The organism is Micromonospora sp. NPDC050784 (assembly GCF_044456765.1).
Taxonomy (GTDB): domain Bacteria; phylum Actinomycetota; class Actinomycetes; order Mycobacteriales; family Micromonosporaceae; genus Micromonospora; species Micromonospora foliorum.
This window is the reverse complement of record NZ_JBITGG010000012.1, coordinates 1-115,343: the sequence shown is the minus strand read 5'-3', so window position 1 is coordinate 115,343 and position 115,343 is coordinate 1. Positions and strand designations below refer to the sequence as shown.

Genomic DNA, 115,343 nt, shown 5'->3' with positions numbered 1-115,343 from the left:
GGCGGCTCAGCGATGACCGCCCCCACCGAGCGCCCGGCCAGCCGACCCGACAATCCGGCAGCCGCGAGCGGCGAGCTGACCGTGACGAGCGTCTTCACCGTGACGGAACAACACCAGGACCAGCTGTACGCGCTGCTGACCGCCAACGGCCACGACGTCCTGGAGCACACGCCCGGCTTCCTCGGCTCAACACTGACCCGGTCCGATGACGGGCGACATGTCATCCACCACGCACGCTGGCGCGACGACGACGCCCTGGCGGCCATGCTGGCAAGCCCTGGCGGCCGTTCCAGCATGGCGGCTTCCCGTCTGCTAGCCGACGTGCAAGTCTTCCGCTCCCACCACACCCGGGCATTCGAAGCATCATGACAACCACCCAGACCACGCCATCCGGGCAGCCCCAAGCCACTTCGTCGAAGCGGCGGTGGCCGATCTGGCTGTTCCGGCTCACCAGCACCATCGCAACAGTTCTGGCCTTCGACCAGGCCGTCTTCGCCGGCCAGTTCCTATCCGGCAGCTACGGGGCACTGCACCTCCACCGAGACACAGCCACCTACACCGTCGCGGCAATCGCGGCCAGCATCGTCACCGCGACCCTGTGGCGCCTCGCCGGGGCAGGCCCACGCTGGCCACTGCCCGCGTCGATCGTGCTGCTCATCCTGACCGCACTGCAGACCTGGCTCGGCTACCAACTGATCCTCGCCGTGCATATCCCCCTGGGCGTCACCGTCATCGTGCTGCTGCTCGCCCTCACCGCCGCAGCATGGAGAAAGATCCGATGAGCACCATCAGCCGCCGAACCTTCCTCGGCATCGCCGGAGCCGGGATCGCTGCCGTCGGCGTCGGCGTCCCCTTCATCAGCGGCATCGCCGGCGCCAGTTCCACCGGGAAGGTCCTGCCCAGCCGCGCACCGCTCCCATCGCCATTCCGACGGCGGCTCACCCTTCCACCCGTACTACGCCCGACCCGCTCCGACACGACCACCGATTACTACGACATCGTGCAAACCGTCACCCGGGCCTCGATCCTCCCCGGACTGACGACGGAGCTGTGGACCTACAACGGCTCCTTCCCAGGGCCCACCATCCGGAGCGGACGAGGCCGCACCGTCAAGGTCCGGCACACCAACAACCTGCCGCTACCCACCGTCGTCCACCTGCACGGCGGACGGACACCGCAGGACAGCGATGGCTACCCGACCGACTACGTCTACCCGACCGACATGAGCTACTACGCCCGGCACCACCGCCACGAAAACATGGGCGGCGGCCACGACATGGTCACCGGCGGCGACACCCGACAGGGCAAGCGGACCTACACCTTCCCACTACAGCAGCGGGCAGCGACGCTGTGGTACCACGACCACCGCATGGACTTCACCGGTCCCAGCGTCTGGCGGGGACTCGCCGGCTTCCACCTGCATCACGACGACGAAGAAGCAGATCTTCGCCTGCCGGACAACGAGCACGAGCTGCCACTGATGATCACCGACCGCAGCTTCGACGCCGACGGATCACTGCTCTACCCCAGCCTCGACCCCACCCTGGTAAACCAACACGGAGTCCACGGCGACTACGTCGCCGGCGTCCTCGGTGACGTCATGCTCGTCAACGGCACACCCTGGCCCATCGCACCGGTCGAACGGGGCACCTACCGGATACGCCTGCTCAACGCCTGCAACGCCCGACGACTGTCACTGCGCCTTGACCCGGCGCCGCCGTCCGCCATCACCCAGATCGGCACCGACGGAGGGCTCCTCGCCGAACCCGCCCGACACGATCACCTCGAACTGGCCCCCGCCCAACGCTTCGACGTACTCGTCGATTTCTCCCACTACGCCCCGGGCGCCGAAGTCACCCTGGTCAACGACTTCGGCACTGGAGCAATGGGACAGGTCATGCGATTCGTCGTCGGCGAAGGCCGGCCGCAGACATTCAAGGTGCCGGATCGACTATCCGCCATCCCGGTTCTGCGGCCAGCCGACGCGGTCGTCACCCGCAAATTCGACTTCCGGGCCGGTGACGTCAACGACCACGAGGGCTGGCTCATCTCCCAAGCCCCGTTCAGCCCCGACTCCATCGCGGCGCACGTCCGCCTCGGCAGCACCGAGATCTGGCAACTGAACGCCGACTTCCACCATCCCGTCCACATCCACCTCAGCCCCTTCCAAGTCCTGGCTCGGGGCAGCGGAGGCCCAGGTCCGTTCGACGCCGGCTGGAAAGACACCATCGACCTGCGCCCCGGCGAACAAGCCAAAATCCTCATCCACTTCGACGGGTACGCGGGCAAATACGTCTTCCACTGTCACAACCTCGAACACGAAGACATGGCCATGATGGCCAACTTCGTCGTGAGTTGAGCCTTGGAACTGCTGCTCTTGTCGACCGTGACGTGGTCCCGGGCGGATGCGAGGTCAGCGGTGGTACCGCTCGGCAGGCGACGGCTGGTCGCCTGCCGAGCTGGCGTCAGCTCAGAGCTTCGACCTTGCGGTTGCCCAGTGCGGAGGTGAGTCGCACCGGGACCACCGCCTCCTTGGCGATTGCTGGGCACTCCTTGCCGGCCGCCTCGGGTAGCAGCCCGACGCGGATCCGGAGGCGCACCGCGGTTTCACTCTCTGTCACTTCCGGCTCGGCTCCGTAGCAGTCGGCGGGTCCGGCCGTCAGGGTGACCTCGAGGATTCGATCGTCGACACTGCGCCAATCGCGCCACTGAACAACCTGCGCGTCGATCAGGTCGCTCCGGGTCGGCAACGCTTCCGGCCGGGTCGGTCCGGTCGGCGCTCGGACGCCTGACGTGTCGCCGCCGGGCTCGGCTGCGGAGCCGCAGGCGCTCAGTGCGGCCACCACAGCCAGCAGCCAGGCTGCCAGTGGAAGTGGTGGCCGCATTCTCATCAGTTCAACTTACCAATCAGCGTTGGCGGCGTTCATCGCATCGACGACAGCCTGGTCGAAGTATGGCCCCTTGTTGACGCCTTCGCTGTTCACCGTGGACATGACCGAGCGGACCGAGCCGAGCCCGCTGGCGTTGTCGTAGTTCCAGGTCCACGGTCCGCCCGAGGAGCCACCTCCGAAGTTGCAGGTGATTTTGGATTTGTCGTCCAAGATGCTGTTGTCGGTGGCGGTGCCCCAGCAAGCCCACATGACGTTGCCGCCGTCACGGTTGCTCGGATATCCGAAGATCGACGTGTCGAACTCGGTGCCACCGTTGTAGACCAGGCCGTGTCCGCCGATGGTGTTGACGACTGTCGTGTTCCAGTCGCCGCCGGAGTAGGTGGTCACGAAGCCGACGTCCCGGTTGAGGTTGCTGTTGTTGATCCATTCGTTGAAGGTCCGCAGCCAGTACGCCTGGAAGCGGCCGACCGGGTCGTGGTCCGCGTTGAAGGCGTTGTATCCCGGCACGAAGACGAGGTTCTGCAGCCAGGTGCCGCCCTGTCCGTCATGGACACAGTGACCGGCGGTGATCAGCACCCGCTTGGACGAGGTGTTGATCGCCGACGCCGAGCACCATGAGCCACTTTCGTAGCCACCGATGAACAACTTGCCATTGGTGATCGAGAAGTTCGTCACCGGCGGCGGGGCGTTGGTCACGCTCCGCGAGATCTGGGCGGCCACCGGCTTCGCCGCGACGGCGGCCGTCTTGCTGGCCACGGCGCGGGCCGTGCTCTCGACCCATTCCGCATCTCCCGGGGCATCCAGCGGCTTGGCTGCCTTCATCCGTTCCGGCGTCCAGTACGCCAGCACCTCGGGGTCTCCGCCGGTGCGCTCGAACGACTTCAACTGTGTGGGCGTGTAGTTGCGCACCGCTTTGTCGCCCGGCAGCCGCACCGGGGCAGGCGCACTGCTGGTGCTCAGATCGGAGCCGCTGATCCGAGCCGGCGAGGGGTTCGCCCCGGCGGGAGCGCCCGCGGGAGCGGTGAGTAAGGCGACTGTCGCGACGGCCGCAGCCAGTGCGGCGGCCCCCAGGCGTCTCACGCTTCTCGGACAACGGATTTTGCTTGACGAATCCATCCGGCTGACTCCCCCTGTTCAGCAACCGTTTCCGGTGCTCTCGAAGCCGTCTTCATGCCGCTCGGCGACGGCTGCCGTCGAAAGGTGAAGCTACCGAAGGAATCGGTCCACATCTATGTCATTCCATAGACCGCAAGTGCGTGAGGAGCTACCGAGAGAGATCGAACCAGTGCGACCTGCATACACAGATGAATGTGTTTTTGGACACACCCTCGCGCCGTCCGTCATTTACGCCACCGGCGGCTGACGTGCTCGACGACCCGCACCGGCAGCCGGGCCGGTGAGCCGGCACGGGAAAGGATCTTCGGAATTAAGCGGGTTCGTCTAATTCGTAGAGATCAATGTGTTCAATACCAGGGCCGTCGACGCGCTCGGGTGAATCATCGCGGTGGTGGTGATCGCCGCGAGCGTCACCGACAATGTGATCGTCGTCCGCCTGCTGGACAAGGCCCGGCCTACCATCGGCGACGCCGTCACCGCCACGCTCGGCGATCAGCCGGACCAGCTTCCGGAACTGAGGGGCTGCAACCCCGTGAACGGGAAGATCCACTCAGACCGGGCGGCGGTGATCACCTGCACCCAGGCATCCTGCCCGACTATCCACACCAGACGTACTCGCGGGGCTACGAGCGTCCCTTAGCCTCGGCGCGTGGATGACGAACTTCTTCGCCGGCTTCGGACCGAAATAGCCCGGGCGCTGCTTGATGACGCCGACCCGCACTACGCGGTGATGCTGGCCTGCGACCTGCTGGTTGCCGGCGTCAACGGCGACGCCGTGGTGGCGCTCGCGGCCGAGTCGGCGCGGAAACTGCCGGCGCACGACGCGATTCGGCGCCTGGCGGCGGTCGCCGACGAACTTGGGCTCCCGGAACCGGACGTGCCAACTGCGGTGGCGCTGATCGCCGCCGACACCTGCGAGCGGATCCTCGACCGCAGCATCCCCGCCGAGGTGGGAACCCACCGTCTCTACGTGGTGGGACACGAGGGCAGCCCGCTGGATGACCTGCTCCCCGCGGTCACCGCCCTGGCCGCGCATCTCGAAGACGGCCTCGGTGGACGGGCCGACGACGACCTACGAACCCGGCTCGCCGCGCTGGCCCGGACCATCCTGAGCCGCCTGACAGCCGGAAATCCGGCTTGAGGCTGCGCTGCCCGAGGGCTTGGGCGACCGCCGACGCGCGCGCCTGATGATCGCCGGCAGTCCGGACTGGACAGCCATCGCGTTACGATCCATCGCTTAGGTGGACGCCGGGTTCAAGCACGACTTGGGCATCCACGGCGCCAGACCTAGGGCTCGGTGCTCGTCGGCCCACTAATTGGTCCCACCCGTGCGACCGGGGCTGGTAGCGTGCGCCGATCATGAAGATCATGGGGGGAACATCGATGAACCAAACTCGGCTCGTCCTGACTGGCTTGGCCGTCGCGGCGGCGATCGCGATGTCCGGCTGCGATCCGCAGCCCGAATCTGAGGGCACCGCAACCTCGCCGTCCCCGGCGGCCTCGAGCGCCGCCCCGACCGGCGGTGCGGCCACCGCCGCGACCAGCACTGCGGCCAACGACGCGGCCACAGTGAAGGCCTGCGCCGACATCAAGAAGGACATCAAGGACAACGCGGCTAAGGTCACCAAGGCCGAGAAGATCGGCCCGCCAGCCGGGCACTTCGCGGTCAGCGCCCAGTGGGCCGCCGGCTCGGTCGCGATCCTGGCGCACTCCATAGGCGCCAACGAGGCAGTCACCGCCGCCTCCGAAAAGATCCAGAACGAGATGATGGGCCTGAGCGACGCGTACAACAAGTCCGCCGACGCCAAGCCCAGCAAGAAGGCCCTGGAAGCCGCCATCAAGGAGCTGGACACCGCCTGCTCGGCCGCCTGACCGGTTCGACCACACGATCGGCGGTGGCCCTCCCCCGGAGGGTCACCGCCGATTCGCATGTACGTGCGGCCTGCGGCACCTGGGTCAGCGGCCTCTGAGCAACCCATGGTCAGCCTGCGCGACGCCCAGCGAACTACCGCGAAGGGCGGCGCGCTGTTCCCGGCAAGCCGTGGAGCGCTGCGAGGACGCTGCGCCGGGCACGACGGCGATGCGCACCCCACCATGGCATCCAAAGCACCCGTGATGTCTTCGCGACCGAGAGCCGCCCGCACATCGACCGGCCGGGCCGGCGCAGGGTTGTGAGACCTTCGGTGCTCGTGGGTCACGCCCTAACGCGGTCCACATGCTCAGCAATGTGGGCGGTACCAGGCACATCGCGCGCGTGGTCGAACTGAAGTAACCGCTGGCACGGCGGCCCGACACAAAACCGGCATTCCGGAAAAACCACTGCATTGGGTGCGTAACGTGCCGGACATGGTCTCTCGCACATGGCGTAACCTGTTGCTCACAGCGCTCGGGATGGGCATGCTCGCCGGTACCGGTCAACTCGGCATCGCGTTCAGCTTCGGCATCGTCCAGCTCACCGGCGCCTCCACCGGCGCCGTCGTCAACCAGTGGCCCGCCCAGCTCGTCTGGGTGGGCTGGTTCGCGGCACATGCCGCCGTAGCCGGCACCGTCGTCGCCGCACGCCTTGCCCGCCGGTACGGGGTGCTGGGGAACACGGGCAGATTGGTGGCCGTCGCCGCCGCCGCCGCGCTGGGCGCCACCGTCGTGGCGCCGCTCTTCGTCCGGCCGGCCCAGGCCGCCGAGCGCTTCTCTGTGGACCCGATCTGGGCCGTCGCCATCTGCGCGGCCTTCGGCGCGCTGGTTGGCGCGGGTGCCGCGATCGCCGTACTGGTGAAGCCGCCGCTGGGTTGGAACATGGCGGCAGTGGGCGGCGTGGTTTGGCTGCTGGCGCTCGCCTCGGTCGTCCCGTCGCTCGCAGCCGCCAAGCCGTTGCCCGCCGTACGGCTCGGTGTGCTGGAGCCGGCCGGACTCGACGCCGACGCGGCACACCGGCTGGCGATCCTGATTCTGCCGGCGGCGGCCCTGCTCATCGGCGCGGCGACCGGCGGGCTGGCCCGCTGGCGCGGGCATCCGCCCCTGGTCAACAGCGTGACCGGCGCGGCCGGCACGATGCTGGTCGCGTTCACCTATCTGACCGCCGGTCCCGGCGACGCCGTCGACCGGTACCAGATCACGCCGTACTACGGGGCGCTGCTCGCCGTCGCCGCCGGTGTGCTCGGTTCGGCCGCCGCTGCGTTGTTCCGCTGGCCGCTCCTGCCGCGCACCGCCGAAGCGCGGGTCGCCGAGCCAACCGACATCCTCCGTCCGTTGTCCGCCGGCCCAGCCGTGCGGCAGGCCACGAGGCCGGCCGTTGGTGGTACGACCGACGAGCCGGAGCCCGTCGACCTGGCCAGCACGGGGCCGGTCGTCGGCGCGACCACAGCGAAGCTCCCGACCGCAGCCGAACAGCTGGGCTTCGGTGCACCGGCTGGGGACCGGAACGCCAGCGCCGCATCGGCGGCACCCGCCGACCTCGCCACACCGGCTGACCTCGACGACACCCCGGAGACATCGGAACCGGCCCCCGCGATGGCGGCCTACCTTCCCGCGGGACCTGCCGGGGACGGCTCCAGGACGGCCGAGGCCGACAACACCGAACCCGACGGGGCCCTCGTCGCCCCGGGGACCCTCCGGATGTACCAGCCGCCGAAGACCGACCGGACGCGGGTTCAGGCGACCTGGCCCGTCGTTCCGGCGCGGCGGGTGCCGCCCTCGGCCGAGCCCGCTCCGGACGCCGAGGCGCCCCAGTCAGCCGGCCCCGAACCGGCGCTCCCACCTCGGCACCGGCCGCCCCTGCCCAGCCTGAACCAGGCCGCGAACTGGGACGCCCTCGCGACCGCCCGGCGCGCCGGGCCCCAGCCCACGACCGATGCCGTGCCGGCCCGCCCTGCAAGGACCGACCCGGTCCCCGCGTCGGCCGACCCGACATCCGTCCTCGAGGCGGGACGGGCCAGCGGGCGGCGGGGCCTGTTCCGGCGCAACAAGTCCCGGGCCGACGGGGCCGCCGCGGGCACCCCGGCGGACCGCGAGCCGCTGCCGAGACAGGACGCGGAGTTCGTCGACTGGGTGACCCGGCTGGGCAATCCGGTGGCGGACAACGAGCCGGATCAGGAAGGCGGTCGCCGGTCTCTCCGCTTCACCGGCAGCCACCACAGCGACCGTTAGGAGCTCCAACGGGTCCCGGCGACCCGGCCACCCGTTCACCGCAGATCAGCCATTTCGCGGTGGTCCAGCGCCGGTCGGTCCTGCCCACGGTTGCGTTGTGAGGCGAGCAGCACGGCCGCCACGATGATCTGTACCGCCAGGACGAGCGCCTGGGCGGCGGGTGACTTGACGGTGAGCAGCGCGATGGTGGTGTTCACGCCGAAGTGGACCGCGACCGATGCCGCGACCCCGGCGACTTCGTAGGCGTAGCCGGTGAGCAGTGCCATCGGGACGACGCTGAGCGTGAACAACAGGCCACTCCAGCTGACCAGGCCGAACTCGGACTGAAGTGTCCCGTTGATGAAGAACAGCGGCAGGTGCCACACCGCCCAGGCGGCGCCCAGCAGCAGACCGGCGCGCAGGCGGCTCATCGACGCGCGCAGGCGTGGGTAAGCCGTGCCACGCCAACCGGGCTCTTCGGCCAACGGACCGCCGATCAGCATGCTGATCAGGAACGGTACGGTTCCTCCCGCCGTCGCGATCAACTCCTGCCCTTCAGTCAGGCTCAGTGCCGGGCCGCCCAGGAACTCCGCGAGCAGTGCGGCTGCCAGCACGGTCCCCGATGCCAGGGCCAGCATGGGCAGCGCCCAGAACAGCCGTGGGCGCAGCCGAAGTCGCACCGTATGGGCGGGGATCGGTTGACGACGGCGATAGCGCCGTATCCGGACAGCGATCGCGCCGATCGCCGGGCCGAATCCACCGAGAAGGTACGGAACGAGGGTGGGGGACGTCATCGCCGGTTCATCGAGTGTGATCGCGAAAAGCCAGAAGGCAAAGGTCCATGCAAACGTGACGATCCAGAAGGTGGTGAGGCCGTCATGTTGGCGAGCAGAGGTTGCGGTGGTCACGCCATTTCCCTTCGCGGGGTTCGAAGCAGGGGTTGTTGGGGATGGCTCTCTGTGTGGGGGTGGGCCATCGGTTACCCGGCACGAACCGTGTCGGGCGTCTCGTGTAGTCGGTGGGCGAGCCAGCCGGCCACCTGCGCGAGCAGGTCGGGGTCGACCGGCTGGCGGAGCAGCCGCCGGTAGGAGCGCACCGAGGGACGGCCGAAGTCGCGACGCAGCACGTGGGTGAGGTCGGGGATCCGGTGGACCGTGATGTCGCCGGGCACCAGCCGGCGGATCTCGTCCAGGTCCGCCGGGTCGACCTGGATGTCTTTGTCCCCGGTGATAGCCAGGACGGGAGCCTTGATCTTCGCCAGTTCCGGGCGCGGGTCGTGGTCGAGCAGTTCCCGCAGCCACCGGGCGTTGGTTGGCCTCCCGAGGATGCGCACCATGTCGGTGCTGGTCGTCTTGATTCGGGCGAGTTGCCGGTTGGCCAGGGATCGCAGGATCGGTAGCAGCGGTCGTACGGGAGCGGGGAGGTCGCGGGCGATCATTGCGGCCTGCCAGCGCAGGGCGTCCTCCCCTGTGCGGGCGAACCCGGCCAGCAGCACCACCGCCGCCACCTCCGGGCGTGCCCCAAGGGACATGGCGTGAACGGCACCCTCGCTGTGCCCGAGCACGCCAACGGCGTCCGCCCGGATTTCGGGTCGCACAGTGAGGGCGCGTAGCGCGGCGGCCGCGTCGTGCCGGCCGGCGGCGAATCCGGTCGCGCGCCAATCGCCGCCCGTGGCGCCGACACCGCGCCGGTCGTAACGCAACGTGGCGATCCCGGCGTTTGCCAGCCTTCCGGCCAGTGGTGGTCCGAGCTCCATCCGGAGGCGCGCGGTGTTGGAATCGCGATCCAGTCGCCCGGAGCCGTGCAGTAGCAGGACGGCCGGGTACGGCCCGGGGCCGACGGGCAGGGTCAGCGTGCCGACCAGGGGAAGTCCGTCGTCTGCGATAGCCGTCATGTCGACATCCCGCATGCGCCACCTCCGATTATTCTCAGTGGCCGGGAACATTATCAGGCCTGGGAGCATTATCGTATGTGGGAAGATGGGTTCATGGCAACCGCAGACCTTCTCCTGCACCCCGTCCGGATGCGCATCCTGCAAACGCTGTTCGACACCGACCCGCTGACCACCACACAGCTCCGTGACCGCCTACCCGACATCCCCCCAGCGACGATGTACCGGCACATCGCCGTGTTGGCCGAGGCGGGCGTGCTGGAGGTGGTCGATGAGCGGCGAGTACGCGGCACGGTGGAGCGCAGCTACCGGGTACGCCAAGACCAGGGCACAGTCAGCCCCGCCGCCCGGGCCGCGATGACCCGCGACGATCACCGACGCGCCTACACCACGTTCGCGGCGTCACTGCTGGGCGACTTCGACCGCTACCTCGCCCACGAACACGCCGACCCCCACCGCGACGGCGTGGTCTACCGACAGGCCGCCGTCTGGCTCACCGACGAAGAGTTCAGCACGATGGTCGCCGAGATCGAGCACGCCGTGGTCAGTCGGACCGGCAACACCCGCGACGGCCGGACCCGCCGCGTCGTCAGCCTCGTCGTCGTACCGGACACGCCATCGACGCCACCTGAACGGCCACAGCCACCCGGCCCCGCCTAGGCAAACACGGTCGAGATCGCAGGTGGGGCGGCGGCGTGCGTGGAGATGCCCTGGGCAGCGAGCGGCGAGGAGGCCGATGGGCCGCCGAGGCGCGGAGCGCACATCGGCGGCCCCCAGTCTCAGCCGTTGTCGATCAGGCTGGCGATCTCGTTGTAGATCAGGTGCGCCTTCGCGCCCTGGTTCGACGGACAACCGCCGAGGTGGTGCAGGGCGATCACCCGGTGGCTGGCGTTCAGCACGGGTGAACCCGAGTTGCCGCCAGAGGTGTCACAGCTGTAGCTGATGTTCCAGGTGTTGTAGTTCGCGTTCCGGACGGCGCAGGTCGCGCCGTTCTGGGCGTCCTCGTAGATCGACAACCGCTTCGGGCTGCCGTCGCCGTGCCCGGGGACATAGATCCGGGTGCCGTTGCTGGTGGCGGTAGTTTCCAGGTACAGCGTGCCGAATCCCTGGATGGCGGCGAAGTTGTTGACCGAGAACAGGGTGTAATCCAGCTGGCTGGAGCCGCCGCTGCTCACCCGGTAGAGGGTGGCACCGCTGACCTTGGTGCCGGCGCCGGGATTCGCGCCGCCGCAGGTGGCGCACTGGTAGTTGAACTGCATCTCGCTGCCGCTCACGGCGGACTGCGTCGAGAAGCAGTGCTTGTTGGTCAGCATCCGGTTGGTGTTGCCGACCCGCCAGGTGGTGCACAGTCCACCGCCGCTGATCAGCAGCCGTGCCACCGCTCTTCCGCGGGCGTACTCGGTGGGGTGGCTGTTCTGGTAGCAGACCACGTCCCGGCGTGCGTCGGTGCTGCACACGGACTGGGTGGAAAAGTTGTGCGCGGCGATTTCCGTGCGGTCGTATCCGCGCCAGAACCGGTCAATGGTGGCGGCGCTGCCACGTGAGGGGCGGCTGCTGTGCAGTGTCACCACGGCGGTGTCGCCCTCCACCGACATCGCCCAGAAACCCGGCTGTCCGTCGGTGGTGTAGTCCGAACCGGTCGCCCGGTTCAGGTGGCGGTCGTACCGGTAGCTCTCCCTGCCGTCCCGGCTCGACACGGTGACGTACTCGCCCGGGGCCAGTCGCAGCGAGCTGAAGTGCACCTTGACGTAGGTGGCACCGGGGTGCTGAATGATCTGCGTCCCGCCGTTGGGGGCATAGGACAGGGAGCTGTCGACGGTGCGGAGTTCACCGATGGTGGTCACACCCTCTGCCGAAAACTGGTTCGATTCCGGTGCCCGCTCGGATTGCGGCGCGAGAGGGGCAACCGAGTACGCCTCGGCGGCGGGTACCGACAGTAGGCTCATCCCAAGTGTGCAGGCAGCGAGCGCGACCGCCCCCGTTCGTAGGCGGCGCAGGGCATCTTTCATCTGTCGCTCCTTCTCAGGAAATCAGCACCGAGACGTGCCTTCGGCCTTCATACCTGAGATCACGCAGGACATGTAATCCCATCTATGTCATAGCTGCCTCCTACACCGCTTCATCCGCCTCATTTCCGTGGGATGCGCCCCGACGTGCGACACATGGCCTGCCTACTCGCCGTCCGAGCCATATTGCTCGTCGTCGTCTATCTATGATCCGGCAGTCCAGGCGGCCGCATCAACGTCCAAGTTCCGTTCGCCTTCGGCTGGGAGCTGCTCGGCTGGGCAGCGTTGCGTTCTGGGTCATCAGCCGATCGGATGACCGAAGGCGATGATCGGCTATTTCCATGTGCGACGGACACCCTGCGACGCCTAGGAAGGAGGCATGACCAACGAGCGGACCGTTCCCCTGCTGCCGTGCGCATCCATTGACGACATCGAGAACTTCTACGAAGTTCTCGGTTTCCGCACCACGTACAAGCAACGCAAGCCCAACGCGTGCGTGGGGGTGCAGCGGGAAGACCTGCATCTGCAGTTCTTCGAGATCCCCGGATTTGACCCGGAGCAGTCCTACGGCTCCTGTCTCGTACTCACCGCGGACATCGAGGGCCTACACCGGGCATTCGCAGCCGGCATGCGCGCCGCGTACGGCAAGGTACTGGTGTCCGGAACGCCGCGGATGACCCGGCCCAGGGCGCGGAAGAACGCCGACGGGTTGGGCGGATTCAGCGTCATCGACCCGGGCGGCAACTGGATCCGCGTCTTTCGGGACGCTGCTACCGCGCCCAGGCCAGCCGCCACGCCTGCCGGACGGCTGGCCAAGGCCCTGGCGAATGCTGTCGTGCAGGCCGACTCCAGGGGAAGCGTCGGACAGGCTGTTCGGATCCTCGACAGCGCGTTGGCCCGGCCGCAGGCCGACGACGACCCGGTCGAGCTGGTAGAGGTTCTGGTCTACCGCGCCGAACTCGCGCTGGTGCTGCACGACCCGACGACTGCGGCCGAGATGCTGGGCCGCGCCCATTCCGTCACGCTAACGGAAGACGAACCCGAAAGGGCGGCACCCGCGTTCGACAATGCCGCCGAGCTCGCAGCAGCACTGCGGTGACTCACCGTTCCGCCAATGCCGGCAGCCGCCGGGCCGCGAGGAGTTCCGGCAGCCGACGGCGCTCGCCGCCCGCTTCTGCACGTCGAAGACGGGGCGGTGAGGCTATTACCATGCGAGCGTGGCTCACGTTGCCGAGGTCCGCAGGCCGTACCCGCTGCTCGTCGCCGCGGCGGTCCTGTTGGCGCTCGGCGCAGCCGCGGCCTGGGGGGTCGGCGACACGCTGGGGTTGAGCCACGCCCCCGCTGCCGTGCCGCGCGAGGACGGTGTCGCCGCCCCGGCGCGGACGCCCGCACCGGTCCCGCCGTTGGCGTCCCTCGTTGTGCCCGACGAGCCGCGCGTCAGGAAGGCCGCAGCCGCCGTCGCCGACGCGGTCGTCTTCCGCGGCCTGCCCCGGCCGGTGCTCGTCCCGGCCGCGTCGAGCCCGGCCGGGTCCGCGACGGCCGCGCCGGGCACCGGCACGGCGCGCGTCGCGGCCCCGGACCTGTCGGCGGTGAGCACGCTGCGGGCGGACGTGCTGGCCACCCTGAGCGGGACGCCCGAGTCCTACCGGCTCGACGTGCGCGGCGCGGAACTGGCCGTCCAGGGCGGCGACGTCGCGGGCGTGGCAGCCGGGATGTACCGGCTGGCCGACCGGATCCGCTCCGGTGCCGAGGTGCTCCCCGCGGCGGACGCGGGTCGGGTGGTCGTCCCCCGGCTCGGCCTGCGGCTGACCGACGCGGGTTCGGTGGGGCGCGAGCCCGACCCGGCCGTCTTCGCCGCCGGCGACGACTATGGCCTGAACACGGACGTGGTCGGGTCGGCGGTGCTGCCTCGCGCACCGTGGGTGGACGCTGGCGCGGTGGCCCGCATCGACGCGCAGTTTCGGCAGTTCGTCGACCACTCGGTGGCGCAGGGATTCAACGCGATCGTCGTGCCCGGCTTCCTGGAGTACGTCACGTTCGTGAAGGTCGGCGACGGGCGCGCGGTCTACCCGCCCGGCGACCCGCACGTCGACCGGGCACGGGCGATGGTCGCGGCGTTCGGCCCCGTCTTCCGGTACGCCGAGGACATGGGCGTGCGGGTCTTCCTGCTGACCGACATGCTCGCGGTGTCGCCCCCGCTGGAGGCATACCTGACGCGGACCGTCGGCGGCCTCGACGCGGCCGACCCTCGGCTGTGGGCGGTCTACCAGGCCGGTCTGGCCGAGCTGTTCGAGAGCATGCCGTTCGTCGACGGCCTGATGGTCCGCGTCGGCGAGGGCGGCGAGGTGTACGCCGGGACCGGCTGGGACTACTCGTCAAGGCTCGCGGTCACCACGGAAACGTCCGTGCGCGCGATGCTGCGGGCGCTGCTGGACACCGCGGGCCCAGCCGGGAAGGAGATCATCTTCCGCACCTGGACGGTGGGCGTCGGTGCCGTCGGCGACCTGCACACCAACCCGGTGTCGTACGCGCAGGTCCTCGGCGGGCTCGACGACCCGCATCTGATCGTGTCCACCAAGTACACCCTGGGCGATTTCTACAGCCACCTACCGCTGAACACCACCCTGCTGGGCGGCGGGCATCGCCGCATCGTGGAGTTCCAGGCCCGGCGCGAGTTCGAGGCGTTCGGCTCGCTGCCCAACGACCTCGGCCCGCTGCACCGCGAGGCGCTGCGCGCATTCCTTGCCGCCAATCCGAACGTCGAGGGTGTCTGGAACTGGACCCAGGACGGCGGTCCGTTGCGCGCCGGGCCCATGTCGCTGTACCTGCGCGCAGGATTCTGGCAGCTCTACGACCTCAACACGTACGCCGTCGGCCGCCTGGCCTGGGACCCGCACGTCGACCCGGCGCAGGTCACGGCGGACTGGGCGTACCGCACGTTCTCCGGCGACCCGGCCACCGTCGCCGCGATCGGGCAGGCCATGGCGCTGTCCCGGCAGGCCGTCACCAAGGGCCTCTACATCGGCCCGTACGCGGACCGGTCGGTGCGGGCGCTCGGGCTGGAACCGCCGCCCATGATGTGGATCTTCGAGTGGGACATCCCGACCGGCGACTCCGCGGCGCTGGACAGCATCTACGCGGTGACCGGCGGCCGCGTCGACGAGGCGATCGAGGAGGGCACGCAGGCCGTTGTGCTGGCCCGGCGCATGCGCGACCTGGTCGCCGCGACCGAACCGGCGACCTGGCGCGACGCCGAACTGCGCGGGCGCTTCACCGCGACTCTCGACTACCAGGTCGACCTGTTCGAGACGCTGGGCGCGTACCGGGCCATGGTGCTGCGGCACGCGCAGTGGCTGGACACGGGTGCCTCGATCGCCCGCCACGACTGGCGGCGGGCCGCGGCGGCATACCAGGACGCGCGTGACGCGCACCGGCAGCGCTACGGCGCCGACCTGGACTTGCCCGCGTACAACTTCACCGCCGCCGACCTCGGGGCGCTGCGCGCCGACCGGGACCCGGCGATGGCCTGGGCGGCCCGGGCGATGCTCGGGGCGATCCTGCTGGTGGTGCTGCTCGGCCTGTACGGGCGCGGGTTCGGCGCAACCGCCGCGCGCGGGTTGTTGCTCGGCGCGCTCCGACCGTGGCGGGTCGCCGCGCTGCCGACGCCCAGGACGCGGGCGGATCGAGTGTTGGTGTGGCTGGTCCCGGCCGTGGTGCTGGTGGCGAGCCGGCTCGTGTTGACCTGGTTCGTCGCGCCGGCGCACCTTCTGGTCACCCTCGGTGGGTGGGCGCTGTTCACAGTCGTCGTACGCCTCGTCGTCGGTCGCCGGGATCCGTTCCACCTGTGGGCCGTGGTCGGCGGCGTCGCGCTGCTGCGCAGCGTGCTGCTGCTGGCGGCGCTCGCCGGGCGCGGGCCAGGCGGTTACTGGTTCGCCTTCTGGACCGCGCCGAGTCTGCGCGCGGCGTACGTCACCGTCGCGTTCGCGGCGTTCGGCTGGCTGTTCGTGGCCGTCGCCGTGGTCCTGCGGGACCGGTACGGCCTGCGCCGCCGAAGCGCCGTCGGGCTGACCCTCACCGCCGCGGGCGTACCCCTCGGTGTGCTGTCCGCCCTGGTCTCGGTAGTGGGTCTGGAACGCGCGCTGACGGTGTGGAATGACCAGCTCGCCCTCCTGCCCTGGGGCCTGTCCCGCATCCTCGGCATCACCGTCCACCTCGGCGTTCCCGACCAACTCCCTGCATACACCGCCGCCGCCGGCATCGCCTTGGCCGCCGCCGGCCTGCTCCTGTCACTCGGCCGCCACCGGCAATCCGCCTGACCGCGGGGGCTGCGTCCGGACGTACCAGGAATGGTCGGACGTGGTGGCCGCCGAAACCAGGAATCCGACGGGCCGGGCCGTGAGGCCGGTCGAAGTGTTGATCGGATCATCACCACTTGTTGAATAGATGCTGACAAATTTTAACCAGGCTTGGCCGCATGGCTATCACCTATCGACGCCTCCTCGCCGCCACTCTCGTGGCCGGGCTGACTCTGCTCGCCGCGTGGACACCGGCACGCGGCGCCGAGCCCGCTCCCCCGGCGCCCGCCGCCACCGCACCCAACATCATCTTCGTACTCGTCGATGACCTCGCGTGGAACCTCGTGCAATACCTGCCGCAGGTGCAGCGACTACAGAGCGAGGGGGTCACCTTCACCAACTACACGGTGACCGACTCGCTGTGCTGCCCGTCCCGCTCGTCGATCCTGACCGGCCAGTTCCCACACGACACCGGCGTGTTCACCAATGGTGGAGCCGACGGCGGGTTCGCGGTCTTCAAGGGCCGGGGCAACGAGAACCGAACCTTCGCGACGGCGCTGCAGGGCAAGGGCTACCGGACCGGCTTCCTCGGCAAGTACCTCAACGGCTACCTGCCGGCGGACACGCAGGGAGGGTCGCTGCCGTACGTCCCACCCGGCTGGTCGGAGTGGTACGTGGCGGGCAACGGGTACTCCGAGTACAACTACGACCTCAACGAGAACCACACAGTCGTCCACTACGGCAACCAACCGGCCGACTATCTGACCAACGTGCTGTCCCGCAAGGGCAAGGACTTCATCCAACGCTCGGCCGCAGCCAACACACCGTTCCTGCTGGAGGTCTCGACCTTCGCCCCGCACAGCCCGTTCACCCCGGCCAACCAGGACCTCGACGACTTCCCCGGACTCACCGCCCCGCGCACCGCGGCGTACGACCAGCTGCCCACCAACCCGCCGTCCTGGCTGGCCGGAAACGGGCCGCTGACCGCGCAGGAGAAAAGCACCCTGGACACGAACTTCCGCAAGCGCGCCCAGTCCGTACAGGCCGTCGACCGCCTGATCGGCAACCTGCGCGCCCAGCTCACCACCAGCGGCATCGCCGACAACACCTACGTGGTGTTCAGCTCCGACAACGGCTTCCACATGGGCGAGTACCGGCTGACCGGTGGCAAGCAGACCGCCTTCGACACCGACGTGCGGGTTCCGCTCGTCGTCGCCGGGCCGGGCGTCGTCCCCGGATCGCAGCGTGCCGAGATCGTGCAGAACATCGACCTGGCACCAACCTTCCAGCGCATCGGCGCCGCCGACGTCGGCACGCACGTCGACGGACGCAACCTGCTTCCCCTGGCCCAGGGCGACCCGGCGCCGAACTGGCGTACCGGGGCGCTGATCGAGCACCACGGCCCCAACCAGGCAGCCGACGACCCCGACGCCCAGGACCGGCGCAACGGAAGCCCAATCACCTACGAGGCCCTACGGACAGCGACCTACACCTACGTCGAGTACTCCAACGGCGAACGGGAGTACTACGACCGCACCATCGACCCCCACCAGCTCAACAACATCGCCGCCGGACTCTCGGCAACGCGACTGGCAGCACTGCACGATGCGCTTACGGCGTACGTCGCCTGCCACAGCCACTCGGCGTGCTGGACGGCAGGTCACGTGCCGGCCTGACGGTGCATCAACGCAACGGCCCTGACCTGCGGCCTCTCGCTGTCGCGGGCCAGGGCCGATCGCGGTCCTCGCCCGGCTGGGCGCATGTGGCGCCACACAAGCACGACGGGACGGGCCGCCCACCTATGAGATGAGCAGTCAATGGCGAGGTCCTCGTGCCTCTCGACGCTCACGACGACGAGCAAGGCCATCCGCCGAACGCTCACCCTGCCGAAACCCCAATGGGTTTCGGCGATTCGGGTGCGCTTTCGTGAATCGGGCCGTCGGGTTCCGGGCGTCCTTCTTCGGAAGTCGTGGCGGCGTCGCGTAGTGCCGATTCGACTCTGCGGATGCTGGTCATGGTGGCCGTGACGGCGGTCATGGCAAGGAGGATGCCGGCGGCGGCGTAGAGCGGGGTGCGTACGTCGTAGGCGGCGGCCAACCAGCCGCCGAGGACGGCCCGAGGGGCGCGGCGCACATGGCGAGCATGCGGGAGGTGGAGGCGACCCGGCCCATCAGGTGGGCGGGGACGATCGCCTGCCGGAGGGAGGGGCCGAGCACCATCGTGGCGCCCATGCCCGCCCCGCAGACGGCGAGCGCCAGCCCGGCCAGGTACGGGTTCGGGGCACCCGCCAGGCCCAGGATGGCAAGCCCTTCGACGGCGGCCGTGCAGGTGAGCGCGGTGCCGGTGCCGAGTTGTCGGCCGAGGAAGGAGGCGATGCCCGCGCCGAGCAGACCGCCGGTGGCCTCCGCCGTGAGGAGCAGGCCGAAGCCGTAGGTGTCGATGCCGAGCCGGTCATGCGCGAAGAGGGCGAGAACGGTCTCCACGGCGAGGAAGGCGATGTTCCCGACCGCCGGACGCAGCGCGAGCCCGAGCAGCAACCGATCCCGGAAGACGTACGAGGCCCCGGCCCGCGCCTGCCGAAGCAGCGACTCACGGACCTGCGGTACGGGCCGGGGCACGGCAGGCAACGACCGTACGAGCACGGCGGACAGCGCGAACGACGCCGCGTCGGCGAGCAGCGGAACCGCCCGCCCGAGCGCGAGCAGGGCACTGCCCGCAGGCGGCCCCAGAAAGCCGGACGCGGCGGTCTGGGCGCCACGCAGACGGGCGTTGGCGCGCTCCAGGAGCGGGGGGTGCCGGCCGAGCAGATCCGGCAGATAGGCCGTCGCGGCCGTGTCGAAGAACAGTCCACCGAGGCCGAGCAGGAACGCGACGGCCGCGAGAAGTGGAATACTCAGCACGTCGAGCGCGGCCGCTGCCGCCGGCATCACGAGCAGCACCGCACGCGCCGCGTCCACGACCCACATCGTGCGCCGACGGTCCCAACGGTCCACCAGCGCACCGCCGAGCACCCCGAAGAGCAGCCACGGCAGTGTCCCGGCGGCCGTGACGACCGCGAGCGCCATCGGATCCCGTGTCAACGTCAACGCGAGCAGCGGCAGGGCGGCGTGCGTTACTCCGTCACCGAGCGAGGAGTGCCAGGTGGCGGGGTCGAACAGATTCCGCGGTGGGTGTCCGGTGCGCGGGCTCTGCACGCCGCGGCGTAACCCGCGGATCTGCCGGACGGTGGCGGGCCGGGCCAGGACCCTGCACACAGCAGATTCGGCGGCGCGCAGGCCCGAAGCGGCGGCGATCAGGGTGCGCAGCGGGGCGAGTGGTGATGCAGGTAGCCGTGGTGCCCTCGATGGACTCAACGAGCTCGCTCGAAACAAGACAACAAGAATCCAACATCGATTCGGCACGATCGTCCCTAACAGATGCCGCCCGCCCGGGCCGGCACGGAGTCGTCGGCGTCGAGACGGTGCCGCGAAGAGAGAGGACCGAGCCTTGTATCTGCCGAAAAAGGCCGTCGCTGTGGGCGCCGCTCTGGGCATGACCGCAGCCACACTTGCCGTGGCTGCCCCGGCCAGCGCGGCGTCCAACTACATCCTCAACAGCAGCAAAATCGGCGTGGGGGTCATCCACGTTCGGGACGGCAACTACACGCGCGGAAACTACGACACGGTGCTCGCCGCAGGCCACCGTACGAGCGAATTCTGGGCGAACGCCGCCGGCTACTACATCGGTCCCGGCTACTGCGGTTACGAATGGACCCTCACCGGCGGCAGCTGGCTCCTGACCGATGACAGCCTGGACCCGGGCCAGCACTACATTCCCACCACGGAAACCATCCAGGTGGCCGCGGCGCGTTGCTGACCGGTCGATGACCAGGACGGCGCCCAAGCAGGGACCGCGGTGGGGTGTGTGCGAAAGGCCCCACCGCGGCTCGCTGAACCGACCTGGACACCAGCCGCTTCAGCCAGGCCGCCTCAGCGCGCCGCGGAAGTGGACGGATCGCCGGCCGCAGCCTTGGTAGCGGACTCGGGCGCGACCGGCGTGACCTCGTGTGGGGCGCTGTGAGGTGGCGGCCCGGTGGCCCCCGCCTCCATTGGTGCAAACGGAGGTGTATTCAGCCTGATCGGCCGGATCAGGTGGGCGCGTTCCCTGTCACGGTGGACACGCTGCGCCTACAAGGCCGCCGTGGTCTTGCCCAGGAAACCGGCGAGCGTGCCGTAGTCGACGTCTTGTCCCTCCGTGATGTCGACGGTTTTGCGTTCACCGTTTCCCATCGCCCGCAGGAATCCCTTGACCTCGGGGATGTCCGTTGCGTTGAAGACCATGAACGAGACCTTGGACTTGGCCACGGCGATGACGGCAGCGTGATGGCCGTTCTTGAAGTAGTGCGGCTTGCCGTACTGAAGCCGCTCCTCGACACCTGGAATAGTTTCGCCGATCATCGCACGCAGCTTTTCGCATACGTCGATCTGCCAGGGCTGCGTCTTGTTGATGTACTGGGTGACGTCGTCATTCACGGTCTTCCCCTTCATGGTGTTCGTTAGAGGGCAGGTGTCTGTAGCCTGTGTAGGCGACGAGGGTGGACTGCCGCTGGGCTCTCGCCCTTCACCGCTTGGGACCCCGGGCTCCTGACCGACCCGACGAGCTTCTCCCCGGCCGGAGCGTAGTCGGGGAACCTCACGTCAGCTCGCCTTCACGGCCTGGACGTGACCACAGCCCGGTGTGAGGCGTCGAGCGGTGACGACGGTGACCCGGGTATCGCCGCCGAGCCCAAGGGCCTGCGGGCACCGGGAACGAGCCGGCCCGGTGTGATCACGGCCGGCACCTTCCACCAGGACGGTAAGCGCGTCTTCTGGACCATTCGTGACGGTGCCCGCACCGTCGTGGCTGAACCCCGGCCACCCTGGCGGCGCCAGGCGAAAATCGGCACGCGGGAGGCCATCGCGGGGCGAGTAAACGACCGACCACTCATGGCCGATCCACTGGCGTCGACCAGTGAGTTGGAACGGAGAACCAGGGTATGACACGGGCTCGCCAGGCTCCGCGGTCGGGAACTCTGAGAGGACGTCAGTCCGCGGGAGATCCAGGAGAACGCGATGTCCGTGATTCACTTCGTTCAGAGAACCACCGCGACGCCGGAGCAGGTTCTTGCCGCACTCACCGACTTCGGGCCGGGCCGCTCGGAGGTGTTTGGCAACAGCGCCGACGAGTATCTGACGGTGCACAGCCAGGGCCCCGGCTGGGCTGACGTCACGGAAGGCTCGGGCGGCATCTGGGAGCGTCTGCGCTATGACTGGTCGAACCCCCGCCGTATCACCATGACGACGACCGATTCCAACATCTGGGGCGGCAGGTCAGGTCACACCTATACGTTGCGGCCGGAGCGGGACGGGACGACGGTCCTGGACGTCGTGGTGGTCCGCGAGGGCAAGAACTTCAAGGGCCGACTGACAGGCGTTGTGCTGGGCTCGGTCGGCAAGGGCGTGCTGGGTAAGGCGTTGAAGAATACGGTCGAAGCCATCGAAGCCCGCAGCATGGCCATCGGTGGTTGACCGGACGTTCCGAGGTGCGGGCGTGGCACGGCCGCACCCTCTGGCACCCGCGGGGTGTCTCCCCTGGGCGATCGCACCAATGGTCACGACAGGGTGAATTTCGATTTCAATCGGCGAACGGCCGCTTACCACGTGCGTGCCGGCGCGCTCCCGCACCGAGACGGTGCTCAGGATCCAGACGCGTTGCCCCCGGCACGACGGCGAGGTTGAGCGTATGGTGCGCCACAAGCCCTCCAGCTCGCCGGCATGGACGGCGTCTACTGCGAGAGCTGCGACATCGCCGAGCTCGCCCGCGACACCGATGCCGACACCGCGGACCTCGGTGGCTCCAACGACCTCTCGGGGGTCGCGCCACACGCGGTCGACACGGCTCAGGCCCAGCATGTGTGGACGCTCAGCGAAGAATTGACCGGCGTCCACCTCCTGTAGAGACAACCAAGATCGGCGTCCGCCAGCCCGCTAGGTCTTCAGGTCGCAGCGACCTGGAATTGCGCTACTGCCACCTGCCAGAGGGCAGCCGGTGACCGCCGAACTGGTCCACGCGGTCGGGCTGCGGACGCCGGTCGAGGAATGCTTCGACTTCTGGGGCCAGGGCCAGATGCACTCCTGAAGGGCCGGACAGTGCGCTCGTCGAGCAACCCGGAAAGCGCCGACGAGCGCCGCTGCGCGGGCCGTCACGGAGCGCGCGAGTGCCTCGGGTCCTCGGCCAGGGTGCACACCAGTGCCTCACCCTGGGGTCAGGTCGCCCCAGTTGGATGAGGGTTATAGGTATGAAGCGACGCTTGATGATTCTGATGGCCGCAGCAGTACCACTAGCGGCCTCCCTCACGCCCGTAGCTGTCAACGCCGCTACCCGCGACGGCGGCACGACCGCCGCTGCCACCTGCGCCGCCGTTCCCGTTTCCGCGCCGTCTGGCACGTCAGTGGTGTCGGTCAAGGCTGTCTCCAAGGCCGGCGGCGACTTCACGTTCCCCTCCACCCCGGGGCTCCCGCAGAATCCGCCGATCAACGCCGTGCCTGCCTGGTGCGACATCAATGTGGTCGTGACCCACCCGGGCGCGAATGACACCGTCACCATCAAGGTCTCGCTCCCTCAGGATGCGAAGAACTGGAACGGACGTTTCCAGGCCACCGGCGGCAGCGCTTACTCCGCCGGCGACCTCAGCGATCTAAGCGTCCCGCTGATCAGCGCGGTCAAGGGTGGATACGTCGGCGCGGCCACCGACGCTGGCGTCAAGGGCGGCCTCGACGCCAGCTGGGGGCTGACCGACGGAAAGATCAACACCGGCCTGCTCACCAACTTCGCCTCCCGCTCTGTGCACGACATGGCGGTCATCGGCAAGGACGTGGCCAACAAGTTCTACCAGCGCACGGTGAAGTACTCGTACTTCACCGGCTGCTCGACCGGTGGCCGCCAGAGCTACTCGGAGGCACAGAACTACCCGACGGACTTCCAGGGCATCCTCGCGAACGCTCCGGCGATCGAGTGGAACCGGTTCGAGATCGCCACGCTGTGGTCGCAGGCCGTCTACAACGAAGAGAAGGTCGCTCCGTCGCAGTGCGAACTGGCCGCCTTCAACACCGCCGCAGTCACGGCCTGCGACCCCCTCGACGGCGTCAAGGACGGCGTCATCCACAACCCGCAGGACTGCAAGTGGGACGCCCGTCGCCTGGTCGGCAAGAAGGTCGTCTGCGAAGGCGAGGAAATCACCATCACCAAGGCGGTGGCCGACGCGGTCAACAAGATCTGGGCCGGCCCGGTCTCACCGTCCGGCAAGAAGCTCTGGTACGGCCAGAACAAGGGGTCCGCGTTCAACTTCATCGCCAACCCCGGCGCGCCCTTCCAGGTTCCCGACCAATGGGCCAAGTACTTCGTGACGAAGAACCCGTCGTTCGACAGCACCAAGCTCACCTACAAGACGTTCACGCAGCTCTTCACCTCGGCGACCAAGCAGTACGACGACATCATCGCCAACAACAACCCGAACCTGTCGACCTTCGCCAAGGCTGGCGGCAAGCTGCTCACCTGGCACGGCCAATCAGACCAGCTGATCCCGACCCAGGGCACGGTCGACTACCGCAAGCACGTCAACGCCGCCCTCGGCGGTAACAAGCGCGTCGACAACTTCTACCGCCTCTTCCTGCTGCCCGGCGTCGACCACTGCGGAACGCCGCTCTTCAGCACCGGTCCGCTGGTCAACCCGGGCGCCGACCTCGACGCCCTGGTCAACTGGGTGGAAGAGGGCCACGCCCCGGAGACCCTCCCCGCCACGTCCGTAGACGGCAAGACCACCAGCAACATCCAGCACTACCCGCGGTGACCCGCCACAGCGGCCGCGACAACACCAAGGCGGCGAAGTGCCGCCGCGTCGCGGCCTGAACTGAACCGAATCAAGAAGGCGGCCCCCGATTTTGCATCCGGGGCCGCCACTCGAGATTCACTATTGAGGCGCGAGAGTTATGTGCAGCATCGCGGGTCGTTCTCGTCGTACTGGGGCTGGCGCGGTTTCCTCGGCCGTCAAATCGGTCGACGTCTCCGTCCGGGGGTGCCATCCTGCCCTATGGTCATCGATCTGAAGCAGCGGCTGAACCGGCCACGGTTCCCGAGGAGCGCTGACTACGACCCCCATTGGATGATCGAGAACTGGATGGGTCCGAGCGCGCTCTGGCTGCTCGAATGGCTGTGCTCCGAGCTTCGCCTTGCGCCTGGCGCTCGTGTGCTCGACCTTGGCTGTGGCAGGGCCATCACCTCGATCTTCCTGGCGAAGGAGTTCGACGTTCAGGTCGTTGCCGCCGATCTCTGGATCAAGCCCACCGAGAACTGGCGCAGGATCGACGCCGCGGGCCAGGCCAAGCTCGTCACGCCGCTGCTGGCCGAGGCACATGACCTGCCGTTCGCCGAGGGCTACTTCGACGCCATCGTCAGCGTCGACGCCTACCACTACTTCGGCACCGACGAGCGATACCTGCCGTACCTGAGCCGTTTCCTGGCTCCCGGCGGCCATCTCGGCATCGTTGTGCCGGGGCTGGTCACGGAACTCGACGACGGCCTACCGGAGCACCTCAAGCCGCACTGGGAACCGGATTTCTGGACTTTCCACACGCCGGCTTGGTGGAAGCAGTTGTGGAGTCGCAGCGGCGTCGTCGACGACGTGCGCGCCGACTTCCTGGAGGATGGGTGGCGCGACTGGCTGGTCTGGAGCGAAGCCGTCCTGGAAACGACCGACAACGAGACCGCCCGCAAGCTCGTTCCCCGGGAAGTGCGAATGCTGCAAGCCGATGCCGGCCGTCATCTCGGCTTTACCCGCGTCATCGCCCAGCGCACCTGACCAGCTGTGTCGCTAGAACGTGTCCTGCCGATCTTGTGGTGGTTGATCGCCGACGATGTGCTGACGGTACGTAATGATGAACTGACTGACAGCTATCTCTGACACCTGTGCTGGTCTGGTTCCGCAGACCGCGTGTTCTGCGCACCTGTCAGGTGCCGCTGCGCTGGTGACCCTTGGGCAGCAATCCGTCACCCCAGACCATCAGATGGTACGTCCAGGTGTGAGGACGTTCGGTCGTGTTGAGAAGACCTGTAGCCCACGGGTCGTCTTACGCACAATCGCGTCTCCTATCGTCTCGCTTCAGCTCGTCGTCGCCGGAGCCGCAGGTGGCACATCGCCCACGGCGACGAAGGTAGTAGGCGTAGGCCGCGACACCGAGCGCGATCGCCCATATCGGCCACAGCGCGTGAATACCAACCAGCCACGGTTGCGCCCCGAGTTCGCCGAAAAGGATGTCAGTGTTGCTGAGCAGCCCCAGCCCGGCCGACATGATCAACACAGCGACCACCATGGCCGGGATCACGGCCAGGCGCGCTGGCACCCGCCTTCCCCCGATCCGGAAGACCCACCGGGGGAACACCTCTCCCCAGTGCTGCACGAGTCCCAGCGTCAGCCCCGCCCCGATCACGGCGAAGGTGGCCAGTGCGCCGCCACGCCATCGCCCGTCGGTGTCCAGCAGATGCCGCATCGCCGCGTCACTGATACCGAGCGGAACACCGGCCATCCAGGCATACCGGGTAGCCGCGAACAGCAATGGCACGGCGACTGCGACGCCTGTCGCCCATCGGCCCACCGTGGCCGCGCGCGAGGACGATCCGGCGCGGGAGTGCACCCGGCCGCATGCGACGCAGGCGCCCCGACTGCCGCGCTGCCACCGCACCATCCTGATAGCCACCAGCACTCCTGCGGACACACTCACGCCCTGCCAGGCCATCGGCGCGGTGACGATGGAGCTGTAATCGACGTCCGGCCAACCGAACGGCGCTCCCACAACGAGCATCGGCAGGTAGGCGACCAGGGCCAGGAGCCGAATGTCGGGCACCACAAACAGCAGTACGACCACCGCCGCCCACCCCAGCGCGAGCATCGAAGCCCGACCAGCACCACCCGGTCGCGCGGCACGTCGACCCTCCATCCCGAGCATGATCAGCATCGACACGAACAGGACGCCTGCCAGCAGTGCCGCACCGACCCCCGCCGGAACGGCACGGATCAGCGACATGTCATCAACCGGGTCATTTGGCCCGAACGGATAGCCCTGCCCGCTTGCCGCGCACAGGAAAGCCAACACGGCCAGACCACCGGTGAGGATCGCAGCCGCGTAGCCGTACCGGTCCCGGGCGCGGACACGGCCGAGGCGGTCCGCCGCCGTCACAGCCTGTCCCCTGGCAGCGGAGAGTGCTGGTTGCTGGTGCGGCGTTCGAGGAGATGCAGGGCGCCGGTGATCGCCAGGACCGGCCCCGCGAGCAGCGCACCCAGCTGGGTGAGCCCGTTCAGAGCGGTGACGTTGTCAGACTCGGGCGCGCCGAGGACCACCGCCAGGAGGGTCAGCAACGCATACCCGAACATCGCGCCCGTGCCAATCCAGGTCAGCACCAACCCCGCCGGCACCGCCGTGCGACTGCCACCGGCCGGCCAGCGCAGCATGAGAAGTACGCCGACGGCGGCGGACACCGCCATCGCCGCGTTCACCACCTCGCCCGAGCGAGCCGTGTACTCCCAACCCTCCTGGTAGGCCCCCACGAAAGCGCCCTCCGCACTGAACGCCATCACCAGGTGGGCGACCGCGACCGCGACAGCGGCGGCGCCACCCGCGCAGGCGAGCACCACCTGTAGACCACGGGTCGCGCCGATCCCGGTAGCCGAGAGCCGGTCGAACACGTACGGCCAGCGCGACCGCGCATACCTCACGAAGGCAGCCCCCAGCAGCAGGCCCTGCAACGCGAACGACGTGTAGACCACCACATAGACCCACGGGGCCACGAGTCCACCGGCAAGACTCACTTCCCGGCCACCGGTCACCGCTCCGGCCAACGCGCCATTGACGACCTCGATCACGGCCGGGGCCAGCAACCCGGTCCCGACCCAGACCGGCGCCAGCACCAGCCACACCGGCAGCCGCAGCCCCCAGCGGTGTGTGAAGGCCAACGCGACAAGGACCGCCACCACGTCCATCGCGGCAGTGACAATGTTCGGACCGACGAAGTCCGCTCCACTCGCCGGCGAACCCTCCGGCACACCGAGCATCACCCCGCCGATCCACAGCACCTTCAGCAACAGATACGGCACCACCGCGGCGACAACCCCGTAGCCGACCACCAACCGGGTCAACCGCGCCCGACGCGCCCGGTCGACAACCGGCCCGTCCGCACCAGAACCATGCACCGACACATCGACAGCCATAGGCCGATGATCCGTGCCGACGGGTCATCGTTCCTCCCCCAGTAGAGGCGAACATGCTCCCTCCACCGAGGGAGCGTCGGCTGTCCGGCGTCCCGACTCGGAAGGCGGTCGTCGGGTCGTCGCAGTGAAAGGGTTGCTCCACGACGCAGGTGCCCGCAGCGGTGCGTACCCGGCTGCATTGTGCAGGGTGGCGGCGGACGCCGCTGGTCACGACGTTGGCGCGGGCTGCTCGGCCGGGCGACGGCGACCACGACGAGCGCCAAGCGTTGCACCACTCCCACACGTGACATCATTGCTATATATATCGCGGTGCGGTATATATAGTTCATGGATATCAGTGAGCAGACGTTCCTGATCCTCTCCGCCCTCGCCGACCAACCCCGACACGGCTACGCCGTGGTGACGGAGGTCGACGAGATGACCGACGGCCGGATCCGGTTACGCGCTGGCACCCTCTACGGGGCCCTCGACCGCCTAGTCACCCAAGGGCTCATCGCCCCCGACCATGACGAGGTGGAGAAGGGCCGGCTGCGCCGTTTCTACAAACTGACCGACGCGGGGGCAGACGCCATCCGCGCCGAGAGCCGGCGGATGGCCGCCGCGGTCCGGCTCGCCGAGGAGCGCCTCAACAAGCGTGCCTCCCGCAACGCCCCGCGCCTTGGGACCATCGGATGAGCCCGGGCATGAGCCCTCTGGAACGACGATATCGACGGCTGCTGCGGCTGCTGCCAGCCACGCACCGCACCGCCCGCGGCGAAGAACTGCTCGGTCTGCTGCTGGACCTCGACGATGGCCGTCGACACCCGAGCCGACACGAGACACTCAACATCATCGCGCTGGCGATCCGGCTGCGACTTACGACGCCCGTCACCACCGCTGCCCTCACCACCGGACTCAGTGCCCTGCTGGTCGCCGCCGGCACCCAGCCCGCCGGTGGCACCCTGGACCTGTTCACCGGCGCCGTCCTCGCCGCCGACATGCCGGCCATCATCTCCAGTTGGCCGGCGTTGCTCGCACTCGGCCTGCTGCCCCTCGCACCGCTGATCGCCTGGCTGTGCGGCGCGACCCGGACCGCCCTCACCCTGCAAGCAATATTCCTGACCGTCACCGTTGGTTGGTTCGTCTTCGACGTGTCCAACGGCACCGGCATGGGCATCCACATCGGCCAACTGCTCTTCGCATTCGCCGTACCGGTCTCGATCCTCGTCCTGCTCGCGATCGCCGACCGCGAGCGGTGGACCGCGCCCCGGCCGCGCCTGTTCTGGTGGGCCCTCGTCCCGCTCGGCATCCTCGCCTGGAAAGGCACCGGAGAGTGGGGACGCCACGGCGTCTACGTTCTCGACGCCGTGCCGACGGTCATCGGGATCCTCACCGCCGCCACCGCCGCTGTCGCCGCCGCCTTCGCGGTCCGCCGCCACCGGCCCGCCGTCATCATCGGCGTCGGACTCACCGGATTCCTCGCCGGATGGCTCATCCCGACACGCTGCTCTCCAACACGGTGATGCAGCACTTCGACGGTCAGCCGCTACCACTGGCAATCCTCATCACGGTGATCGCTGCCACCATGACTGGCATCAATCACCTTGCCCGGCGCCACAAACCCGAGGTGCGGTCGCTACCACCCGACGAACCCGTGATCCGCTGAACACCAGCTCTGGTCAGACGGAACCGTTGCCGAACCGGGCGGTCGGCGAGGTCGGCGTGCTGGTCGCGTACCACGCCAAGCTCAGCGACAGCCCGACGCCCGGAAGCTCGGGGCAGCATCGCTATATCCTCGGCCGTGATCGGACAGTGCGTCTCTTCGATGCGGTACGTCATGCGGGCGCCTCGGCGGCAGACGGAGGTGGGCAAGGGCGCCAGACGGCTTCGACGCGTGGTCGCCGAGCACGCGGAGCGGGCTGGGATCGGACGGGTCGTTCGGCTGCACCGGCAACACCGGAACGCGGTTCGCGTTCGTTGGTCCGACTGTGACGGACGCTGATGTCGATCGATGGCATGGCGAGTTGGACCGGTTGCATGCGCGGATCGGGCCTCGGTTTCGGCGGGCGGAGCCGCGACTGCGGGCGCGTCAGCACCTGTGTGGGCTGGTCTCGGGGCTGGGGGCTCCGGCTGTGGTTCCCGACGGCCGCGCGACGACCCGGGCGGACGGCTGCGGGCCTGGCCGGTACCGGCCAGGCCCGCAGCATCAACCAGGTGCCGCATGGACGTCTGGTAACACCCGCCAGCGCTACCCCACGGGGTGGCGGCGATGGGTTTGAGGCTCAGGTGACGTTGCGGATGGCGCCGCCGTCGACGCGGATGTTGGCACCACTGATGTAACCGGCCAGCGGGCTGGCGAGGAAGGCGACCGCCGTGGCGATCTCCTCCGGCCGACCAAGTCGGTCGATGTCGTTGGGCACCAATGCGTCCGTCGCGTCCTGCTCGATCTGCTCCCAGGTCTCGCCCCAGCCCCGCTCGGGAGCAATCTCGATCAGCAGGTCCTTGACGGCCTCGACGAGGATCGCTCCGGGCGCGACGATGTTGGACGTCACGCCTGTGCCCTTCAGTTCCCGGGCGAGCGATACCGCCAGGTTGTGTCGAGCGGCGAGGGTGGCGTTGTACCGCGGGTGCTGGAACAACGGCTGGGTCGCGAGACCGCCACCAATGGTGATGACGCGCCCCCAGCCACGCTCGCGCATGGAGGGCACCAGTCGCTGGATCATCCGTACGCCGGAGATGACGTTGCCCTCGTAGGTCTCGCGCCAGGAGTCCGGCGTGGCGTCCGTCCAAGAAAGGTGCTTGTAAGCGCCCGCGTTGTTGACCAGGATGTCGACCGGGCCTCCGGCTAGAGCCGCTGTGGCTACCGCGTCCGCACCCTCGTCCGTGGTGAGATCCCCGAGCGCGATGTCGGCTTTCCCGCCGTCTGCCCGGATCGCCTCGGCCACCGCCGTGGCGCGCTTCTCGCTCCGTCCGTGGACGACCACCTGGGCACCTTCGGCGGCGAGCAGTCGCGCCATGGCCTCACCGAGCCCGGAGCTTGAGCCGGTCACCAGGGCACGCTTGCCGGTCAGTTGCAGGTCCATCAGACTCTCCTCTTCTTTCGCTCAGGCTGGTATGTCTACGACTGTAGACAGGGCCGAACGAAGTAGTCTACACTCGTAGACGTGACGGCAGACACAGACGGATCCGGCGACCGTCCTCGGCGGCGCGATGCCAGCGCTACCCGCGAAGCGATCCTGAACTCAGCGATAGAGGCGTTCACGCGCCTGGGCTATGACGGCGCCGGCGTACGCGAGGTCGCCGGGGGCGCCGGAGTGACCGCAATGCTGGTCAACCGCTACTTCGGCTCCAAGGAACAGCTGTTCGCCGAGGCGGTCGACCGCTCGTTCGCTCCGCGAACCGTCGTCAGCGACGACCCGAGCGAGCTGAGCGCAGAGACGGCGACCAGGCTCGCTGCGCGGACCTCACCAGACGCAGACGACCTGGACCCGTTCCTGCTGATGCTGCGATCCGCAGCCAATCCACGAGCCGCCGAGATCATCCGTGCGGGCATCGAAAAGCACGTCGGAAGGCGCCTGACCGATACCCTGCCCGGGCCGGATGCCGCCCCACGTGCGGAACTGCTTCTCTCCCTGATCGCCGGAGTGTGGCTGATGCGAAAGATCATCGCGACCCCGGCCCTCGCCGGCATGGATCAAGGCGCTCTCGTCCAACAACTGCACGATCTGATGCAGGTCCTCGTCAACGCCCCACCGGCCAGCAGCGGCGGCGACGCGGCACCCGATTCGACCAACTCGCGCTGAGGCTGCACGGGCTTGGCGTCGACTGAGTCGACCGTTGAGACACCCGCGGCCCAGTGCGCATCACCGATCCGGTCCGTGGTGACTGCGCCTCGTCGGGGCACTGGCCAGCATTGGTAGTGAGCGAGTGGTGCATTGCGGGCGAGCTTGACGGGCAGCGAGGCGACCTCCGGCGCATCGTACCCACCTCGTTCTCGGCTCCAGCAGCCTTGCGCAAACCTCGAACGACGCCGGTCGCGAGAACTTAGCCTTCATGCGCCGACTGGCACACCGCTGCGGCGGTTCAGCAGGAGGAGTAGCAGATGGCGGGGACCAGCGCGAAGGCGGGATCGACGGCGTCCTTCGACGATGTGAAACAGGTCGACGCCGGCGTACTCAACGTTGGCTACGTTGATGCGGGCCCGTCCGACGGTGCTGTGGTGCTGCTTCTGCACGGCTGGCCGTACGACATCCACAGCTTTGTGGAGGTCGTGCCCCTGCTGACCGACGCCGGCTACCGGGTCATCGTGCCGCACCTGCGGGGCTACGGCACGACGCGCTTCCGCTCCGGCGACGCGATGCGCAACGGCCAACCGGCGGCCATGGCCGCCGACGCCCTCGCGCTCATGGACGCCCTCAACGTGGAGAAGGCGAAGCTGGCCGGATTCGACTGGGGCGCCCGGACCGCCGACATCGTGGCCGCGCTGTGGCCCGAGCGGTGCGACGGCCTGGTCTCGGTGAGCGGTTATCTGGTCGCCGGCCAGGAATCGGGGAAGACGCCGTTGCCCCCGAAGGCCGAACTCGCCTGGTGGTACCAGTACTACTTCGCCACCGAACGCGGCCGGGAAGGGTACGACAAGAACCGGCACGACTTTGCCAAACTGATCTGGCAGACGGCCTCCCCCAAGTGGACGTTCGACGACGCGACATTCGAGCGCAGCGCCGCCTCGTTCGACAACCCCGATCACGTCGACATCGTGGTGCACAACTACCGCTGGCGACTGGCCCTCGCCGAAGGCGAACCCCAGTACGACGAGGTCGAGCAACGGCTGGCCGGGAAACCGAAAATCACGGTGCCCACGATCAGCCTCGAAGGCGACGCCAACGGCGCACCCCACGTGGACCCCAGCGTCTACGCCAAGCAGTTCACCGGCCCGTACGAACACCGGACCATCAGCGGCGGCATCGGGCACAACCTGCCGCAGGAGGCGCCCCAGGCCTTCGCCGACGCGGTGCTGCAAGTCTGAGCAGCCCCCATACCGGAAGCAATCCCGGACTACAGGGCTCCACCACGACGGCGTCGATAGTCGATCAGGCCCGAACGGTCCGCTGGCGGAGCCGCCAGGCCAGGGTCGCGGCCTGCAGGACGAAGAAGACGCCGCCGGCCGCGGTGTAGAGGATCAGCATGCTGAGGCTCGGTTCCGCGCCGAGGGCGGCGGGCAGGTACGTCGCACCGGCGATGACCGAGAGAGCGCCCGCGATCAGCATCGGCCACTGGCGGCCGAGTTCCGGGCTGTTGCGGCGGACGGCGACGGTGAACTGAGCCACGCCGGAGACGATCGCCCAGACGCCGAACGTGAAGAGCACGGCGCCGACCCCGCTGACGGCTGCCAGCCCGAGGGCGAGCGCCGCGACGGCGCTGAGCGTGGTGTTGAAGATCTGTAGCTGACGGGCCGGGGTGCCGGGATCCTCGCGGGCGTCGAGCAGCGAGGCCACCACGTCAATGAGTGGGTAGGCGATCAGAAGAACGACGGCAGTGGCGGTGAGCGAGTCGCCGACGGCCGAGAATCCGGCGGCCCAGCCGATCGCGACGAGGCCACGGACGAGGTAGATGCGAAGGAGGGGAGACATCCGAGGGTCAGCTTTCTGCCGGTCTTGGCGGTTACCCGGACGACTCTCCCGGCCACGCCGTTCGACGGCCCCAGGGAGACACCCTGGCGCAGGCACTGGCCTCCGATCGGCCCGCGTTCCCCACCCGGAGCGAGATCTGGCTGCACCTGTTCGACGCGCTGGGCCGGTGAGGCCCAGGGCACCTGCCAGGGATTCTCCCTGGGGCGACACCCGAGTCCGGTGCGCAACGGTGAGGACCGGACGCCGAACGGCGTCCCGCGCGGCGGAGGAGTGAAGATCGTGGACTTCAAGCTCGAGGTCATCGTCCTGCCGGTCTCGGACGTGGACCGGGCCAGGGACTTCTACCAGAACATCGGCTTCCGGCAGGACGTGGACTATATCGCCCCGGACGGCTTCCGCGTCGTGCACTTCACCCCGCCCGGCTCGGCTTCCTCCCTGATCATCGGGGAGGGAGTGTCCGACGCCGCACCGGGATCGGTGCAGGGCGTACACCTCGTGGTGGACGACGTCGTCGCCGCCCGGGCGGAGCTGGTCGCCCGTGGGATCGAGGTGAGCGAGGTCTTCCACGACGCCGGTGGCGTGTTCCACCACGCCGGTACCCGCGACCGGGTGACCGGCCCACAGCCTGATCGGCGGTCGTACAGCTCGTTCGCGTCGTTCAGCGACCCGGACGGCAACGGCTTCGTGCTCCAGGAGGTCACCGCACGCCACCCGGGACGTGTCACCCACGTCGTCTACGGCTCGGTGCCTGAGGTGGAACAGGCTCTGCGTGACGCCGCTGTGGCGCACGGCCGGCACGAGGCCGTGCTCGGTCACGAGGACCCGGACTGGCCGAGCTGGTACGCCGACCACATGGCGCGGGCCGCCGGCCTCGGCTCCTGACTCCGGCACGGCCCCTCGCGCTGTCGGCGGGTGCGGGACCGCAGCCTTGAGCAGGCCGTACGCGGGGTTGGTGATCTCAGTCGGTGTACTGTCCGTCGGGGAGGGGTGACGTGCCGGGTAACACCGACAATTTCGTGTTGCGGGGGCGGCGGCGCGAGCGGGAGACGCTCGACCGGCTGCTGCGCGACGTCCGTGCCGGACACAGCCGGGTGCTGGTGCTCCGCGGCGAGGCGGGTGCCGGTAAGACCGCACTACTGGACTACCTGAGCGAGAACGCTTCCGCCGGTCGGGTGACCCGGGCCGCCGGGGTGGAGCCGGAGTCCGAGATCGCGTACTCGGCACTGCAGCAACTCTGCGCACCGCTGCTCGGTCACCTCGACGCGTTGCCGCAGCCGCAACGAGTCGCCCTCGCCACCGCCTTCGGGCTGAGCCCCGGCGACCCGCCGGAAGGGCTGCTCATCGGCCTCGCCGTGCTCGGTCTGCTCGCGGAGGCCGCGTCGGAACGGCCACTGGTCTGCATCGTGGACGACGTGCAGTGGATGGACCGGATGTCGGAGGTCATCCTCACCTTCGTCGCCCGCCGGCTGGACGAGGAGTCGATCGCGCTGGTCTTCGCCTCCCGCAGCCCGGGGGACGAACAGATCCTCGGCAGCCTGCCGGAACTGCGCGTCGACGGGTTGCCGGCCGCGGAGGCGCGGGCGCTGTTGGACTCGGTGTTGTCCGGGCCGGTCGACAACCGGGTCCGCGAACGGATCGTCGCCGAGACGCGCGGCAACCCGCTCGCACTGCTCGAACTGCCGCGCGGCCTGACACCGGCGCAGCTGGCGTTCGGCTTCGGCGGACAGGCCGCGACGCCCTTGGTGAACCGGATGGAAGAGGGCTTTCAACGACGCATCGCCGCGCTTCCGGCGAACACCCGCCGGCTCCTGCTCGCCGCAGCGGTCGAGCCGGTGGGTGACGTGACCTTGCTGTGGCGCGCCCTCGATCGGTTGCGGGTCGGGCCCGACGCCGCCGCGCCGGCCGAGGCTGCCGGGCTCGTCGAGTTCGGGGCCCGGGTACGGTTTCGTCACCCGCTGGTGCGGTCGGCCGCCTGGCGGTCGGCCGAGGCCGCGGAGCTGCGTGAGGTGCACCGTGCGCTGGCTGAGGCGACCGACCCGGAGCAGGATCCCGACCGCCGCGCCTGGCACCGGGCGCACGCCGCCCTCGGCCCGGACGAGGAGGTCGCCGGTGAACTGGAGCGTTCGGCCGGCCGTGCGCTCGCCAGGGGCGGCCGGTCCGCCGCTGCGTCCTTCCTTGAGCGCGCCGCCGAGCTGACCCCGGACCCGAAGTCGCGTGCCGCACGCGCGTTGGGCGCCGCGCGGGCCCGACTGGAGGCCGGGGAGCTCAATCAGGTGCCGGATCTGCTGGCGGCGGCCGAGTCGGGTCCACTGGAACCGTTGCAGCAGGCCGGGGTGGAGCGTCTGCGGGCGCAAGCCGCCTTCGCGCTCAACCCCGGCAGGGCCGCCGGGCCGCCACTGCTCGCGGCTGCTCGCCGCCTTGAAGAACTCGATCTCCGTGCGGCGCGGATGACGTACCTCTCGGCGGTGGGCGCCGCCGTGCACGCCGGCCGCCTCGGGGGCGGTGACCTGCGCCGGGCGGCCGAAGCCGCCCGCGGCGTGCCGGCCGGCGGCGAGCCCGCTGGCCTGTTCCTGACCGGCCTCACGGCGTGGACCCTAGACGGGTACGTGCCCGCCGTGCCGCACCTCCGCCGGGCCCTCGACACGATGACGGCGGACGAGAATCTGCACCTGCTCTGGCTGGCCGGGCCGGTCGCGCACGAGGTGTGGGACGACGCGGCCTGGTATCGGCTCACCGAACAGGCGGTCCGCTTCGCCCGTACCACCGGAGGGCTGTCGCTGCTCCCCACTGCCTTGACCTTCCGCGCAGGCGCCCTGGTGTTCGCCGGGCGCTTCGCCGACGCGTCCGACCTGCTCGACGAGGCCGATGGCCTCGCCCAGGCCACCGGGATGGCGCCGCATCCGTCCGCATCGCTCACCCTGGCCGCGCACCGGGGCCGGGAGTTGCCCGCGATGGAGCTGATCGACGCGACCATCAAGGACGCCGAGGCGCGCGGCGAGGGTCGCCTGCTCGGCCTGGCCGGCTACGCCAGGGCGGTGCTGTCCAACGGGCTCGGCCAGTATCCGGCCGCGCTGGAAGCCGCACGTCAGGCTACCGAGTACGAAGACCTAGCCGTCTTCAACTGGACGCTCGGCGAGCTGGTCGAGGCCGCCGTACGAGTCGGGGACGCCGACGTGGCCGCCGAGGCCCGCGAGCGTCTTGCGCAGCGGGTCGGCGCATCCGGCACCGACTGGGCACTCGGCGCCGGGGCCCTCGCCGACGCCCTGGCAGGACCGTCTGGGCAGGCCGAGGACCGGTACCGCGAGGCGATCGAGCGGCTGGCCCCGGGCCAGCTCACTCTGCAACTAGCCCGGGCCCGACTGCTGTACGGCGAGTGGCTGCGCCGGGAGAACCGCCGCGCCGATGCCCGGACCCAGTTGCGCGCCGCTCATGGGGCGTTCGCCACGATGGGTGCGGAGGCATTCGCCGAGCGGGCCAGCCGGGAACTTCTCGCCACCGGCGAGACCGTCCGCAAGCGGACGGTTGGCGTACCTGTCGAGCTCACTCCACAAGAGGCGCAGATCGCGCGACTCGCCGTGGCGGGGCGGACCAACCCGGAGATCGGAGCCGCGCTGTTCCTCAGCCCGCGGACGGTCGAGTGGCACCTGCGCAAGGTCTTCACCAAGGTGGGCATCGGGTCGCGCAGGGAGTTGGCGGCGGCCCTGCGCGACCGCTGACCGCGGGAATCCTAAAGTGCCGCCCACACGCCCGTCGATATTGTTCGACGGGCGTGTGAGCGGCCAACCCGCCGAGCAAGAGCTCATTCTGGGCGCGGTAGTGCGGATCGCGGCAGAATACCTACTACTGTTGGCGCACGCTCGATGGACCGCGCTCAGTCGAGCGGTCGGTTGTATTCGTGAAAGCCCACGACCTTGCCGTTTCGGACCATGACGTGAATGCAGTGCCGGGCCGCGTACGGCTCGTTGAAGAAGACACCCCGAGCCCAGTCCTCGAAGACGACGCGATCCTCCGCGACGGTCTTGGAAATCACCTCGACCTTGTCGAACCGGCTGGCACCGGGCGTGAACACGCTGAAGAACCCGACCAGTTTCTCCCGCCCCTCGGCCCCGGTGAAGTGCCCGGTCTGCGGGGCCGGGAGGATCACGTCCACCTCATCGTCAAACAGGTCGAAGAAGCTCTCCCACGAACCCGTCTGGAATCCCTGGACCAGGGCGTCATACGCCTTGTCGGCGATCACCCGAACATCGTCGCTCATCGTCTATTCCCTTCGGGCTGTTCTTTGCCAGATCCAAGATTAGCTTCTAGGGTTGCCCGAAATGCATGCGAGAAACGCCAGAATTGTTTCGCGATAGTCCCGGAGTCGAAATGGATCCCCTGTCCCATGTGCTGGCCCTATCGAACATCGAAGGTGCCGTCTGCGCCGAGCTGCGAGCCGGCGGTGAGTGGGCGATCTCCTACCGCGGTCAGATGCACGTGAAGTTCGGAGTGGTACTTTCCGGAGCCTGTTGGCTCACCGTGGCGACCGTGAAGGCACCGCTGCACCTGCGGCAGGGCGACTGCTATCTGGTGGTCGGCGGTCAGGACTATCAGCTCGCCAGCACTCCGGGGATCACCGCCGTGCGTTCGGAGGAGGTCTGGACGTCGGCCGAGGACCTCGGCTACTGCGGCAACGGCCATGACACCACCCTGGTCGGCGGGCGCCTGCATTTCGACCGCGCCAACGGCGAGCTGCTGATCAACGCACTTCCGCCGGTCGTACACCTCGCCGCCGACGCGGACACCACCGGCGTGCTTCGGGCGACGATTCAACTCCTGACGTACGAGATGGCCGCGCCCCGGCCGGGACAGACGCTCATGCTCGACCATCTGGCGCGCATCATCCTGCTGCACGGGCTGCGCGCTCATCTGACCGCCAGCACCGTTGGACCTCCCGGTGAGCGGGCGTACGCGGCGGCGCTGATCGATCCCGGGGTGGACGCGGCCCTGACGATGATGCACGACGACGTCGCGCGCACCTGGTCCGTCGACGAGCTCGCGAGAACGGCGCGGATGTCACGCTCGGGCTTCGCGGAGAAATTCAAGGCGGCCGTCGGGGAGAGCCCTGGCAGGTACCTGCTGAGCCTGCGCATGCACACGGCCAAGCAAATCCTGCTGAAGTCCGACCGGACAGTCTCCTCGGTCGCCGCCGAGTTGGGATACCGCTCGGAGGCCGCCTTCAGCACCGCCTTCAAGCGGGTGATGGGAGCGCCCCCTCGGGACTACCGGGCCTCCCGTGCCGCCGTTGACATCGGTCCTGCGGGCCACTGAACGCAGCCGGGCAGCCGCGCAGCCGCGCAGATCGCCGATCCACTTGTCGCGTGCAACCAGCCGCCCCTGACCCGCCGCATTCCGGCAAGCCGAACACCCACCCAGGATTCCCGCAGCATTGGCCTGCCTTTTATGCCCGATCAACGGACCCCCCGAGCAGATGTTCGCTGGCACTGACCTCACGTCGTTGGGTTGACCGCGCCGAAGCTGTCCGTGGCCAGCTCGCCGAACCAGCGGCGATGGCGGCCGAACACCTCGCGGACCGTCAGCCCGGCGGCAGCGGCCACCCCGGGCGACAGCCCTGGTGTCAAGCCGGGCAGGCACCTGGTCGCGCCTAACCCGACTCACGTTTGTCGGTCACCGCGTTCAGCTGCGAAGGGTGAGATCGTTGGCGAAGCTCAGCCGGCGGCAGGTGGTCCGGGGCACCGCGTGTGCCTGTCGGTTTGTCCGCCCGGCCGACACCCGGCCCATAGCCTGGCTTTATGACCGAATCGGACGCGCAGTCGCAGAGCGTCCGCACGGTGATCGTGGCTGGTCTCGTCAACGTCGCTGTCGCAGCGGCCAAAGTGGTTGCGGGTCTGCTCTCGGGTTCGGCGGCCGTGCTGTCGGAGGCCGCGCATTCGTTCGCCGATACCACGACCGAGGTACTGCTGTTCGTGGCGCTGCGTCGCGGCCGCCGCCGGGCCGACCCCGGGCGCCCTTTCGGCTACGGGCGGGAAAGCTACATCTGGGCCCTCCTCGCCGCGGTCTTCACCTTCGTCAGCGGTGCCGGCTTCTCCATCACCCACGGCGTGCACGTCATCGCATCGACCAAGGAGACTGGAGACTACTTCGTCTCGTACGCGGTACTGGTCGTCTCCTTCGTCCTGGAGTCGGTGTCCCTGCTGCGGACGGTGCAGCAGGTACGGCGCCGGGCCAAGCGCTGGGACATCAGTGCAGCTAGGGTCCTGCGGCGCACGCCCAACACTGCCATCAAGGCGTTGTTCCTGGAGGACAGCGCAGCCCTGATCGGCCTGGGGATCGCCGGCGCAGGCCTGGGGCTCGCGCAGCTGACCGGTGACCCGGCTTGGGATGGCATAGCATCGGTCGCCATCGGTGTACTGCTCCTCGTGGTGGCCACTGTTCTGGCCAGCAACAACCTCGCTCTGCTCGTCGGCCGGTCAGCAAGGGAGCCAGTTCAGGACGAGATTCGCCGGGAATTGTCCGCCCTGCCATACGTGCAAGGCATCGTGGAGCTGCTGACCCTGCAGCTCGGTCCCGACGACATTCTCGTTGTCGCGAAGGTCAACTTTGCCGACCACGTCATGGCCGCCGACGTTGAGGGCGTGGCCGACGAGGCCAGACGACGGCTCACCGCGCGTAACCCGGCGATCCGATTCGTCTTCCTCAACCCGACCGGCGCCGGCTCCTAACCCTCTCTATACCCACGGATCGCCCGACGCATCGAGCAACAGTTCCTCCTCGGACCAGCGGTGTGTGACCGGGAGGCGGTCGGGCGACGATACGATCTCGGCGCGCTTCAGGAACCGGTCTGGGCGTGCGCTGCGGTACTACGAATGCCTGGGCCTGCTCCCCTATCCCAGGCAGCCCGCGCAGCCGACCTTTCAATCTCCCACACGAGCGCACCGCCATGATGGGATGCCACATCGAGCGCTGACAGTGCCTCCGGGGCGGGCGTGCCCGGTTAGTGCCCGCGACAGGTAGGCGGTTTTGGTCTGTCCTCACCGTCGTCATGTGATGGGCGGAGCGACCAGCGGGCTCAAGCCGCACGACGGCCGTCGAAGGCGTTGTCCGGCGGCACGACAGCTCCATCACGTGCATCAGGAAAGGGTCGTCCGCCACCACCTGCAGCGGTTCCGAATGCGCTCGTCGCGCCTGCGGAACCTGCCGCATGAACCGGTAACCGATCCCGAGGACCCCACCGATGCCAATCACCACAGCGTACGACCAGGCACCGTCACCGCCGGTCAGCTCGCCGAATTGGTTCGCCAGGAACCCGACGAACGTGGCCATGGCCAAACCGGTGACCGCGGCCACGGCGCGCAGGTCAGGAACCAGCGCCGCCGCCACAAGGGACGCGGCGATCATCGCCGTCCAGCCGATCGCGACGCTGACGCCCGTCGGCGTCCGCCGCGCGCTCCTTGTTCTCCACATTTTGTGATCCACCGCCATGGCAAACCTCCGGCGACCGTACCGACTCGCACGTCGAGTCCACCTGACGCCATCTCAGTCCGCCGGCCTGCCATCGTCGACGCCTTTCACGCACCCGTTACGACCACGGATCGATTCTTGACACGGCCACAACGGCAGCCACTTCGCCACCCAGATTCTCCGAGGTAGGAACAGCTCAAATCCGAAGCGCCGGGAAGCTGGTCGGCGTGAGGCTTGAATGACGAAAACCGACGGCGGCGGTCCTCACCGCTCGGACACATCGCACCCTGCGTGTGGCCTACGCAGTCATGCGAGCCGCTTGATGCCGGTGCCAAGACACGCGGTGGGATGTGCTCGTCGTTCAAAGGACGGCTCCCGACCGGGGGTGAAAGGAACGACGGCGGCCAGCTTGACGTGGCGCACCCCGGCGGGTTTGAACGAGCCCACCGTAGGGGGGCGGACGACAGGTGCGGTCCAGACGGGGCAGTGGGCTGCCTGACCGTAAGTGGGGGCATCGTCGGCAGGGGCGCGGCTCCGGGCGCGACCGGGTCGGGGTCTCCATTATGTCCACTTTGTGAGTGCGCGAGGTTCGCGGCCGTTAGGCTCGGTGCGAGGAGACGCAGCTGACTGGGACGTGATGACGGGAACAACAATGCGTAGGTCCTTCGAATTGACCGTGGCAATCGGAGCGGCGTGTCTGGTGGTCTGTCCCACGCACGCCCGGGCCGACAGCACCGGCGACGTCACGGCCACCGTCGTCGTCGCCGGCGGTGAACTCTCCATCATCGTGCCGGCGAGCGCAGATCTCGGGCACGGGTCGCCCGACGAGGGCATCTCCGGTCAGCTCGGCACGGTCACCGTCGTCGACGATCGCGCGCAGCTCGCGGCGACCTGGGTGGCGACCGTGACAGCGACTGACTTCACCACCGGTGGCGGGACGCCGGAAGAGACGATCCCGGCCAGCACGATCGACTACTGGTCGGGGCCAGCTACGCAGGATGTCGGCACGGGTGTCCTCGTACCGGGTCAGCCCACCGCGGCCGAGGCGGTGCCACTCGCCACGGAACCGACCGCGTTCAGCAGGACCACCGGTGACGGACTGAACAGCGCCAGCTGGAACCCGACCCTGATCTTTGAGCTGTCACCGTCCACGGTGGTTGGCGTCTACCGCGGAACCGTGACCCACTCGGTCGCCTGATCGGCGCCGTACGCCGAGCGCCGGCCCGGCAACCGCCTCTCGGCGGCCGCCGGGGCGCGGGCTCACTCAGTCCAGACTGACCGCGCCGGCCATTCGGTCGGTGCTCTCGGTCGGTCGGGACGCCGAGTGGGCGTGCGCGGGCGCAACCCGGCGTCGGCGGCGGCGAAGCAGGACGATCGCGCCCAGGCCGACGATGAGCAGCGCCACCGCCGCACCTGCGGACCAGAGCCAGGAGGTGCCGGAGTCCTCGGCGGCCGGGGCGACAGCGCCGGCCGGGAGCAGATCGGAGTGGGTCGCGCAGACGAGTGGCTTCTTGCCGCCCTTGGCGGTGGCACACGCGACCGTGGCGAGTCGCAGCAGATCCTTTGGCGTCTCACCGACCCGGGCCACAGTGGTGAAGGTGGACTCCTGATCCACGGTCAGATCGGTGTCCCAGGTGACCGCGCCGTCCCGAGCCTTGCCTCCGCGGTCGGCGGAGACAAGGGTCAACCCGGTCGGCAGGCTCTGCGAGACCTTGATGTCGGCCACTTTGGTGGTGCCGAGATTGCGGACGGTGAGCCGGTATGTCAGCTCGTCGCCGACGGCGACCTCGGTCCGGCCGTCGTCCACCGTGATGCTGAGGAGCGGGCCGGGCGGCGAGGCCGACGCGGACGGCTTCGGCGTCGGGGCCGCCGCCTGCGCCGGGGCGACCGCTGGCCCGGCCAGCACCCAGGCGGCCAGTGTGGTCGCCAGGACAGGGATCCTTCGCATGATGCTCCTCAAGCTGTTACTCGGTAATCGCCACGTATTCCAACGTGGTGGAGTACTCGTCGGCTACGACTGCGGGAATGCTGACCTCGTAGTCGTTGCCAATCGCGTCCCCGCCGGGCGCCGACGGCCCGGGCTGGCGGTGCACCACCACCGGCGTCACATCGGAGAGTTCGCGGAAGACGCTGGTACCGCTCTCCCGTACCCGCAGGTTCTCGATCGGGATCGTGTACGGATTCTCGGGATTCGCCCCAACCAGTTCGGGCGCCAGCCCGCGCACTGTCACGGCGTATCCGGTGGGGCTGTTGGTGGTGACGGTCATCGTGACCGCCTCTGGCTGACCGACCACCTGCTGAGGCCGACCGGTCAGGGTGAACCCGGCCGGCAGGCCGGACAACGTGATCGACTGCGCGGCCACGACGACCGTCGCCGTGCATGCTGCGCCGCCCCCACCCGCCGGGCAGGTGTTACCGAGGGTGGTGGAGGCCACGGTGTTGACCAGGCTCCCGTCGCCGGACACCGGTTGGTTGACGGTGGCGCTGTAGGTGATCGCGGCGGTGGCGCCGACCGGCAGGTCACCGGTCCAGGTGAGCACCGGGGCGGTGTAGGACAGCACGCCCGTGGTGGTCACGGCGTCGCCGGCGTAGACGGCGTCGTCGAGGACGTCGGCGAGCGAGTCGGTGACCGTGGCGCCACGGTAGGGCGACTGCCCACTGTTGGTGATCAGCACCGAATACTGCACCGTGCCACCCGCGACGACGCTGCCGGTGTTCGCGGTCTTGGTGATGGTCAGCTCCGGGATCAGGATCGCGACCGTGGCGGTGCACGCCGGTGACCCCGGACAGTCCGCGCCCACCGTGCTGGAGCTGACCGTGTTGGCGAGACTCCGGTCGCCGGTGCTCGGGAAGTTCACCGTGACCGAGTAGGTGATCACCGCAACCGCCGCGACCGGGAGGTCACCGGTCCAGGTCAGTACCGGCGCCGCGTACGAGACAACCCCGGAGCTGGCGGTGGCGTCGGCGTTGTAGGCGGCGTCGTCGAGCACACCGACGAGTGAGTCCGCGAGGGTCGCACCGGTGTACGGCGACTGCCCGGTGTTGGTGACCGTGATCGTGTAGGTGACCGTGCCGCCGGCGGTGACGGTGGCAGTATCCGCCGTCTTGGTGATGCCCAGCCCGGGGATGAGGATGGCGACGCGGACGCTGCACCGCGGGTCGATGCTGCCCACCGCACAGTTGTTGGCCGCCGCGTCGGAGGTGACCGTGTTGGCGAGGGTGCGCCCGGCCGTCTGGTCACCGCTGACCGTGACGGTGTAGGTGATCGTCACGGCGGTGCCGGTTGGCAGGTCACCGCGCCAGGTGAGCACCGGTGCCGCGTAGGAGACCACCCCGGAACTGGCGACGGCGTCGGCGTTGTAGACCGCGTCGGCGAGCAGGCCGGCGAGCGAGTCGGTGATCGTGGTGTCGACGTAGTCGGTCTCGCCGGTGTTCGTGGCGCTGATGGTGTACGTGACGGTGCCACCCGGCGTGATGGTGGGGTTGTCGGCGGTCTTGTCGATGACGAGGCCGGGCAGCAGCACGGCCACGCTCACGGTGCACCCGGGTCCGGGTGCGACGGTCGAGCAGTTGCTGCCGGGCGCGTCGGTGGTGATGGTGCTGGCCAGCGTCCGGTTACCGGTGTCCGGGTCGTTGACCGTGACCGTGCCGGTGATCACGATGACACCACCGACCGGGATGTCGCCGATCCAGGTCACGGCGGCGCCGACCACGGTCAACGTACCGGAGCTGGCGACCTGGTCCCCGTTGGGCCGGGCGTCGTCGAAGACGTTCGCGGCGTTGGTCACCACCCGGATGCCGACGTACGGTGTCGGGCCGGTGTTGGTGAAGGTGGCGGTGAACCGGACGACGCTGCCGGGCGTGGTGGTGGCCACGTCGGCGACGTTGGTGATGCTGAGCGCCGGGATGAGGACGGCGACGGTGACCGTGCAGTCCGGGTCGGTCCCCCCGGCCGGGCAGTTGCTGCCCGGCGTCGTGGAGGTGACCGCGTTGGTCATGCTTCGGTCGCCGTCGGAGGGGTCGTGCACCGCTACCGAGTAGGTGATCACGGCGCTGCCGCCGACGGCGAGGTCACCGGTCCAGGTCAGCGTCGGCGCGACGTACGACACCACGCCGCCGGTGGTGACCGCGTCGTTGTTGTAGGTGGCGTCGTCGAGCACGGCAGCGAGACTGTCACTCAGGGTGGCCCCGGTGTAGTCGGTCTGGCCGATGTTGGTGACGGTGATGGTGTAGCCCACCGTGCCACCCGGGGTGGTGGTGCCGACGTTGGCGTGTTTGTCGATGCTCAGGGCCGGCAGCAACACCTGAATTGTCGCCGTGCAGGCCGAATCCGAACCTCCCGGCGGGCAGTTACTGCCGGCGGCGGTGGAGCTGACCGTGTTGACCAGGACCCGCCCGCCGGTCTGGGGATCGTCGGCGGTGATGGTGTAGGTGATGGTCACCGACCCGTCGATCGCCAGGTCACCGGTCCAGGTGAGGAGCGGCGCGCTGTAGGAGACGCCACCCGCGCTGGCGACCGCGTCACCGTTGTAGGTGGCGTCGTCGAGCAGGCCGGCAAGACTGTCGGTGACGGTGGCCCCTGTGTACGGGGTCTCACCGACGTTGGTGACGGTGATCGTGTAAGCGACGACGCCGCCGGGGACGGTGGTGGCGCGATCGGCGGTCTTCAGCACGCTGAGCGCCGGGATGAGGATGGTGACCGTCGCCGTGCACGCCGGGTCGGTGCCGCCCGCCGGGCAGTTGTTACCGGGAGCGGTCGAGTTGACCACCGAGGTCATGATCCGGTTGCCCGGGTCGGGGTTGCGGACCGTGAACGAGCGGGTGATGGTGACCGAGGCGCCCACCGGCAGGTCACCGGTCCACCGGATCGAGGACGTGTTGGGCACCAGAACCACGGTGCCGGTCGAGGACGCGGCGTCGCCGTTGTACGTGGCGTCGTCGACCGCGCCGGCGAAGTTGGTCGTGATCTCGATCGCGGTCAGCGGGGTCGTCCCGGTGTTGGTGGCCGTGGTGGTGAACCCGACCGTGCCGCCTGGCACCGAGGTGGGCGCGTTCGCCGCGTTGACGATGCGGAGCACCGAAACCGTCACGGTGGCCGTACAGGCCGGGTTGGTGCTGCCGACGACGCAACTGCTGCCAACGGCCGCGGAGCTGACCCGGCTGGTCAGGAGCCGATCACCGGCGTCCGGCGCGGCAACCGTTACGGAGTAGGTGATCGTGGCCGTCGCCCCGGGTGCGAGGGTGCCCGTCCAGAGCAGGTTAGGGCTGGTGAAGGTGACCGCGCCGGTGGTCGCCACGGCATCACCGTTGTAGGTCGCGTCGTCCAGCAGCCCGGCCAGCGCATTGGTCACCGTGACGCCGGTCTGCGCGGTCTGTCCGGTGTTGACGATGGAGATGGTGTACCCCACCTGCGCACCGGGCGTCGTGCTGGCCGTACCGGCGGTGATGGTGATGCCCAGGCCGGGCGTGAGCACGGGTACCAGCACCGAGCAGTCCGGGTTGGAGCTGGCCGGTGGGCACGTGCTGCCAGGCTCCGTCGAGGAGACGGCGTTCACCATCGTCTTGTCACCCGGATCGGGGCTGAGGACCGTCATCGTGTACGAGATGACCGCGCTCTGCCCCGCCGGAAGGTCACCGGTCCAGGTCAGCGTGGGCGCCGCGTACGACACGCTGCCCGCGGTGGTGGTGGCGTCGTTGCCGAAGGTCGCGTCGTCGAGTGCGCCGGTCATGTCGTCGGTGACCACGGCGCCCAGGTACGGGGCGGTTCCGGTGTTGCGGACGGTGATGGTGTAGCCGACCGTGCTGCCCGGTGTCGTCACCGGCGTGTCGGCGACCTTGACGATGCTGAGCGCCGGCACCAGCACGTCGACCCGGACGGTGCAGCGCGGATCGGTGCCGCCGACCGGGCAGTTGTTCCCCTGGATCGCCGAACTGGCCGTACTTGTGATGATCTTGTCGCCCGGGTCTGGATTCCGGACCAGGAAGGTGCTGGCGATGGTCACCACGCCGCCGACCGGCAGGTCACCGATCCACGCGAGACCGGCCGGGCCGACCACGAGGGCGCCGGAGGTGACGGTGTCGCCGGTCGGCACGGCGTCGTCGAGCAGGTCGGCGCCACCCAGGTTGACGGAGGCGCCGAAGTAGGCGGTGCCGCCGTCGTTGGTGATGGTGGTGGTGAGGACGACCGTGCCGCCGGGCAGCACGGTGGCCCTGTCGGCGGTGTTCTGAATGGTCACCTGGGAGACGGTGACCCGCGCGGTGCACCGCGGGTCGACGCTGCCAGCGGAACAGTTGTTGTTCCCGGCACTGGAGACCACCGTGTCGACCATCAGGTTGTCACCGCTGACCGGCTGCACCGTCACGGTGTAGGTGATGGTCACCGACCCGGCTGCCGGCACGTTGCCGGTCCAGGTGAGCACCGGAGCGGTGTAGCTGATGGTGCCCATCCCGCCGGCCGAGGCGTCGTTGTTGTAGACGGCGTTGTCGAGCACGTCGGCCAACGAGTCATCGAAGGTCGCCCCGACGTACGGAGTGAGCCCGGAGTTCGACACCACCACCGTGTACGTGACCACCGAACCGACGGCGGCCGAGGCCACGTCCGCGGTCTTGGTGAACGCCAATTGGGTTTCGTCAACGACCGCGACGGTGACGGTGCACCGGGGGTCGACGCCGCCCACCGGACAGTTGGCTCCGGCCGCGGCGGAGCTGGCGACGTTGACCAGCGCGTCGTCACCGACCGCGGGATTGGCGACGGTCACGGTGTAGGTGATCGTGACGGTGGCACCGACGGCCAGGTTGCCGGTCCAGGTGAGCACCGGCGCGGTGTAGGAGACCGTACCAGCCGTGGCGCTCGCGTCCGCGTTGTAGGCCGCGTCGTCGAGGACGCCGGTCAGGTCGTCGGCGACGCTGGTCGCGGTGTACGGAGTCTGCCCGCTGTTGGTGATGGTCAGCGTGTAGGCCACCGTGCTGCCCGGCGACGTCGTCGTGGCGCTCGCGGATTTGGCGACGGTCAGCGCAGGGGTCAGGACCGACACACTCGAGGTGCACCCCGGCGCCGTCGTCGTCGCGCTGCAGGAACTGCCGACAGCGGTGGACTGCAGGGTGTTGAGCATGATCTTGTTGCCTGGGTCGGGCGAGCGCACCACCACCGAGTAGGTGATCGTGACGATCGCTCCGACCGCCAGGTCACCACTCCAGGTGAGGGTGGTGCCGGCCAAGGCCACGGTGCCTGCGCTGGCGACCGCGTCACCGTTGTAGATCGCGTCGTCCAGCACCGCAGCCAGCGGATTGGCCACGCTGATCGCGGTGTACGGCGCGGTACCGGAGTTGGTGATCGTCACGGTGTAACCGACGGTCTGCCCCGGAGCGGCGGTCGCCGTGTCCGCGACGACGTCCAGCGCGAGACCCGGTATCAGCACGGTCACGCTGATCGAGCATCGTGGGTCGGAACCTCCTGGGGGGCAGTTGTTGCCCGGGGCAGCCGACACCGACGTGGCGGTGAGCGACGGGTCGCCCAGGTAGGGGTTGAACACGGTGATGCTGCCGCTCAGGGTGACGGTCGCGCCGACCGGGATGTCACCGGTCCAGACCGCGCCGGTCGGACCGAGGGTCAGCGTGCCGGAGGATGCGGTCTGGTCGCCGTTGCCGGTGACGTTGGTGCCCAGGCCGGTGGCGTCGAAGGCGACACTGATGTTCTGGTAGGGGACCTGGCCGGTGTTGGTGTAGGTAGCGTTGATCCGGACCACGCCGCCCGGTGTGGTGGTGGCGACGTCGGTGGTGCTGACGATCAGGAGCCGGGCCACCGGCACACTGACGGTGCATCGGGCGTCGCTGCCGCCGACGGTGGGACAGTTGCTGCCCACCGCCGTCGAGCTGACCCGGTTGGTGAGGATCAGGTCACCGGCGACCGGGTCGTTGACCGTCACCGAGTAGGTGATCGTCACCGAGGCTCCGAGGGCCAGAGCTCCGGTCCAGGTCAGATCGGGGCTGACGTAACCGACCGTGCCGGCCGAGGCCACCGCGTCGTTGTTGTAGCCCGCGTCGTCGAGCACTCCGGCCAGGGCGTCGGTGACGGTCACCGTCGGGTACGCGGTCTCCCCGGTGTTGCTGATGGTGACGGTGTATCCGACGGTCGCGCCCGGCGCGGTGGTCGGCACGCTGGGCGCCTTGGTGATGGTGAGGGCCGGTACCCGCACCAGCACGGTGGCGGTGCATCGCGCGTCGCTGCTGCCGGTCGGGCAGTTGCTGCCCGGGGTGCTGGAGACCACCCGGTTGACCAGCGACTGATCGCCCGGATCGGGGTCGAGGATCGTCATCGAGTAGGTGATGGTGGCGGTGGCGCCGAGGCCCAGTGCGCCCACCCAGCTCAGGTTGGGAGAGGTGTAGCTGACCGTGCCGGACGTGGCGGTGGCGTCACCGTTGAAGGTGGCGTCGTTGAGCGGGTTGGCCAGCGAGTCGATGAAGTCCGCCGCCGCGTACGCCGTCTCGCCGGTGTTCGTCACGGTGATCGTGTAGGTCACCACGCCGCCCGGGACGGTGGAGGCGGTGTTCGCGGTCTTGACGATGGTCAGACCAGGCAGCAACACGGTAACCGTCGCCGTGCAGGACGCGGCGGGCGTACCGGGCGGACAGTTGTTGCCGACCGCCGTCGAGCTGAGAGTCGAGGTCAGCACCCGGGAGCCGGCGTCGGGGACCTGGATGGTCACCGAGAATCGGACGGTGACGGTCGCACCCACCGCGAGCGCGCCGGTCCAGGTCAGCACCGATCCGGTGACACCGACGGTTCCGCTGTCGGCCGTGGCGTCACCGTTGTAGACGGCGTCGTCGAGCACGTCGGCCAGCGGGTTGGTGACGCTGGTCGTCAGCGGGTAGGCCGTCTCCCCGGTGTTCGCGATGGTGATCGTGTAGCCGATGGTGTCGCCGGGTGTGGCGGTGGCCGCGCTCGGGGTGTTGGTCAGGGTCAGCCCGGGCAGCAGGACGGGGACCGTCACCGAGCAGCGGGCGTCCGCGCTGCCGGAAGCGCAGTTGGCGCCCGGCGTCGCGGAGACCAGCTTGTTGGCCATCGACCGGTCGCCGGTCGCGGGATTGTTGACGGTCACCGAGTACGTGATCGTGGCGGACGCGCCGACGGCGAGGTCACCGCTCCAGGAGAGGGTCGGGCTGGTGTAGCTGACGGTCCCGGAGGTGGCGGCGGCGTTGCCGTCGTACACCGCGTCGTCGAGCAACCCGGCCAGCGAGTCGGTGAAGTTCGCCCCCAGGTAGGCCGACTGGCCGGTGTTGGTCACGACGATCTGGTAGGTCACCGTCGAGCCCGGCGTCGTGCTCGGCACGCTCGCCGTCTTGAGCAGCGTCAGCCCGGGGATGAGGATGGTCACTGACGCGGTACACCGCGAGTCGATGCTGCCGGGGGCGCAGTTGTTGCCGACCGCCGAGGACGAGACCACGCTGGTCAGGACCGGATCGCCGGTGGTCGCCGCGCTGACCGTCACGCTGAATGTCACGGTCACCGTCGCGCCGACCGCGAGGTCACCGGTCCAGGTCAGGATGGGGCTGGTGTACGAGAGTGCACCCGCGGTGGTGGTCGCGTCATTGTTGTACGTGGCCCGGCCGAGCACCCCGGCCAGCGAGGTGGCGACACTGATGTCCGTGTACGCGGTCTGCCCGCTGTTGGTGATGGTGACCGTGTAGCCGACGGTGGAGTTGGGTGTCGTGCTCGAACTGCTCGCGGTGTTGGTCAGGACCAGGCCGGGCACCAGCACGGTGACCGTCGCGGTACAGCGGGTGTCGTTGGCGCCGGCCGGGCAGTTGCTGCCCAGGCTGCCGGAGCTGACGGTGTTGGTCACGACTTTGTCGCCGGGGTCCGGCGCGCGCACGGTCATCGTGTAGGTGATGGTGGCGCTGGCACCGACCGCCAGGCCGCCGGTCCAGGTCAGGTTCGGCGAGCTGAAGGAGGCCGACCCGGTCGTTGCCGCCGCGTCGTTGTTGTAGACCGCGTCGTCGAGCACCGCGCCCATCGCGTCGGTGAAGGTGGCGGCCGGGTAGGCGGCCTGCCCTGTGTTGGTGACCGCGATGGTGTAGCTGACCACGTCGCCGGGTGTCGCGGTGGTCCTGTTCGCCGTCTTGACGATGGTGAGCGCGGAGACCGGGACGGTGGCCGTGCACCGGGCGTCGAGGCTGCCAGCCGTGCAGTTGGTGCCGAGCGTGGGCGAGGTGACCGTGTTGGTCAACACCAGGTCACCGGTTGGCGGGCTGGCCACGGTGACCGAGTAGCTGATGGTCACGGCCGCGCCGGCGGCCAGGTTCCCGGTCCAGCTCAGGGTCGGGTTGACGAACGATACGGTTCCCGAGGTGGCGGTCGCGTCGGCGTTGTAGACCGCGTCGTCGAGCACACCGCCGAGTGGATCGGTGATCGTGACGCCGTTGAGGGCCACCGAGGCGGTGTTGGTTACGCTGATCGTGTAGTTCACCGTTCCGCCGGCCGCCACGGTGTTCACGTTCGAGGTCTTCACCACGACGAGCGGCCCGGTGGTGATCACCAAGGTGACCGGTTGGGTCGCCTCCTGACCGGCGGCGTCGACCACGCGCACCGTGAAACTGGAACTGCCGGCGGCGGTCGGGGTGCCGGAGAGCAGGCCGGTGCTCGCGTTGAGGGTCAGCCCCGGCGGCAGGCTGCCCGCACTCACCGACCAGACGAATGGTGCCGTACCGCCGTTGACGGTGAGCTGGGTGCTGTACGGGACACCCACCTGGCCGGGCGGAGGCGGCGGGAAGGCCAGCGTCGGTGACGCGGTGATGCCGAGGGAGACCGTCCGGGTGGCGGCCTGGCCGAAGGAATCAACCACCCGGACGGTGAAGGAGAAGTTTCCGGCGGTGGTAGGGGTGCCGGAGAGCAGACCGGTGCTCGGGTTCAGGGTCACACCGGGCGGCAGGCTGCCCGCGCTCACCGACCAGGCGAACGGGCCGGTGCCGCCGTTCACCGTGAGCTGGCTGCTGTAGGCGATGCCGACCTGCCCCTGCGGCGGTGGCGGGAAGGTCAGCGTCGGCAGGGGCGCGATGACGATGCTCAGCGCCTGAGTGGCCGCCTGGCTGCTGGCGTCGACCACCCGGACGGTGAAGGAGAAGGTCCCGGCCGTGGTGGGGGTGCCGGAAAGCAGACCGGTGCTCGCGTTGATGGTCACCCCGGGCGGCAGGCTGCCCGCGCTGATGGACCAGGCAAATGGCGCCGTACCGCCGTTCACGGTTAGCTGGTTGCTGTAGGGGACGCTGACCTCGCCGGCGGGCGGCGCGGGGTTGGTGAGGCTGGGCGACTGGTTCGGGATGACCGGCGCGGACTGCGCCGAGGGCGGTCCGGCGCCGCCCGCGTTGCGGGCCGTCACGGTGAACGTGTACGCGGTGCCCGGGGTCAGCCCCGTCACCGTCTGGGTGGTCGCCGCACTGGCGAAGGTCTGTGGGGTCTGCGCCACCCCACCGATGTACGGGGTGATCACATAGGAGGTGATCGGGCTGCTGTTGGCGTTGGGGGCGGTCCAGGTCAGCGTGGCCGACGAGTCACCGGCGCTGGCCGCCGTGATGGTCGGAGCACCGGGCACCGCGTACGGCACCACCGCGTTGGACGCCGGACTCGTCGCGCTGGTGCCAAGCGAGTTGACCGCCGCGACGGTGAACGTGTAGCTCGCGCCGACCGTCAGCCCAGAGATCACCCGGCTGGTGGTGGACGCGTCGTACGTGATCGGGGTCTGCGCCACCCCGTTGCGGATCGGGGTGACGATGTAGCTGGTGATCGGGCTTCCGTTGCTCGCCGGCGCCGTCCAGTTCACCGTGGCGCTGGCCAGGCCGGCGGTCGCGGTCGGCGCGGTCGGGGTGGCCGGCACGTCGGTGTAGACGTAAGTGGCCGCTGCGGCGACACCACGGGTGACCACTGTGACGTTCACCGTGGCGGCGCTACTGCGCGCGGGCATGGACGAGATGCTCAACGTCCCGTCGCCGTTCACCGTGAAGCAGCCGGGCGCCGGGCCGGACGGGCAGGGCAGCAGGGTGACCGGCGTGCCGGCCTGCTGCTGAGCCGTGGTGCCGATCTCGATGGCGGTCGCCCCGGCGATGTTCGTCCCGCCGACCGTCACCGCGACGCCCCCGGCGATCGTGCTCGACGCCGGCGAGACGGTGATCCCGCTGGGCGTCGTCGGCGGCGTGCCCACGACCGTGGTGGTCGAGATGCCGGGGTTGGCGTCGATGGACGAGGCGGTGACCGTGGACTGGGTCTGGATGATCGCGGGCGTGACGTTGGACCCGGTGACGATGCCGACCACCGAGATCGGTGGCAGCGACGTCCCGTTGGCGAACGGGCCGTTGCTGTTGGTGCAGGTGATGCTCTGCCCGGACGGGGCTGCGCAGACCCACCCGCTGCCGAAGGCACCAACCGGCACCACACCCGTCGGCGTGGTCGCGGTCACCGAGATCGGGGCCGTCTCGTTGGAGCCAACCGCGACCGAGGGAACGACCGTGTAGTTGACCGGGTCACCGGGCTGCGGGTTCGGACCGGTGTAACTGGTCTGCGTGACGTCCAGGTCAGGCACCGGGTTGAAGGTCACCACTTTGGCGTTGTCGACCTCGTGCGTGTCCACCACCGACCCGGTGGACGCCACCCAGCCGAAGGCGAGCTGGCGCGGGATGCCGTTGCTGTTCAGCATGGTCGGCGAGGTGTAGAGGCCGGCTGGGACCACTGGCAGCGGGCCTTCCAGGACCCGCGAGACGCTCGCGCCGACGGGCCTGAACACCACCATGTACCGCCCGGACGCCACCACCAGACCGGAGGCGGTGGTGAATGACGAGGTGGTCGGGTTGATCACGACCTCGACCGGTACGACCGAGGCCGCGCGCGTGGCCGCGCGCAGTGGGACCGGCGGCGACGTGGCGTTGGTGGCGGTGCTGTTCAGGCCGCAGTAGCCGACCGTGCCCCTGCCCGGTCCCCGGACCACCACCTGCCCAGGGATTCTGGGGACGGTGATGAAGGACGGGTCGGTGCAGCCGCTGCCCTCGTAGTTGGTGGTGCTGTAGTTGCCGTAGGCGTCGAATCCGATGCCCAGATACCCATTGGCCAGACCGGCCAGGTTCCTGGTGCCGCTGTAGCCGAGACCTCCGCCGGACTGGCCGATGGTTGCGGGCGCAGTCGGGCTGGCGGGATCGACCGCGGCGAGGACCAGGGCCATACCGTCGGCCCCGAAGGATCCGCTGCCGTACTGGTAGAGGTTGAAGGTGATGTCCAGACCGGACGCGGTCGGCACGCTGGTCGCGCCGAAGAGTCCTCCGGTCTTGCTGGTGGTCGCGTCGGTGAGGCGCAGCTTGCCGCTACCGGGCGGGTCGGCCGCCGCCGGGCAGCTGCGCGGTGCCCCGACGCTGGTGTTGCCGGAGGCGGTCAGGCAGGCGACGTTCGTGCCGGGGATTCCGGTGGGGAGGGCAGGCAGGACGACGCTCCCCAGGCCGTCCGGGGTGTTGTTGTGGAAGGGCTGGTCGAACAGGACGGTGCCGGCCGCCTCGGCGACGACCGGGTTGAGTATGGCGACCAGAGTGGCCAGCAGGGTACCCACGACGCCAACTGCGGTTCGGCGTCGGACCTCCCGGCGACCGAACAGACGCGAGGACCGCGTGCGGGTGTTCAACGGTTCAGGTCCGTGCTGTCGACGATTGCGACCGTCAACGCGGTACGAACACCGATCGTCGCGGCACCGCTGCGAAGTCGCCTCGCCGTAAAGTCATTCACCATCGCCACGCACATGCGTCAACCCCCCATAAGACGCATTGAGGGTATGCCAACCGAGGAGCCGCTTTCAGGCACAATCGGTAGAAACAGGACAAATAGCCGCCCGGACGGGTCTGAGCGTGATTTCGTGAATCGTGAAAGACGCTCGGCGGATCGCGGTCGGCCCGCCAGTCAGACCAATCGGGACGGACCGAGGGACAGCACGCCGACTACCGGTTCAGGTCGTCAAGAACCGACGCCGGCAGCGCCGGATGCCCTCCGTCACCAGCCACCATGGACGGAGCCGACGCCGCCGCAGCGGCGCCGCCCCGGTGACGCCGGAGCATCCAGCCGAGCAGGAGCACAATTACGAGGCCCCCCACCGTCGGACCGATGAGGTGCAGCGGGAGGATGACGACCGTCGCCTGCGCGCTCCCCGCCCGGCCATCCGAGTTCGGCACCGCGACCGTCACCCGACAGACGCAGATCAGGGGTGGATCGTCCCACCGGGCGCTGACCTGTCGGCTGCCGTCGCGCAGCAGGGTGAAGTCGGGGAACGTCACGTCCTCCCCCGCCACCCGTGCCCGCAACCGGTCGGCCGCGACGAAGTCGCGATGAAGGGTGCCGACGTTGCGTACCGTTGCGGTCAGCGCCAGCGGACCACGCAGCGCGAAACCGGGCGCATCGACCTCGGCGACCTGCACCGACTCGATCGCGTCGCCCGGCACCGTGACGTAGACCGGCGCGCCGACACTGCGGCGGATGCTCGTCCCGGGTGCATTGGCCGGCGGTGGCGCCGAGAAGATTACCGCTACCTGGTGCTCGCCGGGTTCGGCGTTCGCCGGTACCGCGATCCGGAGTTCCACCAGTTCAGCCGCACCGGGGGCAAGCAGAAGACGCTTCGGGTCCACCGTGACCCAGTCGATCGCCGTGTGCGCCGCATCCGAGCGGAACGTCAACGCCCCGGCGGGGTCCACCGCGAAGCTCGCGGTTCGCATCGAGACGTCGATCGCCGACCGACCCCGGTTGGTCACAGTGAACTGACGCGGCTGCCCGATCTCGTCGGCTCGTACGACCATCCGGCTGGGGCTGACGGTCAGCGAGAAGTCCGACTGGTCCTGCGGAACGGTGCTGGCCGGCACGATCGGCGTCATTGCCAGCAGCACCGGCAACACAGCACCCGAAATGTGAGGCAAAATCGATACCTGTTCAGGGTGTATTGAGGCGAAAGATAGGCTCTTATCCTAGCTAGAACTTGCCGTCGCTATACCACGATTTGCCCCAAGGACCGTCGGCACCTGGGCGATCACGCTGCTCGGAGCGAGACCGGTGGTCAGCCGGCGAGGGTGATGTTGTGGAGCCGTTCGCTCCATTGGTGTGGATGTCAGGCGGTGCGGCGGCTGCGGGCAAGCACGATCCCACCGAGCAGGGCGGCGGTCGGCCCGAGACCGAGGGCCGCGGAGCCACCGACGATGCCGTTGCCGGTACCGGGTCCACCGTCGGCGGGGGCCACCGCCGATTTCCGCTTCACGTTACGGATGGTGCGGCGGCAGGGCCAGCGCGCCAGCGAGCCACGAGGGCGGCGGCGGTGGCCACGACGCGATCTAGGTTGCGGACCTGGTGCAGCGGGCACGGGTGAACGGCCTCGACACAACGCTGACGATCGAGGGCACCACTTGGGATTGCCAGCCACGGTAGACCGGACCGCGTACCGGATCGTGCAGGAGTCGCTGACCAACGTCACCCGACACGCCATGGCCGCCACCGCCTCGGTCCGCGTCGAGTACCGTCCCGACACGATCATCGTTCAGGTCGAGGATGATGGACGGCGACGCCGGCTTCCGCCCATCACGCGTCCGACTCGTACGGCAACGGCTTGAGTCCGTCCTCGCCTTGCCACCAGCGCGAGTCCTTACCGTAGTAGATGGTACGAGCCCAATCGTCCGGCGGTTCGTGGAAGATCAGGTCCATATCGCCGATGTGGTCGAGGTGTCCCCATGCCTGGTTCACCCGGCCCACCGCCTCGTCCCGAGTGATCGGGAATCGCACCAGCATCTCGTGTAGAACCTGCTCGACGAAATCTCGAGCCTTGTCGGACATACGCAGTTGCAACTCCACGGCGCGCTCCTTCGCTTCACCGCACCGGATGCCTGTCCATCATGCCCGATCGAGCAGCGGACCGATCCTTCCCATGCCAGGGCCAACTCGTGACCGTCGGATACGGCAGCCAGGACCGGCGACAACCACACCGACTCGACGGCACGGGACGAGGCGCACTCGCGCGGCGGAGTCGATATGGGCTTTGCCGGCTGCGGGCCGGTGCGCACATCGGAGTTTGCGGACGCCGCCCTACCGCCTCCAGCCATCGAGCCCAGGACCTGTACGCGGACCATACGATCCCATCTATGGTCCGCACCACACCTCCGCGTCCCCTGGATATCACCGCGCTCTTCCCCGAACTGCGGGAACATTCCGTCACCGCTACCCGCCTGCATCCCCGACCCGGCGCTCCGACCGTTACGGACAGCTCGGTCGGCGGACCGCTGTTGTGGCCGGCCGACGAGGAATGGCCGGTCTGCGACGACGCCGGGGCGCACGAGCCATACAACCTGACCACCCCGGCCGCCCTGCACCGCAGGCGGGAAATCCTCGCGACCGCGGAAGCCCGCAAGCCGCTGCCGGGCGGGGACTTCTTGACTGCCGAGGAGCGGGCCGAGCTCGATGCGGCCGACGCTCTGCAACTGGACGACCTGATCGAGGATCCCATCCCGTTGGTCCCGGTCGCGCAGCTGTACCGGCACGACATCCCGGACTACGCCGGTCCGGACGGCACCGACCTGCTCCAGGTGCTGTGGTGCCCATTGGACCACTCGGACCGACACTACAGCCCTCGCGTCTTCCTCTACTGGCGCAACAGTTCCACCGTCGGCCCGCTACTCGAAGCGCCTCCCGAACCGCCGGTGATCAGCGACATGTACCTGCCGCTTCCGTGCGTGGTGCACCCCGAGCAGGTCCACGAGTACCAATACGCCGACCTGCTCCCCGATGACCTACGCGAACGGCTCAACGAGTGGGACGACCACGAAGACGAAAGCCGCCCCCACTATCAAAGCGACTTGTCGCTCGCGCCGGGATGGAAGGTCGGCGGGTACGCGAACTGGTCACTGACCGACCCGTACCCGATGGACTGTGCCGCCTGCGGCACCACGATGACCTTGATTCTCACCGTCGACTCAAGCGACTGGAACGGCATGCATTGCAGCTGGCGCCCGACCGAGGAAAACCCGACCGCGTCCCCAGACACCGTCGGCGTGCAAATCGGACGCGGATACTCGCTGTACACCTTTCGCTGCCCCACATCATTCGACCATCCCCCGGCCACCGCTATGCAGTGACGCGGCCTCCGTCCTCGCCTTCTGAATACTTGTGCGCTGCGTAGCCGTCGGCGACGAGCGCTCCGACCTGCCGCTCTTTGCTGCGGTCGGGCTGGCCATCCCATTCAACGCAACCCCGGCGGCTCACACAGTCGGCACGGTCGACGGGCCTGCACCAGAAGCGGCTCGACGCGCTCACCTACCGCGAGCTCGACGTCCTCCGCCTGATGGCACATGGGGCCTCCAACCAGGACATCGCCGAACAGCTGTTCCTGGCGGCAACCACGGTCAAGACCCACATCAGCTCCCTCCCTCTTCAACAAACTCGGCCTCTGGGCGCAGGTCTTCTCGTATCTCCAGGAGCGGTAGGCCCGCCGCGTACCGCCGGAAAAAGGTGGCGGTCGGGGTGTCGGCTGTCGCGACGGCCTCCGGGGCGCCCGCCGCGACGACCGCGCCCCCATCCGGCCCGGCTCCCGGCCCCAGGTCGATCACCCAGTCCGCGGACGCGGCGACGGGGATGTCATGTTCGGCCACGACGACGGTGTTTCCCGAATCCAGTAACACGTCGAGCGCGTCCACCACACGCTGGATGTCAGACGGGTGCAGGCCCGAGACGGGCTCGTCGAGAACGACGAGACCAGCCTTGCGGCTCGCCGCACCTCGCTGGATCGCGGACGCCAGCTTCAGCCGCTGCGCCTCGCCGCCGGACAACTCTGTGGCGCTCTGCCCGAGTTGGAGATAGCCGAGCCCGACCTGGTTCAGAGCACCCAGGGTCTCCGCGAGCTGCCGAGGCTCGGAGAACTGCTCTACGGCCTCGGCGATGGTGAGCTCCAGCACCTGATCGATGGCCAATCCCCGGTACGTAACCTCCAACGCATCCGGCTTGTAGCGCCGGCCCTCGCACCCGTCGCACACCACCCACACGTCCGGCAGGAAGTGCATGTCGACCAGTTTGCGGCCATAACCGGTGCAGGTCTCGCAGCGGCCACCGCCTGCGGTGTTGAAGCTGAACCAGGAGGCGTCGACCCCCCGCCCGCGCGCCACGTCGGTCTCGGCGAACAGCTTGCGGACGATGTCGAACGCCTTGCTGTACGTAGCCGGGTTGGATCGCGGCGTCCGTCCGAGCGGTTCTTGATCGACGACGGCGACCCAGCTGAACCCCTCGATGCCGGTCACCTCCCGCACCGCGTCGGTCGCCGTTCCGTCCAGGGCGGCCCCCACGCTCGCCCCGAGCGCGGCGAGGAGGCTGCTCTTGCCGCTGCCGCTCACGCCGGTCAGGCAGGTGAGCCGACCGGCGGGGAACCGCACCAGGCTCGCGGTGACGTTGTGCGCACGCAGGCCGTGCAGCTCCACCCAGTCGGTGTCATCCCCTACCGGGCGGCGGGTCCGGTGCAGCCGCGGCCCCTCGCCGGCCAGATAGCGCCCGGTCAGCGACGTGGAATGAGCGGCCACGTCGGCGGGAGGCCCGGACACGAGGATCTCACCGCCGAATCGGCCCGCGCCGGGCCCCATGTCGATCACCCAATCGGCTCGGGCGATCAGCTCAGGGTCGTGCTCGACGAGGAGCACTGTGTTGCCGGCCTCGCGCAGCTCCAGGGCGATGTCGAGCAGGTGTGCCTTGTCCGCCGGATGCAGCCCGGTGCCGGGCTCGTCCAGGACGAAGATGATGCCGCTCAGTTCGGTGCTGAGCTGCGCGGCGAGTCGGGTGCGCTGCAACTCACCCCCGGACAGGGTCGCTGCGCTCCGGGACAGTTGGAGATGGGCCAGGCCGAGCCGGTCAAGGATTCCGAGCCTCCGGCCGAGGTCCTGCAGCAGCGGTTCGCCCACCTCACGCTGCCGGACGTCCAGCTCCTTCGCCACGCGTTTCGCCCAGTCGCGCACCTCCCGCACCTCCACCTCGAGCAGGTCGGGGTAGGTCAGCCCGCCGAGCTGCACGGACCGGGCCACCTGGTCGTACCCGCTGCCGCCGCAGGTGCCGCAGGGCTGTTTGCGCATGTACGGCAGGTAGCGCTGCTTGGCGCTGGACGTCTGGGCGTTCACGAACACCCGCTCCACCTCGGCGAGCGCGCCCCGCAGCGGCTGGCTCGAGGTGTAGGTCACCAGGGCCGTCTCATTCCTGTTCGACATGTCGACGGTCGCCTCGATCTTCTCGTCACCAGTGCCGTGGAGCACGCAGTGACGAAACTCCTCAGGCAGCGACTGCCACGATCGGCTGAGGTCCACGCCCCGCTTCTCGGCAAGCGCCGGCACGAACGCGTGTTCCCCCGAGCGCCACTTGGCATACCAGGGCGAGGCCCCCTCGAAGAGCGGAAGCTCCGGATGGGTGATGACCAGGTCCTCCTGCGCCTGCCAGCGCCCGCCCACCCCGTGGCAGTCCGCACAGCTCCCTTCGGGCGTATTGCGGTCGAAGTGAGCGGTCGTCAGATACTCGTTCCCACTCTCCCCCGCCTGGTCTGCGCCGATCCCTGGAAGGCGCGAGTACAGCAGCCCCAGGTGCCCGTCAATGCCGGTGATCGTCGCGACGGTGGAACGGGGGTTACGGTTCAGGCGGCGCTGGTCGACCGCGAGCGTCGCGCTTAGGCCCAGGATTCGGTCCACCTTCGGCCGATTGCGCTGCGTTATGTACTGCCGCACGAACGGCGAGAGTCCTTCCAGATACCGTAACTGGGCTTCGTTGTGCAGGGTGTCGATGGCCAGTGAGGTCTTGCCGCTGCCGCTCACTCCGGTGAAGGCGACGAGCTGTCCTTTGGGAATGCTCACGGACACGTCCCGCAGATTGTTGGTACGAGCCCCCACCACGTCGATGGTGTCGCGTCCCATCCTCGCGACACCCGATCCGATTTCAGTCAACCTTCGCCCGCCTCTCACACGCGAGGCAGGGCGCGGGCGTGCAGCCCCTGCCCTGCCGAACAAACCGAACACGCGCTTCACCGCAGGTCGCCGTCCAGGGGACCTGCGCGGATGCCTCACCGATCTCTCAGGACGTGGCTGGTCTTGATCCGGCCACCGCCGCGGGATCAGGACTGGGACAGGCCAGGGAGCTTCGCGATGTCCGGCGCGTAGGCGGCCATCCAGTGCGGTTGCAGCCGGTAGTAGACAACGTCGGTGTCCCAGTCGAAGAGGTCCTCGCCGTAGAAGTCCTTGAGGTACGCCAGCACGTCCGGCCAGTCGTCGGCCGGCTCGCCGACCTGTGGGTTGAGGATCTCGGCCCTACCGTGCGTGAACACGCCCAGATCCTCACCGCGCATGTGCGCGGCGCTCACGGCGGGCCGCGCCGAGAGATGGCGAGCCTTGGCCGAGCCGCGCGCCGTGCCGAAGAGCCACTTGCCGTGCAGGAAATGCCCGTCCACACCGCTGATCCGCGGCTCTCCCTTCGCCGTCACGGTGGACAGGGCGAGGGTGCACATGCCACTGAGGACGTGGGTGAGCTGCTGCGCCGTCAGAGTGCGCTCGGTGCTGATGATCGAGCGGAGGTGCGAGGTGGAACGGGACAGGGAGGCACCAAGGAGAGCCTGAAGCTCTGTGAGATCTTCCGAAGTTTCGCGCACGGAGGTCCTTATCTGTTCGAGTTCCCGGCTTACGCCGCACCATCGGCGTCGACCAGCAACCCATGCTCGACCCAAAACCTGACACCTTGTGTCTTGATTTCTTCACCGGTTTTGCGGACACCATTTGGACGGCACGCCCGGACTGAGGACGCTCATCCCGGTGCTCACCAGCGAGGTCACCAGACAAGGCCCGGCTCAGGGCGTCATACTCGACGCCTGCTGGACCTCCTGCTCATCTCGGTGCTGCGGGTGTGGTTAGACCGTCCCGAAGCTGAGGCCCCAGCCTGGTACCGGGCCCACACCACCCGGTTGCCGGCGAGGCGCTGCGCCTGTTTCCACGACGACCCGGCGATCGATTGGGCACTGGCGCGGGTCGCTGCCGAGGTCGACGTGTGCCACCTCGGCGGTCCAGCGCTGCCAGGCGCGGTCGAGCAGTTCGAGCAGGACCGCCTCGCGGGAGTCGAAGTACTTGGGATCGCGGATTTGGCGAGCCGGCTGCGGCGGCTCAGCTCGTTGAGGGTGATACCTGGACTTCGGTTACCTGCGGAATTCACCCAAGCTCCGGTTCTGGTGTACCGCGGCGTACCAGGCCGGGTCGTCGGCGGCGGGTGCTTCACAGAACCCCGTTGATGCCCTGCCGGTGATCCCGCCACCGCCCCCGAGCACACCCGGCTCGGGCAGCAGCGGCGGGGTCACCGTCCACGTCTCATCCGTCAACTCGCCCCGACCAGCACCGGCACCGGCACCGGCACCGGCACACCGTCAACGATCAACCACCACATGATCAGGACACGCCCTAGACGAGGTCGAAGGACTCCCACGGGCCGATCGCCGCGCGGTTCGCGATCAGCGCCCCGGCGCCGGCGTTCTCGGCGCAGACGTACATGCCGTTCGCGCTGCTGCGGAAACTGACACTGCCATCCGGGTTCGCCACCCGCGTGAACGTCTCCCAGCCGCCGAGCGCGTCCCGGTCGGCCACCAGCGCCGCCGCGCCGGCCTGCTCCGCACAGACGTACTTTCCGGTCCTGCTGGACTTAAGGGCCACGAGACCGCCACCGGCGTCGACGATGGTGAACTTCTCCGACGCCGACGTCAGCGAGGCGACCAACGGCGAGCCCCCGACGAAGCGGCCGTTGGCACGGGCCCTGATACCGACGGCGGCGGGCGGGGTCGGCGTGGAGCCGCCGATCACCGGCGCGGTCGGCCGGGTGGCGGTCAACGCGATCGTGCCCTTGAGCATCCGGCCACCGTCACCGCTGAGCCGCAGGTAGTAGTCCGCCGAGCACGTCGTGCCGTCCTCGTCCAACGGCAGGAACTTCGAGCCGACCGGAACGAACGCCGCGGTCTCGGCCGTCTTGGCGATCTGGTTGCCCTCGTTGTACTCGTCGAACATCGAGATGTAGATCGCCGGTGCGCCGGCCCGAATCACGTTGTAGAACTGCCGCCACATGAAGTCGCCGTGTGCGCGCTGGCGTTCCTGGAGATCACCGGGCAGCACACACGGCTGGTAGTCGATGCCGTGCGCCACGCAGTCCCGCACGTCGGCCACCGTGACGTTCGTGTAGAACCAGTCCGACCCGGCCGCGTCGCCGATCCGGCCCACCATCCACGGCGAGATCATGTCGTACGCGTGGTAGACGTCGGAGAAACCGGGCCGCGAGTCGCTGTCGCCGTTGCGCCAGTGCGTCGGCGTACCACCCATGACGTACACGCCCTGGGCCTTGAACCAATTGATGACGTCCAGGCAGACCGGGGCACTCCACGGGTGGTTGGTGTCGTTGAAGCCGAACCCCCAGATGCCGACGACGGGCTTGCCGTTCTGCTTCGCGTACGCCGGGGAGGCCGTGTACGCCGTCATCTTGCTCGTCCAGTCGTCCTTGATCTGCTGCTGCATGTCCGTCCAGCCGCTGACGTCGTACATGATGTAGAACTTGCGCCCGAACTCTTCGGCCGCGTTGCGGACCTTGATCGTGACGGCGTCGCGGATCGGGCCCTCCCCGCCGACCGGGTTGAAGCGCTGCAGCGCTGCGGTGTCCAGCCCGTTCTCCTGCATCCAGCGGAAGTGGGTGTCGACGGTTTGCTGGTCGTAGGACGAGAACAGAGACGCGGGTTGCCCGTTGCCCAGGTTCTGGTAGCCGGTCTTGTACACCCGGTCGTAGTCGCGCACGTCCGGCCACGACTTGAGCGCCTCGTTGACCGGCGAGGGGGTTTTCTGCCAGTCCTGGCCGTAGTGCCACCACCCGACAGCGGGCTCCCGTCGCCGGCCCCGGTGAACCAGCCCTGGTAGCCGACGGTGACCTTGCCGACCACGTCTCCCGGCGGGCTGACCGCAGCAGCGGCGGGACTGGCCGCGAAGGCGTCGAACGAGACCCCGGCGACGGTGGCCGTGGCGCCAGCCATCGCGGAGCCGAGCAGGGTGCGGCGGGACAGTCTCATGAAGGCGGCAACTTTCCTCAGGGGATGTTCGCCCGGATCGTAGAGATGGGGATGATCCGGACGGGATGAGGTTAGTAAGCCTGTTTGTCGACCATCAAGCCGAGCGGTCGAACTTCAAGGAACCTTAAGAATACGAGGTGCCCGGGAGGCTGTCTCGGGGACTGATTCCCGCCGGTGGTCAGCGCGAGCAGATCGGTGATGGTCACGTCGGGCTCCACCGCGTCGGCCAGCGCGGCCCGGCGTACCAGTGGTTCGTATAGCGAGCGTATCGAAAACTGCATACACCGCCGCAACAGTCTTCCGTCTTCAGTGGAGGGATGAACCACAGCACACGACCGTCAGTGTCAGGTTTGTCGACTGGGGAAGGACCGTGATCATGGATTTTGATTCGGCACGTGGCATTGACCGGCGGCGACTGGTCAAATGGGGCGGGCTGGCTGCCGCTGGTGTGGTGACGGCCGGCGCGCCGCTGGTGAGCCCCGGGACCGGCCACGGCGATTCGGCCCCAACCGGCTCGTCCGGGCACGACCAGATGCCGCGGGACACCCTTCCCGGCGGCGCCTACGACCGGTACGTGGCGCAGCTCGCCGCCGCAGGCAAGTTCTCCGGCGTGGTACTGCTGTCGCACCGGGGCCGGACGGTGCTGTCCCGCAGCTACGGCATGGCCGACCAGGAGAAGGGGATCCGCAACCACGAGGGCACGGCATTCAGCCTCAGTTCGGCGGGCAAACCGTTCCACGCGGTGGCCATCTTGCAGCTGGCACAGCAGGGCAAGCTACGGCTGTCAGACACGGTGGGCACCCACCTGACCGGCTTCGCCACGGACATCGCACACCAGGTGAACATCCACCACCTGCTGTCCGGCACCTCCGGGCTGGACTCCCCGGATGAGGACGTGCAACGCGTCTTCCAGAGCCGGGACGAGGTGCACGAATACTACGAGCAGCGGGCCCGGCAAGCGAAACTGGTGGGCGTCCCGGGAACTCCCACCACCACCCACGCCGAGGCGGAGGTCACCATTTCCGCGCTGATCGTGGAGGCCGTGGCCGGCACGACGTACTGGGACTACATCCAGGAGAACATCTTCAAGCGCTGCGGCATGACCGGCTCGGCGTTCTACACCCGGCCCCAGTGGCTCACCGACAAGCACATCGCGCACCCGTACATGAAGCTGGCCGACGGCAGCGTGGTGGACGCCATCCGCAACCTGGACAAGGGCAGCCCGTCCCCGTACGTACTCGGCAAGAACCCGGGCCGCGCCTTCATCGACGCCCCCGGAGACGGCGGCTTCGCCACCGCGCCGGACCTGGTCCGGTTCGCGCACGCGCTGGGCGACGGCACGCTGCTGGACCGGCCCTGGGCCGACGTGCTCACCGGGGCCAAGATCCCCCACGGACCGACGTCGTTCGGCGCGTACGGGATCCCGATCAAAATCGTCAACGGCCAGTGGATGTACCAGCGCGCCGGGGGCAATCCCGGTGTCGGCGCCAACTGGAGCATCTACCCCTACAGCGGCTGGGTCGGCGTCATCCTCACCAACGGCGACTCGGACAGCGTGTCGCTGGTGGACATCATCGGGCAGCAGACGCAGGCCATCACCGGGGCTCCGGCCGGCGGCGCGGCCGGCGGCTGAGGGGTGGGCGACGATTCCGTGTATCGCGGACGTATCCAAAACTGGATACGCCACCGCAACGGCCCTCCGCCTCTAATGGGGGCATGAACCACAGCACATCCCTGTCAGCACCGCCCCGCCGCACGCGCAGGATCGTGCTGGGCGGTCTGGCGGTCCTGGGCGTGGCGGGCGTCGCGTTCCTCGTGCGGCGGCCGCTCATGATGGCCGCTCCAGCGTGCATGGCCGGACGGTGGCACGGCTGCTTCGACACGTTCAACGGTCCGCTGCTGATGATGCTGGTCGGGCTGCCGTTGGCCGCTCTGGTGGTGTGGGCTCTGGGGCGCCGTCGGCGTGCCGCCGGCGTCACATCGGCGTGGCGGATGTCGCTGGCCGAGGTGGGCATGGTCTACGGGACGGTGCCGCTCGTATGGATGACCCTGATTCCCGGCCCGGAGGCCGGCGTCGTCCCCGGCCGGGTGATCCTGATCCCGCTGCGGGACCTGCTCACGATCCTCGCCGACGGGGGGCCGCGGACGCTGACGGGGCAGGTCGTCGGCAACCTGCTGGTGTTGGCGGCGTTGGGGTTCTGCGCCCCGATGCGGTTCTCGGCGCTGGCGTCCGTGCCGCGGATCCTGGCGCTCGGGGCAGGCTGCTCGGTCCTGATCGAAACCGCACAATACGTCCTGCGGCTGGACCGGGTCTCCTCGGTCGATGACGTACTGGTCAACGCCGCCGGCGCCGTGCTAGCCGCGCTGGCGTCGCGCCACTGGTGGCGCACGACGGCGGAGGTGCCCTCGCCACCAGCCTCGCCCCGCACCGGCAGACGGAGTTGCGTGTCCGATACGCACACCTCGGCGATAGTTTGTGCTGACCTAGGCTTCACGCATGCGCGTACTGATCGTTGAGGACGAGCCCTACCTGGCCCAAGCCGTCCGTGACGGTCTGCGGCTGGAGGCGATCGCCAGCGACATCGCCGGCGACGGCGACGCCGCCATGGAACTGCTCAGCGTCAACTCCTACGACCTCGCAGTCCTCGACCGCGACATTCCCGGCCCTTCCGGCGACGAGGTCGCCCGGCGCATCGTCGCGTCCGGCAGCGGCATCCCGATCCTCATGCTCACCGCTGCCGACCGGATCGACGACAAGGCGTCCGGGTTCGAGCTCGGCGCCGACGACTACCTCACCAAACCGTTCGAGCTGCGGGAGCTCGTTCTGCGGCTGAGGGCGCTCGACCGTAGACGCGCGTACGCCCGGCCCCCCGTCCGCGAGATCGCGGGCCTACGGCTCGACCCCTTCCGTCGAGAGGTCTTCCGCGACGGACGCTACGTCGCGCTCACCCGAAAGCAGTTCGCGGTGCTGGAAGTCCTCGTTGCCGCCGAGGGCGGGGTCGTCAGCGCCGAAGAGCTGCTGGAACGCGCCTGGGACGAGAACGCCGACCCGCTCACCAACGCCGTGCGAATCACCGTCTCCGCACTGCGCAAACGGCTCGGCGAACCATGGGTCATCGCCACGGTGCCCGGCGTCGGCTACCGGATCGACCCCAGCACGAACACCACTGCCCCTGGCAGGGGCACCACCACCCCCGGCCGTACGCATGCCTAGACGCCCAGGGCTCAGCGCCCGACTGAAACTCACCCTCAGCTACGCCGGGTTCCTCGCCGTCGCCGGCGCTCTCCTGCTGGCCGTGGTGTGGGGGTTCCTGCTGCGCTACGTACCCGACACCTCCCAGGGCCTTCTCGGGGTCACACCCAACCGATATGTCCTCCTGCAAGTCTTCACCCCCGCAGCGGCCGTGGCGATGGCCCTCCTGCTCGTGTTCGGCCTCGTCGGGGGGTGGATCCTCGCCGGCCGGATGCTCGGACCCCTCACACAGATCACGGATGCGGCCCGGATGGCCGGGAACGGGTCGCTGTCCCACCGGATCCGCATGACGGGCCGCCAGGACGAATTCCGTGAACTCTCCGACGCGTTCGACTCGATGCTCGAACAACTCGAGTCCCACGTCGCCGAGCAGCAGCGATTCGCCGCGAACGCCTCCCACGAACTGCGCACCCCACTGGCGATCTCGCGGACGCTCCTCGACGTCGCCCGCAAAGACCCCACGCGGGACCGGGGCGAACTCATCGAACGCCTGCACACTGTCAATACGCGGGCGACCGACCTCACGGAGGCGCTCCTGCTGCTCAGCCGCAGCGACCGCGAAAACTTCACCCGCGAGAGCGTCGACCTCTCCCTCATCGCCGAAGAAGCCGCCGAAACGCTGCTTCCCCTCGCCGAACAGCGCCGGATCACGCTCGACATCACCGGCGCGGCGGCCCAAACCAGCGGCTCCGCCGAATTGCTGTTGCGGATGGTGACCAACCTCGTTCAGAACGCCATCGTCCACAACCTCCCCGCCGACGGCACCGTAACGGTCCACACCGAGGCCCACGGCGACACAAGCGTGCTGCGGGTCGAGAACACGGGCCCCCGGCTCCCACCGGAACTGGTACCGACCCTCACCGAGCCCTTCCAGCGCGCAACGGCACGCGTACGCACCGACGAACACGCCGGCGTCGGCCTCGGCCTGGCCATCGTGCACAGCATTGTCCGCGCCCACGACGGGACCCTCGACCTCGTCCCCGGCCCCGCCGGCGGTCTCCAGGTCGCGATCCGGCTTCCCGGCACGCCATAGGATCCTCCCCAAGCCGGCCTCGTTCGGGCTGGCGCCATTTCATGGCGATCAGGTCGAGGCCGGCATCGACTCCGGAGTGACGGCCTCAGAGCCGAGCGCTCGTGCTCCCCACCGCCGCGGTCGGCAGTATCACCGCCAGCTGGTGCAGCGGCCGAACACGAGCCCCACTGCGACGACAGCCCCGACCCGGTGAACCGCCGCACTACTGCTCGACGCACCCATCGACGCCGCGGGACGACGTTCAGGTAGTTCCACCGCTTGGCTGGCGAGGGGCTGCTGACTTCTCCAGGAGCTGTTTGAGCGTGCCGAGGTTATCGCGCATCCCGCCTTTGAAGAGTCGCTCGGCGAGCGGTCCGAGGAGTGCGGCCGGGCCGGTGAGCCCGGCCGCACTTATCGTGCCCTCAAGGATGAGGTTCGTCGTGTCGGGTGAGGGGCGGAGGAGGTAGCGGTAGGTGAACGGGGTCGGCCCGCTCAGCGATGTAAAGACGACCTCCTCGCCCTCTGAATACTTGGTGATCGATACCTCGTTCAGGGCGGGCCCGCCGGGGAGGTCTCGATACACCTTGTATCGGGTTCCCAAGCCGCGGGTGCCTGTGACGCGCTCCACGCGTTGCACTGCGACGTACCACCTCGGCATGGTGGTGAAGTCGGCGACAAAGTCGAACACTTGCGCTGCTGGGGCAGCGATGTCCAGGTTCAGCTGGAAGGTCATGAGTTCCCCTGCGTGCATGTCGCACTCCGCGACGTGGTCATTCCATCTGCTTCTTCTCGGCGGCGAGGCGGTTCGCGTATGCGACTCCGGCCGGTGATTGTCGGGTGAAGCCCTGCAGGAATCTGATGAAGACGCCGACGTCCGCGCCCGCGCTGGCATGGTCGAGTAGGTCGTACAGCTGGTTCTCGATCTCTACGACGCGGCGAGCTTTGCGCTCGTCAAGAGCCAACGAGACTCCGGTGTCGGCACGCGTCGCCGCGGGCTCCGCCGTGGCCGCCGCGCCGCCGAGAACCGCCGCCGGACTGGACATCGCCGCCGATGCCACTGGCCTGACGCTGTTCGAGACGGTGCGGCGCGCTCACGAGCCAGGGTGATCCCCGCGGTCGGCTTCGTGTTCGTCGCCGACGCAACCTCAATCGTCAGTCGAGGCCTTCGATGATGCGGAAGTCGCGCTCGACGCCGTCAGCAAGTGCGGCCAGCGCCTCCTGGTAGGCCGCACTAGCATGTGCGGCGACCGCCTGTTCGAAGCTGTCGAACTCGATCAGGATGGTGCGCCCGGCGATTCCGGCGTCGTGTGCGACGACCCGACCGTCGCGGGCGAGCAACCGCCCGCCCCCGGCCTTGACGGCCGCAGGGGCCAGCTTGTTGTAGGCAGCCAGCTTCTCGGGGTCGGAAATGGCGCGGTAGGCGCTGACCCAGTAGCCCTTGGCCACGGTACCTCCTGTGTTCGGCATTGATGTTCAGATCCATGGCCGGCGCGCTGCGGGTCAGCGAGCCGACGGAGACGGCGTCGAATTCGGACGGCTTCGATCCTCAGCTTCCGGTTCGACTCGACCGGCCCAGGCCCGGCAGACCGACTGGGGCTGTGACCGGATTGGTCTCGGGTGAGCGTCGGCGGGCGAGGGCGAGGCTGGCCATCGTCGTGATCGCCATCGCGGCGACGCCGACGAGCGCCGCGGTCGTGTAGGCGTCGTCGTTCGGGAAGAGGCGGCCCGTGGCGGTGCCGGCGGCCAGGACCAGACCGCCGATGGCGCTGCCCAGGGAGTACCCGACGCTGCGGACGACGTAGTTGAAGCTCATGGCGCTCGACGTCTCGCTCTTGGGGGTGACGGCCAGGATGACGCCGGGCATGGCGGCCGAGAAGCTGCCGACGCCGAAGCCCAGCACACCCATGGCCACGAGCAGTTCGGCCAGGTCGGATCGGGCGGTGGCGAACAGGACGAACCCGCCGCCGACGATGGCGGCGCTGCCGGCCAGGAGCAGGGGGCCGTCGATCCGTTCGCGGACCCGCGGCGTGAGCTTGCCGGCGACGAACCCCAGCACGGAGAACGGGATGAGGACCAGCCCCGCGACGAAGGTGGTCAGTCCGAAGCCGTAACCGGCGCTGTGCGGCGTCTGCGCATAGCGGGTTATGAGCGTGAGCAGGAGGTACATGCCGCACCCGCCGACGAACATGGCGATGTTCGCCCCGGCGACCGCCGGGTGCCGTACCGCCCGCACGTCGACCAGGGGCGTCTTGGTTCGCAGTTCGGAAACGGTCCAGACGCAGAGCAGGAGTACGGCGGCGCCGGCAAGGGTCACCGCCACGGCGAGGTGTCGGCTCCACAGGCTCCTCTCGCCGGCCAGGAACAGAACGAGGAGCAGTCCACCCGCCAGGACGAGCGCACCGGCCACGTTCACCTGAGCGGAGCGGCCTTCGGGAGCTGCGGGCATGGAGCGCCACGCGGTCACGAAGGCGATGGCGGTGACGAGTAGGCCGAGGCCGTAGGCAGCCCGCAGTCCGCCGAACTCGGCGAACAATGCGGCCAGCGGGTAGCCGACGCCAGCTCCGATGATGGAGACCACTGAGATCAGGGCGATCGCGGCCGCGCTGCGCTCCTCGGGAAGGTGGTCGCGGGCCACGCCCATCATCAGCGCCGTGAGACCGAGTCCGACGCCTTGGGCCGCTCTACCCACGAGCAGCCAGGCGAACGGCAGCGGCAGCACGGTGAGCGCGCTGCCGACGACGATGATCGCCAGCGTGGCGAGAATCGTGGCCCGCCGGTGCGGGCCGGCTCCGAGCCGGCCGAGGACGGGTGTGGCCACGGCGCCGCTGAGCAGGGCGATGGTCAGCGTCCACTGCGCGCTGTCGAGGGAGACGTGGAAGGTGGTTGCCACGCTGGTGATGAGCGGCGTCCCGAGGCTGGCGACCACCGCCACGACCAGGGCGATGAACATCAGGGCGGGGACCAGCAGACGTGCCTCGGAACGTATCAGGGCACTGCTCGTCGGCGGGCCATGAGCATCGGCCGCGGTCACCGGTCCGACTCCTCTCGGGCCTGGCTTTCGAGCTCGGCCAGATGCCGCAGCGCCGGAAGAGCCGCTGCCAGGGCTTCGACCTCGTCACCGGTGAGTTCGTCGATCAACCGCGCGTACGCGTCGACGCCCGCCTGGCGTCGCGTCCGGACGTACGACGCGCCGGCCTCGGTCAGGCACACCAGCGTGACCCGTTTGTCGGACGGATCGCCCTTCCGCTCGACCAGCCCGGATTCCTCCATCACCCGGACCAGGACGGTCATCGCGGGCTGGGTGACGCCCTCGGTCACCGCCAGATCGGTGATCCGTCGCGGGCCGGTCTTGTCCAGGGTGGCCAAGGTGGCGGCGGACGTCAGGCTCATGTCGCGGGGAAGGCGTCTCACGGCCCTGGTGGCCAGACCGTAGAGGGCTGACCCGATGGCATCGGAAGCGCCGTGCGCGGCGTCTCGGCGACTCACGCCAGAAGCATAGCAGCTTTATATGAATCGTTTATGCATCTCCCGATCAGGGTTCAGTACGTAGTCCGCGCGCTCGGCGGCGTCGACCTGATCTTGCAGTCTGCGGCGCCCCGCGCCGGCTGGCCGGCCCTACCTCTCGGCCGTGCTGCCGGACGGGCTCGCAGACCCCCATCTTTCATCGATCACCGCTACGCCGGGCTACCTCACCGTCCCGAATCCCTTACACAACACGGGCTAGGCTGGACGAACCCGGACGACCGCCCCGACCAGGAGGTACAGATGGAACCGCTGGACCTGGCAAGCGTCGCCGTCGGGGCGCTGACCGCCCTCTCCACCGGCGTGGCCGGTGGGGCAGCGCAGCGGCTGCTCTCCGGGGCAGACCGAGTGGCCCAGGTGATCCGGCACCGGTTCGCTGGCGATCCGGGGACGCTGGAGGTCGTCGACGAGGTGACCACCGCGCCGACGCAGGCCGCCGAAGATCGGCTGACGCTGCGGCTGGCCCGGCAGATCACCGCCGACCCGGAGTTCGCCGCAACGCTGCGGGCCGCGCTTGCCGAGGCCGGCCCGACGATCATCCAGGCGAACGAGAGCGGCGCGGTCGCGGGCCGCGACGTGCGCGTCTCCGGCCGGTACGCCGCCGGCCGGGACCTGCACATCGGTGGCCCGGACGGCGGCTAGGCGCTAGTCGCTCAGGAAGGCAGCGAGGCGGCGGGACAGGGCGAGGGTGGTCAGGGACGGGTTCGCCGCGCCGCTGCGCGGGAACGTGGCCGGGCCTGCGACGTGGACGCCGCGTACCCCTAAAACGTCGTGATCGAGGCCTAGCGCCCGGCCGAACGCGAGCGTGCCGGCCTCGTGATACTCGGTCCCGATGGCCCGCGACCACGTGACCGGCGTGCGGGACGGCGCGGGGCCGTGCATGTCCGGCAGGACCATTTCGAGGGTGCGCTCGGCGGTGGCGAAATCCGGGAAGTCCAGTGCGGTCGCCGGCAGGCCGAGCAGGTCCGCCAGTCCGCACCAGACCGCCTGGAGCAGGTCGCGCTGCTGCCCGGCCAGCGCGACGTCGACGGATGCGAGTGCGGGGCGCACCACCGGCGGCCGGACCACGCCGGCCGGGTGGGTGAGCTGCTCGCCCATCGCACCGACATTGACCACCACGGCGGACGGTCCGGAATCGACGTTGAGCAACACGTTCGTGCGCAGGCCAGCGTCTCCTTGCCAGATATGCGCGCCCCCGGGAGGCAGCGGCGAGCCCGGCGCGACGGCGACCGTGAAGCCCTGGGTGATCTTGTCAACGATGGGACACGGCGACGCGAGCACGCCCATGCCCGCGGCCAGGCGCGCGTTCTCCACGGTGCCCGCCGCCAGCACCACCGTTTGGCAGCCGATCCGGCTGCCGTCGGTGAGCTCGACCCCGACCGCCCGGCCACCCGACAGGAGCACCCGCGCCACGGTGGCGCCCGTCAGCGCGTTCGGGGTGAACCCAGCGTTCAGCGCGCTGTACGCCTCCCAGCCCACTCCGGCGGGTCGCACCGCCCGAGGTGTGCGGCGGAACGCGTATCCTCCAAGGTGGATGTCGCTCGGCCCCGTGGGCGTGAAACCGCCGCGCCAGGTGTCGAGGTCGGCCAGGACCAGGTCGTAGAGAGACGGTCCACCGCGGAAGGACCGGGTCAGGTCGCTGACGATCCCGTCGGGCCAGGAGCGGAGCGCCCAGGGCTCAACTGGCAGCGTGACCCCGTGCCAGTAGAGCGACCGCCCGCCGAGTCGCCGCCGCAGCCCCGCCACCCCGGCATAGTGCGGCGGGCGGGCCGTCTGCCAGGGCCGCCAGAAGTACGGGTCCCGGTCCGGCTCCAGCCAGGTGCGCAGCGGCGAGACGGCGGCCCCCACCGCGTTGATGTGCCGGCCTCCCGCGTCCGGTCCGGCCTCGACGAGCAGCGACCGCCGGCCGGTCAGGTGCCTGGCCACCTCCAGGCCGGCGAGTCCACCACCGACGATCACCACATCGGCGCTGTTCATCGAGGGTCGAGCAGTCGCGCCGCCGCACTCTCCAGCATCGGGTTTCCCAACCGTCGCGCGTTCTCGATCAGCCGCTGCAGGGTGAACCGGGCCGCCGGGCCGGGCATCTGGGCCTCGGCCAGGGTGAGCAGCACCAAGGATTCGCTGTACGGCTCGTTGAGCTCCCGGAACCGGCTCGCTGACCGCTCCAGCCGCGGTAGCGCGCCAGCTACATCGCCGGACCGCAGGTCGAGTCGGGCACGGTGGTACTCGGCGATGTCCGCCCAACGGAGGTCGCCGATGTCGGTGAAGGTGCGCAGCGCCCGGTCGAGCAGCAGGCCGGCCTCCTCCCGCACCTCCAGGTCCGTCAGGCTCGCTGCTCGGTGAACGTGGGTGACCGCCTCCCAGAGCGAGAAGCCGAGCGCGGCGAAGATGTCCCGCGCCCGGCTGTAGAGGGGCAGCGCCCGGCCCGGCTCGCCCTGCTGGCGTAGAGCGCTGCCGTAGTGGACCAGGCAGATCCCCTCCCGATGCCGGTCGCCGACAGCCCGGAACAGCTCCAGCGCCCGATCGAAGGCGACACCGGCGGCGGGCCAGTCGGCCTGGTCTCGGTGGATGATGCCGAGGGTCCGGTGCGCATAAGCCTGCCAGCCCGTCTCTCCGGTCGCCTCGAAGTGCGCGAGTGAGTCGAGCACCACCTCGCGGGCGGCCTCGTTCTCGCCGATCGACCGGAGCAGCACCGCGTAGATCAGGCGGGTCTCGGCCAGCGCCCCGGCGTCGCCCAGGTCCGCGAAGTCGGCGATCGCGGCCTCGAGCTCCGCGCGCGCCTCCGCGTACCGGCCGAAGTCGCGGAAGGCGCGGCCCAGGTCCCGCCGCGCCCCGGCGAGCCGGGCCCGGTCACCGGCCCGGGCCCCGGCTTCCAGCACGAGCCGGTGCACCCGGATACGGTCCTCGACGAACGGGGTGAGGATCAGCAGACTGAGCATCGCGTCGGCGAACCGGCCCACCTGGTCCATCCGGCCCTCTTCGGCGACCCGGCCCAGGCTGGCGAGAATGCCGTCCCGCCCGGACGCGAACCAGGCGACAGGAGCCCGTCTGATCGTCGCGCGCAGCTCGGCGAAGTCGTCGTCCGGCCCAGGATCGACGGGATCGGCAGCGTGGCCGCCAGAACCCTGGTCACGCAGCGCCCGGGCGGCGGTCGACAGGAGGTCGAGGTAACGGTCGTTCAGCCGGACCGCCATGGCCGCCCGCTCGGAGGCCGGGTCGGTGTCCGCCAGCAGCTCGCGGGCGAGGTCGCGAACCAGGTCATGCAGGCGGTAGAGGGGTAGGCCGGTGCCGTCCACCTGGGTGACCCGCACGAGCTGTGCGTGGACCAGACGCTCGACCAGCCGCTCGCTCTCCGCCACGCTCACCTGCAGCAACGGTGCCAGCACCCAACCGGGAAACTCGCCGTCATCGGTCAGGGCGAGTGCCCGCAGCGCCCGCTGCTCGCCGGGATCCCGTTCGGAGTAGCTGGTCAGCAGCGTCGCGCGCACCTCGAGGTCCCCAATCCGGAGAAGGTCGAGACGGTTGGCCGCCGCCGCCATCCGGTCGGCCAGCCGGCCCATGTCCCAGTCCGCCCTGGTCCTCAGTTTCGCACCGGCGACACGCAGCGCCAGCGGTAATCTGCCGCACATCCGCACCAGCCGGGCCGCCTGGTCCGCGTTGGATGCGTCGATCTTCACTCGGGCGAGGCGGCCGACCAGGGCCACGCTGTCCGGCTCGGGCAGCATCGGTACCTCGATCAGCTCGGCGCCAGGCAGGCCGGGCAGCGGCGGGCGGCTGGTCACGATCGCGCCGGAGCCGGCAGTGGTGGGCAGCAGCGGGACGGTCAGATCGGCGGAGACTGCCCCGTCCAGCACGACCAGGATCCGGCGGCCGGCCACCGCGGCCCGGAATTCCGCGACTAGCCGGGACTCGGTGGTGCCGTCGGCCGGGCGGCCCAGCAGGTAGAGGAATTCGGCGACGATGTCGGCGGTCTGCCAGGACTCGGTGCCGAGGGCGGCGTACAGCACGCCGTCGGGAAAGCGGTCACGAAGGCGATGGGCCGCCCGGACGGCCAACGCGGACTTGCCGATCCCGCCCGGTCCGAAGAGGTTCACCACCACCGGGGCGGCGCTTTCCCCGAACATTTCGAGAATGTCGCTGAACTCGTCCGTCCGGTCGGCGAAGTCGGAGATGTCGAGTGGTACGGCGAATGGCGCAAGGCGTGACTCGGGGACATTGTTGATCACCACATCGCGTCCGGCCGCGTATTCGCCCCTGATGCGGGTGTCCCGCCCAGCGATTGCGCCGGAGCCATATCTGTCCACCTCGGACATCGGGTTGGTCCCTTCCGCTTGCATTCTGCGGTGCCTCCGGTCAAGGTCGATTCTGCGATACGGTTCCTCGCTCCAACAACGGCCGGAGGGCGGATGCTGGCAGTGTTCGGTGGACCTCCGGTACTGAGGCCGGGTGAGCTCGGTGGCTGGCCGGTGTTCAATACGGAGGACGAGGCCGCGGTGCTGGCGGCGCTGCGGGACGCCATGCCGTGGCGATGGCCGATGCGGGCCGCGACCGAGCTGGAGGATGCCTGGTCGGAGCTGACGGGTATGCCGTACGTGCTGGCCGTGAACTCGGGGACGGCCGCGCTGCACATGGCGCTGGTCGCGATGGGGGTCGGGCCCGGCGACGAGGTGCTGGTGCCAGCCGACACGTTCGGGGCGACGGCGCAGGCGGTGCTGCACGCGGGCGCCCGCCCGGTGTTCGTGGACAGCGACCCGGTCACGTACACGATCGACCCGGCGCAGGCGCAGACAGCGATCACGCCGGCCACCCGGGCGGTGCTCCCCGTCGACCTGCACGGTCTGCCGGCCGACTACGCCGCTCTCCGTCGGCTCGGCCTCGCCGTGGTGGAGGACGGGGCGCAGGCGCACGGAGCCACCTATCGGGGTCGGCAGGTCGGGGCGCTGGGTGACGCCTCCGGGCTGAGCCTGAACGGGTCGAAGACGCTCTCCTCGGCCGGCGAGGCGGGGCTGTTCGCCACCGCCGACCGTGAGGGCCACCTGCGGGCCCGGGCGTTGATGACCTTCGGTGAGAGCCAGTCGCGGGCGACCGGGGAGATGCCCGAGGTGACGTCGGTCGGCTGGAACTACCGGATCCACGTGCTCGGCGCCGCGTTCGCCCGCTCCCAGCTGCGCCGTTTGGCGGAGATGTCGGACAGCCGGTCGGCCAACGGTGCGGCGCTCACCGGGCTGCTGACCGGGATTCCCGGACTGCTGCTGCCGGTGGTGCCCGAGGACCGGACGCACGTCTACTTCCTCTACCCACTGCTGGTCCGGCCGGAGGAGTTCGGGCTCGGGCCGGAGTACGTCCCGGCGTTCCGGGACGCGCTGCGCGAGGCTGCCGCCGCGGAGGGTCTGCCGATCGGCCGCTGGCAGACCAAACCCCTGCCGCACCACCGGCTCTTCAGGGACCGGCAGGAATTTCCCGTCGCGGCCGACATCTGCGCCCGGCGGCTGAGCATCGGGCACAGCAGCTGCCCGATCGGCCCGCCGCACACCCGCGACACGATGGGAAGGATCGCCGCTGTGTTCGAGAAGATCCTGGTCACCGAGGGCAAGGCCTTCCGCCGAATGGTCACCGGACGGTGAACGGTGTCGTCTTGTGCCTCGACGCCCACTACGTCTGGCCCACCTGCGTGGCAGCCCGGTCACTGGCCCGCACCTGGCAAGGACCGGAGCCGCTCCACCTCTACCTGCTCTGCGACCCGGGCGTACTCCCGGACTCGCTGGCGGCCCTGACGGCCGCCGCCGCTCCGGCGAGGGTGACCGTCATCCAACGCGACTTCACCTTCCCCGACATGCGGATCGGCTACATCACGCCGATGGGGTACGCGCGGATCGCCGCACCCGGTCTGATCGACGCGGACCGGCTGCTCTACCTGGACTCCGACATGCTCGCCTGCGTCAGCGTGCACACCCTGCACCGGCCGATCGCGCACGACTACCCGGTCGCGGCGGCACGCGACCCGTACATTCCTGAGCTGGGCAGCCCGCACGTAGAGACCGACCGGTTCCCGCTGAACGGCCGGGCGGTCAGCTTCCCGTACTTCAACTCCGGTCTGCTGGCCATCGACGTGGCACGGTGGCGGGCCGAGCGGCTGACCGAGCGGGCCGCAGAGTTGATTGCCAACCCCGACTGGCGCCCCCTGTTCGGAGACCAGGACACGCTGAATTACCTGCTCGGCGGCAGATTCGAGCTGCTCGATCCGCGGTGGAACGTGATGCCGGTCAGTGCCGTGCAGCAGCGGCTGGACTTCACCTACCACGGCGAGCGGTACGTGCCGATGCCGTACCAGCTGGATCTGGAGCGGGCGCCGTTCATCATGCACTACGCCACCGAGGTCAAGCCCTGGACCGAAGCGTTCCCCGACGGCATGCTGCGCCGCCAATGGCATGCGGTGGCCGCGGAGGCCGCCTTGATGATCGAGACCGCCGGGGTGCCGGTCCCCACGGTCAGCCCGACGGTGCGCCCGGCGGATTCCCACTGACGGCACGGCCAGCAATCATCTGCAACGTGCCGCCGGCCGGAAGCGTGGTCAGGAGCTGCAGAGGCCGCCCCGGACGCCGCGCCCCTGGCTGGCGCCAGATTTCCACGCTTCGCCAACCAGCACCCCACGACGACGCCGGAGCGCACGAGCCATACAACCTGACCACCCCGGCCGCCCTGCACCGCAGGCGGGAAATCCTCGCGACCGCGAAAGCCCGGAAGCCGCTGCCGGGCGGGGACTTCCTGACTGTGCCGAGGAGCGGGCCGAGCTCGATGCGGCCGACGCTCTCGACCTGGACGACCTGATCGAGGATCCCATCCCGTTGGTCCCGGTCGCGCAGCTGTACAGGCACGACATCCCGGACCCAACTCGCCGCCATCGACGAATGGCTGTGACGGACTTCAACACATGCCTTAGACCTGAGCACCGTTTCAGTGCAGGTCGCCGTTGGGCCACCGGTCGAACGGCTCGGTCACCGGCAGCGCGATCCCTTCGTGCCTCGGGAGCTCGGCTGGGTCGCGCTTCCCTGCTCCACTCGCCGGCGGGTCGAGGATCTCAATCATCAGCTCTTGATCAGTTCGCGCGGTCGGTGACGCCCGATCCGCCCGACTGGGCGTTACCGCCCGCACCCGGGTCACGCTGAGCCGAGCGCCGTGGACACGGGCGAGCGTGATTCACCTCGCACAAGTTTGCCCCTGACGTCAACGTGAGGTTTTAGCGTGGTGATATGCAAATCAACGGCTCAACAGCTCTCGTGACCGGAGCTAACCGCGGCCTCGGCAAGGCCTTCGCCGAGGCCCTCCTCGCCCGGGGCGCCACCGTCTATGCGACCGCCCGTCGCCTGGAAAGCATCGACATCCCCGGTGCCACCGCGCTCCAGCTGGACATCACGGATCCCGCGTCCATCGAGGCCGCCGCAGGCAAGGTGGCTGACCTCGACATCCTCATCAACAACGCCGGCACCTCCACCGAAGCCCCGCTGCTCGGCCCCTCCACGGAGAACATCCGCCGCGACCTCGACACCAACTTCTGGGGCACTCTCAACGTCACCCGCGCCTTCGCGCCCAGGCTGGCCGGTGGCGCCATCCTCAACGTCATCTCGGCGCTGAGCTGGTACACCTTCAGCCCCGGCAGCAACGGCTACGCCGCCTCCAAGGCCGCGGAGTGGTCCCTGACGAACGGCATCCGACTCGAGTTGGCCGACCAGAAGACTCTGGTCACCGCCCTGGCGCTGGCGATCGCCGACACGGACATGATGGCTGGCGTCGACATCCCCAAGCTCGCGCCCCACGAGGTGGTTGCCCAGGCCCTCGACGGACTGGAAGCAGGCAAGATCGAAGTCATCGCTGACAAGCCCACCGCCAACGTCAAGGCCTCCCTCTCCCGCGATCCCGCCGACTTCTACGCCGACATCACCGGCAACCTCTTCGCCTGACTTCACCGGTAATCCGCCTGCCGGAGTAAGCGGCTTGGTCAACGGGCGTACGCCCGGCGGGCGGCCCGGATTCTCATGAAGCCGGGCCTCCGCCTGACCGCCGCAGGGGCGCGGACCGCGAGCGAAGCCCTGAAGATCATGATCGACTTCGTGGTCTTGAAGCTGGCGCCCCAAGGTGCGACCGAGGGCTCCGGGAGGTCACCGGCCCGGTGCGGTGTGTCCGGGCGTCGGGATCACGTCGAGCGCGGCCATGGTCTCGCCGGTCCAGGGTGATCGCGCTCGCGGACAGGTCCTCGTCTAGGTGCCGAATGTCGGCCGTGCCCGGGATCAGCAGAGTAGACGCGGAATCACGAGACGGGCCAGTGCCGTCAGGGAGGACTTCTGCATGACAGGTCCTTTCAGTCTCGTCGTACGGATTCTCGTCAACCGCCCAATCGACTCAGGTCGACTCCGGGTGGGTCTACCAGCCTCCGCTGGTGGTGACGGGTCGAGTGGATGCGGCGGTCGAGGCGGATGGCGGCGTAGCCCAGGGCGGACACGGCCGTGACGATCAGCAGGTCGGTGACGGTGACCGGTTCGGTGCCGAGCAGTTCGCGCAGCGGCGGAGCGTAGATGGCGGCGAGTTGCAGCAGCAGAGCGGCGCCGACGGCGACAAACAGCATGGGGTTGGCCGTGGTGCCGGGGCGGGCGCGCGACCCTAGAGCCACGGCGAGTTGGGTGAGGCCCAGAGCGAGGAATGTCAGGGTCTGCCACGGCCGGTCGGTGGTGTGCGCCCACACGCCGACGCCGATGGTGACGGCCGCGATGACCGCCGCGACGCGCAGGACGCGTTGCCACAGGCCGGCGCCGAGGACGGTTTCGGCCGGCGGCCGTGGGGGCTTGCGCATGGCGTCGGGGTCGGCGGGTTCGCTGCTCATGGCCAGGCCGGGCAGGCCGTGGGTGAGCAGGTTGATCCAGAGGATCTGGGCCGGGAGCAGAGGCAGGGGCAGGCCGACGAACGGCCCGATGAGCATCACGGCGATCTCGGCGGCGCCGCCGGACAGGGCGTAGAGCAGGAACCTGCGGATGTTGGCATAGACACGGCGGCCCTCCTTTGCGGCGGCGACGACGGTGGCGAGTTCGTCGTCGGCGAGGACCAGGTCGGCTGCTTGGCGGGCGACTTCGGTGCCGCGCTTGCCCATGGCCACGCCGATGTCGGCGCGATGCAGTGCCGGGCCGTCGTTGACTCCGTCGCCGGTCATCGCGACGACCTCGCCGGCGGCACGCAGGGCGTCGATGATGGCAACCTTCTGCTGCGGGGTGGCGCGGGCGAAGACCCGCACGCCGTGGGTGGCTGCCGGGCCGGGATCGGTGGTACGACAGTCGACCGCCGTCTCGCCGGCGTCGATGATGTGCAGTTCGGTGGCGATCGCGGTGGCGGTGGCGGGGTGGTCGCCGGTGATGAGGACCGGGGTGATGCCGGCGTCGCGGCATGCGGCGATGGTGGTTGCGGCGGACGCGCGCGGCGGGTCGAGGATCGCCACGAGGCCCAGTAGTCGCAGGCTGTGCTCGTAGCCTGCGGCGTCGCAGGGCACCGTGTCGCGTTCGGCCTGGGCCACGGCGAGGACCCGGTATCCCTCTCGGGCGAGGGTGTCGGCGCGGTCGGTGGCCTGACGCAGCACGTCGGGGTGGTCGGTGATGATCGCCGGCTGCAGCAGCGACTCCGGGGCACCCTTGCAGATGATCCGTATCTGGCCGTCGGCTATCTGGTGCGCGGTGCTCATCCGTTTGCGGTCGCTGTCGAATGGCGCCTCACCATGCCGGGGCGACGTTTGGTGCAGTGCGTCGGCGTCGATGCCGAGCTTGCCGCCGGCGGTCAGTAAGGCGGCCTCGGTGGGATCACCGACGGCCATCCAGTCGTCGTTGTCGGGGCCGGGCGCTCGCAGCGACGCATCGCTGCAGAGCACGGCCGCCCGCATCAGCTCCAGGAGGTCGGAAGCCCGGTCGCCGGCGTGGTCGGCGACGATGTTCTCGCCGTCGCGGTGGATCTGCCCGTCCGGAGCGAAGCCGGAACCGCTGACCGAGGCGTCCCCCTGTGGGGTCCACAGCTGCCGGACGACCATGGTGCCTTCGGTGAGGGTGCCGGTTTTGTCGGTGGCCAGGATCGTCACCGATCCGAGGGTCTCCACCGCCGGCAGCCTGCGGATCACGGCGTGGCGGGCGGTCATCCGGCGTGCGCCCAGTGCCAGGCTGAGGGTGACCACGGCCGGTAGTGACTCCGGTACGGCGGCCACCACCAGGCTGATCGCGGTGACGATCATCAGCTGGAGCGGTTGTCCGCGCAGCAGGCCGAGGGCCAGGACCAGCCCGCAGAGCAACAGCGCGCCGACAGCGAGTTGGCGGCCCACGCCGGCCAGGCGACGCTGCAGGGGCGTCAGGCCAGGGCTGGTGACCATCATGGCCGCGATGCGGCCCATCGCGCTGGCCGCGCCGGTCGCGGTGATGACGGCGCGTCCGCGGCCCCGGACGACGACCGTGCCGGCCGATACGACTGCTGACGCGGCTGGCGGCGAGTCCGCGCCGGTGGCGGCGAGGGATTTGTCGACGGGGGCGGATTCTCCGGTCAGCGCCGCCTCGTCGACGAGCAGCGCGACCGACTCCACGAGGCGGGCGTCCGCGGGTACGACGTCGCCTTCGGCCAGGATCAGCAGGTCGTCCGTGACGAGGTCCGCTGCGGGCACTTCGCGTTGCCTACCGTCGCGGACCACGCGGGCCGCCGGGGCGGTCAGGGCGGACAGGGCGGTGATGGCCCGCTCCGCCTTGATTTCCTGGAGCACCCCGACCGTGGTGTTGACGGCGATGACCAGCAGGATGACGGCCGCGTCGGTGAAGTCGGCAGTCGCCAGGGTGAACCCTGCCGCGGCGAGCAGGACCAGCACCAGCGGGTCGCGCAGCTGCGTGACGATCCTTCGCCACAGCGGTGTGGGTCGCGGCGTCGGCAGCACATTGCCGCCGTCACGCGCTAACCGCGCCGCGGCGTCGCCCGACGACAGGCCACCGACATCGGCCGAGGCGGTGCGCAGATCGCCGTCCGGCCGGGGCTCCAAGCCCACATCCGGTACGACCTGCGCTGTCGAAACGGTCATTGTGGTTCGCCGCCTTCTTCGATCGTGGTGACAGCTTCGCCGGGCCAGTTGCGCGTGACGGCTGGTCAGGCCCGCTCGATGACCTGATCGGCGGGGATTCGCGGGGTATGCGGTGCGGCGGTGCCGGCCGGGTCTGCGGTGGTGAAGCGCAGCACGAGCTGCGGGTTCCCGAGGTCGGCCAACAGGCGCCGCAGGTGCTCACGGGTGACGGCCACTTCGATCGCGGCGCTCAACGGCAGGACGGATATCCCGAGTTCGGTGGCGCTCAGCCAGACGGCGGAGAGCGTCTCGCCGGCACGGAGCCAGTCGAGTTGGCCGTCCTCAGGCGCGTAGAGGATCGCGAAGGTGGCGGTGTTCTCGTGCGCCTCGGAGATGGGCAGGTCGCCGTGATGACCGAAGTCGCGACCGGGCACCGGTGTCTGCGGGGCGCGGTCGGGGATGGCCGCGTCCGGGACACCACTGCCCAGGGGTCGGGTGCCGCCGGTCCAGTAGGTCACCTCGGCCTGCCAGGCGGCCTCGCCGGATTCGGTGCGTTGAGCGTGATCGACGGCGGTGGCCAGGTCGTACACCTGGTCTGGTTGGAGCAGGTGCAGATGAGCGCCGGCGGATTCGGCGGCCGTGACGATGGCGTGCAGCTTGTCGGCAGCGACCGGGTCACTCACGACGGGCCTGCGGTCGGTGTGCCGTAGAGCGATGGTTTGCAGGTGGCGTACCGCAGCCGGGGTGACCGGGATTCGGTGGTCGATGTGTACCTGCGCGAGGTGACCGGGGTGCGCGGGGCTCGGCATCCGGGCGACGCGCGTGTGCCAGCCGGCTGCGGCGAGGCTGACCAGAGCATGGTGCAGCGCGGCGCCGCAGCTCAGGACGGCGAGGCGGGAGTCGGGGTCAGTGATCTCGAGGCCCCGGCTGTGATCGAGGTAGAGGTCCAGCTCGTTGCCGGTCACACCCCACCGCCAGGGTTGGGTGTTGTGGATCGACGGGGCGTGGCCTGCCGTCGCGGCGGCGGCGGACAGCGCCCGGGCCTCGGCGCGGGTGTCGGCGGCGCGGATAGCGTCAGTGCTCATGGTCAGATCTCCTTCTGCCTGACTGGACATCCGGGCCGGTCAGGGCGTGCGCAGCCAGGCCCAGTCACGGATCTCGGGCAGGTCCTCGCCGGTACGCCGCACGTAGGCGCGGTGCTCGGCGCGTTTGTCGACCATCTGCTGACGCAGGACGGCTGCCTTGCGGCCGAGGCCGGGAACCCGATCGATGACGTCCATGACGAGATGGAAACGATCCATGTCGTTGACGACGAGCATGTCGAACGGTGTCGTCGTGGTGCCCTCTTCCTTGTAGCCGCGCACGTGCAGATTGTGGTGGTTGGTGCGCCGGTAGGTCAGCCGGTGGATCAACCACGGGTAGCCGTGGTAGGCCAAGATGACCGGCCGGTCGGTGGTGAAGATGGCGTCGAACTCCGGGTCCGGCAAACCGTGCGGGTGCTCGGAGTCGGGCTGGAGGCGCATCAGGTCGACGACGTTGACGACCCGCACCCTGAGGTCGGGCAGGTGGTGGCGAAGCAGGTCGGTCGCGGCGAGGATCTCGTAGGTCGGCACGTCCCCGGCAGCGGCGAGAACCACGTCGGGGTCGCCGACGTCGTTGCTCGCCCAGTCCCAGATGCCGAGGCCGCGGGCGCAGTGCAGGGCGGCCTCGTCCATGTCCAGCCAGGTGGGGGCGGGTTGCTTCCCGGCGACGATGACGTTGACGTAGTCACGGCTGCGCAGGCAGTGATCGGCCACCGAGAGCAGGGTGTTGACGTCCGGTGGCAGGTAGACCCGGACGACTTCGGCCTTCTTGTTGACGACGTGGTCGATGAAGCCGGGGTCCTGGTGGGAGGTGCCGTTGTGGTCCTGGCGCCAGACGTGCGAGGTGAGCAGGTAGTTCAGCGACGGCACAGGTTTACGCCAGCCGAGGTGCCGGGTGGTCTTGAGCCATTTCGCGTGCTGGTTGAACATCGAGTCGACGATGTGGATGAAGGCTTCGTAGCAGGAGAACAACCCGTGCCGGCCGGTGAGCAGGTAGCCCTCCAGCCAGCCCTGGCAGGTGGTCTCGGAGAGGATCTCCATGACCCGGCCGTGCCGGTCCAGGTGCTGGTCCACGTCGTCGACCCTGGCCTGCCACGCCTTGCCGGTGGTGTCGAGGACCGCGCCGAGCCGGTTCGACTCGGTCTCGTCCGGGCCGACGAGACGGAAGTTGCGGTACTCCACGTTGGCTGCCATGACGTCGCGCAACCAACCGCCCAGCACCCGCGTCGCCTCGGCGATCTCACCGGCCTTGACCGCGTAGTCACGAAAGTCCGGTAGCTCAAGGTCCCGGGGAAACCGGCCGCCGTTGGTGTGCGGGTTCGCCGACATGCGCAACTCACCCCGGGGCAGCCAGTCGACGACCCAGGACTGCGGTGCGCCGTCGGCGTCGAACAGCTCCTCCGGACGGTAGGAACGCATCCATGCTGTGAGGGAGTCGAGGTGAGCGGCGTCGTCGCGGGCCGCCGTCAGCGGGACCTGGTGGGCACGCCACGTCCCCTCCACCTGCAGCCCGCCGACGACCTTCGGGCCGGTCCACCCCTTGGGGGTACGCAGCACAATCATCGGCCAGAGGGGCCGGCCGGTGACCCCATCCTCACGCGCGGCCCGCTGAATCTCGGTGATCTCGTCGAAGGCGACGTCGAGGGTGGCCGCGAGGAGCTGGTGGACGGCGGTGGGATCGTCGCCGGCGACGAGGTACGGCTTGTGGCCGTACCCCTCGAGAAGCTTGCTGAGTTCGTCGTCGCCGATACGGGCCAGGACCGTCGGGTTGGCGATCTTGTAGCCGTTGAGATGCAGGATCGGCAGCACGGCACCGTCACCGACCGGGTCGAGGAACTTGTTCGAGTGCCACGATGCGGCCAGCGGGCCGGTCTCGGCCTCACCGTCGCCGATGACACACGCCACGACCAGGTCAGGGTTGTCCAGGGCGGCACCGTAGGCATGCGACAGCGAGTAACCCAACTCACCGCCCTCGTGAATCGACCCAGGCGTCTCCGGCGCGACATGCGACGGAACGCCACCGGGAAAGGAGAACTGAGTGAACAACCGCTGCATACCGACCGCGTCCTGCGATATTCGCGGGTAGATCTCCGAGTAGGTGCCTTCCAACCAGGTGTTCGCCACCAGGCCGGGGCCGCCGTGGCCCGGCCCGGTCACGTAGATGACCTCACGGCCGCGTGCGGCGATGATCCGTGACAGGTGGGCGTAGAGCAGGTTCAGGCCGGGAGTGGTGCCCCAGTGCCCGAGCAGTCGCGGTTTGACCTGCGCCGGTTGCAGCGGCTCGCGCAGCAGCGGGTTGCCCATCAGGTAAATCTGCCCAACCGACAGGTAGTTCGCCGCCCGCCAGTACGCGTCGATACGCTGCAGCTCGTCGGAACCCAACGGCTCGCCCGCCGCCACCTTGAAAGTGGATGCGGTGTCCAGAGCTGAGGTGCGGGTCGCGGTCATCAGGACCGCCGCCTTTCCTATCGGTAGTGGAAGATTGCCGTTCACGTGCATGACGACCGTCCGCCGAGAGCGCGAGGCGCACATCCATCAGAATCCCGTCGCGGCCAACGCTGCCAATGGCCGCCGGCACTCTCGCCGCGGCTGATCGGGGCAGCAGGGACGTGAGCGCCGCGCTGCTCTCGCGGGAGACGGATGCGACACGTTCGCCGATGGGCTCAGCCTGCGCTCGCCACCGGCAAATGGTCAGGGCCAGAAGGCCCCTTAAGCCGGGCCTGTCTTCTCAGGCCGCTACCGAGGTCTGGATCAGGTGACGGACATGTCGCTACGGCGGCGCATCGCGGACGCGAATTCAGGCGCGCGTCGGACGCTCCTCGATCATTCAGCGCGGGTCCGCGTGCCAGGCTCGGGTTGCAGCGTGCCCAGAGCGAGAGCGGGCAGCACGTCCGAGCCAAGGGGGCCGCGAACCGGCGAAGCACCGACGGACCACGGGCTACCGACCGTTCGGGCCCACCGCGGCTCAGCCGCGCCGCCGCGTTGTCGGCCGAAAGCCCGCGCGAACCGACCCCAAGCCATCCAGTCTTCCGTCCCAACCAATGATGCGGACCCAACTCGGCTCTGTGCGATGAACGTCTGCGGACCGGATATCACCATGGCTCCCCTTCAACCGCTCAGGGCAGCGTTGTTGACAATCACGCAGGCGAGCAGCCCTTCGTACAGTCCCGCGGTCAAGGGCGATGAGGCCGGCCGGCCGAGCGCTACAGCCAGTCCTTGCGCTTGAAGACCCCATAGAGGCCTGCGGAAAGCGCCGCGATCAAGGCGGTGGAGGCCAGCACTCCCCACTGGGAGCCGAATCCGGGGTACGGCAGGTTCTGGCCGTAGAAGCCGGTGACGGCAGTCGGGACGGCGATGATCGCAGCCCAGCTGGTCACCTTCTTCATGATCAGATTCATCTGGTTGGCCTGGATCGTCAGGTTCGTTTCGACCGTCGTCGCGACGAGGTCACGCAGAGACTCGGTCCACTCGGTGACCCGCAAGACGTGGTCGTAGACGTCCTGGTAGTACGGCGTCATCACCTCGTCCACGACATGCAGGTCCCGACGCAGCAGACTGTTGAGGACCTCCCGCATCGGCAGCACGACCCGCCGCAGCACAACAAGGTCGCGACGCAGCTCGAAGGAGCGCCGCTGTACGGCCTGGATCTGCGCCCGGCGCTCGCCGAACAACAGCTCCTCCAGCCGCTCGATGCCCTCGTCGAGCTGCTCGACCGCGCGGAAGTGCCCGTCGACGATATGGTCGAGCAGGCCGTGGAGCAGGAAGGCGACGCCGTGACTCGCGAGATCGGCCGAGGAGTCCCAGCGGGCGAGGACCGGCGCCATGTCGAAGCCCTCGTCCTTGCGCACGGTGATCAGTGCCTGATCGGTCAAGAACACGGCTATCTCACTGGTACGCAGCCGGATCCCCGGTGACTCGATCTTGACCGCGTAAGCACTGACGAACAGGTGCGTGGCGTACCGGTCAAGCTTCGGGCGCTGCGACTCCTGGAGGGCGTCCTCGATGGCGAGCTCGTGCAACCCGAACTGGGTGTCCACCATCTCGAAGTCACCAGCGGTGGGCCGACACAGATCGAGCCACACCACGGACGTCGGGTCGGTGAGATGAGCGGAGATCTCAGCGACCGGAAAGTCCCGCGCGACGCAGACGCTGTTCTCGTACAACCGGGTGCGGACGCGGGACTCTGGTCCGGTCAGGTCGCCCACATCATCGGGTGCGGCCTCGGCAACCGCAGTCATCGCAGCAAGCTCCGGGATGTCCGGGCCCTGTCCCCCGCGATCGCGCCGGGAGAGATCCCCACGACGGTCATCCGCTCTGCGCCTGTCCCCACGTCGCCGCCTCCTGTCTCACCTCGATGCCGGAACGTTTCAAGCTCGGCTCGACCGTCGTGCGCGACTCAACCGTGCCCCGGGAGGCGGTATGTCGGACAGGGCCACAAGACCCGGACGTTTGACCGGTCCCGCGGCCCTCCAAGGCTTTTGGCCCTGACGTCTGCTGCTCGCGCACCGACGGGGGCGCTGAACGCTGCCGTCCGTCCCGCTGATGGACTTGCTTTCGCGCCTGACAGCCCGTAACGACGGTGGTGGGCGGAGCGCCACCGGGGGTCCAGAGCGACATCCGCAACACGCGCCGTTGACCAGGCGCATGCGATAAACGGGGTGTTTCTTTGCGGCAGGAATGCTCAGGTGTCGGAGGGCTTACCCGGCGACGGGCTGTCGCAGTTCAGCGGCGATCTGGCCAGCCCAGGTGTCGATCTCCGACCAGTCCCGGAAGTCGCCGACCGCGACATGTAAGGCCATGACCATGGCCTTCTCCGCGAGGCCGAGGCGGTGGCGGTCGAGGCGACCGGCGAAGACGCGATGATCGCGTGCGTGCACGGACGCGACGATGCCACTGACCTCGGCCGGCGCCCCAACGGGCTTGGGCGGATCACCGATCGGGCCGCTGGAGAACAGCCACACCGAATGCGGTGGGTTCGACGTGATCCGCTCCGCCGCGCTGCGGGCCTCTTCCAACCAACGTCCCATATAGACCGCGCTCCCCAGCACCAGTGCGTCGTAGGAAGTCGCGTCCGTGACCTCCGCCGCAGCGGCGACATCGACGACGGAACCGGACGGCAATCCGCCCCGTAGGGCGGTCGCGATGTGAGCCGCGATCTCTGCAGTGGCTCCATGCTTGCTTGCGGCGGCGACGAGAACCCTCATGGCTGACAACCCTTCCCTTGAACTGGTAGGCCGGCGGCTGCCGTACCCCATGGCGAGGTCGCGGCTACGTAACCGCACGCGGGGTAGCCCCGCTACGTCGGGCCTGATCAGTCACCCGGGCCGGAGCAACACTGTGAGCCTCCGCCGAAGCGTTGCCGCCGGGCACCGGAGGCCGGGCGCTGCGGACCACCACGACATCAGCGGGTGACCCGCAGCGGATCTGACTACTTGAGCCAGGCGGCGTTACGGACCAGCGGGGTGGACGACCACACCTTGCCGAAGCCCAGAGTGTTCCCGGCGCCGAGCAGGGCCAGCACGATCAGGATGGCCGCGTAAATGAGGTGGTCGTCCATGAACGGGTTGCTCGACGGCGGCAGCACCGCCGCCCACATCATGACGACCAGGATCGCCCCGCCGATAGCGGCGAGCCGCATCCCGATGCCGAGGATCAGCGCCGTGCCGACGGCTAGCAGCGCACCCATGAACAGCACGTTGGTGACGGCGTTGCCGGCGATGGCAGTGAAGAAGCCACTGAACGGGCCCTCGGAGCCGCCGAGGAAGCCCGCGGTGGGGCTACCGCCGTTGAGCCAGGACCGCGCCGACGGGGTGGCGAATCCCCACCCGAACAGCTTGTCCAGGAAGGCCCAGAGGAATACCCAGCCCAGCGCGATCCGGATGCCCGCCAGCAGATAACGGGCCGCGACGGCGGAGCGGCTCTCGGTGCCGGGCAGTGCTGCTGACGAGTCACGACCGGTGGCCCGGGCGTCGGCTTCTTCGGAGTGCCGGTCGTCGGCGGGCCGGCGGACCGCAATGTCAGGTACGGCGACGGCCAGGGGCGCCGTCGGTGGCATCGTGGGCCCGTCGGCGGTGGGGGTTGCGGCGTTGTGGTTCCGGGCGATGTCGACCATCGCACTCACGTTCCTTCTTGGGCTTTGGTGCGGTGTCCCGCCGGGCGTGCGCCCGATGGGTCGGCTGATTGGGCCCGGCCGCCGTCGGTCCTTACACGGGACGGCGACCAGACGCTCGATCTTCTATGGCGTGGCGCTGGCGAGCTGGGCCTTGCCGTTGGGTGCGGGCTGAGCAGGCAGCGGCCTGTCAGGAACTGACGGGGCTGTCACGTTCGGCGCGGTTACGGCGGCGGCCGCGTTCTCCCGGGCCAGGAACGCGCCCAGCTCACCGATGGTGGACATCAGCGGGGCGGGGAAGACGACTGTGGAGTTCTTGTCGACGCCGAGCTCGACGAGGCTCTGCAGGTTGCGGAGCTGCAGGGCCAGCGGGTGGGCCATCATGATGTCCGCGGCGGTGCCGAGGGCGTCGGCGGCAAGCGCCTCACCCTCCGCGGCGATGATCTTCGCGCGCTTCTCCCGCTCGGCTTCGGCCTGGCGGGCCATCGCCCGTTTCATGGTCTCGGGCAGTTGGATGTCCTTGAGTTCGACCAGGGTGACAGCGACGCCCCATTCTTCGGTGGCGACGTCGAGGATCTCGCGGATGTTGAGGTTGATGCGGTCGGTCTCGGACAGCGTCTCGTCGAGGGTGTGCTGGCCAACGACCTTGCGCAGGGTGGTCTGGGCGATCTGGTTGATGGCGGCTTCGACGTTCTCGATCGCCACCACCGACTTGACCGCGTTGGTGACGCGGTAGTACGCGACGGCGGAGACGTCGACGCTCACGTTGTCACGGGTGATGATGCCCTGCGACTGGATCGGCATCGTGATGATGCGCAGGCTGACCCGGTGCAGCACGTCGACGAACGGGATGATCGCGGTCAGCCCTGCCTTCTTGACGCCGACGACCCGGCCGAGCCGGAACAGCACCCCCTGCTCGTACTGCTTGACGACCTTGAGAGACAGCACCAGCAGCACTGCCAGCGTCGCGACGATGATCCAGATGGTGATGGTCATGATGGGTTTCCCCTTGCTGGCTCCGGGAACCGGGGCCGTCTGCGTGCAGCGGCGATCTGGTGTTCAGTGCGTGCCGGCGTGGATGACGGCAACCGGTCCGTAGGCGTAGTGGACGAGCGCGCCGCTGACCGAGCCGAGCATCAGCCCGGCGAAACCACCGTGGCCACGGCAGCCGACGACGGTCAACGCCACGTCACGGGACGCGTCGACCATGCTGTGCCCGGCGTTGAGGCTGCGGATCGGCCGGGACTGCACGTCCACACACGGGTGGCTGGCCTGCACGGTCGCGGCCGCGTCGGCGAGGACCTGCTGAGCTTCCTGCTCGGCGGCGCGCTCCGCGGCGGCCTGCGCGTCGACATCGTTGCCGGCGAAGCGCTCCCACGGGCCGGGCCAGTAGACATGCGCCATGATCAGCGGCACCTGTCGCTTGTCGGCTTCGGTGGCCGCGAAGTCCCGGGCCGCGTCCGCGGCCGGTGAACCGTCGATGCCGACCAGCACCGGACCGAGGGCAGGCACCGGCAGGTCCGGCTGCTCGGGGCCACGCTCGATGACGGTGTCCGCGACCGGGGGCCGGACCACGATGACCGGGCCATGGGCGTGCGCGGCGAGCTGCACGGAGACGGAGCCGAGCAGCAGTTCGGCGAAGCCGCCGACGCCACGGGCGCCCACCACGGTCACCGCAGCGGTACGCGACTGCTCAATGAGCACCGACGCGGCGCCGCCGGCGATCCGCTGGCACTGCACCTCCCCCAACTCCGGGTGCTGCTTGTGCAGCCGCTCAGAGGTGTCGCGCAGCTGCACGTTGCCGGCCTCCTCCTCGCCCTGATCCACGCTGCCCAGGTAGGGGTCGGACATCATGGTCGGTCCGAAACCGGAGAACGGGGTGAGGTAACCCGACACCAGCCGCAGCTCGGCTCCCCGGCGGAGCGCCAGGGTGGCGGCGTACTCGGCGGCCGCCATGCTGGACGGTGAGCCGTCCAGCCCTGCCACGATGAGCGGAATCTGGGACATGAGGGTTCCTGCCTGGTCGACGTTCACGGGCGCAGCGGGATGCTGTCGCCGGTGCGCCAGGGTGCGATTGCCGGCTGCCCGGCGGGCGTGCGCCCGACCCGGAACGCCTCGCGGTCTGCGTACAGGCGCAGACCTGACGCGTCGACGTCGCCGCGCCACGGCTGGGTGTCGACGATCGACGGCGCGGCGCCAGTGGTGCGAAACACCCGTTCGCTGGTGACTGCCGTGATCGCCGTGTCGCTGTCGGTCTGCATATGGCTAGCGTGCGCCTGCACTGCTGCGCGGGACAGAGGCGGTGGGCCCTGCCGGTGGGGGCCGTTGTACCCGCGTTGGCACGTGCCGAACGCTGGATCCCAGGATAGGCAGCTCATCGGCCGTGCTGCGGCGCTCCGGTCGAGAACCCGTTTGGGCCTCGACGAGGACGGCTACCGCCGGCCGGCGAGCGTGAGTTGTCGCTGGCGGCCGACGCCGTAGATGGCAGCGTGCACCGGAAGGGAGCGGACGTGCAGGACCATAAGACCTGAAACCTTCGTGTGTCTCAATGCGGAACTGCCAGGAAGGGTCGTTGGGCCCTGCTCAACCAGGCCGCCAAGGAGTACAACGGAAAGATGATTCGTGTCTTTCTGCTCGATGACCATGAGGTTGTCCGTCGCGGCATCTGCGAGCTGCTGACTCAGGACGGCGACATCGAGGTCGTCGGGGAATCCGGATCAGCGGTCGAGGCTCTGCATCGCATACCGGCGCTGCGGCCGGACGTGGCGATCCTCGACGCCCGCCTGCCTGACGGCAACGGGATCGACGTCTGCCGGGACGTACGCGCCATCGACCCCAGCATTCACGGCCTGATCCTGACGTCGTACGACGATGACGAGGCGCTCTTCGCGGCCATCATGGCCGGGGCCGCCGGCTATGTGTTGAAGCAGATTCGTGGTATCGATCTGCTTGACGCGGTGCGCCGGGTTGCCGCCGGGCAGTCGCTGCTCGATCCGGCGGTCACCGCCAGAGTTCTGTCGCGCATCCGCGATGGTGTGGAGACGCCCGATGAGCTCAAGTCGCTGACCGACCAGGAACTGAAGATCCTCCGGCACATCGCGCAGGGTATGACGAACAAGGAAATCGCGCAGGAGATGTTCTTGGCCGACAAGACGGTGAAGAACTATGTCTCGAGCGTCCTGACGAAACTCGGCCTCGAACGGCGCACCCAGGCGGCGGTCCTCGCCACGAACCTGATGCGGGGCAGCTCCCGCTGATCGGGCTTGGTAGCTGGCGCCCCGTTGCCGACCGTGATCGGGATGGCGCGGTGCTGCTGCGGCGCGGTCACCTTCGCGTGAATCTCCAGGATCCGGTTGAGGTACGACGCCCGGATGCTCTGCTCGTCGATCCCGTGCGACAACCGCACCGTGCGATCGAAGGCGCCGTAGGCGAACTCGGTGTGTGCCTTGTCCTTACGGGCGCCGCCGCGACGGACCTGCAACCGCAGCGCGCCATCGTGATAAGTCACGGTGATGTCGTTCACCGGGTCACAACCAGGGACCTCGGCCCGCGGCGCGTACCTCTTGTCGTCGACGTGCTCTTCGATCCGCACGGTGTTCGGCAGCTGCGACAGTGCCGATATCTCCAGCGGTGCCAGGCCAGCCGGCAGCCATCTCGATACGGTGGCACTTGTCATGGCAGTGCCTCTCATCGGACTTCAGTACAGCCCGATCTGCCGCGCAGACTCAGGGCCAACGGACCCGGGCCCGGCGAGTAAGCCGCCGTACCGGATCCGGGCGTCGGCCGCGACCAGAATGAGCGCTGCCTTGGCGGAGCCGGCGAGCAGCGCGCCCGTCGGGCTGCCGCTGCTCAGGATGCCGTGCACGACGATGCCGGTGGACAGCCGCTGTTTTCTCGACCAGGTGATCGAGCAGGCGTTGGGCCAACTACGGCGCACCGCCGGCACGCGGTGGCACGAGGCTGACCAACCATGGTGGCGATGCCGGGAGCGGATGGACCAGCAGCCGGCCGAGGTGGAGCCGGGTGGCCTCTCGGGCTCCGGCGGCGATGACGGCGGTGGTGGGGGCGTCGACGCCGACCACGACCTGCCCCGTGGACTCTGCCATCGATGGCCTCCTGTCTGCGGCCGGCATTGCCGGCCTCGACCGGGCGATGGGTGGCCGTGTCTCCAGGATCGCGGACGGCAGCAGGTGCGCGAAGTGCGGAAAGACCTGGTAGGACCGGGACTCCGGGAGGCGGTGGAGGATTGGCGGAGCGGTCAGCCCTTGAGGGGTACGTCCCACACCAGCATGGCGCCATGGGGGTGGACGTCGGTGATGACGAAGGTGCCGCCGCCTTCCTCGGCGCGGCTGCGGAGATTGCCGAGCCCGTTGCCGCCCGCCGCCGCGCCGATGCCGACGCCGTCATCGGCCACCCGCAAAATGAGGCGACCTGCGTCAACTGCGACAGCGATCGTGACAGTTGTTGCGCGGGCGTGCTGAACGATGTTCGAAAGCGCTTCCCCCAGGACCGCGATCAGGTCGGCGCGCAGCGAATCTGGGACCGCGAGGTCAACAGCCCCGGTGATGGTCAGGTGCGGTCGGAAACCCAAACTCTTCGTAGCATCGTCGGCGGCCGCCGTCAGCGCGGCGCGCACCGATCCGGGGGCTGGCTTGTGCAGGCCGAAGATGGCGTTGCGGATATCGCGGATGGTCGCATCGAGTTCGTCGATGGACTGGTCCAGGCGCTCCCGGACGTCGGTAGGCTCGGCTCGGCGCGTCAGCCCCTGCAATCCGAGACCGGTGGCGAACAACCGCTGGATCACCACGTCGTGCAGGTCCCGTGCGATGCGCTCTCGATCGGCGAGCACCACCATCATCTCGCGTTCCTCCTGCACCCGTGCCCGCTCGACGGCGAGGGCGGCCTGGGAGGCGAACGTGGTGATCATGTTGATGTCGGACTCACTGTCGAAGCCCACGCTGCTCGTCGGCAGGATCACCACGAGCACCCCCTGCACCGCTCCGGTCATCGCCAAGGGCGCCAGCAGCGCCGGTCCTGTCGGCAACGGTGCGGGCCAGACCGCAGCGGCGTCCAGATTGTCGATCAGGACATGGCCGCCGGCGGCAATGATCTGCTCGAACGGCGTGCCGTCGAGCGGGATCGACGCCCGGTCCAGCGCCGCGTTCGGCGGTGCGGTGACCTCGAGGCGCAGCTCACCGGTCGTCTCGTTGTGGAGCAGGATCGCGACGAGCGCGGCGTCGGCGACCTCGCGGGCGTGGTCCACCACCAGCCGCAGCACATCGGTGCGATCGACCTGGCCGACGAGGGTGTCGGTGATCTCCGCAGTCGCCTGGAGCCAGCGTTGGCGCCGGCCCGCCGCCGCGTAGAGCCGGGCGTTGTCGAGAGCGATCCCGGCCGCGGCGGCGAGGGCGATGACGATCTCCTCGTCGGCGTCGCTGAACTCGGCGGCACCGCGTTTCTCCGTCAGGTAGAGGTTGCCGTACAGCTGGTCGCGGATGCGGACCGGAACCCCGAGAAAGGAGCGCATCACCGGATGGCCGGGCGGGAAGCCCAGCGAACGGGGATGGTTACTGATGTCCTGCAACCGGATCGGCATGGGCTCGTCAATGAGCAGACCCAGCACGCCACGGCCGGTGGGAAGGTCACCAATATGGTCTTGCTCGGTGACGGTCATTCCGTCGGTGATGAACTCGACGAGGTTGCGGTCAGGTCCGATGACGCCCAGGGCACCATAACGGGCGCCCGCTACCTGACAGGCTGCCAGGACGATCCGCGACAGTGTGCTGCGCAGGTCGAGGTCGCTTCCGATGCCGACGACGGCCTGCAGCAGCGGCGACAACCGTTCCCGGCCCGCCATTCATGTCACCGACCCGATGGAACTCCGGCGAGGTACAGCGGCGATGCTTCGCGACCGGGCTGCCGCGCCTTCGACGAACATCAATAACGCAAGATCCGGCACAATCAGGGCTTTGGGGGCGATTCGCACCCGCTGATGGGGCCATCGGCGCGGTGCCGACGCTGCGGCTCCGTCCAGAACGGCGGCCTGCGCTGACTCGCCCCGGGCACTCACCCTCCTCACATTAGCCCTGTCGACATCCGGAATGGGTCTGGCGATGACGCATCTTCCAGGGGAGGATCCATTCAATTGCGGACAAGATCGTTAGCTGAGTGAAGGCTTGCGGCTGAGCTGGGGTGGGCGGGTTCAGAGCCGCGGGGGCAAGGATTGATCGCCCACCTCCCGCCCGCCGCGCAGTAGGTCGAACCCGACGATCCCTGCGAGCACGACGGCGGCTGCCGCAGCGGGCACCAGTACGGGTTGCCCGACCAGGGGCGGGCCGATGGCGATGAGCGCGCCTAGCCCGATCAGCCGAGGCATGGACACGCGGGTGAACGCGTGCCGCCCGAGTAGTGCGTGTCCGGCGAGGAAGAGCGCCGGTCCGCTCAGGATGATGACCAGCCAGGACGCCGGGGCCGCAGCGGTCGCGTGCACGATCGCCATCTCGTCGGAGACGGTGATGGCGACGATGCCGGCCACCATGAGCAGATGGGCGAAGGCGGATTCTCTGTTTCGAAAGCCCGGCTCGTGCGCATGGGAGAAGGCCGTGCCGAGCTTTTCGCGGGTGCGGTAGAAGTAGGTGAAGTAGAGCAGCACGGTGGTAACGAAAGCCACCGTGAACGCCGCACCTCGGTGGAGGCTGAATTCGCTGGCGTGGAATGTTCGCCCGGTGGTGATGACCGTCTCACCGAGCCCGATGATGATGAACTGCCGGTAGCGCTCGGCGAGATGTTCGCTGGCCAGATTCCACTCTGAGGGGTTCGTGCGACCGAGCTTCGGCGTCGGCCATCCGGAGAGCGCGGCCAGGTAGTCGATTGCGATGGCCAGGCTCCATAGCGCCACCCGGGCTGTCTCATCGACCAGTGCGCCGGCGAACCAGGGCACCGCCGAGACCACGAACCAGGGAACTGCGCGCAGCGGTCGACAGCCGAGCGGATCCCGGCGCAGAGCGATGGCCAGCAGGGAACTGCGGCCCAGGTTGATCGCGACGTATGCGATCGCGAAGAGTAGTCCGCGCTGTTCGAACGCCTCCGGGATAGTCGTGGAGATTAGGAGGCCACCGAACATGGTGGCGATTACCAGCAACTGGATATGGATCAGCCGTGAGTCCAGGGTGTCGGTCACCAGGTTGGTGTACGACCAGACCCACCACACTGCCAACAGCAGGATCAGCGTCTGGTAAGCGCCGGTCCAGTCCAGCCGGCTGAGCAGGGTCTGAGAGAGCCGGAAAAGGATGAAAATGTAAATCACATCGAAGAACAATTCGACGTAGGTGGCCTGCTTCGGCTGGCCAAGATCGCGGACCAGCCCGGGGCGCTTCTCCGTCTTCATTCCAACCCGTTTCTTCACCCGTCCGGACTACCGGCTCCCGGAAGAGTCATACCACGGGCAAGTCAGACCGACGGGCGCTTCGTTCATCGCCGCAGATGCTCCGATGACCCCACTGTATCCGGGATTTTGAATGAACCCGGGCGCTGTAATCGATGTGCCTAATACTCCAGCAGGCGATCCATTTCATGGTTCGGTGAGGGCTTCCGGGCGTCCGTTTCGGTGTGTGCAGGCGCAGCAGCAGGGCATCGAGCAGGATGTCGTTACCGCCGCTGCGGGCGGCGGCGCTCCAAAGGTCGGTGGTTCGCCGGCGGAGCTGGCGGCCAGCGGCAGGTGGACGGACAAGTCGCTGCCGGGCTTCACTTGCCATCGCCTCCAATTGCTCGTCCGGGCGCCCCGACCGGCGTCGTCGGCCGTGCGACCACCCGGTCCGGGTAGTCCGACGTGGCCACCGCAAGAAGGACGCCGTCGGCGAGTGTCCAGGATTCCGCCACCCGCAGGGCGACGCCGAAGCTCGTTACCGGAACGGTCAGTCCGCAGATGCTCAACGAACGCTCCCGCTCCTGGTCGCCCGCCAGCACGAGCCCGCGATCATCAGCCCTTGAGAGTGAGGGGTGGGTGGATTGGCCGAGCCGGTCCGGACACGACGCCGGCCTGATCAGCGAACAGGGCGAGAGCGTGCACATCCGGCCGGGCCGCGACCGACAAGGACTTGACGGCAACTGACCTCAGACGCCGAGGCAGCAACGGCCAGCGGCGGATGACACGATCCGGCCGTCGGCACGCGGCTGTGGGCGGCAGCCGCGGACCTGAGCGGCGTCAACTACCCCTGACCTACGACGGTGAACGGCTGGCCGGCAGCAATCCGCAGCGTCGCGATCAGCCGCCGCACCTGCCTTCGCGCGGCTGCCAGCGCCCGCTCTGACCTGGATGAACGTGGAGCCGCAGGCAGGGGTGGTGCAGTTGAGGAACGTTCGATGCCGTTGGGCGCAGTTCAAGGCGCCCATTTGTCACGATCATGCAATCTCGTGCTGGCGCGACAAGGCTTTCCTCGAAACGTCGTTCAATCCGAGCTCGGCGGGATAACTGTCGAAGCGCTTCAGGTTGAACTTGCGTACAGCCACCGCCCACGGGTTGTGCGTGGCCATGTGGACAAGGTGCTCGAAGTGGGACAGGTACGTCTCGCCGCGCTGGGCACGCTCGGCGAGGATGTAGGGCTCCAGGACGCGCCAGGCTTGCCGAGAGCGGTAGCTGACCGTACCCACGAGGAGCCTCGGATCGACCGCCGCAAAAGCCAGCATCTGACCCAGACCGTTGTAGTACAGGGATAGCCGGACCACATGGTGACGGGCGTCGGCCGGCAGGTCGCTGACGCTGACATGGGGTGGCGGGTGTCGGACGGTCAGCTCATTGAGGACGAAGTCCTCGGCGCGCAGAAACTCGTCACTGGATCGGTCTCGGGTCAGCAGCTCAATCGCGACGAGAGTCTGGTTGGCGGTCTGCGCCGAGCGCAGCTGACGTAACGCGAATACGACCGTCACGACAACCGCGATCGCAGAGCCGCACGCCGCGACGACATCCGCCAGGTCAGTTATCACAAGTCCTGAGGGTAGTAGGTTGAGGCGAGTGTCGATGGCTGTATCCCCGCGCTTCGGAGTGGCGCTTACCACGAGCCGGAACGCCCTTGCGCCGAGGCTGCACTGCTGAGTGCAGCCCACTCGCACCTGCTCCGGTCGGGCGTCGCTGCCAGCGCCACCGGCGGTTCACGCAAGCCGTCGCCAGTCGGGGCCGACGGGCCGTTCCGTCGACGTCAGCGCGGCGAGCATGACGTCCTCAACCTACTGCGGCGTCAACTGCTCACTGTCGTCCGCGCCCGGCAGGTAGGCGCCCCACGAGCGCCCCTCGTTGTCGGTCGTCACCACACCCACCGGCTCGCGGCGATCGCTGACCGCGGCGATGGCACCCCACGGACGGCGGATGTGCACCTGCTGCTGAAGATCCGGGTCGAGCTCGCGCAGCCACCGTCGGACCGTCTCCCGATCGTCGAGCGACACCGTCTCGGAGGTGACCCGGAACAGGCGGGGGTGCTCAACAGCTCCGCGACGTCCTGCTGAGCCGACTCCGCCCGACCGGTCAGCCTCTGTAGCCAGCCCATCTCGTCTCCCGGGGGTGTGATCCTGACGGGGCCCGGACGGGCAGCACCGCGAATCCAGGGTGCCCCGCCGCGAGACCTCGCCAAACCCGCCGACCTGCTCAGCCGCCAACGTCCAACCAAACAGTGCAGCTTGCTTGCGTGAGTTCTCACGGGCATTCGTCAAGGCGTTGATCACCGGCGCCATCTACAACCACTCGGAGTGGCCGGGTGACTTCCCTCTGCACACCGCGGCGGACCGGGAGGCGCCCAGCGTGGACCGCAGACGTCGACCACGACCAAGGGCGGGGGTCCGGACAACGTCGGCATTTCAGAACTGAGAGTGCTCACGTCGGCGTGGTCGAGATGTCGATCGTGGTGAGGTGGCCTTTGCCGATGGCGTGTACCAGGGATCGACCGTCGGGAAGTAGCCGGTCGATGCGTGCTGGCAGTCGCACGCGAGCGGTGATCTCTCCGGCCCGGTTCACCATGATGACTTGGTTACCGGCGCGGGCGAAGAGTGCACCTCCGGAGACGGGGACACCCTCACGGGTAGCACCGGCTGGGAGGCGCATCAGTTCTGTCCGGGCACCGCGGTCGAGATCGATGATCGTGACGCCGGTGTCTTCGGCCAGCCACAGTGTCCGACCGGTGAGGATCGGTGGCAGCGATGGCAGGTCGCGGTCGTGCCGCCACAGGATCTCCACGCCGCTGGCGGGATGCAGGGCCATGACCGTGCGCCTGCCGCTGAGAAAGACGACGCGGCCGTCTTCGCTGGCGCTGAAGGCGATGCCGGAGTCGGGAAAGCGCACCGGCGCCGGCAGCGACCACTCACCTTTGGTAACGCCGGTCCGAGCGTCCAACAGCAGCAGTGCCGCCTGTTTGGCAGTCGCGATGAGGATCGCATCGGCCGTGCAGCCCCGCTCCGGGTCCAACCGTACGGGCAGCGGCCAGGCCAAGCTGCTGTCCGACGTGGGTCCCGGGAACTGGCCCGGAAGAAGCTCGCCGTTCGCCAGATCCACCCGGATCAGCGGACGGTAGCCGCGCCACCCGCCCAGGAAGACAATGGATCCACTAACACTGATGTAGTGGCGCAGGTGCAGCCTCGGTGTCGACCACATCCGCTGCCCGTTGTGCATGTCGAAGCAATGCAGGACACCCGCCTGACTCAGATAGAGACAGCGGTCCCCCGCGACGACGGTAGTGCCCCAGCAGTCCTCAACGTTCTGCTCCCACAACGGCGCTCCGGTCTGGGGGTCCAGGCGAACCAGACGCGAGTGCCGCTCCGCTACGACAAGGGCACCGGGCGCCACCGCCAACGCCGCCGCACTCGAACGCAGGTGCAGAAGCCGTGACCACAGCACCTCCAGCTGTTGATCCACGAGGCTAGTGTCGCGCACGAACCCGAGGATCTAGCAGCACACCATTACGCCAGGACGGCAACCCTGGCGAGCAGACCGCCGGTGACACCCCCGCTCATCGGCAGGGCCGGGTGTGGCCTGGCGCGCACGTGGCGGAATGCAGGGATTACACGATCTTCGTCGAGTTGACCGTAAACCCTCGCGAGGCGCCCGAGGCAAGTGGCTGCACCTGGTGGTCAGGGTGATCGAGCAGGGTCAGGTGGAGCACCGGCGACACCTCCCAGTCGCCGTCGCCGTACAACGCGCATCCGACCATGGCGTCCCTAGCCCCGACGATGTCGCTGTTGGTACGTACCGGTTCCGCCGGGGTTGACCGGCTGCCCAGTGCCTGGTCGTCGGTGGGTCGACCCGATCGGGCCCGACCCAGCGGGGACCCGGGTCGACGGAATCACCAGGCGGTGGTTGTTGTGGTCCGGAACCGGCGCTGGTAGACCGACGGCGGGATGCCGTACGACGCGGTGAAGGCCCGCCGCAGCGTTTCGTCGCTGCCGAACCCACTGAGCCGGGCCGCCTCGGTGACTGTGCCGCCCCGCTCCAGCAGCGCGCGGGCCGCCTCGACCCGGGCAAGTTCCAGGTAGCGCGCCGGGGTGAGCCCGAACTCCTGTTGGAAGAGCCGGCGCAGGTGGCGGGGCGTCATCGTCGCGTCGTGGGCCATCGCCTCAATCGGATACGCCCGGGCCGGGTCGGTGGCGACCCGGTCGGCGACCCGGCGTAGCCGCTGGTCGAGGGTCGGCGGCAGGTCCTGCCGGACGGAGAACTGGGACTGCCCACCCGGCCGCTGCATGAACACCACGAGTTCCCGGGCGACCTCACGGGCCAGGTCGGCACCGTGGTCCTCCTCGACCAGTGCGAGGGCGAGGTCGATCCCGGCGGTGACCCCGGCGCTGGTGGCGAACCGGCCGGAGCGGACGTGGATGGCGTCCGGCCGGACCTCGATCTCCGGGAATTCGGCCTGTAGGCGGCCGGCGTGCCGCCAGTGGGTGGTGGCCGGGTGGCCGGCGAGCCAACCGGTCCGGGCCAGCACGAACGCGCCGGTACAGACCGCGGCGAGCCGGGTCGGCGGCCCGATCAATGGACCCAATCGGGCACGTAGGTCCTCGGCGTCGGGCAGCGCGGTCAGGTCTTCGGCCCCGGTCAGCACGAGCGTGTCCAGCGGCGTGGACTCGGCCACGGTGGTGTCGGCGGACAAGCGGACCCCGGACGCGGTACGCACCGAATCCGACCGCCAGCCGAGCAGGGCCACCGCATAGTCGGCGCCGCGCCGGGTAGCTCCGGTGAAGACGTCCACCGGTCCGGAGACGTCGAGTAGCTGCACCCCGTCGAAGACGAGCACGCCAACCCGGTGTGGCCGCCCCCGGCTCATCCGACCCACTCCCTCCAGTCGATCCGATGTCCGCATCTGTGGGATGGCTGTCCTTCTGGACATGGTCCGGCCGAGTCTAGCCCGGCAGCATCGGTGGCGAACCTCAGCACCAGAGGAAACCTCCGCAGGAACAGGATGAGCACACCATGGCTGAAACCATCGCCGGGATCACCATCCCGGACACCCCGCTCGTGGCTGCCGCGACCGACCTCGTCCGGACAGCCACGAACGACCTGTTGTTCCGGCACAGCCGCCGGGTGTTCCTGTTCGGCGCGCTTCAGGGTGAGCGGCGTGGTCTGAACCCCGACCTCGAACTGCTGTACGTCGGTGCCATGTTCCACGATCTCGGCCTGACCGAGCGGTACGGCAGCACCGACCTCCGGTTCGAGGTCGATGGAGCACATGCCGCCGAGCGGTTCCTGCTCGACCATGGCCGACCTGCTGCGCAGGCCCGCAAGGTCTGGCTGGCCATCGCGTTGCACACCACGCCGGGGGTGCCGGAGTTCCTCGATCCGGAGATCGCACTGGTCACCGCGGGAGTGGAGACCGACGTGCTGGGCATCGGTTACCGCGACCTCGATCCGGAACGGATCGCCGAGGTCACCGCCGCCCATCCGCGCCCCGACTTCAAGCGGCAGATCCTGGCCGCCTTCAACCAGGGCAACAGGCACCGCCCACAGACGACGTTCGGCAACGTCAACGCGGACGTGCTCGCCCACTTCGACCCGACCTTCGTCCGGGACGACTTCGTGGAGATCATCCTGCGCAACGACTGGCCGGAGTGACGGTCGGCTCGGAGGGAACCTCCGCTCGGGATGGCCGACGTGGAGCCGCCTTACCGCCCGGCAGGCAATGTTCGAACACGACCGTGTCACACCCGGACAGTGAGTGCTGGTCAACGGCGCGGGTGGCGGCGTCGGCGGTTTCGCCATCCAGCGTGCCAAGCAGCCAGAGCTGCAGTAGTTGTGTCTTGATGATCAGGCGGCGCCACGCTCGCTGACCGGCCGGCGGCGCAGGTTCGGGTTCAGCAGGGCTGAGGGCAGGTAGGCCTGGTCGAGCCGGGTGACATCGGTGCCGGGCGCGACGATCTCGTCGATCCGGTCGAGGATCTCGTCGGTGAGCGTGACGTCGACGCCCGCGAGCAGGTCGTCGAGGTGCTCCATCGTGCGCGGGCGAGCAACTCACCGCGATCCTGAGCGGAGATGACGGCCTGGTGGGGACCGACCAGATCGCGAGCCAGGAGGTCACACGTCGGCTTCGAGAGCGAAGGTGTTGCCGTCCGGGTCCTGGAACCACGCGATACGTCCACCTCCGGCCCGCGCGGTGATCCCCTTGGCGTCGTGCTCGAGCTGCTCGTAGCGAACGAACTCGACGCCGGACGAGGAGAGCTCCTCGACAATCTGGTCGATGTCGTCGACGTACCACGTCGCCAGCGTCGCCGGGGTCTTCCCGGCAGTGACCGACTGGTACACGTTCAACGCCGGCCCGCCACCGGAGCCATAGACGCGGCTGCCGTCGGCGATGGCGGCGCTGGGACCGGACCGCAACGCCCGCAGGCCCAGCACACCTTCGTAAAAGGCCACGGCCTTCTGAATGTCGGACACGGCGACCGAGGTTCTGAGGTGGTACGCGCTCAAGGGCATGAACCACTCTGGCAGATACCCCACGAATCGTGGCGCCGAACCGACGACCTGTTCCGGTGCCCTTCGATCCGGGAAGTGACCGTGACGACAGGCCCAGACCCTGCCCAGCAGATCACGGCTGTCTGCATCACCGAGCCGGCGGCATCACCAACGCGTGTCGCGGGAGAGGTCGAGCAAGCCTGGCTACGCGACCTGCTATCGATGCCGAAGCGCGAGCCAACCTGCGGCCGGTGCGCTTCGGCATACCAGACGCTTCTATTGCCCGGCCGGTCGGCTGAGGTCTATGAGTCAACGAAGGACACCTACGCCCCGGTTTTGGCACACAGCAGGGCCGGCGTCTCGGGCCGCTCGGATCCTTGTGTTAGACGGGACCAGATGGCGTCGGCCGGTGGTAGCCATCGCACGGTTCATCGTCGGGCGCTACACCTAGCGCGTCGGCCAGTGCCCGGAAGCTGCGGTCGCAGATTTCACCGCCAGCCCCAGCAGTACGTCGATCTGCCTCACATGCCCTGGCCGGCTGCGCAGGAGGTGGTGGTGTCAGCCGAAGAGGGCGGCGGGGATGTCGGCGTAGAAGAGGGCGGGATCGCGGGAAAGCGAGGCCTTGACATTGGCGGTGGGACTGTCGGCGATCACTTCGAGCTTGCCCGCTTCCAGGCCGTCCAGTGCCATGGTGACCACCTCGTGGGGTGGGAGTTTAGGGATGTCGTAGGCGGCCATCATGTCGGTGTCGGCGATGGCCAGGGCCAGGGCGGTGACCTGGGTTTTCTGGTCGGCCAGCTCGAGTCTGATGCCGTTGGTGAGGGACCATTCCGCAGCTTTGGAGGCGGCGTAGCCGTTGCTGGCGGGGGCGAAGGCGTACCAGCTCAGCGCTGAGATGACGTTGAGGATGGCGCCCCCGGCAAGCCTGGGGGCGAAGGCGCGGGTGACGTTGAGGGTGCCCCAGAAGTTGGTGTCGAACTCGCGGCGGACGTTTTCCGTAGAGGGCCCGAGCAGGGGCGCGTTTGTGGAGATGCCAGCATTGTTGATGAGAACATCAAGGTCGCCCACCTCGGCTGCCGCGGCGTCGACGGATGTCGGGTCGGTGATGTCCAGTTGGAGGGGGACGACGCCGGGGATGTTGATGCGGTCGGGGCGGCGGGCGGTGGCGTAGACGGTGGTGGCGCCGCGGGCGAGGAGAGCCTCGGCAAAGGCCTTGCCGAGCCCACGGTTGGCGCCTGTTACGAGGGCTTTCTTGCCGTTGATCTGCATGCCGTTAGGCTAAAACCTAACGTTAGCGTCAGAGGCAAGTATTGCGATGTAAGTCACTGTGCGATCGAGGACCAGGCGACCCAGACGCGGGTCAGCGTTCGCGCGGCCTGATCTTGATTTAGGTGGCGGTGAAGATTACTGAGCGGGCCGCCGCGGCGGCTCGGTCGCCACATCCCGCACCTCGGCGGCGCTGACGTACACGACGTACCGGTCAACGTGTAGGTGCCGGCCACCGAGCACCGCGTGGGACCACGGATACGCGCCGCCGTCTGGGTCGAGAGTGCCACCGGTCAGGCAGCGGTGGATCGCGTCCCAGGCAGCGCCGAACCCAAGCCAGTCTCCTCAGCTGGAGGCCCGGTGCGTCAACGGTGGTGCCGACGAGCCTTTCGTCCTACCTTTGCTGCGGCTTTTGTCGGGATTGATGGAATTTCGAGCTTCGGCATAAGATAGATGAGTTGAAATCCTTGACTCAGTGGCCTGTGTTGCCGGTTAATCACATCTACATGTCGGCTGTGTTCACCCGCCCGGGTGGTCGACGACGTCGGTGGACCGTCGAATCGATTCGACTACGGCCGGCACGCACGCCTTGACTCGAAGTCATGAGGGCTATCGGGTGAGTCACAGGAGGTAACCGTGCATCGTACGAACGTCCGCTGGGGCGGCCGATTGTCGGCGTGGGCCAGAGGGCTCGCCGCGACCGTGGCGCTCAGCCTGCCTCTGACGCTGGGTGGCCTGACCCTGGCGCCCCCCGGCTCGGCCTTGGCCGCGCCGGTCGCGACGCAGAGTGTCGCGGCCGCCGGACTTGACGGTGTGGCGGCCGGTAACGCCGCGATCACCTCGGTCGACCTGGCCGGGACGTGGACCTTCACGCCCGCGGGTCGCGGGGCGACCACGATCGCGGTACCCGGTGGCGGCTGGTACAAGCAGGGCTTCACCGACGTGAACGAGGCGGTGTACTCGCGCAGCATCACCGTGCCGGACTCGGGGCAGCCGCAGTCGACCTGGATCGAGTTCGGCGCCGTCAACCACCAGGCGACACTGTCGGTCGACGGCCGCGTGGTCGCCACCCAGACGACCGCGTTCACCCCGTCCAACTTCGACATCAGCGCATACGCGGCCCCCGGCACCACCCACACGGTCACCGTGAACGTGAAGGGCCGCGGCGCGTTGAAGGCATCCAACGGCCGGTACCTGGTGCCCGACGCCGCCACGTGGTCCGAGGCGATACCGCAGGGGATCTTCGGGTCCGCGTTCCTGCGGGTGTACCCGGCGGTGTACGTCAGCGACACATTCGTGCGTACGTCGGTGGCGAACAAGACGCTGACCTACGACGTGACGGTGCGGAACACGTCGGGCAGTGCCCGGTCGGTGACGTTGACCGGGTCGCTGTCGTCCAAGAACGGAACGGCTTTCAGCTACCCGACACTGCCCAGCCGTACGGTCACCGTGGCGGCCCGCTCGACCGTGACCGTGACCGTCGGGCCGGTCGCGTGGAACCTCGACAGCACCTCGTACTGGTGGCCCAACGTGCCGTACCGGTCGGGGTACCGGGCGCAGCTGCACGGGCTGACGGTGCATGCCGTCACCGACGACGGCCGGACGAGCGACGCCGAGTACCGGTTCGGGTTCCGGGAGGCCACCCAGAACGGTGACTACTACTACCTCAACGGCGTGCGCGTGAACTTCCGCGGCGACAACCTCCAGGGTGCCGACTACGACCGGATCAACAACGGCGGCAAGGGCGACGCCTACCACACCCTGCCCGGCTTCCTGCCCCCGTCGTCCGGCAACGGCGGCTGGCCGCAGGCGGTGGACAACTACCAGCGGCTGAACTACAACGTGGTGCGCATCCACCAGGAGCCCGGGAGCCCGTACATGTTGGATGTCGCCGACGAGATGGGCCTGATGATCATCGACGAGGTCGCGATTCGCGGCTCCCAATCCTCGCAGGAGTGGCAGAACTCCGTCGGGCGCGACAACATGATCAACCACGCCCGTGCGCTGGTCCTGCGCGACCGCAACCACCCCGCGATCATCCGCTGGAGCCAGAACAACGAGCCGAACCAGAGCGGCCAGGATTCCGAACAGTTCGAGAAGGACCTGTACGCGGCGATGAACGGCGCCGACGGCACCCGGCCGATCATTGTCGAGGTGGGGGTCGGCGGGAATGTCAGCCTGTATCCCGGGATGACGTACGCCAACTTCGCGGTGATCCCGCACTACGTCGACGGCTTCGGCAGGTACGGCGAGGGCCTGATCACCGTGAATGGGCGGCCCGACGGCGAGGGCGAGTACATCTGGCCGGCATGCAACAACAAGCAGGGCTTCGAGTGGTTCGCCACGGCAACCCTGGCCAAGCGCGGCAAGGGCGCCACCGACCTGCGCCCGTACACGCTGCTGTCCGCCTGGGCCAGCGTCGTACCCGGCGTGCGGTCCACCGACTTCACCCCGGAGGAGGGCGGTCACCCGATCTACGGCGTCGACAACCTGCCCGACCCGTGGAGCAACCCGCAGATCCAGCGCGTGCAGGCGGCGTTCAACCCGGTGGCCGCGGTCGACCTCCCCTACTGGTCCGCCTCCGGCAATTCGGACTCCAACGGCACCTTTCCGCTGCCGCAGGCCGTGCCCAGCTACGCCCGCAACGCCACGGTGACCCGCAACATCACCGTGTTCAACGACGACTTCACCAACACCTCGGTGGGCTTCACCTGGACCGCCCGGCTCGACAGCCCGACCGGCGCGGTCGTCGCGTCCGGCAGCTCCACCCTGACCATCCCGCTCGGCTCACGGGTCACCCAACCGGTTTCCTTCACCGCCCCCGCCACCGGAAGCCGCGTGTACCTGCAACTGTCGACCACGAAGTCCGGCAGCACCGTCTTCACCGACGCGGTCGAGTACCTCAACCTCGGCGGAAGCGGCGGAACCGGGCCCACTGCCGGCACCTACCGCATCGTCAACCGCAACAGCGGCAAGCCCCTCGCCATCGCCGGCAACTCCACCGCCGACGGCGCCAAGACGGTCCAGCAGAGCGGCACCCCCACCTGGACGATCAGCACCACCCAGGACGCCTACACCCTGCGCTACACCGCCTCCGGAAAGATGCTCGACGTCAACGCCGGCAGCACCACGCAGGGCCTGCAACTGCAGCAGTGGTCGGCAAACGGCGGCACCAACCAGATGTGGTACCTGCGGCCCACCGGTGACGGCTACTACACCATCGTCGCCCGCAGCAGCGGACTGGCAGCAGACGTCTACTCTGCCTCGACCAGCGACGGGGCGCAGGTCGTGCAGTGGACCGCCAACGGCGGGACCAACCAGCAGTGGCAGTTCGTACCCGCCTGACCAGCGCCAGAGGTCGTTGACGAGTCCGACCGCCGGTGACCAGCTGACGATCGTTGTGATGTCTACTCGGGCATGGGGTTTCCCGCGCCCGAGTAGACCACGACCCGATCTCCTGCCGCCCATCTTCTTGCCGAATCGATTTCAAGAATCCAAAACCGTTGTCCGTAGCCCAGAACCGACGGGCTGCGGGCGCCGGACCACAAGGCGCACAACCCTTCAGCCTCGGTGTCGAGAGGAACTCCTGATGACGGACCTGCCCGTGAGCCGTAGGCGCCTGCTCGCCACCGCCGCTCTGACCGCCGGCTCGGCGACCCTGATCCCGGCCGTGGGCGCCGGACGGGCCGCCGCCGCGGCGCCTCAGGTCACCCTGCCCGAGCGCGGGATCTACGACGCGACCGCGGCGACAACCTGGACAGACGGGTTCCTCACCGGCAACGGCGAGTACGGCGCGGTCCTGTACGGAACGCCGACTCTCGAAAAGGTGATCTTCAATCACCACCGCTTCGTGATGCCCAACGGCAGCCGGGGCGTGACCCCGCCGGTAATCTCCGGGCGGCTGGCCGGCGTGCGGGACAAGGCGCTGGCCGGGAACTACGGCGGAGCCAACACGGACTTCGCGGCCGGCTGGAGCCTGCGCTGGACCCAGACCTACCACCCCGGCTTCGAGTTGCAGATCAGCACGCCCGGCATGACCACGGCCAACGGATACGCCCGCATCACGGACTTCCGGACCGGGGAGGTCACCTCCACCTGGACCGACAGCAACGGCACCTGGACCCGCCGCGCCTTCGCCTCCCGAGCCGACAACGTCGTCGTACACGAACTGACCCCGGCATCCGGCCGATCGATCGACGCGACACTGAGCGCCAACACATCCCTCGCGGGCGTCCCCGGCTCGGTCCGTTTCACCACCCTGGCCAGCGTCATTGACGGTTCCGGCTACCTGAACCTGCGCGGCACCTACCCGTCCGGGCAGGGCGCGTTCGGCTTCGAGGGCGTCACCCGGGTCGTCGCCACCGGTGGCACGGTAGCCGCGAACGGGTCGACGGTCGTCGTCACCGCGGCGACCAGGCTCCTCCTGCTGACCAAACTCGACCGGTACGAGTCAGCCACGGCCTGGGACAGCAAGCCGTTGCACGCGGCGCTGGCCGCGGTGCGCGCCGACTATGCCGAGCTGCGGACCCGGCACGTCACCCTGCACGCGGCGATGTACGACCGCTCCCGCTTGGACTTGAACGTCTCCGCCGCCGACCGGCAACTGTCGACCACCGAGCTGATCGTCCGGCAGAACGCCAACCGCAACACCATCGATCTGGCCCTGCTGGAGCGCCTCTACGACAGCGGCCGTTACCTGTTCATCAGCTCCAGCGGCGTACTGCCGCCGCGGTTGACCGGAATCTGGGCCGGCACCTGGAACGGCGCCTGGGCCGACGATTTCACCACCGATGCCAACATCAACCTGCAGGTCGCCGGTGGCAACATTCTCGACCTCACCGACGCCATGCAGGGCTACTTCAGCCTGATCCTCGGTCAGCTCGCGCACTGGCGCACGAACGCTCGCAACCTCTACGGCGCCCGCGGCTTCCTGGCCCCATCGCGCACCGACGGCGAGTACGGGTACATGCTGCACTTCGACCCCGGCTTCCCCGGCCAGTGCTGGACCGGTGGCGCGGACTGGTTGCTCTATCCGCTGCTGGAGTACTACCAGGTCACCGGGGACCGGACGTTCCTGGCCGAGAAGCTGGGACCGGCGCTGATGGAGCTGGCGTTGTTCTACGAGGACTTCCTGACCCGCACCGACTCCGCCGGCCGTGTGGTGTTCGTGCCGTCGTTCTCGATGGAGAACTCGCCGGCCAGCACGAACGTCCTCTTGGCGATCAACGCCACCGGCGACGTCCAGGCCGGCAGACATGCCCTGCGGGCGGCTGTGGAGGCCGCCAACGCGCTCGGTGTCGAACAGGGCGCCGGTCAAGGTGTCGCCCGCTGGACAGCCCTGCTGGCGAAGCTACCGCCGTACACCGTCAACGGCAGCGGCGCCCTCGCCGAATGGTCCTGGCCGGGACTCACGGATCGCTACAACCATCGGCACGTCCACCACCTGTACGGCGCGTGGCCCCTGCACGAGATCAATCCCGAGGAGGCCCCCGGGCTGGTCACCGCCGCGCTCAGGGCCCTGGCGCTGCGCGGTGACGAGAACACCTCGGCGCACGGCAGCCTGCATCGAGCCCTCGCCTCGGCTCGACTGAAGGACGCCGCCGGCGTCTACAGCAACCTCCGGAAGATCATCGGCAACAACATGATCTTCCGGTCGCTGATGACCGCACACAACCCGAATCTGGAGACCTACAACGCCGATGCGGCCAACACGCTGCCGGCCGTGCTCAGCGAAGCGCTCGTGTACACCAGGCCCGGCGTCATCGAGCTGCTGCCCGCCGTGCCCGGCCAGCTCGCCAGGGGCACCATCACCGGCGTCCGCGGACGCAACCAGGTCCGCATTCACAGCCTCTCCTGGGATCTGCCTGGTCGCTCAGTAACCGTGGCACTCACCTCGACGATCACCCAGGCGATCACCCTCCTCAGCCGGCGCGGGATGGCATCCATCACCACGTCCGCGCCAGTCACCCCCTCGCCGCTCGGCCCGCAGGCCCGGGTGATCTCGTTGACGGCCGGGCAACAGATACAGGTCGTCGTAGGCCTGCCATCCGCCACCGGCGGCGTCGTTCGACTGGTCAACCGGCGCAGCGCAAAGGTGCTGGACGTCAACGGCGGCTCCACCACGGACGGGGCAGCTGTCATCCAGTGGCCGTGGACTGGCGCGGCCAACCAGCAGTGGCGGCTGCTACCCAACAGCGATGGCTCATTCCGGCTGTCCGGTGTCAAAAGCGGGAAGGTCCTGGACAGTCCAGGTGGCTCGGGCCAGGGCGCGGGACTCGTTCAATGGGCCGACAATGGTGGACGTAACCAGTGGTGGAACCTCGTCCCGGCGACGACCAGCGGATACTTCCGGTTCGTCAATGTGAGCAACGGCTGGTGTGTCGGTGTCGAAGGCGGCTCCACCGCGGACGGCGCCAGGGCGGTCCAGCAACCGGTCAGCGGCGAGATCAGCCAGGAATGGCAGATCCTTGACGCCTGAGACAGGAGGTCAGAGGCACCGGTCGCAGCGGCTCCGGGCGATGGGCCGCCTGTACCAGGGGAGACGCGGAACACCGGGCCGTGGCACGGGGTGCCGGTCTCGCTGCGCCCAGGGCATGACTGGCGTTGTAGGCGACGATCTGGTCGTTCACCTTCTTCGCTGCAGTTTCAACGGCGGTACGGTCGGCTGCGCTCAACTCCGCCGACGTCATTGGCGATCGCAACGGGCTCGACCCGCCGATGACCCGCAGCGGCCCGAGTTCGACGACCTCGCCATCGAGAACCGTGGCGTTCTCCATCGCAAAATGGCCGGAACGACCGGCGCCGGTGGGACGATCCGGCTGCCCGGTCGCTGGCCCACGCGGCGACGTCGTCAACCGGCGGCGCTCGTCGTCCACGGCACCGCGCCGACCCGCCGTGCAAGGCTCAGCCCGTCGGCTCGGTGCCGACCCGCCGCCAACGGGTCGTCGAGCAGGTCGGCCAGCGCCGCCAACGTGTTGTCGACAGGACCCAGCGACAGCGAACCGGTTTCGAGACCCGCGAAACACCCGCGCCACGGCGTCAGTTCGGCATAGGACTTGCGGGCGACCGTCCGGTTCCCGAGTCGGGCGGCGACCTCCCCGCGCACGCAGGCCCACAGCAGCCAGAAGTAGTCGGGCCGGATCGGCAGCTCCGGCTTCCACACGGCGCGCGCCTGCTCCAGATCGCCGGCCTCCACCAGGGCCAGGGCGAGCAGGTCGTGGCTGTCCTGGGGCACCCGGGCGTGCACCTGCCGCAGCTCGGGCACCGACTGGGCCGCGCCACCCCCGGTCAGCCCTACGACGAACCGGCCGAGCATCCCCATCGCCTGCGCGTTGGGCCCGCCAACCTGTTCCATCCGCGTCGCGGCCTCGCCGTAGCGCCGCAGGGCGAGCGGATAGTCCCCCGCGAGCAACGCGGTCAGCCCGTCGAACCAGGACAGCACGGCCAGCATCAGTGCCAGTTGTCCGGTGTTGGCCTGCTCCACCGCCTTGTCGACGTGCCGGCGAGCGTCGACGAGGTCGGCCCGGTGCAGCGCCGCCTGGAAGAGGATGTGATGAGCCTGGGCCCGGTACCCGGTCAGCCCGTGGGCGGTGGCCACCCGCAGCATCTCCTCGCCGACGGCCGGCAGCTCGGCACGCCGGGCCGGCGCCATCACGGGGAAGTAGCGGGCGTTCAGCGCCCGACACAGCAGCCCTGGCTGCCCCGACTCGCGCGCCAGCGAGAGAGCCTCGCGGCTGGCCTCGTCGGCCCGGTCGTCGTCGGCGCCCTCCACCTCGAAGACCAGGGTGCACAGCAGCTCGCAGCGGGACACCGGGGCATCCGAACCGAGAGCGGCGAGCGCGGCCTCGACGGCGGCGACGAACGTCGTGTCGACCGCGCGGTCCGGCCGGACGGTCCAGGCGACCGGGGCATCCAGGCAGGTCAGTGCCCGACGCAGGGCGGATGGATCGGCGGCCATGGCCGCCAGCGCGACGGCCTCGCCGCGTACCTGCCGGGCGGTGAGAATGTCGCCGGCGCGGGCGGTTGCCGCAGCTCGCGCACACCAGCCCGCCAGCCGGGTCGCCAGGGGCGTCTCGGGCAGCAGCGCAATCGCCCGGCCCACCCCCGACCACAACGCGGCAGCCTCTCGGGGCGCGTCCAGATCGGTGGCGTGGTGGGCGGCGGCGGTGGTGTACCGCAACGCCCGCTCGGCGGTGGACGTGGAAAGCCCCGCCAGGGCGTGCCGGCCCAGGCCGGCCACGTCGTGGGGCCGACGCCGTTCCAGGGCCTCCAGGGCACGGTGGTGCGCGCGGGTGCGACGCAGCAGCGGAATGTCCTGGTAGAGGGCGTCGCGCATCACCGCGTGCGCGAACCGGACCCGCCCGGGAGCGGGTTCGACGAGCAGCCCGGCCAGCAGCCCGGCCTCCAACCCGTCCAGCACCCTCTCCTCGGGGCCGCCCACCACCTCGATCAGCAGGTCGACATCGACGTCCTGGCCGATCACCGAGGCGGTCCGCAATGTCGACCGGGCGGCTGCCGGCAGCCGGGCCAGCCGGCGGCGCAACACGTGCCGTAGGCCGACCGGCACCCCGGCGACGGCCGCCGCCGGTCCCTCCGCGGCGATCAGCCGGGCCGTCTCGGTGACATAGAGCGGGTTGCCGCCGGTGCGTTGCCAGACCGCGCGGACCACGTCCGGGCCCACTATCCCCGCGCCGTGGCGCCGCAGCAGCTCCGCGACGTCGGTCTCAGACAGACCGGCGAGGACAACGTCCTCACCACACCCCCCGGTCAGCGCGCCACGGGCGGCGACCAGGTCGGCGTTCACCTCGTGGGGACGGTAGGTGGCCACCACCAGTACCGGCCGGTCGACCAAGGCGACGGCCAGGTGCCGCAGCACCTGGAGGGTCTCCCCATCGGCACAGTGAACGTCGTCGAGGACCAGCAGCAGCGGCCCGCCGGCGGCGACGGTGCCGAGGTAGTCGCCGACCGCCCTCCGGAGGTGGAATTCGCCGCCCGTCGGCAGCGGGGCGCCGCCCTCGCTGAGCAGCGTGGCGAGCCGGTCGGCCTGCGCGGGTGCCGGCGGAGCGGTGGTCTGCAACGCGCGCAGCACCTCACCCCAGGCCCAGGCCGGCGGGGCCCCGTCCAGCTCGGGGCAGCGGCCGACGGCCGTCCGCCAACCGTCGGCCGTCAACTGCCCGACCAGCAGCCGACCGAGGGTCGACTTTCCCGCGCCGGCGTCGCCCAGCACCCAGGACATCCGGAATCCGCTCCGGACGGCGTACGCGGCGGCCTCGCGCAGCCGGGCCAACTCATCTGGTCGGGGCAGCGGGTCCCCGTCCACCGGAGCGGACGCCACGGCTGCGGCGGGGAATCGCGGCGCGGCGAGCCGGAGGTGCGTGGCAGGCGTCGGCTGTTCCAGGGAGGGCGCCTGCTGCAGCAGATCCGTCTCGAGGGCCCGCAGTCCGGGGCTCGGGTCGACGCCGAGCTGGTCGGCCAGTTCGGTGCGCAGCCGCCGGAGCACGGCCAGCGCGTCGGCCTGCCGGCCCGATCGGTACAGGGTCAGGGCCAGGAGTGCGACCGCCTGTTCCCGCAGCGGATGCGCCTGGACGTGCCGCTCGAGCTCGGGCGCGACCTGTTCGGCCCGGCCCAACGCCAGCGCCGCCCGGGCCCGGTGTTCGATGGCGACCAGCCGGAACTCGGCCAGCCGGGCCGACTCCGCGGCGGCCCAGCTCTCGTCGGCGAACTCCACGTAGGCCGGGCCGCGCCAGCGGGCCAGCTCCGCGTCAAGCCGACGGTACGCCTCCTCGGGATCCGCATCGAGCACGGCCATCGCCGAGCGGGTCGACGCCTCGAACCGCCCCGCGTCGAGCTGCTCCGCCCGCAGCCGCAGGGCGTAGCCGGGCGCGGCGGTGACGATCACCTGTGCGGGGCTGCGGGGCGGCCGATCCGGCTCGAGGGCCCGACGCAGGTTGGACACGTACACCTGAAGTGCCGCCTGGGCGCGCGGTGGCGGGTCGCCGGCCCACAGGTCCTCGATGAGCCGGTCCACCGGGACCACCTGATCGACCATGATGGCCAGTCGGGCCAGCACGGCGCGCTGCCGCAGCGGACCGAGTTCCAGGGGCACGTCGCCGTGCCACGCCCGCAGCGGACCGAGGACCCCGATTCTCAGCACGGGCAGGAGCGTAGGTCAGTGCGGCGGCACGTGCAGACAACTGGCGGACAGTCCCCGGGTCCGGGGGCGTCAGCCCGCGTACGGGCGGGGGGGGGCCCCCCCCCCCGGGGGGGGGGGGGGCGCGGGGGCGCGCCCCCCCCCCCCGGGGGGGTGTGGTGGGTTGGGCAGCCGGGTGTGTGGGGGGGGGGAGGGGGCGGCGGACCC

General features: G+C 69.1%; 92 protein-coding genes and 3 pseudogenes (1 of these 95 running past the window's edge). 40 read left to right on the top strand and 55 right to left on the bottom strand.

The genetic code is table 11. The features are described 5' to 3' along the window. The 4 genes in view from ACIBD9_RS18285 to ACIBD9_RS18270 are tightly spaced (each overlapping or abutting the next) and all read left to right on the top strand, a layout consistent with a single transcriptional unit that may run on beyond the window. Positions 1–16, top strand: partial view of a DUF3159 domain-containing protein gene (locus ACIBD9_RS18285; protein WP_396719059.1) — the final stretch only. 704 nt of this gene lie to the left of the window's left edge; only the last 16 of its 720 coding nucleotides appear in the window; the start codon falls outside the window, past its left edge; the stop codon is at positions 14–16. Continuing rightward, on the top strand, positions 13–369 hold the full coding sequence (locus tag ACIBD9_RS18280; protein ID WP_396719057.1) for an antibiotic biosynthesis monooxygenase family protein: 357 nt from the start codon (positions 13–15) through the stop codon (positions 367–369). Before ACIBD9_RS18285 ends, ACIBD9_RS18280 begins: the two co-directional genes overlap by 4 nt. Beyond that, positions 366–782, top strand: coding sequence for a hypothetical protein (locus ACIBD9_RS18275; protein ID WP_396719055.1), 417 nt, complete (start codon positions 366–368; stop codon positions 780–782). Before ACIBD9_RS18280 ends, ACIBD9_RS18275 begins: the two co-directional genes overlap by 4 nt. After that, positions 779–2,359 (top strand): multicopper oxidase family protein, encoded by a 1,581-nt coding sequence (locus ACIBD9_RS18270; RefSeq protein ID WP_396719053.1) that lies wholly within the window; start codon positions 779–781, stop codon positions 2,357–2,359. The genes ACIBD9_RS18275 and ACIBD9_RS18270 overlap by 4 nt, the downstream gene beginning before the upstream one ends. Before the next feature lie 106 nt (positions 2,360–2,465). Here ACIBD9_RS18270 and ACIBD9_RS18265 read toward each other — a convergent pair whose 3' ends face one another. The 3 genes and pseudogenes from ACIBD9_RS18265 to ACIBD9_RS18255 all read right to left on the bottom strand — a co-directional run. Then, on the bottom strand, positions 2,466–2,846 hold the full coding sequence (locus ACIBD9_RS18265) for a hypothetical protein (RefSeq protein ID WP_396719052.1): 381 nt from the start codon (positions 2,844–2,846) through the stop codon (positions 2,466–2,468). A 54-nt stretch (positions 2,847–2,900) separates the two neighbouring features. Continuing rightward, complete coding sequence (locus ACIBD9_RS18260; protein WP_396719050.1) at positions 2,901–3,824, bottom strand: trypsin-like serine peptidase; 924 nt, start codon at positions 3,822–3,824, stop codon at positions 2,901–2,903. Positions 3,825–4,455: 631 nt separating this feature from the next. After that, positions 4,456–4,586 (bottom strand): annotated as a pseudogene (locus ACIBD9_RS18255) (IS5/IS1182 family transposase); the annotation flags it as partial. Between the two features lie 70 nt (positions 4,587–4,656). Between ACIBD9_RS18255 and ACIBD9_RS18250 the strand changes: the two are divergent. The 3 genes from ACIBD9_RS18250 (at position 4,657) to ACIBD9_RS18240 (ending at position 8,150) form a co-directional block, all read left to right on the top strand. Further along, positions 4,657–5,148, top strand: a complete 492-nt coding sequence (locus ACIBD9_RS18250; protein ID WP_396719048.1) for a hypothetical protein — start codon at positions 4,657–4,659, stop codon at positions 5,146–5,148. Positions 5,149–5,390: 242 nt separating this feature from the next. Further along, complete coding sequence (locus ACIBD9_RS18245; RefSeq protein ID WP_396719046.1) at positions 5,391–5,879, top strand: hypothetical protein; 489 nt, start codon at positions 5,391–5,393, stop codon at positions 5,877–5,879. A 474-nt stretch (positions 5,880–6,353) separates the two neighbouring features. Then, positions 6,354–8,150, top strand: a complete 1,797-nt coding sequence (locus tag ACIBD9_RS18240; protein WP_396719044.1) for a hypothetical protein — start codon at positions 6,354–6,356, stop codon at positions 8,148–8,150. Between the two features lie 35 nt (positions 8,151–8,185). On the opposite strand, the gene ACIBD9_RS18235 is transcribed toward ACIBD9_RS18240, so the two are convergent. Beyond that, positions 8,186–9,037, bottom strand: a complete 852-nt coding sequence (locus ACIBD9_RS18235; protein WP_396719042.1) for a CPBP family intramembrane glutamic endopeptidase — start codon at positions 9,035–9,037, stop codon at positions 8,186–8,188. Between the two features lie 71 nt (positions 9,038–9,108). Further along, positions 9,109–10,023, bottom strand: a complete 915-nt coding sequence (locus tag ACIBD9_RS18230; protein ID WP_396719040.1) for an alpha/beta hydrolase — start codon at positions 10,021–10,023, stop codon at positions 9,109–9,111. Between the two features lie 93 nt (positions 10,024–10,116). Between ACIBD9_RS18230 and ACIBD9_RS18225 the strand changes: the two genes are divergently transcribed. After that, positions 10,117–10,680, top strand: coding sequence for a helix-turn-helix domain-containing protein (locus ACIBD9_RS18225; protein ID WP_396719038.1), 564 nt, complete (start codon positions 10,117–10,119; stop codon positions 10,678–10,680). A 119-nt stretch (positions 10,681–10,799) separates the two neighbouring features. Here the strand turns inward: ACIBD9_RS18225 and ACIBD9_RS18220 are convergent, their stop codons facing one another. Beyond that, positions 10,800–11,864: a trypsin-like serine peptidase gene (locus ACIBD9_RS18220; protein WP_396719036.1), complete on the bottom strand. Its 1,065-nt coding sequence runs from the start codon at positions 11,862–11,864 to the stop codon at positions 10,800–10,802. A 541-nt stretch (positions 11,865–12,405) separates the two neighbouring features. Between ACIBD9_RS18220 and ACIBD9_RS18215 the strand changes: the two genes are divergently transcribed. From ACIBD9_RS18215 to ACIBD9_RS18205, 3 genes are all read left to right on the top strand, one after another. Beyond that, positions 12,406–13,125, top strand: coding sequence for a VOC family protein (locus ACIBD9_RS18215; RefSeq protein ID WP_396719034.1), 720 nt, complete (start codon positions 12,406–12,408; stop codon positions 13,123–13,125). 118 nt (positions 13,126–13,243) lie between these two features. Next, complete coding sequence (locus ACIBD9_RS18210; protein WP_396719032.1) at positions 13,244–16,342, top strand: hypothetical protein; 3,099 nt, start codon at positions 13,244–13,246, stop codon at positions 16,340–16,342. 158 nt (positions 16,343–16,500) lie between these two features. Next, the gene (locus ACIBD9_RS18205; RefSeq protein WP_396719030.1) at positions 16,501–17,997 is read left to right on the top strand and encodes a sulfatase; all 1,497 of its coding nucleotides are present in this window, start codon (positions 16,501–16,503) and stop codon (positions 17,995–17,997) included. A gap of 357 nt (positions 17,998–18,354) precedes the next feature. On the opposite strand, the gene ACIBD9_RS18200 is transcribed toward ACIBD9_RS18205, so the two are convergent. Beyond that, complete coding sequence (locus ACIBD9_RS18200; RefSeq protein WP_396719028.1) at positions 18,355–19,575, bottom strand: MFS transporter; 1,221 nt, start codon at positions 19,573–19,575, stop codon at positions 18,355–18,357. A gap of 232 nt (positions 19,576–19,807) precedes the next feature. On the opposite strand from ACIBD9_RS18200, the gene ACIBD9_RS18195 reads away from it, so the two are divergent. After that, positions 19,808–20,176, top strand: a complete 369-nt coding sequence (locus ACIBD9_RS18195) for a hypothetical protein (RefSeq protein ID WP_396719026.1) — start codon at positions 19,808–19,810, stop codon at positions 20,174–20,176. A gap of 311 nt (positions 20,177–20,487) precedes the next feature. Here the strand turns inward: ACIBD9_RS18195 and ACIBD9_RS18190 are convergent, their stop codons facing one another. Then, complete coding sequence (locus ACIBD9_RS18190) at positions 20,488–20,832, bottom strand: DUF1801 domain-containing protein (RefSeq protein WP_396719024.1); 345 nt, start codon at positions 20,830–20,832, stop codon at positions 20,488–20,490. A 579-nt stretch (positions 20,833–21,411) separates the two neighbouring features. On the opposite strand from ACIBD9_RS18190, the gene ACIBD9_RS18185 reads away from it, so the two are divergent. The 4 genes from ACIBD9_RS18185 (at position 21,412) to ACIBD9_RS18170 (ending at position 25,196) form a co-directional block, all read left to right on the top strand. Beyond that, positions 21,412–21,867 (top strand): SRPBCC family protein, encoded by a 456-nt coding sequence (locus ACIBD9_RS18185; RefSeq protein WP_238657742.1) that lies wholly within the window; start codon positions 21,412–21,414, stop codon positions 21,865–21,867. Between the two features lie 246 nt (positions 21,868–22,113). After that, complete coding sequence (locus ACIBD9_RS18180; RefSeq protein WP_396719022.1) at positions 22,114–22,296, top strand: hypothetical protein; 183 nt, start codon at positions 22,114–22,116, stop codon at positions 22,294–22,296. A gap of 497 nt (positions 22,297–22,793) precedes the next feature. Next, positions 22,794–24,188: a tannase/feruloyl esterase family alpha/beta hydrolase gene (locus ACIBD9_RS18175; protein ID WP_396719020.1), complete on the top strand. Its 1,395-nt coding sequence runs from the start codon at positions 22,794–22,796 to the stop codon at positions 24,186–24,188. Positions 24,189–24,428: 240 nt separating this feature from the next. Next, entirely contained in the window at positions 24,429–25,196 is a 768-nt protein-coding gene (locus ACIBD9_RS18170; RefSeq protein ID WP_396719018.1) for an SAM-dependent methyltransferase, read from the top strand. 268 nt (positions 25,197–25,464) lie between these two features. Here the strand turns inward: ACIBD9_RS18170 and ACIBD9_RS18165 are convergent, their stop codons facing one another. Both ACIBD9_RS18165 and ACIBD9_RS18160 read right to left on the bottom strand, forming a co-directional pair. Beyond that, positions 25,465–26,571, bottom strand: coding sequence for a hypothetical protein (locus tag ACIBD9_RS18165; RefSeq protein WP_396719016.1), 1,107 nt, complete (start codon positions 26,569–26,571; stop codon positions 25,465–25,467). Then, positions 26,568–27,599 (bottom strand): hypothetical protein, encoded by a 1,032-nt coding sequence (locus ACIBD9_RS18160; RefSeq protein ID WP_396719014.1) that lies wholly within the window; start codon positions 27,597–27,599, stop codon positions 26,568–26,570. The genes ACIBD9_RS18165 and ACIBD9_RS18160 overlap by 4 nt, the downstream gene beginning before the upstream one ends. Before the next feature lie 327 nt (positions 27,600–27,926). On the opposite strand from ACIBD9_RS18160, the gene ACIBD9_RS18155 reads away from it, so the two are divergent. From ACIBD9_RS18155 to ACIBD9_RS18145, 3 genes are read left to right on the top strand one after another with little or no spacing between them, the layout of a single operon-like run. After that, positions 27,927–28,274, top strand: coding sequence for a PadR family transcriptional regulator (locus tag ACIBD9_RS18155; protein WP_387172757.1), 348 nt, complete (start codon positions 27,927–27,929; stop codon positions 28,272–28,274). Positions 28,275–28,282: 8 nt separating this feature from the next. After that, positions 28,283–29,101, top strand: a complete 819-nt coding sequence (locus tag ACIBD9_RS18150; RefSeq protein WP_396719012.1) for a hypothetical protein — start codon at positions 28,283–28,285, stop codon at positions 29,099–29,101. Then, positions 29,065–29,244, top strand: a complete 180-nt coding sequence (locus tag ACIBD9_RS18145) for a hypothetical protein (protein ID WP_396719010.1) — start codon at positions 29,065–29,067, stop codon at positions 29,242–29,244. Before ACIBD9_RS18150 ends, ACIBD9_RS18145 begins: the two co-directional genes overlap by 37 nt. A gap of 616 nt (positions 29,245–29,860) precedes the next feature. Here ACIBD9_RS18145 and ACIBD9_RS18140 read toward each other — a convergent pair. Beyond that, positions 29,861–30,661 (bottom strand): SDR family NAD(P)-dependent oxidoreductase, encoded by an 801-nt coding sequence (locus ACIBD9_RS18140; RefSeq protein ID WP_396719008.1) that lies wholly within the window; start codon positions 30,659–30,661, stop codon positions 29,861–29,863. Positions 30,662–30,742: 81 nt separating this feature from the next. Here ACIBD9_RS18140 and ACIBD9_RS18135 point away from each other — a divergent pair, with 81 nt between their 5' ends. Then, positions 30,743–31,381, top strand: coding sequence for a TetR/AcrR family transcriptional regulator (locus tag ACIBD9_RS18135; RefSeq protein ID WP_396719006.1), 639 nt, complete (start codon positions 30,743–30,745; stop codon positions 31,379–31,381). A 299-nt stretch (positions 31,382–31,680) separates the two neighbouring features. Next, on the top strand, positions 31,681–32,604 hold the full coding sequence (locus ACIBD9_RS18130) for an alpha/beta fold hydrolase (protein ID WP_396719004.1): 924 nt from the start codon (positions 31,681–31,683) through the stop codon (positions 32,602–32,604). Positions 32,605–32,668: 64 nt separating this feature from the next. On the opposite strand, the gene ACIBD9_RS18125 is transcribed toward ACIBD9_RS18130, so the two are convergent. Further along, a complete protein-coding gene (locus ACIBD9_RS18125; RefSeq protein WP_396719002.1) occupies positions 32,669–33,208 on the bottom strand; it encodes a DUF308 domain-containing protein in 540 nt (179 codons plus the stop codon). A 279-nt stretch (positions 33,209–33,487) separates the two neighbouring features. On the opposite strand from ACIBD9_RS18125, the gene ACIBD9_RS18120 reads away from it, so the two are divergent. Then, positions 33,488–34,090, top strand: a complete 603-nt coding sequence (locus ACIBD9_RS18120) for a VOC family protein (protein ID WP_396719000.1) — start codon at positions 33,488–33,490, stop codon at positions 34,088–34,090. Between the two features lie 110 nt (positions 34,091–34,200). Next, on the top strand, positions 34,201–36,924 hold the full coding sequence (locus tag ACIBD9_RS18115) for an AAA family ATPase (RefSeq protein WP_396718998.1): 2,724 nt from the start codon (positions 34,201–34,203) through the stop codon (positions 36,922–36,924). A gap of 155 nt (positions 36,925–37,079) precedes the next feature. Here the strand turns inward: ACIBD9_RS18115 and ACIBD9_RS18110 are convergent, their stop codons facing one another. Further along, a complete protein-coding gene (locus ACIBD9_RS18110) occupies positions 37,080–37,463 on the bottom strand; it encodes a nuclear transport factor 2 family protein (RefSeq protein WP_396718996.1) in 384 nt (127 codons plus the stop codon). Between the two features lie 110 nt (positions 37,464–37,573). On the opposite strand from ACIBD9_RS18110, the gene ACIBD9_RS18105 reads away from it, so the two are divergent. Then, complete coding sequence (locus ACIBD9_RS18105; protein WP_396718994.1) at positions 37,574–38,515, top strand: AraC family transcriptional regulator; 942 nt, start codon at positions 37,574–37,576, stop codon at positions 38,513–38,515. Positions 38,516–38,694: 179 nt separating this feature from the next. Here the strand turns inward: ACIBD9_RS18105 and ACIBD9_RS18100 are convergent, their stop codons facing one another. Next, a complete protein-coding gene (locus ACIBD9_RS18100) occupies positions 38,695–38,826 on the bottom strand; it encodes a hypothetical protein (protein ID WP_396718992.1) in 132 nt (43 codons plus the stop codon). A gap of 171 nt (positions 38,827–38,997) precedes the next feature. Here ACIBD9_RS18100 and ACIBD9_RS18095 point away from each other — a divergent pair, with 171 nt between their 5' ends. From ACIBD9_RS18095 to ACIBD9_RS18085, 3 genes are all read left to right on the top strand, one after another. Further along, entirely contained in the window at positions 38,998–39,927 is a 930-nt protein-coding gene (locus tag ACIBD9_RS18095) for a cation diffusion facilitator family transporter (protein WP_396718990.1), read from the top strand. 512 nt (positions 39,928–40,439) lie between these two features. After that, the gene (locus tag ACIBD9_RS18090) at positions 40,440–40,676 is read left to right on the top strand and encodes a hypothetical protein (RefSeq protein ID WP_396718988.1); all 237 of its coding nucleotides are present in this window, start codon (positions 40,440–40,442) and stop codon (positions 40,674–40,676) included. A gap of 666 nt (positions 40,677–41,342) precedes the next feature. Next, positions 41,343–41,864, top strand: coding sequence for a hypothetical protein (locus tag ACIBD9_RS18085; RefSeq protein ID WP_396718986.1), 522 nt, complete (start codon positions 41,343–41,345; stop codon positions 41,862–41,864). Between the two features lie 66 nt (positions 41,865–41,930). Here the strand turns inward: ACIBD9_RS18085 and ACIBD9_RS18080 are convergent, their stop codons facing one another. The 5 genes from ACIBD9_RS18080 to ACIBD9_RS18060 all read right to left on the bottom strand — a co-directional run bounded on the left by ACIBD9_RS18080 (position 41,931) and on the right by ACIBD9_RS18060 (position 56,519). After that, positions 41,931–42,614, bottom strand: a complete 684-nt coding sequence (locus ACIBD9_RS18080; protein WP_396718985.1) for a hypothetical protein — start codon at positions 42,612–42,614, stop codon at positions 41,931–41,933. A 16-nt stretch (positions 42,615–42,630) separates the two neighbouring features. Continuing rightward, positions 42,631–54,249 carry a putative Ig domain-containing protein gene (locus ACIBD9_RS18075; RefSeq protein WP_396718984.1) on the bottom strand — a complete coding sequence of 3,873 codons (11,619 nt, stop codon included), beginning with the start codon at positions 54,247–54,249 and terminating at the stop codon, positions 42,631–42,633. A gap of 382 nt (positions 54,250–54,631) precedes the next feature. Then, the gene (locus tag ACIBD9_RS18070; protein ID WP_396718982.1) at positions 54,632–55,555 is read right to left on the bottom strand and encodes a hypothetical protein; all 924 of its coding nucleotides are present in this window, start codon (positions 55,553–55,555) and stop codon (positions 54,632–54,634) included. Between the two features lie 230 nt (positions 55,556–55,785). Continuing rightward, a complete protein-coding gene (locus ACIBD9_RS18065) occupies positions 55,786–55,932 on the bottom strand; it encodes a DUF6223 family protein (protein ID WP_396718980.1) in 147 nt (48 codons plus the stop codon). A gap of 317 nt (positions 55,933–56,249) precedes the next feature. Then, the gene (locus tag ACIBD9_RS18060) at positions 56,250–56,519 is read right to left on the bottom strand and encodes a hypothetical protein (RefSeq protein WP_396718978.1); all 270 of its coding nucleotides are present in this window, start codon (positions 56,517–56,519) and stop codon (positions 56,250–56,252) included. Between the two features lie 287 nt (positions 56,520–56,806). Here ACIBD9_RS18060 and ACIBD9_RS18055 point away from each other — a divergent pair, with 287 nt between their 5' ends. Further along, the gene (locus tag ACIBD9_RS18055) at positions 56,807–57,796 is read left to right on the top strand and encodes a hypothetical protein (protein ID WP_396718976.1); all 990 of its coding nucleotides are present in this window, start codon (positions 56,807–56,809) and stop codon (positions 57,794–57,796) included. Between the two features lie 279 nt (positions 57,797–58,075). On the opposite strand, the gene ACIBD9_RS18050 is transcribed toward ACIBD9_RS18055, so the two are convergent. From ACIBD9_RS18050 to ACIBD9_RS18035, 4 genes and pseudogenes are all read right to left on the bottom strand, one after another. After that, positions 58,076–60,595, bottom strand: coding sequence for an excinuclease ABC subunit UvrA (locus ACIBD9_RS18050; RefSeq protein ID WP_396718974.1), 2,520 nt, complete (start codon positions 60,593–60,595; stop codon positions 58,076–58,078). 197 nt (positions 60,596–60,792) lie between these two features. After that, positions 60,793–61,323 carry a pyridoxamine 5'-phosphate oxidase family protein gene (locus ACIBD9_RS18045; protein ID WP_396718972.1) on the bottom strand — a complete coding sequence of 177 codons (531 nt, stop codon included), beginning with the start codon at positions 61,321–61,323 and terminating at the stop codon, positions 60,793–60,795. 616 nt (positions 61,324–61,939) lie between these two features. Then, positions 61,940–62,040, bottom strand: a pseudogene (locus ACIBD9_RS18040) (transposase); the annotation flags it as partial. A gap of 79 nt (positions 62,041–62,119) precedes the next feature. Continuing rightward, on the bottom strand, positions 62,120–63,490 hold the full coding sequence (locus tag ACIBD9_RS18035) for a lectin (RefSeq protein WP_396718970.1): 1,371 nt from the start codon (positions 63,488–63,490) through the stop codon (positions 62,120–62,122). Between the two features lie 645 nt (positions 63,491–64,135). Between ACIBD9_RS18035 and ACIBD9_RS18030 the strand changes: the two genes are divergently transcribed. The 4 genes from ACIBD9_RS18030 (at position 64,136) to ACIBD9_RS18015 (ending at position 68,045) form a co-directional block, all read left to right on the top strand. After that, positions 64,136–65,392 (top strand): serine hydrolase domain-containing protein, encoded by a 1,257-nt coding sequence (locus ACIBD9_RS18030; protein WP_396718968.1) that lies wholly within the window; start codon positions 64,136–64,138, stop codon positions 65,390–65,392. Between the two features lie 83 nt (positions 65,393–65,475). Then, positions 65,476–66,276 carry a VanZ family protein gene (locus ACIBD9_RS18025; RefSeq protein ID WP_396718966.1) on the top strand — a complete coding sequence of 267 codons (801 nt, stop codon included), beginning with the start codon at positions 65,476–65,478 and terminating at the stop codon, positions 66,274–66,276. After that, entirely contained in the window at positions 66,257–66,973 is a 717-nt protein-coding gene (locus tag ACIBD9_RS18020) for a response regulator transcription factor (RefSeq protein ID WP_396718964.1), read from the top strand. Before ACIBD9_RS18025 ends, ACIBD9_RS18020 begins: the two co-directional genes overlap by 20 nt. 82 nt (positions 66,974–67,055) lie before the next feature. Continuing rightward, a complete protein-coding gene (locus ACIBD9_RS18015; protein ID WP_396718962.1) occupies positions 67,056–68,045 on the top strand; it encodes a sensor histidine kinase in 990 nt (329 codons plus the stop codon). 241 nt (positions 68,046–68,286) lie between these two features. Here the strand turns inward: ACIBD9_RS18015 and ACIBD9_RS18010 are convergent, their stop codons facing one another. From ACIBD9_RS18010 to ACIBD9_RS17990, 5 genes are all read right to left on the bottom strand, one after another. After that, complete coding sequence (locus ACIBD9_RS18010) at positions 68,287–68,757, bottom strand: SRPBCC family protein (RefSeq protein WP_396718960.1); 471 nt, start codon at positions 68,755–68,757, stop codon at positions 68,287–68,289. 37 nt (positions 68,758–68,794) lie between these two features. After that, positions 68,795–69,082 (bottom strand): hypothetical protein, encoded by a 288-nt coding sequence (locus ACIBD9_RS18005; protein WP_396718958.1) that lies wholly within the window; start codon positions 69,080–69,082, stop codon positions 68,795–68,797. A 94-nt stretch (positions 69,083–69,176) separates the two neighbouring features. Beyond that, the gene (locus ACIBD9_RS18000; RefSeq protein WP_387171757.1) at positions 69,177–69,470 is read right to left on the bottom strand and encodes a DUF1330 domain-containing protein; all 294 of its coding nucleotides are present in this window, start codon (positions 69,468–69,470) and stop codon (positions 69,177–69,179) included. 100 nt (positions 69,471–69,570) lie between these two features. Then, positions 69,571–70,974: an MFS transporter gene (locus tag ACIBD9_RS17995; protein ID WP_396718956.1), complete on the bottom strand. Its 1,404-nt coding sequence runs from the start codon at positions 70,972–70,974 to the stop codon at positions 69,571–69,573. A gap of 77 nt (positions 70,975–71,051) precedes the next feature. After that, on the bottom strand, positions 71,052–71,510 hold the full coding sequence (locus ACIBD9_RS17990) for a MarR family winged helix-turn-helix transcriptional regulator (protein ID WP_396718954.1): 459 nt from the start codon (positions 71,508–71,510) through the stop codon (positions 71,052–71,054). A gap of 279 nt (positions 71,511–71,789) precedes the next feature. Between ACIBD9_RS17990 and ACIBD9_RS17985 the strand changes: the two genes are divergently transcribed. After that, complete coding sequence (locus ACIBD9_RS17985) at positions 71,790–72,188, top strand: hypothetical protein (RefSeq protein ID WP_387171751.1); 399 nt, start codon at positions 71,790–71,792, stop codon at positions 72,186–72,188. 3 nt (positions 72,189–72,191) lie between these two features. On the opposite strand, the gene ACIBD9_RS17980 is transcribed toward ACIBD9_RS17985, so the two are convergent. Further along, on the bottom strand, positions 72,192–73,523 hold the full coding sequence (locus ACIBD9_RS17980) for a GMC oxidoreductase (RefSeq protein ID WP_396718952.1): 1,332 nt from the start codon (positions 73,521–73,523) through the stop codon (positions 72,192–72,194). Continuing rightward, positions 73,520–75,859, bottom strand: coding sequence for a tetratricopeptide repeat protein (locus ACIBD9_RS17975; RefSeq protein WP_396718950.1), 2,340 nt, complete (start codon positions 75,857–75,859; stop codon positions 73,520–73,522). The genes ACIBD9_RS17980 and ACIBD9_RS17975 overlap by 4 nt, the downstream gene beginning before the upstream one ends. Positions 75,860–76,012: 153 nt before the next feature. Between ACIBD9_RS17975 and ACIBD9_RS17970 the strand changes: the two genes are divergently transcribed. After that, complete coding sequence (locus ACIBD9_RS17970; protein ID WP_396718948.1) at positions 76,013–77,170, top strand: DegT/DnrJ/EryC1/StrS family aminotransferase; 1,158 nt, start codon at positions 76,013–76,015, stop codon at positions 77,168–77,170. Then, the gene (locus ACIBD9_RS17965; protein ID WP_396718946.1) at positions 77,167–78,069 is read left to right on the top strand and encodes a glycosyltransferase family 8 protein; all 903 of its coding nucleotides are present in this window, start codon (positions 77,167–77,169) and stop codon (positions 78,067–78,069) included. The genes ACIBD9_RS17970 and ACIBD9_RS17965 overlap by 4 nt, the downstream gene beginning before the upstream one ends. Before the next feature lie 431 nt (positions 78,070–78,500). Here the strand turns inward: ACIBD9_RS17965 and ACIBD9_RS17960 are convergent, their stop codons facing one another. Next, complete coding sequence (locus ACIBD9_RS17960; RefSeq protein ID WP_396718944.1) at positions 78,501–78,632, bottom strand: hypothetical protein; 132 nt, start codon at positions 78,630–78,632, stop codon at positions 78,501–78,503. Positions 78,633–78,796: 164 nt separating this feature from the next. Here ACIBD9_RS17960 and ACIBD9_RS17955 point away from each other — a divergent pair, with 164 nt between their 5' ends. Continuing rightward, positions 78,797–79,504 carry an SDR family oxidoreductase gene (locus ACIBD9_RS17955; protein ID WP_396718942.1) on the top strand — a complete coding sequence of 236 codons (708 nt, stop codon included), beginning with the start codon at positions 78,797–78,799 and terminating at the stop codon, positions 79,502–79,504. Positions 79,505–79,926: 422 nt separating this feature from the next. On the opposite strand, the gene ACIBD9_RS17950 is transcribed toward ACIBD9_RS17955, so the two are convergent. The 9 genes from ACIBD9_RS17950 to ACIBD9_RS17910 all read right to left on the bottom strand — a co-directional run bounded on the left by ACIBD9_RS17950 (position 79,927) and on the right by ACIBD9_RS17910 (position 92,060). Continuing rightward, positions 79,927–82,629 carry a cation-translocating P-type ATPase gene (locus ACIBD9_RS17950; RefSeq protein WP_396718940.1) on the bottom strand — a complete coding sequence of 901 codons (2,703 nt, stop codon included), beginning with the start codon at positions 82,627–82,629 and terminating at the stop codon, positions 79,927–79,929. 65 nt (positions 82,630–82,694) lie between these two features. Then, positions 82,695–83,693 (bottom strand): Acg family FMN-binding oxidoreductase, encoded by a 999-nt coding sequence (locus ACIBD9_RS17945; protein WP_396718938.1) that lies wholly within the window; start codon positions 83,691–83,693, stop codon positions 82,695–82,697. A gap of 39 nt (positions 83,694–83,732) precedes the next feature. Further along, positions 83,733–86,138, bottom strand: a complete 2,406-nt coding sequence (locus ACIBD9_RS17940) for a phosphoketolase (protein ID WP_396718936.1) — start codon at positions 86,136–86,138, stop codon at positions 83,733–83,735. A gap of 755 nt (positions 86,139–86,893) precedes the next feature. Further along, positions 86,894–87,928 (bottom strand): magnesium transporter CorA family protein, encoded by a 1,035-nt coding sequence (locus ACIBD9_RS17935; protein WP_396718934.1) that lies wholly within the window; start codon positions 87,926–87,928, stop codon positions 86,894–86,896. A gap of 459 nt (positions 87,929–88,387) precedes the next feature. After that, the gene (locus ACIBD9_RS17930; RefSeq protein ID WP_396718932.1) at positions 88,388–88,894 is read right to left on the bottom strand and encodes a flavodoxin domain-containing protein; all 507 of its coding nucleotides are present in this window, start codon (positions 88,892–88,894) and stop codon (positions 88,388–88,390) included. 224 nt (positions 88,895–89,118) lie between these two features. Then, positions 89,119–89,802: a DoxX family protein gene (locus ACIBD9_RS17925; protein WP_396719197.1), complete on the bottom strand. Its 684-nt coding sequence runs from the start codon at positions 89,800–89,802 to the stop codon at positions 89,119–89,121. Positions 89,803–89,925: 123 nt separating this feature from the next. Next, the gene (locus ACIBD9_RS17920; RefSeq protein ID WP_396718930.1) at positions 89,926–90,795 is read right to left on the bottom strand and encodes a slipin family protein; all 870 of its coding nucleotides are present in this window, start codon (positions 90,793–90,795) and stop codon (positions 89,926–89,928) included. Positions 90,796–90,858: 63 nt separating this feature from the next. Continuing rightward, positions 90,859–91,806 carry a universal stress protein gene (locus ACIBD9_RS17915; RefSeq protein ID WP_396718928.1) on the bottom strand — a complete coding sequence of 316 codons (948 nt, stop codon included), beginning with the start codon at positions 91,804–91,806 and terminating at the stop codon, positions 90,859–90,861. A gap of 23 nt (positions 91,807–91,829) precedes the next feature. After that, positions 91,830–92,060 (bottom strand): hypothetical protein, encoded by a 231-nt coding sequence (locus tag ACIBD9_RS17910; RefSeq protein ID WP_396718926.1) that lies wholly within the window; start codon positions 92,058–92,060, stop codon positions 91,830–91,832. Between the two features lie 354 nt (positions 92,061–92,414). Here ACIBD9_RS17910 and ACIBD9_RS17905 point away from each other — a divergent pair, with 354 nt between their 5' ends. Continuing rightward, on the top strand, positions 92,415–93,056 hold the full coding sequence (locus ACIBD9_RS17905) for a response regulator (RefSeq protein ID WP_396718924.1): 642 nt from the start codon (positions 92,415–92,417) through the stop codon (positions 93,054–93,056). Here the strand turns inward: ACIBD9_RS17905 and ACIBD9_RS17900 are convergent. The 10 genes from ACIBD9_RS17900 to ACIBD9_RS17855 all read right to left on the bottom strand — a co-directional run bounded on the left by ACIBD9_RS17900 (position 92,963) and on the right by ACIBD9_RS17855 (position 102,098). Beyond that, positions 92,963–93,475 (bottom strand): Hsp20/alpha crystallin family protein, encoded by a 513-nt coding sequence (locus ACIBD9_RS17900; RefSeq protein ID WP_396718922.1) that lies wholly within the window; start codon positions 93,473–93,475, stop codon positions 92,963–92,965. The genes ACIBD9_RS17905 and ACIBD9_RS17900 overlap by 94 nt on opposite strands. Positions 93,476–93,496: 21 nt before the next feature. Continuing rightward, on the bottom strand, positions 93,497–93,745 hold the full coding sequence (locus tag ACIBD9_RS17895; RefSeq protein WP_396718920.1) for a hypothetical protein: 249 nt from the start codon (positions 93,743–93,745) through the stop codon (positions 93,497–93,499). Continuing rightward, entirely contained in the window at positions 93,726–93,905 is a 180-nt protein-coding gene (locus ACIBD9_RS17890; RefSeq protein ID WP_396718918.1) for a hypothetical protein, read from the bottom strand. The genes ACIBD9_RS17895 and ACIBD9_RS17890 overlap by 20 nt, the downstream gene beginning before the upstream one ends. A 152-nt stretch (positions 93,906–94,057) precedes the next feature. Next, a complete protein-coding gene (locus ACIBD9_RS17885) occupies positions 94,058–95,656 on the bottom strand; it encodes a GAF domain-containing protein (RefSeq protein WP_396718916.1) in 1,599 nt (532 codons plus the stop codon). A gap of 345 nt (positions 95,657–96,001) precedes the next feature. Beyond that, positions 96,002–97,186, bottom strand: coding sequence for a low temperature requirement protein A (locus ACIBD9_RS17880; protein ID WP_396718914.1), 1,185 nt, complete (start codon positions 97,184–97,186; stop codon positions 96,002–96,004). Between the two features lie 356 nt (positions 97,187–97,542). Then, entirely contained in the window at positions 97,543–97,764 is a 222-nt protein-coding gene (locus tag ACIBD9_RS17875) for a hypothetical protein (RefSeq protein ID WP_396718912.1), read from the bottom strand. Positions 97,765–98,199: 435 nt separating this feature from the next. Next, a complete protein-coding gene (locus tag ACIBD9_RS17870) occupies positions 98,200–98,781 on the bottom strand; it encodes a hypothetical protein (protein WP_396718910.1) in 582 nt (193 codons plus the stop codon). A gap of 240 nt (positions 98,782–99,021) precedes the next feature. Beyond that, complete coding sequence (locus tag ACIBD9_RS17865; protein WP_396718908.1) at positions 99,022–99,237, bottom strand: hypothetical protein; 216 nt, start codon at positions 99,235–99,237, stop codon at positions 99,022–99,024. 424 nt (positions 99,238–99,661) lie between these two features. After that, positions 99,662–100,696: a PQQ-binding-like beta-propeller repeat protein gene (locus tag ACIBD9_RS17860; RefSeq protein WP_396718906.1), complete on the bottom strand. Its 1,035-nt coding sequence runs from the start codon at positions 100,694–100,696 to the stop codon at positions 99,662–99,664. Between the two features lie 427 nt (positions 100,697–101,123). After that, positions 101,124–102,098, bottom strand: coding sequence for a GlxA family transcriptional regulator (locus ACIBD9_RS17855; protein WP_396718904.1), 975 nt, complete (start codon positions 102,096–102,098; stop codon positions 101,124–101,126). 146 nt (positions 102,099–102,244) lie between these two features. On the opposite strand from ACIBD9_RS17855, the gene ACIBD9_RS17850 reads away from it, so the two are divergent. Continuing rightward, the gene (locus ACIBD9_RS17850; protein ID WP_396718902.1) at positions 102,245–102,883 is read left to right on the top strand and encodes an HD domain-containing protein; all 639 of its coding nucleotides are present in this window, start codon (positions 102,245–102,247) and stop codon (positions 102,881–102,883) included. A 192-nt stretch (positions 102,884–103,075) separates the two neighbouring features. Here ACIBD9_RS17850 and ACIBD9_RS17845 read toward each other — a convergent pair whose 3' ends face one another. The 4 genes and pseudogenes from ACIBD9_RS17845 to ACIBD9_RS17830 all read right to left on the bottom strand — a co-directional run. After that, positions 103,076–103,261, bottom strand: a complete 186-nt coding sequence (locus ACIBD9_RS17845) for a hypothetical protein (protein WP_396718900.1) — start codon at positions 103,259–103,261, stop codon at positions 103,076–103,078. An 81-nt stretch (positions 103,262–103,342) separates the two neighbouring features. Next, complete coding sequence (locus tag ACIBD9_RS17840; protein ID WP_396718898.1) at positions 103,343–103,702, bottom strand: VOC family protein; 360 nt, start codon at positions 103,700–103,702, stop codon at positions 103,343–103,345. Between the two features lie 576 nt (positions 103,703–104,278). Continuing rightward, on the bottom strand, positions 104,279–104,989 hold the full coding sequence (locus ACIBD9_RS17835) for an SDR family oxidoreductase (protein WP_396718897.1): 711 nt from the start codon (positions 104,987–104,989) through the stop codon (positions 104,279–104,281). Between the two features lie 135 nt (positions 104,990–105,124). Further along, a pseudogene (locus ACIBD9_RS17830) lies at positions 105,125–105,298 on the bottom strand (DUF1877 family protein); the annotation flags it as partial. Positions 105,299–105,622: 324 nt separating this feature from the next. Between ACIBD9_RS17830 and ACIBD9_RS17825 the strand changes: the two are divergent. After that, complete coding sequence (locus tag ACIBD9_RS17825) at positions 105,623–108,331, top strand: RICIN domain-containing protein (RefSeq protein ID WP_396718895.1); 2,709 nt, start codon at positions 105,623–105,625, stop codon at positions 108,329–108,331. A 244-nt stretch (positions 108,332–108,575) separates the two neighbouring features. Further along, positions 108,576–111,464, top strand: a complete 2,889-nt coding sequence (locus ACIBD9_RS17820) for a glycosyl hydrolase family 95 catalytic domain-containing protein (protein WP_396718893.1) — start codon at positions 108,576–108,578, stop codon at positions 111,462–111,464. Between the two features lie 372 nt (positions 111,465–111,836). On the opposite strand, the gene ACIBD9_RS17815 is transcribed toward ACIBD9_RS17820, so the two are convergent. Then, entirely contained in the window at positions 111,837–115,139 is a 3,303-nt protein-coding gene (locus ACIBD9_RS17815) for a BTAD domain-containing putative transcriptional regulator (protein WP_396718891.1), read from the bottom strand. Positions 115,140–115,343: the final 204 nt, after the last annotated feature.

Bases quoted from the DNA above. Each gene is read 5' to 3' on its own strand.
- ACIBD9_RS18155 (WP_387172757.1), top strand. From the start codon at position 27,927: ATGGATATCAGTGAGCAGACGTTCCTGATCCTCTCCGCCCTCGCCGAC.
- ACIBD9_RS18205 (WP_396719030.1), top strand. From the start codon at position 16,501: ATGGCTATCACCTATCGACGCCTCCTCGCCGCCACTCTCGTGGCCGGG.
- ACIBD9_RS18050 (WP_396718974.1), bottom strand. From the start codon at position 60,595: ATGGGACGCGACACCATCGACGTGGTGGGGGCTCGTACCAACAATCTG.
- ACIBD9_RS17850 (WP_396718902.1), top strand. From the start codon at position 102,245: ATGGCTGAAACCATCGCCGGGATCACCATCCCGGACACCCCGCTCGTG.
- ACIBD9_RS18280 (WP_396719057.1), top strand. From the start codon at position 13: ATGACCGCCCCCACCGAGCGCCCGGCCAGCCGACCCGACAATCCGGCA.
- ACIBD9_RS17945 (WP_396718938.1), bottom strand. From the start codon at position 83,693: ATGAGCACTGACGCTATCCGCGCCGCCGACACCCGCGCCGAGGCCCGG.
- ACIBD9_RS17995 (WP_396718956.1), bottom strand. From the start codon at position 70,974: ATGTTCATCGCCCTGGTCGTGGCGGTGGTCGCCAGCCTCGGGACGCCG.
- ACIBD9_RS17835 (WP_396718897.1), bottom strand. From the start codon at position 104,989: ATGCAGATCAACGGCAAGAAAGCCCTCGTAACAGGCGCCAACCGTGGG.
- ACIBD9_RS18055 (WP_396718976.1), top strand. From the start codon at position 56,807: ATGGTCCGCACCACACCTCCGCGTCCCCTGGATATCACCGCGCTCTTC.
- ACIBD9_RS18180 (WP_396719022.1), top strand. From the start codon at position 22,114: ATGGACGGCGTCTACTGCGAGAGCTGCGACATCGCCGAGCTCGCCCGC.
- ACIBD9_RS17910 (WP_396718926.1), bottom strand. From the start codon at position 92,060: ATGCAGACCGACAGCGACACGGCGATCACGGCAGTCACCAGCGAACGG.
- ACIBD9_RS18105 (WP_396718994.1), top strand. From the start codon at position 37,574: ATGGATCCCCTGTCCCATGTGCTGGCCCTATCGAACATCGAAGGTGCC.
- ACIBD9_RS17905 (WP_396718924.1), top strand. From the start codon at position 92,415: ATGATTCGTGTCTTTCTGCTCGATGACCATGAGGTTGTCCGTCGCGGC.
- ACIBD9_RS17925 (WP_396719197.1), bottom strand. From the start codon at position 89,802: ATGGTCGACATCGCCCGGAACCACAACGCCGCAACCCCCACCGCCGAC.
- ACIBD9_RS17880 (WP_396718914.1), bottom strand. From the start codon at position 97,186: ATGAAGACGGAGAAGCGCCCCGGGCTGGTCCGCGATCTTGGCCAGCCG.
- ACIBD9_RS18245 (WP_396719046.1), top strand. From the start codon at position 5,391: ATGAACCAAACTCGGCTCGTCCTGACTGGCTTGGCCGTCGCGGCGGCG.
- ACIBD9_RS17985 (WP_387171751.1), top strand. From the start codon at position 71,790: ATGGAACCGCTGGACCTGGCAAGCGTCGCCGTCGGGGCGCTGACCGCC.
- ACIBD9_RS18230 (WP_396719040.1), bottom strand. From the start codon at position 10,023: ATGACGGCTATCGCAGACGACGGACTTCCCCTGGTCGGCACGCTGACC.
- ACIBD9_RS18010 (WP_396718960.1), bottom strand. From the start codon at position 68,757: ATGACCTTCCAGCTGAACCTGGACATCGCTGCCCCAGCAGCGCAAGTG.
- ACIBD9_RS18160 (WP_396719014.1), bottom strand. From the start codon at position 27,599: ATGGCTGTCGATGTGTCGGTGCATGGTTCTGGTGCGGACGGGCCGGTT.
- ACIBD9_RS18170 (WP_396719018.1), top strand. From the start codon at position 24,429: ATGGTCATCGATCTGAAGCAGCGGCTGAACCGGCCACGGTTCCCGAGG.
- ACIBD9_RS17930 (WP_396718932.1), bottom strand. From the start codon at position 88,894: ATGAGGGTTCTCGTCGCCGCCGCAAGCAAGCATGGAGCCACTGCAGAG.
- ACIBD9_RS17980 (WP_396718952.1), bottom strand. From the start codon at position 73,523: ATGAACAGCGCCGATGTGGTGATCGTCGGTGGTGGACTCGCCGGCCTG.
- ACIBD9_RS18095 (WP_396718990.1), top strand. From the start codon at position 38,998: ATGACCGAATCGGACGCGCAGTCGCAGAGCGTCCGCACGGTGATCGTG.
- ACIBD9_RS18125 (WP_396719002.1), bottom strand. From the start codon at position 33,208: ATGTCTCCCCTCCTTCGCATCTACCTCGTCCGTGGCCTCGTCGCGATC.
- ACIBD9_RS18185 (WP_238657742.1), top strand. From the start codon at position 21,412: ATGTCCGTGATTCACTTCGTTCAGAGAACCACCGCGACGCCGGAGCAG.
- ACIBD9_RS17935 (WP_396718934.1), bottom strand. From the start codon at position 87,928: ATGACTGCGGTTGCCGAGGCCGCACCCGATGATGTGGGCGACCTGACC.
- ACIBD9_RS18240 (WP_396719044.1), top strand. From the start codon at position 6,354: ATGGTCTCTCGCACATGGCGTAACCTGTTGCTCACAGCGCTCGGGATG.
- ACIBD9_RS18090 (WP_396718988.1), top strand. From the start codon at position 40,440: ATGCCAATCACCACAGCGTACGACCAGGCACCGTCACCGCCGGTCAGC.
- ACIBD9_RS17950 (WP_396718940.1), bottom strand. From the start codon at position 82,629: ATGACCGTTTCGACAGCGCAGGTCGTACCGGATGTGGGCTTGGAGCCC.
- ACIBD9_RS18275 (WP_396719055.1), top strand. From the start codon at position 366: ATGACAACCACCCAGACCACGCCATCCGGGCAGCCCCAAGCCACTTCG.
- ACIBD9_RS18145 (WP_396719010.1), top strand. From the start codon at position 29,065: ATGGCTCATCCCGACACGCTGCTCTCCAACACGGTGATGCAGCACTTC.
- ACIBD9_RS18140 (WP_396719008.1), bottom strand. From the start codon at position 30,661: ATGGACCTGCAACTGACCGGCAAGCGTGCCCTGGTGACCGGCTCAAGC.
- ACIBD9_RS17975 (WP_396718950.1), bottom strand. From the start codon at position 75,859: ATGTCCGAGGTGGACAGATATGGCTCCGGCGCAATCGCTGGGCGGGAC.
- ACIBD9_RS18080 (WP_396718985.1), bottom strand. From the start codon at position 42,614: ATGCGAAGGATCCCTGTCCTGGCGACCACACTGGCCGCCTGGGTGCTG.
- ACIBD9_RS18020 (WP_396718964.1), top strand. From the start codon at position 66,257: ATGCGCGTACTGATCGTTGAGGACGAGCCCTACCTGGCCCAAGCCGTC.
- ACIBD9_RS18215 (WP_396719034.1), top strand. From the start codon at position 12,406: ATGACCAACGAGCGGACCGTTCCCCTGCTGCCGTGCGCATCCATTGAC.
- ACIBD9_RS18130 (WP_396719004.1), top strand. From the start codon at position 31,681: ATGGCGGGGACCAGCGCGAAGGCGGGATCGACGGCGTCCTTCGACGAT.
- ACIBD9_RS17845 (WP_396718900.1), bottom strand. From the start codon at position 103,261: ATGGAGCACCTCGACGACCTGCTCGCGGGCGTCGACGTCACGCTCACC.
- ACIBD9_RS18150 (WP_396719012.1), top strand. From the start codon at position 28,283: ATGAGCCCTCTGGAACGACGATATCGACGGCTGCTGCGGCTGCTGCCA.
- ACIBD9_RS17900 (WP_396718922.1), bottom strand. From the start codon at position 93,475: ATGACAAGTGCCACCGTATCGAGATGGCTGCCGGCTGGCCTGGCACCG.
- ACIBD9_RS17960 (WP_396718944.1), bottom strand. From the start codon at position 78,632: ATGATTGAGATCCTCGACCCGCCGGCGAGTGGAGCAGGGAAGCGCGAC.
- ACIBD9_RS18270 (WP_396719053.1), top strand. From the start codon at position 779: ATGAGCACCATCAGCCGCCGAACCTTCCTCGGCATCGCCGGAGCCGGG.
- ACIBD9_RS18030 (WP_396718968.1), top strand. From the start codon at position 64,136: ATGGATTTTGATTCGGCACGTGGCATTGACCGGCGGCGACTGGTCAAA.
- ACIBD9_RS17955 (WP_396718942.1), top strand. From the start codon at position 78,797: ATGCAAATCAACGGCTCAACAGCTCTCGTGACCGGAGCTAACCGCGGC.
- ACIBD9_RS17890 (WP_396718918.1), bottom strand. From the start codon at position 93,905: ATGGCAGAGTCCACGGGGCAGGTCGTGGTCGGCGTCGACGCCCCCACC.
- ACIBD9_RS17885 (WP_396718916.1), bottom strand. From the start codon at position 95,656: ATGGCGGGCCGGGAACGGTTGTCGCCGCTGCTGCAGGCCGTCGTCGGC.
- ACIBD9_RS17920 (WP_396718930.1), bottom strand. From the start codon at position 90,795: ATGACCATCACCATCTGGATCATCGTCGCGACGCTGGCAGTGCTGCTG.
- ACIBD9_RS18070 (WP_396718982.1), bottom strand. From the start codon at position 55,555: ATGACGCCGATCGTGCCGGCCAGCACCGTTCCGCAGGACCAGTCGGAC.
- ACIBD9_RS17820 (WP_396718893.1), top strand. From the start codon at position 108,576: ATGACGGACCTGCCCGTGAGCCGTAGGCGCCTGCTCGCCACCGCCGCT.
- ACIBD9_RS18225 (WP_396719038.1), top strand. From the start codon at position 10,117: ATGGCAACCGCAGACCTTCTCCTGCACCCCGTCCGGATGCGCATCCTG.
- ACIBD9_RS17915 (WP_396718928.1), bottom strand. From the start codon at position 91,806: ATGTCCCAGATTCCGCTCATCGTGGCAGGGCTGGACGGCTCACCGTCC.
- ACIBD9_RS17855 (WP_396718904.1), bottom strand. From the start codon at position 102,098: ATGAGCCGGGGGCGGCCACACCGGGTTGGCGTGCTCGTCTTCGACGGG.
- ACIBD9_RS17940 (WP_396718936.1), bottom strand. From the start codon at position 86,138: ATGACCGCGACCCGCACCTCAGCTCTGGACACCGCATCCACTTTCAAG.
- ACIBD9_RS18025 (WP_396718966.1), top strand. From the start codon at position 65,476: ATGAACCACAGCACATCCCTGTCAGCACCGCCCCGCCGCACGCGCAGG.
- ACIBD9_RS18110 (WP_396718996.1), bottom strand. From the start codon at position 37,463: ATGAGCGACGATGTTCGGGTGATCGCCGACAAGGCGTATGACGCCCTG.